The 115,343-nt window shown below is 68.5% G+C and carries 96 protein-coding genes (2 of these 96 running past the window's edge); 48 read left to right on the top strand and 48 right to left on the bottom strand.

Annotation, left to right across the window (positions count from 1 at the left end; all coding sequences use genetic code 11):
• Positions 1 to 447: the 3' portion of a 2,4'-dihydroxyacetophenone dioxygenase family protein gene (locus WS95_RS04340; RefSeq protein WP_059822479.1), read on the top strand. 45 nt of this gene lie to the left of the window's left edge; the window shows 447 of its 492 coding nt (coding positions 46-492); its start codon lies off the left edge, out of view; the stop codon is at positions 445 to 447.
• 84 nt (positions 448 to 531) lie between these two features.
• On the opposite strand, the gene WS95_RS04345 is transcribed toward WS95_RS04340, so the two are convergent.
• Positions 532 to 1,680 (bottom strand): epoxide hydrolase family protein, encoded by a 1,149-nt coding sequence (locus tag WS95_RS04345; RefSeq protein ID WP_059822481.1) that lies wholly within the window; start codon positions 1,678 to 1,680, stop codon positions 532 to 534.
• Positions 1,681 to 1,767: 87 nt separating this feature from the next.
• On the bottom strand, positions 1,768 to 2,727 hold the full coding sequence (locus tag WS95_RS04350) for a GlxA family transcriptional regulator (protein ID WP_059822483.1): 960 nt from the start codon (positions 2,725 to 2,727) through the stop codon (positions 1,768 to 1,770).
• 132 nt (positions 2,728 to 2,859) lie between these two features.
• Between WS95_RS04350 and WS95_RS04355 the strand changes: the two genes are divergently transcribed.
• Positions 2,860 to 3,660, top strand: coding sequence for an SDR family NAD(P)-dependent oxidoreductase (locus WS95_RS04355; RefSeq protein WP_059822796.1), 801 nt, complete (start codon positions 2,860 to 2,862; stop codon positions 3,658 to 3,660).
• Between the two features lie 253 nt (positions 3,661 to 3,913).
• On the opposite strand, the gene WS95_RS04360 is transcribed toward WS95_RS04355, so the two are convergent.
• Both WS95_RS04360 and WS95_RS04365 read right to left on the bottom strand, forming a co-directional pair.
• Positions 3,914 to 5,260: an MFS transporter gene (locus WS95_RS04360; protein ID WP_059822485.1), complete on the bottom strand. Its 1,347-nt coding sequence runs from the start codon at positions 5,258 to 5,260 to the stop codon at positions 3,914 to 3,916.
• 186 nt (positions 5,261 to 5,446) lie between these two features.
• Positions 5,447 to 6,406, bottom strand: coding sequence for an MBL fold metallo-hydrolase (locus WS95_RS04365; protein ID WP_034204902.1), 960 nt, complete (start codon positions 6,404 to 6,406; stop codon positions 5,447 to 5,449).
• A 177-nt stretch (positions 6,407 to 6,583) separates the two neighbouring features.
• Here WS95_RS04365 and WS95_RS04370 point away from each other — a divergent pair, with 177 nt between their 5' ends.
• Both WS95_RS04370 and WS95_RS04375 read left to right on the top strand, forming a co-directional pair.
• A complete protein-coding gene (locus WS95_RS04370) occupies positions 6,584 to 8,233 on the top strand; it encodes an IclR family transcriptional regulator (RefSeq protein ID WP_059783602.1) in 1,650 nt (549 codons plus the stop codon).
• Between the two features lie 225 nt (positions 8,234 to 8,458).
• Entirely contained in the window at positions 8,459 to 8,602 is a 144-nt protein-coding gene (locus tag WS95_RS04375) for a hypothetical protein (RefSeq protein WP_230624783.1), read from the top strand.
• Positions 8,603 to 9,025: 423 nt separating this feature from the next.
• Here the strand turns inward: WS95_RS04375 and WS95_RS04380 are convergent, their stop codons facing one another.
• Positions 9,026 to 9,508, bottom strand: coding sequence for an Lrp/AsnC family transcriptional regulator (locus WS95_RS04380; RefSeq protein ID WP_006479115.1), 483 nt, complete (start codon positions 9,506 to 9,508; stop codon positions 9,026 to 9,028).
• 283 nt (positions 9,509 to 9,791) lie between these two features.
• Here WS95_RS04380 and WS95_RS04385 point away from each other — a divergent pair, with 283 nt between their 5' ends.
• From WS95_RS04385 to WS95_RS04395, 3 genes are all read left to right on the top strand, one after another.
• Positions 9,792 to 10,448, top strand: coding sequence for a LysE family translocator (locus WS95_RS04385; RefSeq protein ID WP_034204905.1), 657 nt, complete (start codon positions 9,792 to 9,794; stop codon positions 10,446 to 10,448).
• 250 nt (positions 10,449 to 10,698) lie between these two features.
• Positions 10,699 to 11,130 carry a YqaA family protein gene (locus WS95_RS04390; RefSeq protein WP_059505133.1) on the top strand — a complete coding sequence of 144 codons (432 nt, stop codon included), beginning with the start codon at positions 10,699 to 10,701 and terminating at the stop codon, positions 11,128 to 11,130.
• A 148-nt stretch (positions 11,131 to 11,278) separates the two neighbouring features.
• Positions 11,279 to 13,261, top strand: a complete 1,983-nt coding sequence (locus WS95_RS04395) for a methyl-accepting chemotaxis protein (RefSeq protein WP_059822487.1) — start codon at positions 11,279 to 11,281, stop codon at positions 13,259 to 13,261.
• A 46-nt stretch (positions 13,262 to 13,307) separates the two neighbouring features.
• Here the strand turns inward: WS95_RS04395 and WS95_RS04400 are convergent, their stop codons facing one another.
• Complete coding sequence (locus WS95_RS04400; protein WP_059822488.1) at positions 13,308 to 14,960, bottom strand: acyl-CoA synthetase; 1,653 nt, start codon at positions 14,958 to 14,960, stop codon at positions 13,308 to 13,310.
• Positions 14,961 to 15,128: 168 nt separating this feature from the next.
• Here WS95_RS04400 and WS95_RS04405 point away from each other — a divergent pair, with 168 nt between their 5' ends.
• From WS95_RS04405 to WS95_RS04435, 7 genes are all read left to right on the top strand, one after another.
• On the top strand, positions 15,129 to 15,872 hold the full coding sequence (locus WS95_RS04405; RefSeq protein WP_059822490.1) for a Crp/Fnr family transcriptional regulator: 744 nt from the start codon (positions 15,129 to 15,131) through the stop codon (positions 15,870 to 15,872).
• Between the two features lie 185 nt (positions 15,873 to 16,057).
• Positions 16,058 to 19,306: an efflux RND transporter permease subunit gene (locus WS95_RS04410; protein ID WP_059822492.1), complete on the top strand. Its 3,249-nt coding sequence runs from the start codon at positions 16,058 to 16,060 to the stop codon at positions 19,304 to 19,306.
• 36 nt (positions 19,307 to 19,342) lie between these two features.
• A complete protein-coding gene (locus tag WS95_RS04415; RefSeq protein ID WP_059783615.1) occupies positions 19,343 to 20,575 on the top strand; it encodes an efflux RND transporter periplasmic adaptor subunit in 1,233 nt (410 codons plus the stop codon).
• 5 nt (positions 20,576 to 20,580) lie between these two features.
• Entirely contained in the window at positions 20,581 to 22,092 is a 1,512-nt protein-coding gene (locus WS95_RS04420) for an efflux transporter outer membrane subunit (protein ID WP_059822797.1), read from the top strand.
• A 33-nt stretch (positions 22,093 to 22,125) separates the two neighbouring features.
• Positions 22,126 to 22,821, top strand: a complete 696-nt coding sequence (locus tag WS95_RS04425; protein ID WP_059505120.1) for a heavy metal response regulator transcription factor — start codon at positions 22,126 to 22,128, stop codon at positions 22,819 to 22,821.
• A complete protein-coding gene (locus tag WS95_RS04430; RefSeq protein WP_059822494.1) occupies positions 22,818 to 24,302 on the top strand; it encodes a heavy metal sensor histidine kinase in 1,485 nt (494 codons plus the stop codon). Before WS95_RS04425 ends, WS95_RS04430 begins: the two co-directional genes overlap by 4 nt.
• Positions 24,303 to 24,401: 99 nt before the next feature.
• Entirely contained in the window at positions 24,402 to 24,989 is a 588-nt protein-coding gene (locus tag WS95_RS04435) for a LysE family translocator (protein WP_034204914.1), read from the top strand.
• A 20-nt stretch (positions 24,990 to 25,009) separates the two neighbouring features.
• Here WS95_RS04435 and WS95_RS04440 read toward each other — a convergent pair whose 3' ends face one another.
• Entirely contained in the window at positions 25,010 to 25,855 is an 846-nt protein-coding gene (locus WS95_RS04440) for an AraC family transcriptional regulator (RefSeq protein WP_059822495.1), read from the bottom strand.
• 362 nt (positions 25,856 to 26,217) lie between these two features.
• Between WS95_RS04440 and WS95_RS04445 the strand changes: the two genes are divergently transcribed.
• Positions 26,218 to 27,012: an SDR family NAD(P)-dependent oxidoreductase gene (locus WS95_RS04445; RefSeq protein WP_059822497.1), complete on the top strand. Its 795-nt coding sequence runs from the start codon at positions 26,218 to 26,220 to the stop codon at positions 27,010 to 27,012.
• A gap of 39 nt (positions 27,013 to 27,051) precedes the next feature.
• Here the strand turns inward: WS95_RS04445 and WS95_RS04450 are convergent, their stop codons facing one another.
• The 5 genes from WS95_RS04450 to WS95_RS04470 all read right to left on the bottom strand — a co-directional run bounded on the left by WS95_RS04450 (position 27,052) and on the right by WS95_RS04470 (position 32,188).
• On the bottom strand, positions 27,052 to 27,426 hold the full coding sequence (locus tag WS95_RS04450) for a hypothetical protein (protein WP_059822499.1): 375 nt from the start codon (positions 27,424 to 27,426) through the stop codon (positions 27,052 to 27,054).
• Between the two features lie 224 nt (positions 27,427 to 27,650).
• Positions 27,651 to 28,721, bottom strand: coding sequence for an AI-2E family transporter (locus WS95_RS04455; RefSeq protein WP_059783626.1), 1,071 nt, complete (start codon positions 28,719 to 28,721; stop codon positions 27,651 to 27,653).
• A 136-nt stretch (positions 28,722 to 28,857) separates the two neighbouring features.
• The gene (locus tag WS95_RS04460) at positions 28,858 to 29,967 is read right to left on the bottom strand and encodes an NADH:flavin oxidoreductase/NADH oxidase (protein ID WP_034204919.1); all 1,110 of its coding nucleotides are present in this window, start codon (positions 29,965 to 29,967) and stop codon (positions 28,858 to 28,860) included.
• Between the two features lie 140 nt (positions 29,968 to 30,107).
• Positions 30,108 to 30,794 (bottom strand): type 1 glutamine amidotransferase domain-containing protein, encoded by a 687-nt coding sequence (locus tag WS95_RS04465; RefSeq protein ID WP_059783628.1) that lies wholly within the window; start codon positions 30,792 to 30,794, stop codon positions 30,108 to 30,110.
• Between the two features lie 368 nt (positions 30,795 to 31,162).
• Positions 31,163 to 32,188, bottom strand: coding sequence for a substrate-binding domain-containing protein (locus tag WS95_RS04470; RefSeq protein WP_059822501.1), 1,026 nt, complete (start codon positions 32,186 to 32,188; stop codon positions 31,163 to 31,165).
• A 196-nt stretch (positions 32,189 to 32,384) separates the two neighbouring features.
• On the opposite strand from WS95_RS04470, the gene WS95_RS04475 reads away from it, so the two are divergent.
• The gene (locus WS95_RS04475; protein WP_059822503.1) at positions 32,385 to 33,968 is read left to right on the top strand and encodes a glycoside hydrolase family 68 protein; all 1,584 of its coding nucleotides are present in this window, start codon (positions 32,385 to 32,387) and stop codon (positions 33,966 to 33,968) included.
• A gap of 196 nt (positions 33,969 to 34,164) precedes the next feature.
• Positions 34,165 to 35,802 carry a glycoside hydrolase family 32 protein gene (locus WS95_RS04480; protein WP_034204923.1) on the top strand — a complete coding sequence of 546 codons (1,638 nt, stop codon included), beginning with the start codon at positions 34,165 to 34,167 and terminating at the stop codon, positions 35,800 to 35,802.
• Positions 35,803 to 35,868: 66 nt separating this feature from the next.
• Here the strand turns inward: WS95_RS04480 and WS95_RS04485 are convergent, their stop codons facing one another.
• Positions 35,869 to 36,618 carry an SDR family oxidoreductase gene (locus WS95_RS04485; protein ID WP_059822799.1) on the bottom strand — a complete coding sequence of 250 codons (750 nt, stop codon included), beginning with the start codon at positions 36,616 to 36,618 and terminating at the stop codon, positions 35,869 to 35,871.
• Positions 36,619 to 36,740: 122 nt separating this feature from the next.
• Positions 36,741 to 37,658, bottom strand: a complete 918-nt coding sequence (locus tag WS95_RS04490; RefSeq protein ID WP_034204925.1) for a LysR family transcriptional regulator — start codon at positions 37,656 to 37,658, stop codon at positions 36,741 to 36,743.
• Between the two features lie 225 nt (positions 37,659 to 37,883).
• Between WS95_RS04490 and pdxR (WS95_RS04495) the strand changes: the two genes are divergently transcribed.
• From pdxR (WS95_RS04495) to WS95_RS04505, 3 genes are all read left to right on the top strand, one after another.
• Complete coding sequence (gene pdxR / locus WS95_RS04495) at positions 37,884 to 39,368, top strand: MocR-like pyridoxine biosynthesis transcription factor PdxR (protein WP_059822504.1); 1,485 nt, start codon at positions 37,884 to 37,886, stop codon at positions 39,366 to 39,368.
• A 96-nt stretch (positions 39,369 to 39,464) separates the two neighbouring features.
• Positions 39,465 to 39,902 carry a carboxymuconolactone decarboxylase family protein gene (locus WS95_RS04500; protein WP_006479143.1) on the top strand — a complete coding sequence of 146 codons (438 nt, stop codon included), beginning with the start codon at positions 39,465 to 39,467 and terminating at the stop codon, positions 39,900 to 39,902.
• Between the two features lie 10 nt (positions 39,903 to 39,912).
• Positions 39,913 to 40,332, top strand: coding sequence for a cupin domain-containing protein (locus tag WS95_RS04505; protein ID WP_059822507.1), 420 nt, complete (start codon positions 39,913 to 39,915; stop codon positions 40,330 to 40,332).
• Between the two features lie 104 nt (positions 40,333 to 40,436).
• Here the strand turns inward: WS95_RS04505 and WS95_RS04510 are convergent, their stop codons facing one another.
• Complete coding sequence (locus WS95_RS04510; RefSeq protein WP_059822509.1) at positions 40,437 to 41,657, bottom strand: porin; 1,221 nt, start codon at positions 41,655 to 41,657, stop codon at positions 40,437 to 40,439.
• A gap of 480 nt (positions 41,658 to 42,137) precedes the next feature.
• Positions 42,138 to 43,205: a phytoene/squalene synthase family protein gene (locus WS95_RS04515; RefSeq protein ID WP_059783643.1), complete on the bottom strand. Its 1,068-nt coding sequence runs from the start codon at positions 43,203 to 43,205 to the stop codon at positions 42,138 to 42,140.
• A gap of 368 nt (positions 43,206 to 43,573) precedes the next feature.
• Between WS95_RS04515 and WS95_RS04520 the strand changes: the two genes are divergently transcribed.
• A complete protein-coding gene (locus tag WS95_RS04520; RefSeq protein WP_059822511.1) occupies positions 43,574 to 44,719 on the top strand; it encodes a glycerophosphodiester phosphodiesterase in 1,146 nt (381 codons plus the stop codon).
• Between the two features lie 70 nt (positions 44,720 to 44,789).
• On the opposite strand, the gene WS95_RS04525 is transcribed toward WS95_RS04520, so the two are convergent.
• On the bottom strand, positions 44,790 to 46,415 hold the full coding sequence (locus WS95_RS04525) for a rhodanese-related sulfurtransferase (RefSeq protein WP_059783647.1): 1,626 nt from the start codon (positions 46,413 to 46,415) through the stop codon (positions 44,790 to 44,792).
• A 105-nt stretch (positions 46,416 to 46,520) separates the two neighbouring features.
• Complete coding sequence (locus WS95_RS04530; RefSeq protein ID WP_059822513.1) at positions 46,521 to 47,087, bottom strand: cysteine dioxygenase; 567 nt, start codon at positions 47,085 to 47,087, stop codon at positions 46,521 to 46,523.
• A gap of 17 nt (positions 47,088 to 47,104) precedes the next feature.
• Between WS95_RS04530 and WS95_RS04535 the strand changes: the two genes are divergently transcribed.
• A complete protein-coding gene (locus WS95_RS04535; RefSeq protein ID WP_179950165.1) occupies positions 47,105 to 48,079 on the top strand; it encodes a LysR family transcriptional regulator in 975 nt (324 codons plus the stop codon).
• 70 nt (positions 48,080 to 48,149) lie between these two features.
• Here the strand turns inward: WS95_RS04535 and WS95_RS04540 are convergent, their stop codons facing one another.
• A complete protein-coding gene (locus tag WS95_RS04540; RefSeq protein ID WP_059822800.1) occupies positions 48,150 to 49,544 on the bottom strand; it encodes an acyl-CoA dehydrogenase family protein in 1,395 nt (464 codons plus the stop codon).
• 246 nt (positions 49,545 to 49,790) lie between these two features.
• Between WS95_RS04540 and WS95_RS04545 the strand changes: the two genes are divergently transcribed.
• The 8 genes from WS95_RS04545 to WS95_RS04580 all read left to right on the top strand — a co-directional run bounded on the left by WS95_RS04545 (position 49,791) and on the right by WS95_RS04580 (position 57,900).
• Complete coding sequence (locus WS95_RS04545; protein ID WP_059822516.1) at positions 49,791 to 50,876, top strand: LLM class flavin-dependent oxidoreductase; 1,086 nt, start codon at positions 49,791 to 49,793, stop codon at positions 50,874 to 50,876.
• 16 nt (positions 50,877 to 50,892) lie between these two features.
• Positions 50,893 to 51,732, top strand: coding sequence for a class II aldolase/adducin family protein (locus tag WS95_RS04550; protein WP_034204935.1), 840 nt, complete (start codon positions 50,893 to 50,895; stop codon positions 51,730 to 51,732).
• Between the two features lie 31 nt (positions 51,733 to 51,763).
• Positions 51,764 to 52,798: an ABC transporter substrate-binding protein gene (locus WS95_RS04555; RefSeq protein WP_034204936.1), complete on the top strand. Its 1,035-nt coding sequence runs from the start codon at positions 51,764 to 51,766 to the stop codon at positions 52,796 to 52,798.
• Positions 52,799 to 52,802: 4 nt separating this feature from the next.
• Positions 52,803 to 53,918: an ABC transporter permease gene (locus tag WS95_RS04560; RefSeq protein ID WP_059822517.1), complete on the top strand. Its 1,116-nt coding sequence runs from the start codon at positions 52,803 to 52,805 to the stop codon at positions 53,916 to 53,918.
• Complete coding sequence (locus WS95_RS04565) at positions 53,912 to 54,727, top strand: ABC transporter ATP-binding protein (protein WP_059822519.1); 816 nt, start codon at positions 53,912 to 53,914, stop codon at positions 54,725 to 54,727. The genes WS95_RS04560 and WS95_RS04565 overlap by 7 nt, the downstream gene beginning before the upstream one ends.
• 50 nt (positions 54,728 to 54,777) lie before the next feature.
• Positions 54,778 to 55,959: a c-type cytochrome gene (locus WS95_RS04570; RefSeq protein ID WP_059822521.1), complete on the top strand. Its 1,182-nt coding sequence runs from the start codon at positions 54,778 to 54,780 to the stop codon at positions 55,957 to 55,959.
• A 33-nt stretch (positions 55,960 to 55,992) separates the two neighbouring features.
• Positions 55,993 to 56,946, top strand: a complete 954-nt coding sequence (locus WS95_RS04575) for an ABC transporter substrate-binding protein (RefSeq protein WP_059822523.1) — start codon at positions 55,993 to 55,995, stop codon at positions 56,944 to 56,946.
• Positions 56,947 to 57,033: 87 nt separating this feature from the next.
• Positions 57,034 to 57,900 (top strand): MOSC domain-containing protein, encoded by an 867-nt coding sequence (locus WS95_RS04580; RefSeq protein ID WP_034204941.1) that lies wholly within the window; start codon positions 57,034 to 57,036, stop codon positions 57,898 to 57,900.
• Positions 57,901 to 57,981: 81 nt separating this feature from the next.
• Here WS95_RS04580 and WS95_RS04585 read toward each other — a convergent pair whose 3' ends face one another.
• The 3 genes from WS95_RS04585 to WS95_RS04595 all read right to left on the bottom strand — a co-directional run bounded on the left by WS95_RS04585 (position 57,982) and on the right by WS95_RS04595 (position 61,606).
• Complete coding sequence (locus WS95_RS04585) at positions 57,982 to 59,403, bottom strand: sensor histidine kinase (protein ID WP_059822525.1); 1,422 nt, start codon at positions 59,401 to 59,403, stop codon at positions 57,982 to 57,984.
• A 163-nt stretch (positions 59,404 to 59,566) separates the two neighbouring features.
• Complete coding sequence (locus tag WS95_RS04590) at positions 59,567 to 60,247, bottom strand: response regulator (RefSeq protein WP_059822527.1); 681 nt, start codon at positions 60,245 to 60,247, stop codon at positions 59,567 to 59,569.
• 123 nt (positions 60,248 to 60,370) lie between these two features.
• Positions 60,371 to 61,606: a multidrug effflux MFS transporter gene (locus WS95_RS04595; RefSeq protein WP_059822529.1), complete on the bottom strand. Its 1,236-nt coding sequence runs from the start codon at positions 61,604 to 61,606 to the stop codon at positions 60,371 to 60,373.
• A gap of 101 nt (positions 61,607 to 61,707) precedes the next feature.
• Here WS95_RS04595 and pdxR (WS95_RS04600) point away from each other — a divergent pair, with 101 nt between their 5' ends.
• The 5 genes from pdxR (WS95_RS04600) (at position 61,708) to WS95_RS04620 (ending at position 68,688) form a co-directional block, all read left to right on the top strand.
• Positions 61,708 to 63,213, top strand: coding sequence for a MocR-like pyridoxine biosynthesis transcription factor PdxR (gene pdxR, locus WS95_RS04600; RefSeq protein ID WP_059822530.1), 1,506 nt, complete (start codon positions 61,708 to 61,710; stop codon positions 63,211 to 63,213).
• A gap of 178 nt (positions 63,214 to 63,391) precedes the next feature.
• A complete protein-coding gene (locus tag WS95_RS04605) occupies positions 63,392 to 64,492 on the top strand; it encodes an ABC transporter substrate-binding protein (protein WP_034204946.1) in 1,101 nt (366 codons plus the stop codon).
• A 113-nt stretch (positions 64,493 to 64,605) separates the two neighbouring features.
• Positions 64,606 to 66,378, top strand: coding sequence for an ABC transporter permease (locus tag WS95_RS04610; RefSeq protein WP_059822532.1), 1,773 nt, complete (start codon positions 64,606 to 64,608; stop codon positions 66,376 to 66,378).
• Positions 66,371 to 67,438, top strand: a complete 1,068-nt coding sequence (locus WS95_RS04615; protein WP_034204948.1) for an ABC transporter ATP-binding protein — start codon at positions 66,371 to 66,373, stop codon at positions 67,436 to 67,438. Before WS95_RS04610 ends, WS95_RS04615 begins: the two co-directional genes overlap by 8 nt.
• A gap of 158 nt (positions 67,439 to 67,596) precedes the next feature.
• The gene (locus tag WS95_RS04620; protein WP_034204949.1) at positions 67,597 to 68,688 is read left to right on the top strand and encodes a porin; all 1,092 of its coding nucleotides are present in this window, start codon (positions 67,597 to 67,599) and stop codon (positions 68,686 to 68,688) included.
• A 144-nt stretch (positions 68,689 to 68,832) separates the two neighbouring features.
• Here the strand turns inward: WS95_RS04620 and WS95_RS04625 are convergent, their stop codons facing one another.
• Both WS95_RS04625 and WS95_RS04630 read right to left on the bottom strand, forming a co-directional pair.
• Positions 68,833 to 69,795, bottom strand: coding sequence for a quinone oxidoreductase family protein (locus WS95_RS04625; protein WP_059822533.1), 963 nt, complete (start codon positions 69,793 to 69,795; stop codon positions 68,833 to 68,835).
• A 31-nt stretch (positions 69,796 to 69,826) separates the two neighbouring features.
• Entirely contained in the window at positions 69,827 to 70,078 is a 252-nt protein-coding gene (locus WS95_RS04630; RefSeq protein ID WP_034204951.1) for a hypothetical protein, read from the bottom strand.
• A 95-nt stretch (positions 70,079 to 70,173) separates the two neighbouring features.
• Here WS95_RS04630 and WS95_RS04635 point away from each other — a divergent pair, with 95 nt between their 5' ends.
• Entirely contained in the window at positions 70,174 to 70,965 is a 792-nt protein-coding gene (locus tag WS95_RS04635) for an AraC family transcriptional regulator (protein ID WP_059822535.1), read from the top strand.
• A gap of 75 nt (positions 70,966 to 71,040) precedes the next feature.
• Here WS95_RS04635 and hpaI read toward each other — a convergent pair whose 3' ends face one another.
• The 7 genes from hpaI to WS95_RS04670 form a co-directional block, all read right to left on the bottom strand.
• Complete coding sequence (gene hpaI / locus WS95_RS04640) at positions 71,041 to 71,847, bottom strand: 4-hydroxy-2-oxoheptanedioate aldolase (RefSeq protein WP_059822537.1); 807 nt, start codon at positions 71,845 to 71,847, stop codon at positions 71,041 to 71,043.
• A gap of 12 nt (positions 71,848 to 71,859) precedes the next feature.
• Positions 71,860 to 72,663, bottom strand: a complete 804-nt coding sequence (gene hpaH, locus WS95_RS04645) for a 2-oxo-hept-4-ene-1,7-dioate hydratase (protein ID WP_059500669.1) — start codon at positions 72,661 to 72,663, stop codon at positions 71,860 to 71,862.
• Positions 72,664 to 72,683: 20 nt separating this feature from the next.
• A complete protein-coding gene (locus WS95_RS04650) occupies positions 72,684 to 73,076 on the bottom strand; it encodes a 5-carboxymethyl-2-hydroxymuconate Delta-isomerase (RefSeq protein WP_034204955.1) in 393 nt (130 codons plus the stop codon).
• A 44-nt stretch (positions 73,077 to 73,120) separates the two neighbouring features.
• Positions 73,121 to 73,969 carry a 3,4-dihydroxyphenylacetate 2,3-dioxygenase gene (gene hpaD, locus WS95_RS04655; RefSeq protein WP_034204956.1) on the bottom strand — a complete coding sequence of 283 codons (849 nt, stop codon included), beginning with the start codon at positions 73,967 to 73,969 and terminating at the stop codon, positions 73,121 to 73,123.
• 212 nt (positions 73,970 to 74,181) lie between these two features.
• Complete coding sequence (hpaE, locus tag WS95_RS04660; protein ID WP_059783680.1) at positions 74,182 to 75,645, bottom strand: 5-carboxymethyl-2-hydroxymuconate semialdehyde dehydrogenase; 1,464 nt, start codon at positions 75,643 to 75,645, stop codon at positions 74,182 to 74,184.
• 22 nt (positions 75,646 to 75,667) lie between these two features.
• A complete protein-coding gene (locus tag WS95_RS04665; protein ID WP_034204958.1) occupies positions 75,668 to 76,432 on the bottom strand; it encodes a fumarylacetoacetate hydrolase family protein in 765 nt (254 codons plus the stop codon).
• The gene (locus WS95_RS04670; RefSeq protein WP_059822539.1) at positions 76,429 to 77,118 is read right to left on the bottom strand and encodes a fumarylacetoacetate hydrolase family protein; all 690 of its coding nucleotides are present in this window, start codon (positions 77,116 to 77,118) and stop codon (positions 76,429 to 76,431) included. Before WS95_RS04670 ends, WS95_RS04665 begins: the two co-directional genes overlap by 4 nt.
• A gap of 152 nt (positions 77,119 to 77,270) precedes the next feature.
• Here WS95_RS04670 and hpaR point away from each other — a divergent pair, with 152 nt between their 5' ends.
• On the top strand, positions 77,271 to 77,711 hold the full coding sequence (gene hpaR / locus WS95_RS04675; RefSeq protein WP_059822541.1) for a homoprotocatechuate degradation operon regulator HpaR: 441 nt from the start codon (positions 77,271 to 77,273) through the stop codon (positions 77,709 to 77,711).
• Positions 77,712 to 77,766: 55 nt separating this feature from the next.
• Here hpaR and WS95_RS04680 read toward each other — a convergent pair whose 3' ends face one another.
• Entirely contained in the window at positions 77,767 to 78,978 is a 1,212-nt protein-coding gene (locus WS95_RS04680) for an SDR family oxidoreductase (RefSeq protein ID WP_059822542.1), read from the bottom strand.
• A gap of 650 nt (positions 78,979 to 79,628) precedes the next feature.
• Between WS95_RS04680 and WS95_RS04685 the strand changes: the two genes are divergently transcribed.
• The gene (locus WS95_RS04685) at positions 79,629 to 79,976 is read left to right on the top strand and encodes a DUF3564 family protein (RefSeq protein WP_059822544.1); all 348 of its coding nucleotides are present in this window, start codon (positions 79,629 to 79,631) and stop codon (positions 79,974 to 79,976) included.
• Between the two features lie 421 nt (positions 79,977 to 80,397).
• Positions 80,398 to 82,293, top strand: coding sequence for a peptidoglycan D,D-transpeptidase FtsI family protein (locus WS95_RS04690; RefSeq protein WP_034204963.1), 1,896 nt, complete (start codon positions 80,398 to 80,400; stop codon positions 82,291 to 82,293).
• A gap of 218 nt (positions 82,294 to 82,511) precedes the next feature.
• On the opposite strand, the gene WS95_RS34645 is transcribed toward WS95_RS04690, so the two are convergent.
• The 6 genes from WS95_RS34645 to WS95_RS04725 form a co-directional block, all read right to left on the bottom strand.
• Positions 82,512 to 83,597 (bottom strand): fimbrial protein, encoded by a 1,086-nt coding sequence (locus WS95_RS34645; RefSeq protein ID WP_156444430.1) that lies wholly within the window; start codon positions 83,595 to 83,597, stop codon positions 82,512 to 82,514.
• A 582-nt stretch (positions 83,598 to 84,179) separates the two neighbouring features.
• On the bottom strand, positions 84,180 to 85,895 hold the full coding sequence (locus tag WS95_RS04700) for a cation:proton antiporter domain-containing protein (protein WP_059822546.1): 1,716 nt from the start codon (positions 85,893 to 85,895) through the stop codon (positions 84,180 to 84,182).
• A 199-nt stretch (positions 85,896 to 86,094) separates the two neighbouring features.
• On the bottom strand, positions 86,095 to 87,522 hold the full coding sequence (locus tag WS95_RS04705; RefSeq protein WP_059822548.1) for a c-type cytochrome: 1,428 nt from the start codon (positions 87,520 to 87,522) through the stop codon (positions 86,095 to 86,097).
• Positions 87,519 to 89,297, bottom strand: coding sequence for a GMC family oxidoreductase (locus tag WS95_RS04710; RefSeq protein WP_059822550.1), 1,779 nt, complete (start codon positions 89,295 to 89,297; stop codon positions 87,519 to 87,521). Before WS95_RS04710 ends, WS95_RS04705 begins: the two co-directional genes overlap by 4 nt.
• Complete coding sequence (locus WS95_RS04715) at positions 89,297 to 90,037, bottom strand: gluconate 2-dehydrogenase subunit 3 family protein (protein WP_059822802.1); 741 nt, start codon at positions 90,035 to 90,037, stop codon at positions 89,297 to 89,299. The genes WS95_RS04710 and WS95_RS04715 overlap by 1 nt, the downstream gene beginning before the upstream one ends.
• A 770-nt stretch (positions 90,038 to 90,807) precedes the next feature.
• Positions 90,808 to 91,224, bottom strand: a complete 417-nt coding sequence (locus tag WS95_RS04725; protein ID WP_059822803.1) for a DUF3995 domain-containing protein — start codon at positions 91,222 to 91,224, stop codon at positions 90,808 to 90,810.
• Between the two features lie 292 nt (positions 91,225 to 91,516).
• On the opposite strand from WS95_RS04725, the gene ald reads away from it, so the two are divergent.
• A complete protein-coding gene (gene ald / locus WS95_RS04730; RefSeq protein ID WP_059783695.1) occupies positions 91,517 to 92,632 on the top strand; it encodes an alanine dehydrogenase in 1,116 nt (371 codons plus the stop codon).
• Positions 92,633 to 92,677: 45 nt separating this feature from the next.
• On the opposite strand, the gene polX is transcribed toward ald, so the two are convergent.
• From polX to WS95_RS04750, 4 genes are all read right to left on the bottom strand, one after another.
• Positions 92,678 to 94,453, bottom strand: a complete 1,776-nt coding sequence (gene polX / locus WS95_RS04735) for a DNA polymerase/3'-5' exonuclease PolX (protein WP_059822554.1) — start codon at positions 94,451 to 94,453, stop codon at positions 92,678 to 92,680.
• 149 nt (positions 94,454 to 94,602) lie between these two features.
• Positions 94,603 to 94,995, bottom strand: coding sequence for a TraR/DksA family transcriptional regulator (locus WS95_RS04740; RefSeq protein ID WP_034204970.1), 393 nt, complete (start codon positions 94,993 to 94,995; stop codon positions 94,603 to 94,605).
• 384 nt (positions 94,996 to 95,379) lie between these two features.
• On the bottom strand, positions 95,380 to 96,765 hold the full coding sequence (locus tag WS95_RS04745; RefSeq protein ID WP_257139587.1) for an undecaprenyl-phosphate glucose phosphotransferase: 1,386 nt from the start codon (positions 96,763 to 96,765) through the stop codon (positions 95,380 to 95,382).
• Positions 96,766 to 96,797: 32 nt separating this feature from the next.
• Positions 96,798 to 97,580: a Crp/Fnr family transcriptional regulator gene (locus WS95_RS04750; RefSeq protein WP_034204971.1), complete on the bottom strand. Its 783-nt coding sequence runs from the start codon at positions 97,578 to 97,580 to the stop codon at positions 96,798 to 96,800.
• Between the two features lie 918 nt (positions 97,581 to 98,498).
• Between WS95_RS04750 and WS95_RS04755 the strand changes: the two genes are divergently transcribed.
• The 6 genes from WS95_RS04755 (at position 98,499) to WS95_RS04780 (ending at position 105,412) form a co-directional block, all read left to right on the top strand.
• Positions 98,499 to 99,281 (top strand): Crp/Fnr family transcriptional regulator, encoded by a 783-nt coding sequence (locus tag WS95_RS04755; RefSeq protein ID WP_034204972.1) that lies wholly within the window; start codon positions 98,499 to 98,501, stop codon positions 99,279 to 99,281.
• A 180-nt stretch (positions 99,282 to 99,461) separates the two neighbouring features.
• Positions 99,462 to 99,713 (top strand): acyl carrier protein, encoded by a 252-nt coding sequence (locus WS95_RS04760; RefSeq protein WP_006490451.1) that lies wholly within the window; start codon positions 99,462 to 99,464, stop codon positions 99,711 to 99,713.
• Entirely contained in the window at positions 99,710 to 100,906 is a 1,197-nt protein-coding gene (locus WS95_RS04765; protein WP_034204973.1) for an acyl-CoA dehydrogenase family protein, read from the top strand. The genes WS95_RS04760 and WS95_RS04765 overlap by 4 nt, the downstream gene beginning before the upstream one ends.
• Positions 100,903 to 101,877: an amino acid--[acyl-carrier-protein] ligase gene (locus WS95_RS04770; RefSeq protein ID WP_034204974.1), complete on the top strand. Its 975-nt coding sequence runs from the start codon at positions 100,903 to 100,905 to the stop codon at positions 101,875 to 101,877. The genes WS95_RS04765 and WS95_RS04770 overlap by 4 nt, the downstream gene beginning before the upstream one ends.
• A complete protein-coding gene (locus tag WS95_RS04775; RefSeq protein WP_059783702.1) occupies positions 101,874 to 102,929 on the top strand; it encodes a DUF1839 family protein in 1,056 nt (351 codons plus the stop codon). The genes WS95_RS04770 and WS95_RS04775 overlap by 4 nt, the downstream gene beginning before the upstream one ends.
• A gap of 29 nt (positions 102,930 to 102,958) precedes the next feature.
• Positions 102,959 to 105,412, top strand: a complete 2,454-nt coding sequence (locus WS95_RS04780; RefSeq protein ID WP_257139588.1) for a glycoside hydrolase family 2 protein — start codon at positions 102,959 to 102,961, stop codon at positions 105,410 to 105,412.
• A gap of 41 nt (positions 105,413 to 105,453) precedes the next feature.
• Here the strand turns inward: WS95_RS04780 and WS95_RS04785 are convergent, their stop codons facing one another.
• Positions 105,454 to 106,845, bottom strand: coding sequence for a sigma-54 dependent transcriptional regulator (locus WS95_RS04785; protein WP_034204976.1), 1,392 nt, complete (start codon positions 106,843 to 106,845; stop codon positions 105,454 to 105,456).
• A 495-nt stretch (positions 106,846 to 107,340) separates the two neighbouring features.
• The gene (locus WS95_RS34650; RefSeq protein ID WP_156444431.1) at positions 107,341 to 107,829 is read right to left on the bottom strand and encodes a hypothetical protein; all 489 of its coding nucleotides are present in this window, start codon (positions 107,827 to 107,829) and stop codon (positions 107,341 to 107,343) included.
• A 316-nt stretch (positions 107,830 to 108,145) separates the two neighbouring features.
• Here WS95_RS34650 and WS95_RS04790 point away from each other — a divergent pair, with 316 nt between their 5' ends.
• Together WS95_RS04790 and WS95_RS04795 are read left to right on the top strand one after the other, a co-directional pair.
• The gene (locus WS95_RS04790; protein ID WP_059822806.1) at positions 108,146 to 108,724 is read left to right on the top strand and encodes a hypothetical protein; all 579 of its coding nucleotides are present in this window, start codon (positions 108,146 to 108,148) and stop codon (positions 108,722 to 108,724) included.
• Complete coding sequence (locus WS95_RS04795) at positions 108,721 to 110,286, top strand: mannose-1-phosphate guanylyltransferase/mannose-6-phosphate isomerase (RefSeq protein ID WP_059822558.1); 1,566 nt, start codon at positions 108,721 to 108,723, stop codon at positions 110,284 to 110,286. Before WS95_RS04790 ends, WS95_RS04795 begins: the two co-directional genes overlap by 4 nt.
• 24 nt (positions 110,287 to 110,310) lie before the next feature.
• Here the strand turns inward: WS95_RS04795 and WS95_RS04800 are convergent, their stop codons facing one another.
• From WS95_RS04800 to WS95_RS04815, 4 genes are all read right to left on the bottom strand, one after another.
• Positions 110,311 to 111,600, bottom strand: a complete 1,290-nt coding sequence (locus WS95_RS04800) for a hypothetical protein (RefSeq protein WP_059783707.1) — start codon at positions 111,598 to 111,600, stop codon at positions 110,311 to 110,313.
• A gap of 100 nt (positions 111,601 to 111,700) precedes the next feature.
• Positions 111,701 to 112,915 carry a glycosyltransferase gene (locus WS95_RS04805; protein WP_080747711.1) on the bottom strand — a complete coding sequence of 405 codons (1,215 nt, stop codon included), beginning with the start codon at positions 112,913 to 112,915 and terminating at the stop codon, positions 111,701 to 111,703.
• Between the two features lie 156 nt (positions 112,916 to 113,071).
• Entirely contained in the window at positions 113,072 to 114,265 is a 1,194-nt protein-coding gene (locus WS95_RS04810; protein WP_059822560.1) for an acyltransferase family protein, read from the bottom strand.
• A gap of 105 nt (positions 114,266 to 114,370) precedes the next feature.
• Positions 114,371 to 115,343 carry the 3' portion of an alpha/beta hydrolase gene (locus WS95_RS04815; RefSeq protein ID WP_063890143.1) on the bottom strand. Its footprint extends 839 nt past the window's final position, so 973 of the gene's 1,812 nt are visible here — the last part of the coding sequence; its start codon lies off the right edge, out of view — the gene reads right to left on this strand; its stop codon occupies positions 114,371 to 114,373.

Consider the following 115,343-nt stretch of genomic DNA (forward strand, 5'->3'; position numbering starts at 1 on the left):
TCGTGCCTGCCCGGCGATGCGCTGCCGTGGCTGCCGATGAGCGCCGACCTGCCGGGGCTCGCGATCAAGTACCTGCACATCAATGCGGCCGAGGACACGCTGACCGCGCTGCTGAAGATGCCGGCCGGCGGCACGCTGCCGCGCCACCGTCACGACGGCGAGGTGTTCGTCCATACGTTGCAGGGTGCGTGGCGCTACCGCGAATACGACTGGGTCGCGCACGCCGGTTCGACGGTGCTCGAACCGGCCGGCTCGGTGCACACGCCGGAAACGCTCGGTACGCCGGGCGAGGACGTGATCACGCTGAACGTGATGCGCGGCGATCTCGTGCTGCTCGACGACGACGGCCGCGAAACGGCGCGCGAGAATTGCCGCGTCGCGCTGCTGCGCCAGCGCAAGCATGCGCGTACGGCGCCGGATGCCGCCACGGCGTTCGTGACGCGGTAAGGCAGGCGGCGCGATCCGCATCGGCCGCCCCCGTCCCGCGTGAGCGGGGTCCGGTACAGGTTTGCCCCCGCCGGCTCGCCCCCGTCACCGGAAGCGCCTGAAAAACCGCCGAATATCGTCGGCCAGCAAGTCCGGTTCCTCCATCGCCGCGAAATGGCCGCCGCTCGGCATGTCGGTCCACTGCGCCACGTCGAATACGCGTTCGAGCCAGCTGCGCGGCGGCCGGCTGATCTCCTTCGGAAAGCGCGCGAACGCGACCGGCACCGCCACGCGCTGCCCGGCCGCGAAGCGCATCGGCTGCAGCCGGTTCTCCCAATACATCTGCATCGACGAGCCGATGCAGGCGGTGAACCAGTAGAGCGATATGCCGGTCAGCAGCGTGTCGTGCGAGAAACGGCGCGCGACGTCGCCGTCGCAATCGCTCCACGCACGGAATTTCTCGGCGATCCATGCGGCCAGCCCGAGCGGCGAATCGTTGAGCGCGACCGCCAGCGTCTGCGGCTTCGTCATGTGGACGTGCGCGTATCCGCCTTCGAGCGCCGCCCAATCGCCGCGCTGCTTCAGGAACGCCTGCTCGTCGTCGGTCGGCGGCAGCGCCGCATCGATCGGCGGGTCGTAGTTGCCCGGCAGGTAGTTCAGATGGATGCCGTCGACCACGCGCTCGTGCCGCGCGCCGAGCGCGATCGACACGCCCGCGCCCAGATCGCCGCCCTGCGCGCCGAACCGTCGGTATCCGAGGCCGGCCATCAATTCCGCCCAGCAGTCGGCGACCTGAAGCGCCGACGTGCCGGGCGCCGCCGGTGCGGGAGAGAACAGGAAGCCGGGCAGCGACGGCGCGACGATGTCGAACGCGTCGTCCGGATCGCCGCCGAACGCGGCCGGATCGCACAGGCGGTCGATCAGCGCATGGAATTCGAATGCGGAACCCGGCCAGCCGTGCGTGACGACGAGCGGATAGGGTTTCGGCCCCGTACCGCGCCGATGCACGAAATGCACGCGCCGCCCGCCGACGTCCGCGACGAACTGCGGCAGCCGGTTCAGCGCGCGCTCCGCCGCGCGCCAATCGAAGCCGTCGGCCCAGTACGCGGCCAATTCGCGCAGCCACGCGCCGTCGACGCCCTGCTGCCACGGCTCGGCGGGCGTCAGGTTCGGCGGGCGGGTGTCGCGCACGCGCCGACGCAAATCGTCGAGCGCGTGCTCGGGGATCGCAATGTCGAACGGTTCCGTGTGCATGGTGTCTCCTTCGCGACGAACGTCGATGGAGATTCTGCGCGATTTTGCCGGCACGCGTCGGACGGCGCCTGCTGCCCCGCCGGCTCGTCAGCCTGCTGCCGGCGCGTCCGCCCGCGCATCGCGCCGCAACGCCTGCGGCGGCACGCCGAACCCGCGCACGAACGCGTCGCGCATGTGCCGGCGATCGCGAAAACCGTTTTCCTTCGCGATCACGTCGAGCGGATGACGGCTCTGTTCGATCATCAGCCGCGCCGATTCGAGCCGCAGCCGCTCGATCGCCTTCGCGGGCGACTGCCCGGTTTCGAGCGTAAACACGCGGCTGAACTGGCGCGGGCTCAGGTGGACGGCCTCGGCCAGCGCCTCGACGGTCAGCGCGCGACCGAGATTGCGGCGCGCGTAGTCGAGCGCGTTCTGGATCCGGTCGGATTTCGGCGCGAGATCGAGCATTTCCGAATGCTGCGACTGGCCGCCGGCCCGGCGCTGATGCATCACCAGCTTGTGCGCGACCGAGCGTGCGGCGTCGGCGCCGAGGTCCTTTTCCACCATCGCGAGCGCGAGATCGAGCCCGGCCGTCATTCCGGCCGACGTCCAGACCGGGCCGTCGACGATGAAGATCCGGTCGTCCTCGACGCGAATCTCCGGGTAGAGCCGCTGCATGTCGCGGCCGAACGCCCAATGCGTGGTCGCGCGACGCTGTGCGAGCAGCCCGGCTTCCGCCAGCACGAACGCGCCCGTGCAGATGCCGGCAATCCGCCGCGCATGCGCGTTCGCGCGGCGCAGGTAAGCGACGACGCCGAGCGGCGCCGGCGCGGCGAGCGGATCGTTGACGCCCGCGACGATCCACGTATCGACGCCGAGCCGGCCGCGCAGCGCACGCGTGGCGACCGGCAGCCCGAGCGACGAGCGGACGTCGCCGCCGTCGACCGAGTAGTTGGCCATCGCATAGAACGGCGTATCCAGCCCCATGTTCGCGTACTCGAACACCGACTGCGCGGCGAGCGCCATGATCTGAAAGCCGTCGCTGATCAAGAAGCCGATTCGGTGCATGTGCGTTCTCCGGTCGCGTGCCGATGGGCCCGATGTCCGGAATCATACCCATCTACGTCATTTGTGTCGCAACGCTTCGAGGCCAGAATGCATTCACGCCATCCGGCCATCCTCAGCGAAACGGAGTACATCATGACGCAAGCACATCGCGGTACCGCCCTCATTACCGGCGCATCGTCGGGCATCGGCGCCGTCTACGCGGATCGCCTCGCGCGCCGCGGCTACGACCTGATCCTGGTCGCGCGCAGCCGCGACCGGCTCGGCGCCCTCGCCGACCGCATCACGAACGACACGCAGCGCAGCATCGAGATCGTCGACGCGGACCTCAACGACCGCACGGCGCTCGCCGCTGTCGAAGCGAAGCTGAAACAGGACGCGAGCATCACGCTGCTCGTGAACAACGCCGGCATCGGCACGCATGCGCCGCTGCTCGACAGCGACGTCGACGCGATGACGCGGATGATCGACCTGAACGTGACCGCGCTCACGCGCCTGACCTATGCGGCCGTGCCCGGTTTCGTCGCACGCGGCCACGGCGCGGTGATCAACATTTCGTCGATCGTCGCGATCTCGCCGGAAACGCTGAACGGCGTGTACGGCGGCAGCAAGGCATTCGTGCTCGCATTCAGCCAGTCGCTGCATCACGAGCTCGCCGACCAGGGCGTGCAGGTACAGGCCGTGCTGCCCGGCGCGACGGCCACCGATTTCTGGCAGACGGGCGGCCTGCCGCTCGAGCACCTGCCCAAAGAGATCGTGATGAGGGCGACGGACCTGGTCGATGCGGCGCTGGTCGGGTTCGATCGCGGCGAACTCGTGACGATTCCGTCGCTGCATGCGGGCGACGAATGGGAGGCGTACGAGGCTGCACGCCGCACAATGGCGCCGCATTTGTCGGCGGATACGCCCGCGCCGCGCTACGCGCCGGCTCGCTGAGCGCACGCCGGACCGCCGGCGGCTCGTACTGTTGCCGCGGTCCGGGATCGACACGATATGGCGGAAGAACACGAACGGCACGATCCGCGCGCCGATGCGGCGCTACAACGCGTCGCCGGTCGCGCCGTCGCGTCGCGCGCGGCGTGAGCTTGCAGACGGGCTTACCTCGCTCGTCTCCTCGACGGATTCCGGTGCAGACGGGGGATGAACGCCGATCGCCGCCGCCCGCGGGCGACGACCGGCCCTTGCCCGTTCAGCCGCGCCGCGGGCCTTCGCCCTTCACGCCGACCGTCAGCGCCACGCCGCTCGCGACCAGCAGCGCGGCGAGCAGATACACGGCCAGATCCATGCTGCCCGTGCGCGTGCGGATCATCCCGATCACCCACGGGCTGACGATGCCGCTCGTGATCCCGATGCTGCTGATCAGCGCGATCCCTGCCGCGGCCGCGTTGCCGGACAGGTAGCGGGTCGGCACGGCCCAGAAGATCGGCAGCGCGGCGAAGATCAGCGTCGCCGCGATCGACAGGCAGACGAGCATCGCCGCGAAGCTGGGCAGGTGCAGCGTCAGCGCAGCGAGCGCGAGCCCGCCGCCGATCGTGCAGCACGCGAAGTGCTTGCGGCGCTCGCCGGTGCGATCCGAGCGGCGCGCGATCAGGATCAGCCCGACCGCCCCCACCGCGTTCGGCACGACCGTATAGAGGCTCACGGCGACGACGTCGGTCACGCCGAAGTCGCGGATCATCAGCGGCATCCAGAAGTTCAGCGTCAGCGACGCGCAAGTCAGCGAGAAATAGACGAACGCGAACAGGTACACGCGCGGGTTCGCGAGCGCGGCCATCACGCTGCGCCCGTCGTGCGCGCCGCCGTGTGCGCGGCCTTCGGCGCACAGCGCGGCGACGCGCGCCTTTTCGTCGGACGTGAGCCACGCGGCGTCCCGAGGCCGGTCGACGAGGCACGTGAACGCGGCGAATGCGAGCAGGATCGCCGGCGCGCCCTCGATCGCGAACATCCACTGCCAGCCGTGCAGCCCGAGCACGCCGCTCATGTCGCGCATGATCCAGCCGGACAGCAACCCGCCGAGCACGCCGGCCACCGCGACGCCCGCGAAGAACACGGAGATCGCCGCCGCACGCCGGTTCGCGGGAAACCAGTAGGTCAGGTACAGCACGATGCCGGGGAAGAAGCCGGCCTCGAACACGCCGAGCAGGAAGCGCAGCACGTAGAAATGCGCCGGCTGCGACACGAACATCATGCCGGTCGACGCGATGCCCCACTGCAGCATGATCCGCGTGAACGTTCGGCGCGCGCCGAACCGCGCGAGCAGCATGTTGCTCGGCACTTCGCAGCACACGTAGCCGACGTAGAACACCGCGGCGCCGAGCCCGTACATCGCGTCGCTGAAGCCGAGATCGTGCTTCATCTGCAACTGCGCGAAGCCGATGTTGATGCGGTCGAGAAACGACACGACGTAGCAGAGGAACAGGAACGGGACGATCCGCCACGCGATCTTGCGGAACAGCAGCGCATCGTTCGATGCGGAAGTCGGCGCCGAAGCGCTCGCGTGCGCGAGCGTCGCTTCGGCGGGAAGCGATTGGGGCATGTCTCTCTCCAAACGGGCCGCGCGCCGTCGAGCGCGCAGCAGTCTCCGAGGGCGTGCATGCGCCCTGCTTTCTTGTGAGACCGGATACGGTTGCCGGCACCGCGGCGCGATGCCGCCGCGAATGCCGCCACCCTCAGAAAAACGGCGATGCGGTCATGTGAACGCCGCCCCGCCGCCGTGCGCCGTTCAGTCCTGCAGCGCGGCCCACATTTCCTTGTCGCGCTGCGCGGTCCAGATGCGCGGATGCGTGATGCCGCTCGCTTCGTCGAACGCGCGCGACACGTCGAACGGCAAACAGTGCTCGTAGATGAACACGTGGCCGAATTTCGGATCCATCGCTTCGCGCGTGAGCGCCATCGCCGCCTTCAGGTCGAGATTGCGCTCGACCGCCTTGCGGCCCTGCGCGAGCAGCGTCGTGACGAAATCCTTCGTGTAGTCGAGGCCCTTGTCGACCTCGGCCGGATTCAGCAGCGCGGGGCCGCGGCCCGGCACGAGCTTCTCCGCGCCGAGCGCGCGCAGCGCCTCGAGCGTGGCCGGCCACTGTTCGAGCTGGGCGTCGCCGCAATAGCACGCGGCGTCGTATTCGACGAGGTCGCCCGAGAACAGCACCTTCTGCGACGGCAGCCACACGATCGTGTCGCCCTTCGTGTGGCCCGAGCCGACGTGCATGATCTTCACTTCGAGCTTGCCGAGGAACAGCGTGATCTCGCGCTCGAACACGAGCGTCGGCCAGGTCAGGCCCGGCACCGTCTCGACGCCGGCGAACAGGCGCGGAAAGCGCTCGATCTCCGACTTCATGTCGGCCTCGCCGCGCTCGACGATCATCTCGTACGTGCCGCGGCTCGCGATCACGTGCTGCGCGCCTTCGTCGAAGTACGCGGACGCGCCGAGCACGCGCACCGCGTGGTAGTGCGACAGCACCACGTGCTTGATCGGCTTGTCGGTCACGCTGCGGATCTTCGCGATCAGGTCCTGCGCCATCGCGGGCGTCGCGGTCGTATCGACGATCAGCACGCTGTCGTCGCCGACGATCACGCCCGAATTCGGGTCGCCTTCGGCCGTGTACGCGTATGCGTTCTCGGACAATTGCGTCCAGGTGACTTTCTTCTCTTCCAGATCGGCTTGGGAGGCAAATGCTTTGGCCATTGTGCGTTCCGTGGCTTCGAGCCATGTGTTGAGGGGAATGAGCGGATCATCTGCCCGCACCGAATATTTGTCAATGACAAACATGCTTGTTATTGTCTAATTCGGGTAAACCTGCGGGCTGGCGCGGGAAATGGCGTCGGATACCATGCGGGGTTTCGTCAACGGAAGAATCATCGCGTGCAGAACCACGAAGTCAGCGCGGACGATGCGCCGCCCAAGGCGCAGCGCGGTATCCAGAGTGTCGAGGTCGGCGGCCGGCTGCTCGACGCGCTCGCGCGCCGGCGCAAGCCGCTCGGGCTGTCGGAGCTGGCCGCGGCCGCCGATCTTTCCACCGCGCAGGCGCACACCTATCTCGTGAGCCTGACGCGGCTCGCGCTCGTCAAGCGCGATGCGATCACCGGCAACTACGAACCCGGCCCGCTGTCGCTGCGGCTCGGGCTGATGTCGATCGAGCGCCAGCCGGCCTACCGCGCGACGCTGCCGCACGCGGCGCGGCTCGCGGAAACGGTCGGCCTGAGCGTCGCGCTGTCGGTGCCGGGCGTGCTCGGCCCGACGATCGTGCGCATCGAGCGCGGCGGCTATCCGCTGCACATGAACCTGCACGTCGGTTCGGTGATGTCGCTCGACACGACGGCGACCGGCCGGGTGTTCCGCGCGTTCGGCGACGCCGCGCAACTCGACGCGATGGCGGCCAGCCAGGCCGGCGCGGGCGGCACGCTCGCCGGCGCCGACAGCGCGTCGGGCGCGCCCGACGGCGATACGCAACACGTCGACCTCGACACGATTCGCCTGCGCGGCATCGAACGCAGCATCGACCGGCCGAGCCCGGGCGTCAGCGGGATGTGCGTGCCCGTTTTCGATACGCACGGGCGCCTGCAACTCGCGTTGACGGTGATCGGTTCGACGGGATCGATCGATGTCGACTGGGACGGCCCGATCGCGGCGGCCTTGCGCGACGCGGCGCGGCAAGCCACCGCGTCGCTCGGCGCCGCGCGTGCGGAACCGGCGCCCGCGCCGGCGCCGGGCGCCGCGCGCGTCCCGCCCGCGCTGGCCGACGACGCGAAAGCCCAGCGCGGAATCCATGCGCTCGACAGCACCGGCGAGCTGCTGCTCGCGCTGGTGTCGGCAGGTCGCGCGCTGCCGCTGCGCGATCTCGCGACGGCGGCCGGCATGCCGGCCGCGAAGGCATTTCCGCATCTCGTCAGCCTGCAGAAGATCGGCCTGCTGAGCCGCGACGACGCCGGCTGCTTCGACGGCGGCCCGCTCGCGCAGGCGCTCGGCCTGATCGCGATGCAGCGCGTGTCGCCGACGCGCGACGCGGAAGCCGAGATCGTCGCGCTCGCCGGCGCGACCGACATGAGCGTGGCCGCCGCGACGCTCGGGCCGCTCGGGCCGACCGTGATCCGGCTCGAGGAATCGGCGCGGCCGCAGCACGTGAGCCTGCAGGTCGGCACCGTGATGTCGCTCGTCAATACGGCGATCGGCCGGATTTTCGCGTCCGGCATGTCCGACGACGTGCTGGCCGACCTGCTCGCCAACGAACCCGTGCGCCTCGCCGGCGCGCCCGCCGCACCGGACGACGCGGCCTTCCGCGCCCGGCTCGCGGCGATCCGCGCGGACGAACTCGATTTCGCGTTCGACGCGCCGGTGCCGGGCATCGGGACGATTGCCGCACCCGTGTTCGATCACACCGGCAGCATCCGGCTCGTGATCGCGATCATCGGCTCGTCGCGCGGCTTTCCGCGCGGGCCGGACAGCGAGCTGGCGCAGACGCTGCGGGCCGCGACGCGGCGATTGTCGTGGCGCTTCGGATGGATCGGCCGGTAATCGCGCCCGTTCCGTACGCTCGAATTCCTTTTTCCTCCACGTGCATCCTTGCCGGCACGGCCGCGTCGCGGCTGTCCGGCACGCCTGCGCCGCCGACGTTCATGTTGCGTAGCAGCAACAGGAATTGTCAGTAATTCTCATATAACGAAATCGCATTTCACAAGACGGCAGCCCTTCGCTATGATTAGGGTTATCCCTAATTCGCCACCTACATGGGGCTTCGTCATGCAAACGTCTAATGTCTCCGATCGTTCCACCCAATCCGCTGGCTGGCTCGCACGCGTGGGCGAGCTGTTGGCAGAAGCCTGGGCACTGCATCTCGCGAACTGCGAAGTCATCGCCGAAGCACACGCGCGCCTGCCGCGCTGAGCCGACTGCCGGCCGCTCGATGCGCTTGCGGTGACGCACGCCGACAGCGGCCGTTGCGCCGGGCAACCGGCGGTCGCGCCGGTCAGCTGGCAAGCGGCCGGGCTCGTCCCGGCCGAATACGCTCGCCACGCGGCGAGCGTTTCAAGATCGTATCGAGGCCGTGTTTCAGGCCGGGTTCGGCCCGATATCGGCGCCGATTGATACGGATTGCCGCCGGCCGCATGCCTCGGCCCAAAGCCGTTCCCGGCCGGCCCGCGATCGTGCCCGGCCATCGCGGACGGAAGATTCTTCCGTTTTCGCGTGTTCGCCGGCCATCCCGCCGGCGAGCCGTCGCCGTCGGCCGTTCGCCGGTTTCGTCCGCGCCAGCGCGTCGCCGCCAACGCCCGCCGTTGCAACGACGGCCGCGCGCGCGGCTCCGCTCCGTCACACCTGAATCGAAGGCACGTCCTTCATGCACCGCAGCGCGAACATCGAGCGGCTGTGGCGGATGCTCGAAATCCGGTACAGCTTTTCGCGCAGGAAGCGCTCGTAGCCGGCCGTGCCGTCCACCGCCACCTTGATCCAGTAGTCGTACTCCCCCGACACCAGATACGCCTCGAGCACCTCCGGCAGCGCCGCCAGCTCGGCGCCAAAGCGCGCCAGCGCGTCGTCCTCGTGGCGATCGAGCGTGACTTCGAGGATCACGATGTCCGCGTAGCCGAGCTTGCGCTGGTTGACCAGCGCGACATAGCCGTCGATGTAGCCGTCGAGTTCGAGTTGTCGCGTGCGGTTCCAGCAGGCGGTGGTCGACATGCCGATCTGTTCGGCCAGTTCGGCGTTCGACAGACGCGCATTTTTCTGCAATGCACCGAGGATCTTGCGGTCCTGATTGTCGAGCGTTTTCGGCGTGCGTTCGCGGGTAGCCATGACAGGAAGAATCTTCTACTGAAAATCGGCATTCTATCTGAACAGGATTCCGGTTTCAGGTCCATTTTGCTGGAAAACAGGAAGCCTTTTAACCGGGCCGCTTGATACATTTTCTCCATGCCTGCTGGCCGGCACGCTCCCCGCGATACCCGTCGCAGCGGGACGCACGGCCGCAATCACGAGTTGCGGTGCCGGCCCGCAGGCATGCGATTCCCCGCCGCCCGCACGCCTATCCGACCGCGTGCGGGGCCGGTGCCTGCGTCCCCGTTCCTGCCTGTCCGTCATGTCGTTCAAGCTTTATCTGTCGTTCCTCGCCGCTTCCGTCGTCCTCATCTACGCGCCAGGCCCCGTCAACCTCCTCACGATGAACCAGGCGCTGCGCACCGGCTGGCGCCGCGCGCTGCCGTGCGTGTGGGGCGGCACGCTCGCCGTGCTGCTGCAACTCGCGCTGACCGCGCTGTGCCTGAATTCGCTGGTCCACCTCGACGAACACGCGCTGACCGCGCTGCGCTGGGCCGGCGCCGCATATCTCGTCTGGCTCGGCGGCAAGCAATGGCTGAGTCGCGCGCCAGGCGGTGCAGCCGGGGCACCGGCCGACGCCGGCGCCGGAACGGCGAGCGCCGCGCCGGACACAGACACCGGGCGCGCGCTGTTCTGGCGCGGCGTCGCGACTTCCGGGCTGAATCCGAAGACGCTGCTGTTCTTTCCGTCGTTCTTTCCGCAGTTCATCAGCCCGAATGCCGACTGGAGCCTGAACCTTCAATACCTGCTGCTCGCCGCGACGTTCGCGCTGCTGTTCGCGGGCGGCGTCGCGTCGATGGCGCTGTTCTCGCATCGGCTGAGCCGCGCGTTGCAGCGGCCGGCGCGCATGCGTGCGATGAACCGCGTGACGGGCGGGTTGCTCGTCGGGATGGGCGCGATCATGGTCGGCTGGAATTGAACGGCCGCGCGGACGGTCGGGCGCGTGAGCGTGAGCGTGGCCGCGCCCCGCACGGCTGCGGCCGTTGAAACCCGACAACGTGTTCTCGCCGCAACGGTTCGCCCGCACGGCTTGGCGACGAACCGGTCGAAAAATCGACGATTCCGAACCTGCCGTTCGGCACGGCCGATGCCGCGTTGATGCCGCGCGCCGGGCGATCCCGGGGCCGTGTGACCCCGGCCCGCCGCCGCGCGGCCGGTACAATCGCGCGATGTCCGAATTGCTCACCTACGGCGGCCTGTTCGCCGTGTCGATGGTCGCTGCGACCCTGTTCCCGCTGCAATCCGAAGCCGTGCTCGCCGGTCTGCTGCTGGCCGGGCGCGAGCCTGTGTGGGCTTTGGTGCTCGTCGCGAGCGTCGGCAATGTCGCCGGCTCGGCGATCAACTGGGCGCTCGGCCGAGGGATCGAGCATTTCCGCGAGCGCCGCTGGTTTCCGGTCAAGCCGTCCGCGCTCGCGCGCGCCGAGCGCTGGTATGCGCGCTACGGCCGCTGGTCGCTGCTGCTGAGCTGGGCGCCGGTGATCGGCGATCCGCTGACGATGATCGCCGGCGTGCTGCGCGAGCCGCTGCCCACGTTTCTCGCGATCGTGACGATCGCGAAGGTCGGCCGCTATCTGGCCGTCGCGTGGCTCGTGACGCACTGAAGCCGTCCGTCATCCCGTTGCGCGGGTCGAGCCGACGCATGCCGCCGCCGTGCGCGCGCCGCTAAAGAATTCGCCGAAACTGCCGATGACCCGTCGACAAGCGGTGACGCGTGCGTTCCGCCCCCTCTCTCCCCACTCAGGATCCCGTATGAGATTGACCCAATTGGGCCGGGTGAGCGTCGGTACGCGTCTTGCCGCGCTGGCGTGCGCGCTCGTTGCACTGCTGTTCACCGTTTTCGCGTGGGCGCTCGCCCATTTTGCCGGCCAGCAACTCGCCGACGAGGCGCACGCACGGATCGCCGACAAGGAGCAGTCGATCGGCGCGATGGTCGAACTGTTCGACAAGGCGCTGTCGGCCGAAGCGACACGCGCGATGACGCTGTTCGCGAGCTTCCTGCCGGCCGATTTCGCGCTCGATCCGGCGCGCACCGTCGACATCGGCGGCGTCGCCGCGCCGACGCTGTCCGCCGGCGGCCAGCCGCTCGACCTCGACTATTCGATTCCCGACCAGTTTCTGAAGAAAAGCGGTGCGATCGCGACGATCTTCGCGCGCGACGGCGACGACTTCGTGCGCATCACGACGTCGCTGAAGAAGCAGGACGGCGCGCGCGCGGTCGGCACGAAGCTCGACCGCGCCGGCCCCGCGTACGCGCCGCTGGTCGCCGGGCGCAGCTATACCGGCCTCGCGAAGCTGTTCGGCCGGCCGTACATCACGCAGTACAAGCCGGTGACCGACGCGACCGGCCGCGTGATCGGCGCGCTGTTCGTCGGCCTCGACATCGGCGCCGAGCTCAAGCTCGTCGAAGACGGCATCCGCTCGCTGAAAATCGGCGACAACGGCTACTACTTCGTGCTCGATGCATCGCAGGGTCCGTCGCGCGGCGCGTTCGTCGTGCATCCCGACGCGGCGGGCCAACCGGCCGACGGCACGCGCGCGCCCTACGCGCAGATGCTCGCGGCCGGCCAGGGCCGGCTCGCGTACACGTCGACCGACCCGGCTGCGCACGACCGCGGGCCGACCGCGAAAGTCGTGTCGTTCACGACGATTCCGCAGTGGCAATGGCTCGTCGGCGGCATCGCGCTCGACGACGAACTGCTCGCCACCATGCGCGCCACCCGCAACCGTTTCCTGATGATCGGCGCCGTGCTCGTCGCGGCGTTCGCGACGCTGTTCGTCATCGTCGTGCGGCGCGTCGTGAGCCGGCCGCTGGAAGCCGCCGCACGCGCGTCCGAGCGCTATGCGGCGGGCGACCTCAGCGTGCGTATCCGCGACGGCGCGAACGCGCACGACAGCGCGGGCAACGACGAGATCGGCCGGCTCGTGCAGGCCGTCGACGGGATCGGCGACGGCCTCGCGCGAATCGTCGCGCAGGTGCGCAACAGCGCGGCCGACATCGCGCACGGCACGGTCGGCATCGCGGCCGGCAGCGGCGACATCGCCGCGCGCATCGCGACGCAGGCGAGCAGCGTCGAACAGACGGCCGCGAGCATGGAGCAGATCACCGCCGCCGTGCAGCAGAGCGCCGAGCATGCGGCGCAAGCCAACGCGCTGGTCGCGGACGCATCGGCCGCCGCGACGAACGGCGACGCCGCGGTGCAGCGCGTGGTCGCGACGATGGACGACATCGGCCGCGCGACGCGCCGGATCGCCGAGATCACCGACGCGATCGAAGGCATCGCGTTCCAGACCAACATCCTCGCGCTGAACGCGGCCGTCGAGGCCGCCCGCGCGGGCGAACACGGCAAGGGCTTCGCGGTGGTCGCGGCCGAGGTGCGCGCGCTCGCGCAACGCAGCGCGGCCGCGGTCAAGGAGATCGACACGCTGAGCACCGAATCGTCGACGACGGTCGAACAGGGTTACCGGATCGCGGACGCCGCGCGCGGCACGATGCGCGACATCGTCGCGCGGGTCGACCAGGTCCGCACGCTGATCGGCGAGATCAGCGCCGCGTCGCGCGAGCAATCGACCGGCATCGAGCAGGTGAACCTGGCCGTCACGCAGATCGGCGACGCGACGCAGCAGAATGCGAGGCTGATCTCGGACGCCGAGCGCGCGGCCGTCGCGTTGCGCGACCAGGCCGCGCAACTGTCGGAGGCGGTGAGCGTGTTCCGGCTGGCGCGCGGCGCGTAATCTCGCGATCGTCGACGCGCGGCGGCGGAAAGCCCGCCGCCTGCTTCTACTTCTTCTCGCCGGCCAGATCGATCGCCTTGTCCGAGCCGACCGCATGGCGCAACTGGAACTTCTGGATCTTGCCGGTCGACGTCTTCGGCAGCTCGCCGAAGCGCACGGCCTTCGGCACCTTGAAGCCCGCGAGCAGTTGCCGGCAGTGCGCGACGATCTCCTCCTCGGTCGCGCTCGCGCCTTCGCGCAGCTCGACAAACGCACACGGCACCTCGCCCCATTTCGGGTCGGGCATCGCGACGACGGCCGCCACGGCGACGGCCGGATGGCGGTACAGCGCGTCCTCGACCTCGATGCTCGAGATGTTCTCGCCGCCCGAGATGATGATGTCCTTCTTGCGATCCTTGATCCGGATATAGCCGTCCGGCATCAGCACCGCGAGATCGCCGGTATGGAACCAGCCGCCGCGAAACGCCTCGTCGGTCGCCTTCGAGTTCTTCAGGTAGCCCTTCATGCAGATGTTGCCGCGGAACATGATCTCGCCGAGCGTTTCGCCGTCGGCCGGCACCGGCGTCATCGTGTCGGGATCGAGCACCGTCGCGCCCGCTTCGAGGTGATAGCGCACGCCCTGGCGCGCATTGAGCCGCGCGCGTTCCTCGTCGGACGCCGCTTCCCAGTGCGACTGCTTCGCGCAGACGGTCGCCGGGCCGTAGACCTCGGTCAGCCCGTACACGTGCAGCAGGTCGAAGCCGATCTCCTTCATCTTCGCGATCACGGCCGGCGCGGGCGCCGCGCCCGCGACCATCGCGTGCACCGTATGGTCGATGCCGTCGCGAAGCTCGGCCGGTGCGTTCGCGATCGCGCTCTGCACGATCGGCGCGCCGCAGTAGTGCGTGATGCGCTCGCGACGGATCAGGTCGAACACGGTCTTCGCGTCGAACTTGCGCAGGCACACGTTCACGCCCGCGCGCGCCGCGACGGCCCACGGGAAACACCAGCCGTTGCAGTGGAACATCGGCAGCGTCCACAGATACACCGCGTGCTTCGGCATGTCCCATTCGAGGATGTTGCTGATCGCCGCGAGATACGCGCCGCGATGGTGGTAGACGACGCCCTTCGGGTCGCCCGTCGTGCCCGACGTGTAGTTCAGCGCGATCGCCTCCCATTCGTCGGCGGGCGGCGTCCATGCGTAGTCGGGGTCGCCGCCGGCGACGAACGCCTCGTAGTCGGTCGCGCCCGCGAAACGGTCGGGATCCGCCGGCATCGCGTCGGCCACGCTGACGATCTTCAGGCCCGGCACCTCGAGCGCCGCACGGCGCGCGACTTCCGCGTATTCGGTGTCGACGATCAGCACCTTCGCCTCGCCGTGACGCAGCATGAACAGCACCGACGACACGTCGAGCCGCGTATTGATCGTGTTCAGCACGGCGCCGGCCATCGGCACGCCGAAGTGCGCCTCGACCATCGCCGGGATGTTCGGCAGCAGCGCCGCGACCGTGTCGCCGCGTGCGACGCCGGCCCGCGCGAGCGCACTCGCCAGTTGCTTTGCCCGCGTATGGGTTTCGCCCCACGTGCGCCGCACGTCGCCGTGCACGATCGCCGTGCGCTCGCCGTAGACTTCGGCCGCGCGGACCAGAAAATCGATCGGCGTGAGCGGGACGTAGTTGGCATCGCGGCGGCCGAGCCCGGCCTCGAACATCTGCGTCATGATCCTGTCTCCCGTGTTCTGTCGACCGGGGCGCCTGCACCCCGGAGCGTTTTGATGTGGTTCAATTGCCGACAGCCTAACGGGCGCTATTGTGAGCCGTCTGTCGTCGAAACGACAGAGTGCCGCTCGAGCGCTGCGCGTTATCCCTATCCTCGCAAACCCGCACCCATGCACGACCACCCCGACGCGGCCGCCGACCCGGCCGACACGCTTCCCGAACCGGGCCCGCTGCCGCCGCTGGCGACGCTGTTCGGCCAGTGCGCGTGGTTCCGCACGCTGGCGCCCGAACACCAGGCGCTCGTGCTCGCCCAGTCGCACGTCGAGCAGTGCGAAGCCGGCGACGTGATCGCGCACCGGCTCGCGCCGTCCGCATACTGGATCGGCGTCCATCGGGGGCTGCTGAAGCTCGCGATCTTCAACGCGTCGGGACGCGGCTGCACGTTTTCCGGCGTGCCGTCGGGCGGCTGGTTCGGCGAAGGCAGCGTGATCAAGCGCGAGCGGCGCAAGTACGAGGTCGTCGCGATCCAGCGCTCGACCGTGCTGTTCGTGCCGGTCGACACGTTCCATGCGCTGCTCGACACGAGCCTGCCGTTCACACGCTTCGTGATTCATCAGTTGAACAACCGGATGGGCGAATTCATTGCGTCGATCCAGAACAGCCGGCTGCTCGATGTCGACGCACGGGTCGCGCAAGCGCTCGCGCAGCTCTTCAACCCCGCGCTGTACCCGGATACCGGCCCGTCGCTGTCGATCTCGCAGGAGGAACTGGGGATGCTCGTCGGCGTGTCGCGCCAGCGGATCAACCAGGCGCTGCAGCAGCTCGAGAAGCTCGGCGCGTTGCGGCTCGCGTACAACCAGATCGACGTCGTCGATCTCGACGCGCTCGCCCGCTTCGGCATGGAGCAGCTGTGAGCGCCGCCCGATGCGCGAAACCGCCGCCATCGCGACCGCGCATTTCGTCCGCGGAATCGGCCGACGGCCGGCGCGCCCCAACCTGACGATTCAGCCAGTTTCGCGACAGTAACCCGTGCCGGGCCGACGCCTATCATTCGGGTTCCCTTCACCGACGCCCGATCACCGCCTGTTCCGCCGCCTCCATGTGGATCGTCAATCTCGCGCTCAGGCGCCCCTACACGTTCATCGTCATGGCCATCATGATCGTGCTGGCCACCCCGCTTGCGCTGATGCGCACACCGGTCGACGTGCTGCCCGCGATCAATATCCCGGTGATCAGCGTGATCTGGAATTACACCGGCTTCTCCGCGACGGAGATGACGAACCGCATCACGTCCGTGCATGAACGGATCCTGACGACGACCGTCAACAACATCCAGCACGTCGAATCGACGTCGCTGCCCGGCATCGCGGTCGTGAAGGTGTTCCTGCAACCGGGTGCGAACGTGCAGACGGCGATCGCGCAGACGGTCTCGTCCGCGCAGGCGATCGTGCGACAGATGCCGCAGGGCGCGACGCCGCCGCTCGTGATCACCTATTCCGCGTCGAGCATTCCGGTGATCCAGCTCGGGCTGTCGAGCAAGACGCTCAGCGAACAGTCGCTCGCCGACATCGCGCTGAACTTCCTGCGCCCGCAACTGATCACGGTGCCGGGCGTGCAGATTCCGTTCCCGTACGGCGGGCGCACGCGCGTGGTCGCGATCGACCTCGATCCGCAGGCGCTGCTCGCGAAGGGCCTGACGCCGGCCGACATCGTCAACGCGGTCAACGCGCAGAATCTCGTGCTGCCGACCGGCACCGCGAAGATGGGCCAGACCGAGTACCGGATCGACACGAACGCGTCGGCCGATACGGTCGCCGACATCAACGACCTGCCGGTCCAGACCGTCAACGGCGCGACGACCTACCTGCGCGAGGTGGCGTCGGTACGCGACGGCTTCGCGCCGCAAACCAACGTCGTGCGCCAGAACGGCCAGCGCGGCGTGCTCATCTCGATCCTGAAAAGCGGCGACGCATCGACGCTCAAGGTCGTGTCGGACCTGAAGGCGCTGCTGCCGAAGGTGATCCCGACGCTGCCCGAGGGGCTCGCGATCACGCCGCTGTTCGACCAGTCGGTGTTCGTCGATGCGGCTGTCCAGGGCGTGATCCACGAGGCGCTGATCGCCGCCGTGCTGACCGCGATGATGATCCTGCTGTTCCTCGGCAACTGGCGCAGCACGCTGATCATCGCGATCTCGATCCCGCTGTCGATCTTCACGTCGCTGATCGCGCTGTCCGCGCTCGGCGAGACCATCAACATCATGACGCTCGGCGGCCTCGCGCTCGCGGTCGGCATTCTCGTCGACGATGCGACCGTCACGATCGAGAACATCGAGCGGCATCTGCATCTCGGCACGCGCCGGGCCGCCCCTGGCGTGCCGAGCAGCCCCCTCGGGGGGCAGCGACCGGAGGGAGCGTGGGGGTCGTCGTTCGGCACCAACCTGCACGACGCGATCCTCGAAGGCGCCGGCGAGATCGCGGTGCCCGCGCTCGTGTCGACGCTGTGCATCTGCATCGTGTTCGTGCCGATGTTCTTCCTGACCGGCGTCGCGCGCTTCCTGTTCGTGCCGCTCGCCGAAGCCGTGGTGTTCGCGATGCTCGCGTCGTACGTGCTGTCGCGCACGCTGGTGCCGACGCTCGCGATGCTGCTGTTCCGCCCGCAGCAGGCGAGCACCGGCTCCGGCCATTCCACGTCGCGCTTCGCACGCATTCATCACGCGTTCAACGCGGCGTTCGAACGGCTGCGCGCGTGGTACATCGTGCTGCTCAGCATCCTGCTCGTGCGCCGCCGCTTTTACGCGCTGTGCTTCCTCGGCTTCTGCGTGGCGTCGACGGGCCTCGTGTTCGTGCTCGGCCGCGACTTCTTCCCGAACGCCGATTCCGGCAACATCCGTCTGCACCTGCGCGCGCCGACCGGCTACCGGATCGAGGAAACCGCACGCCTCGCCGACCAGGTCGAGCGCGTGATCCGCGCCACCGTGCCGCCCGACGAGCTCGGCGCGATCGTCGACAACCTCGGGCTGCCGGTGAGCGGCATCAACCTGTCGTACAGCAACGCCGGCACGATCGGCACGCTCGACGGCGAGCTGCTGATCGCGCTGAAGCCCGGCCACCGCGCGACCGGCCACTACGTGCAGACGCTGCGCACGCTGCTGCCGCAACGCTTCCCGGGCGTCGAGTTCTTCTTCCAGCCGTCGGACATCATCACGCAGATCCTCAACTTCGGGCAGCCGGCCGCGATCGACGTGCAAGTGCTCGGCAACGATCTCGCGAGTAACATGACCATTGCGAGCAACCTGATGAAAAAGATCAGGCAAATCCCCGGCGCCGTCGACGTGCACGTGCTGCAACGCAACGACGAGCCGACCCTGCTGGCCGACATGGACCGTACGCGCATGCAGCAGCTCAATCTCTCCGCCCAGAACGTCGCGCAGAACATGCTGATCTCGCTGTCGGGGAGTTCGCAGACGACGCCGTCGTTCTGGATCAACCCGCGCACCGGCGTCCAGTACCCGCTGCAGATCCAGACCCCGCAATACAACCTCTCGTCGGTCGACGACCTGCTCGGCACGCCGATCTCGGCCGGCGGCCGCACGGGCATGCCGCTGCAACTGCTCGGCAATCTGGTGCAGGTGCGCAGTGCCGCGAACCCGGCCGTGATCACGCACTTCAACATCCGCCCGGCGATCGACGTATACGTGAGCGTCGAGGGCCGCGATCTCGGCGCGGTCGCGGGCGAGATCGACCGCATCGTCGCGGACGCGCGCGCGACGCTGCCGCGCGGCACCAGCCTCGCGATGCGCGGCCAGATCGAGACGATGCGCACGTCGTATCTCGGCCTCGGCGCGGGCGTCGCGATGGCGATCGTGCTCGTCTATCTGCTGATCGTCGTCAATTTCCAGTCGTGGCTCGACCCGCTGATCATCGTCAGCGCGATGCCGGCCGCGCTCGCCGGCATCGCGTGGATGCTGTTCGTCACGGGCACGCACCTGAGCGTGCCCGCGTTGACGGGCGCGATCATGACGGTCGGCGTCGCGACCGCGAACAGCATTCTCGTCGTGTCGTTCGCGCGGCAACGCCTCGCGGACGGCGCGCCGCCGCTCACGGCCGCGCTGGAGGCCGGCGCGACACGGATCCGGCCGGTGCTGATGACGGCGCTCGCGATGATCATCGGGATGGTGCCGATGGCGCTCGGCCTCGGCGAAGGCGCCGAGCAAAACGCGCCGCTCGGCCGCGCGGTGATCGGCGGGCTGCTGTTCGCGACCGTTTCGACCTTGCTGTTCGTGCCGCTCGTGTTCGGCGGCGTGCATACGCGGCTGGCCCGGCGGCGCGCGCGCCGGGCCGGACACTGACTTTCGCCCCACTACCCGGTTGAATTGGTTGAATTCATGGAAGAGAAACATCACAGCGCCGTCGGCATTCAGGTGGACGAACACGGCATGCACCTGCCGGCGCGCGCGTCGGTGTCGCGACGCGCGCGCCTCGTCGCGATCGTGATCGGCGTGCTGCTGGCCGCCGGCGCCGCGCGTACGCTCATCGTCAACGGGCTGAACCGCAACCGGCTCGACGCGGTCGCCGCGCAGAACACGCGCCAGTACGTGAGCGTCGCGCATCCGGTCGACGCGGCCACCGGCGGCAAGCTGACGCTGCCCGGCACGCTGCGCGGCTTCGTCGAGGCGCCGATCTATGCGCGCGCGAGCGGCTACGTGCTGCGCTGGCATGCCGACATCGGCGCGCACGTGAAGCAAGGGCAAACGCTCGCCGAACTCGACACGCCGGAACTGAACCAGGAACTGGCCCAGGCCACCGCGCAGCGCCAGCAGGCGCAAGCCGCGCTCGCGCTCGCGAAGACGTCGTTCGACCGCGCGCAGCAGTTGCGCCAGCGCGATGCCGTGTCGCAACAGGAGCTCGACGACCGGCAAGGCGCGTTCAACCAGGGCGCCGCGAACCTCGCCGCGGCCGATGCGAACATGCGCCGCCTCACCGAGCTGAAGGGCTTCCAGCGGATCGTCGCGCCGATCGACGGGATCGTCACGCAGCGCAACGTCGACGTCGGCGATCTCGTCAATTCCGGCAACGCGGGCCGCTCGCTGTTTTCGGTCGTGCAGGCCGACCGGCTGCGGCTGTACGTGCAGGTGCCGCAGGCGTATGCGCAGCAGGTGAAGGTCGGCCAGCACGTGAGCGTCGCGCAGGCCGAGCTGCCCGGGCGAACGTTCGACGGCACGATCACGCGCACGTCCGAGGCGATCGACGTCGCGACGCGTTCGCTGCAGATCGAGATCACGCTGCCGAACCCGGACGGGCGGCTGCTGCCCGGCGCGTACGTGCAGGCGACGCTGCCGATGACGCCGGTCGGCCGCCTGCAGGTGCCGGCCAATACGCTGCTGTTCCGCGCCGAAGGCCCGACGGTCGCGACCGTCGATGCAAACGGCCATGTGCATCTGAAAGCCGTGACCATCGCACGCACGATCGGGCAGACGCTCGAAGTCGACGGCCCGCTGACGCCGAGCGACCGCCTCGTCGAAAACCCGAGCGACGCGCTCGCGAACGGCGACACGGTCGTCGTGCAGGCGGCGCCGGCCGCGAAGCCGGCATCCGCGGTCGCCGGAGCGAAGTCGTGAGCGCGATACGCACGCGCCTGTGCCCGGCCGCGATCGGCGCCGTCGCGATCGTCGCGGCGGCCGCCCTCGCCGCCTGCACGGTCGGCCCGGATTACCGGCGCCCGGCCGTCGACACGCCGGCCGCGTGGCGGCTCGACCCGGCCGACGCGTACTGGCATCCGGCCGCGCCGGCCCGCGCGCCGCTCGATCCGGCCTGGTGGACCGCGTTCGGCGACGCACAGCTCGACGCGCTGGAGACCGACGCGCTGCGCAACAACCAGAACCTGAAGGCGGTGGCCGCGCGCTACGACCAGGCGAAGGCGACGCTCGCGTCGGTGGCGTCCGCGCAATATCCGGCCGTCGGCCTGAACGCGAGCGGCCAGCGCTTCAAGATCTCCGCCGACCGGCCGCAGACCAACTACGCGACGAAGAGCATGTCGACCGTGCAGAACGAGATCCAGGTCGGCGCGGCGGTCAGCTACGAACTCGACCTGTTCGGCCGCGTGCGACGCGGCGTCGAAGCCGCGCAGGCCGGCTCCGAGCAGGCGCGCGACGATTTCGCGAACGCGCGCCTCGTGCTGAGCGCCGATCTCGCGTCGAGCTATTTCGCGCTGCGCGAACTCGACACCGAGATCGACGTGGTCAAGCGCTCGATCGAGCTGCAGCAGAAGGCGCTCGACTACGTGAGCGCGCGCCACGACCTTGGCGCGGTGTCGGGCCTCGATCTGTTGCAGCAGCGCGCGCAGCTCGACGCGACGCGCACGCAGGCACAGCTGCTGATCCAGCAGCGCGCGCAGGTCGAAACCGCGATCGCGACGCTGGTCGGCACGCCGGCCCCCGCCTTCTCGCTGCCGCCGCGCGTGGTGCCGATCAACGCGCCCGCGCTGCCGACCGGCATGCCGAGCGACCTGTTGCAGCGGCGCCCCGACGTCGCGTCGGCCGAGCGCGCGATGGCCGCCGCGAATGCGCAGATCGGCGTCGCGCGCGCCGCGTATTTCCCGCGCATCGCGCTGTCGCCGGACATCGGCTGGGACGCGACGCGCTTCGCGGGCCTGTTCACCGTGCCGGCGCTGCTGTGGTCGGTCGGCGGGTCGCTCAGTCAGCCGCTGTTCGAAGGCGGCAAGCTGAAGGCCGGCGTCGATTTCGCGCAGGCCGGCTACGTGGCCGCGCAGGCCAGCTACCGGCAGACCGTGCTCACCGCGTTCCAGGAGGTGCAAAATGCGGTGACCGGCCTGTCGGTGCTGGCGCAGGCGGCGCAACAGGCTTCCGCGGCCGTCGACGACGCGCGCAAGCTTGTCTCGCTCGCGCAGGACCGTTACGCGGGCGGCCTGACGCCGTTCATCGACGTGCTGACGGCCCAGCAGCAGTTGCTGACGAGCGAACGCCAGGCCGTGCAGATCCAGGGCCAGCGCGCGGCGCTCGTCGTGTTTCTCGCGAAGGCGCTCGGCGGCGGCTGGGACGGCGGTGCGGCGAACGACCCCGCGCCGTCCGACGTCGCGTCGGCGGCCCCGCAGCGCAGCGCGGGCGTCGGCCCTTGACCCGCCCTTAACCCGGTTACGCGGACAACGAACATGAAAGTACTGATCGTCGAAGACGAACCGAAAGTCGTCGAATACCTGAAGAGCGGCCTGACCGAGGAAGGCTGGGTCGTCGACACCGCGCTCGACGGCGAGGACGGCGCGTGGAAGGCCGTCGAATTCGATTACGACGTGGTCGTGCTCGACGTGATGCTGCCGAAGCTCGACGGCTTCGGCGTGCTGCGTGCGTTGCGCGCGCAGAAGCAGACGCCCGTGATCATGCTGACCGCGCGCGATCGCGTCGACGACCGCGTGCGAGGCTTGCGCGGCGGCGCCGACGACTACCTGACCAAGCCGTTCTCGTTTCTCGAACTGATCGAACGGCTGCGGGCGCTCACGCGCCGCGCGCGCGTGCAGGAATCGACGCTGATCTCGATCGGCGACCTGCGCGTCGACCTGATCGGCCGCCGCGCGACCCGCGACGGCGCGCGGCTCGATCTGACCGCTCAGGAATTCCAGTTGCTCGGCGTGCTCGCGCGGCGCAGCGGCGAGGTGCTGTCGAAAACGACCATCGCCGAACTCGTGTGGGACGTGAACTTCGACAGCAACGCGAACGTCGTCGAGACGGCGATCAAGCGCCTGCGCGCGAAACTCGACGGCCCGTTCGCGGACAAGCTGCTGCACACGATCCGCGGCATGGGCTACGTGCTCGAGGCGCGCGAGGACGGCGACGCGGAGAAGCACGCATGAAACGCTCGATCGCCCTGCGCCTGTCGGCGATGTTCGGCATCGTGTCGCTACTCGTGTTCACGCTGGTCGGCTGCGGGCTGTTCGTGATGATGGAGCGCCAACTGCTCGCCGAGCTGCGCGCGACCATCGACACGCGCGCGAAGGTCGCGCAGATGATCGTGTCGCATGCGACAACAGCCGCGCGCGGCCGCCTGATGCAGGAAAAACTCGCCGACCTCGAACCGCCCGACGGATCGACGCGCTATCAGGTCGACAGCCTCGACGCCGATTTCCGCTTCGGCCATCCGGTCGACGGCGTGCCCGACGGCAAACCGTTCGGCGCGTTCCAACAGTACGCGCTCAACAACAGCAGCTACAACGTGATGACGAAGACCATCGCGATCGCGGGCAGCGGCGAGCGTCCGGACGTGAAGCTGATCGTCGCGTCGTCGTGCGAGCGCACCCAGCGGATGCTGCGCCGTTTCGCGTGGACGCTGGCCGCGCTGATCGCAACGGCCACCGTCGTCACGCTGCTGTTGAGTCGCGCGGTCGCGCGCTTCGGGCTCGCGCCGCTCGACCGGCTGTCGCAGGACGCGGCAAGCGTGAGCGCGACGAACCGCCGCCAGCGGCTGCACACCGACGCGCTGCCGACCGAGCTGCGCGATCTCGCGACGTCGTTCAACGGCGCGCTCGAACGGATCCAGCAAACCTACGCACGGCTCGAAGCGTTCAACGCGGACGTCGCGCACGAATTGCGTACGCCGATCAGCATCCTGATCGGCCAGACCCAGGTTGCGCTGACGAGCCGCGATCGCTCGGTCGAGCGGATGCGCCAGACGCTGCAGTCGAACCTCGAGGAATTCGAGCGGCTGCGCGTGATCATCAACGACATGCTGTTCCTGTCGCGCAGCGACCGCGGCGAACGCGCGACCGACCTGAAGGACGTATCGCTCGCCGACGAGGTGCGGCGCATGCTCGACTTCCTCGAAATCCCGCTCGACGAGGCGCAGTTGCGCGCCGAATTGCACGGCGACGCGCGTGCGGCCGTCGATCCGTCGCTGTTCCGCCGCGCGATGACGAACCTGCTGATCAACGCGATCCAGCATTCGGCGCCGGGCGCGACGCTGAACGTGACGATCACGCGCCGCGACACGCTCGTCGAGATGGCCGTGTCGAACCCCGGCGAGCCGATCGACCCGGTGCGGCGCTCGCACGTGTTCGAGCGCTTCTACCGGCTCGAGGAAGCGCGCGCGAACAGCAAGGAAAACCACGGGCTCGGGCTGTCGATCGTCAAGGCCGTGGCCGAGATGCACGGCGGCGGCGTGTTCGTCTCGTGCTCGGGCGGCGTCAACACGTTCGGCTTCTCGGTGTCGACGCAGCCCTGGTCGGGCGGGCCGCCGCGTCCGGCCGACGCTGTCGGCCCGGCCGATCCCGCCGGTGCCGCCGATTCGGCCGATCCGCGCGGCGCGCAGCCGGCGCACGCGCCGCGCGCGTTGCACTGACGGCGGCCGCGCGCCGCCGAGGGCAGTTTTCTTCAATACGGGCCGACGCGGCGCCCGTAGTCTCGATGCGACTTTCGACATGTCGCATGGAGACACCCGATGAGCATGCTGGTTTCGATGGCCGCGTTCGCGCTCGCCTCGTCGATCACCCCCGGTCCCGTCAACATCGTCGCGCTCAGCGCGGGCGCACGCCACGGTCTCGGCGCGAGCCTGCGCTACGCGGCCGGCGCGACGCTCGGCTTCGTCGCGCTGTTCCTGCTGATCGGCCTCGGCCTGCACGCGGCGCTCGCGCGCTGGCCGATGCTGACGACGGCCACGCAGTGGTCGGGGATCGCGTTCCTGCTGTACATGGCGCTGCGGCTCGCGCTCGACGACGGCCGACTGTCGGCCGAGCCGGACGTAGCCGGCCCGTCGGCCGCGGCGGGCGCGGCGATGCAGTGGCTCAATCCGAAGGCATGGCTCGCGTGCGTGGCCGCGATGGGTGCGTACGCGGCCGACGGCGATCGCGCGCAGATCTGGCAATTCGCCGCGCTGTATCTGGTGATCTGCTTCGCATCGATCGCATGCTGGGGCTATGCGGGCGCGTCGCTGCGGCACCGGCTCGCGAACGCGCGACGCATGCGCGTGTTCAACCGGCTGATGGCGTTGCTGCTCGCGGGCAGTGCGCTGTTTCTACTCGACGTGTAGCGAGCTGGCCGCGGCTGCATTCAGCGCATGGCGCTGCGGTACTGCCCGGGCGTCGCGGCCGCGATCCGCCGGAATGCGCGCTGGAAATGCGCCTGGTCCGCAAAGCCGGCGTCGAGCGCGACTTCGGCGATCGGCCGGCCGCGGCGCAGTTCGGTGCGGCCGTACTGCACGCGCCGATCGATCAGGAACGCGTGCGGCGTCATCCCGTAACGCGCATTGAACGCGCGGATCAGGTACGACGGCGACAGGTCGGCCGCCGCGCAGATCGCATCGAGCGTGACGGCCTCGCGGCAATGGGCGGCGATGTAGTCGGCCGCGCGCGCGAGCTTCGCGTTGTCGTCGCCCGGCCGCGAATCGGGCAGTTCGCGATCGAGCGCGCCGTGCAGTGCCGTGAAGAATTCGACCGCCGCGCTCTCCTTGCCGAGCGCGTCGATGCCGGGCGACACGAGCGTGCGGTAGAAGCCGCCAAATTGCGCGAACAGATCGCCGCGCTCGGTCAACTTCGGCGAAAATCCGTGAAAATCGCGGTTCGGATCGCGGCCCAGCGCGTGCTGCAGGCGCGCGAGCCACGGCACGTCGACATAGACCATCCGGTACGCCCACGCGTCGGGGCCGTACGGGTTGCATGCGTGCACCTGCTCCGGATCGATGATCACGAGCACGCCGCGCCCGACGTGTGCGTTCGTCGCACCGTTCACGTACGTGCTCGTGCCGCCGACGATCGCGCCCACCGAAAACGTGTCGTGCGTGTGCTTCGCGTAGCAGATCGCGCGCCCGTCGTCGACGGTGCGCGCCTCGATGAACGGCAGCGCGGTATCGCGCCAGAACGGCGACGGTACGGCGGATCGGTTGGCAATGCGGCTCACGCGGCGGGCTCCCGGGTCGGACGACGAACGCTCACCGTACAAGACTGTGCAGCGCCGCGCAACCGCCCCGCCGGCTTCGACGTTCGGCGCGATTGCACGCGCGAAACCGATCGCGGCACAATCCTGCCCCGCCGAAGCTTCGACACAAGATGCGGAGCATGTCGCGCTGACGCGATAACAGCCCCCGCCCTCGCTTGCAGGCATGCCGCCTGCTCGGGCGCTCGAGTCGAGAGGATCGGCTTCGCATCGACGCCGCGGACACGCTCGCGACATGGCCGATCGACCGGAATTTGCCTAAGCTTTGAATTCCGTCCGCCGCGGCACGCGCGGCGGTTCCCGTTCACTCTTCCCCCGTCACGCTCATGCAGATCGATCTGAAAGGCAAGACCGCGGTCGTCACCGCTTCCACCGCCGGCATCGGGCTCGCGATCGCCGAAGGGCTCGCGCGCGCCGGCGCGCACGTCGTCGTCAACGGCCGCAGCGATGCGTCGGTGCAGTCCGCGCTCGAGAAACTGCGCGACGCCGTGCCCGGCGCAGGCTTCGACGGCGTCGCCGCCGACCTGTCCGACGCGGCCGGCGTCGCGCGCGTCACGCAGCACACGCCGGATGCCGACATGCTCGTCAACAATGCGGGCATCTACGGCCTGAAGGCGTTCTTCGACATCGACGACGCCGAATGGGAACATTATTTCCAGATCAACGTGATGTCCGGCGTGCGGCTCGCGCGGCATTACCTGAAAGGCATGATCGAACGCAATGCCGGGCGCATCGTGTTCATTTCGTCGGAATCGGGCCTGAACATCCCCGTCGACATGATTCATTACGGGTTCACGAAAACCGCGCAGTTGTCGATCGCTCGCGGCCTGGCGAAGCTTGCGGCCGGGACCCGCGTGACCGTCAATTCGGTGCTGCCGGGGCCGACGATGTCGGAAGGCGTGCGCGCAATGCTGAAGGCGCAGGCCGACGAAACGGGCCGCAGCATCGACGACGTCGCAGTGGAATTCGTGCGCAGCGAGCGCGCGAGCTCGATCATCCGGCGACCGGCGACGACGGAGGAAGTCGCGAACCTGGTCGTGTACGTCTGCTCGCCGCAGGCGTCGGCGACGACCGGCGCGGCGTTGCGCGTCGACGGCGGCGTGGTCGACACGATAGCGTGACGGCAGCATCACGCACTCGCGCGGCGCGCGGCCGCCGCTCTATCGCGACGCGCTCTTGCCCGCCCGAAGCGCGCCCTTGCGATCGGCGTCCATGCAGGTATCGAAGCCGTACTGCGTGACGACGCCGGCCTTGTCGAACACGACGAAGTACGGCCGGTGATCGTTGCCGTGCTCGATGAAGTAGTTGTAGCAGACGCCGCTGCCGTTGCGGACCATCCAGACGCTGCGCGGGTTGCCGGCGGCGCGGACGACGTCGGCGCGCGTCGCGCCGTGCCGTGACGCGGCCCGCGCAAGCGGCGTGCGCGAATACGAGAACGGCAGCCACGAGTCGAACCACGCACAGCCATGCAACATCAGGCAGCTGGCGGCCAGGGACAGCGTCGCTGCGGGACGGGACATCGAAATCAATCGCATGCTCGGGAAATCTGCTGCGCCGTACCGGCGTGATCGAAAGCCCCATGCTACTCGACCTTTGGGTCCGGATCGAAAAGAAATGTAGAGATCTTTATCCGGATCTCTGCATTTGCGCGTCTTCGCGGCGACGGCCGAATCGTCATCGATCGTCGCAGACGATGCGCCGGTGCGCGCGCATCCGCGCCGCTGCACCGGCGCATCGACCCGTGCAGCGGCATGCGCGATCAGGCGATCCATTCGGTCCACAGCATCGTCAGCACCGTCATCAGCGCAGGCCCGACGAACAGCCCGATCAGGCCGAACGTCTCGGCGCCGCCGAGGATGCCGAACAGCACGAGCAGGAACGGTAGCCGCGTCGACCCGCCGATCAGCACCGGCCGCACGAAATGCTCGGCGACGAACACGACGACGAACCCGAGCGCCGCCACCACGACGGCCCACATGGTCGCCCCCTGCACGAACAGCCAGAGCGCCGCGCCGCAGAACACGACCGGCGCGCAGAACGGCAGCATCGCGGCGACCGCCGTGACGAGCCCGAGCAGCGCGGCGTGCGGCACGCCGGCGAATGCGTAGGCGACGCCGAGCAACGCCCCCTCGCCGAGCCCGACGACGACGAGCCCGGTCACCGTGCCGTACACGGCCGCGACCATGCGCTCGATCAGTTCCGCGCCGTTGCGCCCGAACGCGCGCCGCGCGCCCTGCAGCAGCGCGCCCGACAGCTTGTGGCCGGCGCGCAGGATCACGAACAGCGTGACGAGCATGAATCCGAATTCGAGCAGCACATGCGCGAGCTTCGTGCCGAATTGCCGGCCGAACGCGAGGAATTTCTCGCCGTTGACGCCATGCATCGCGGTGGCCGCATGCAGCGGATGGCCGAGATTGGCCTGCCACCATTCGGTGATCTGCGCGGCGCCGTACGGCAAGCGGCCGACCACGTCAGGCAGCGGAATGCCGTTGTCCTGGACCGTGCGCAGCCACTCGCGCAGGTCGTGCGCCTGCGCGATCGCCTGGGCCGTCGCGACGGCCACCGGCAGCACGACGAGCAGCGAAATCGCCGCCGTGATGACGGTCGCGATCAACGTCGGCCGATCGCGGAACAGCCGGTGCGATTCGAAGCGTTTCAGCAGCGGCCACATCGCGATCGCGATCACGCAGGCCCATGCGATGGCGGGGATGAAGTCGCGGATCACCCACAGCGCGAGCACCAGCAGCGCCGCATACAGCGCGACGCGGGCGATCTGCTGCGCGCGCGGCCGCGCGGCGGAATCGTGAGACGACGGGACATGTGCGCCCATGGCACCTCTGTCGAAATGAAAAAATGGCGGCTCGCCCAGGCAACCGGCCTGGACGAACCGCCATTCTATCCATCGGCGCCGGATCGGCGGCCCGCGCGATGCGCGGGCCGCCCGGCGCGACGTCGACGCGCCCCGCTCAGGCGGCCTTGTCGGCGATCCGGTAGCGCTCGAGCCAGTGCGCGTACGGCGCGGGCAGCGTCCACGACGGACGCTCGACGCCGAGCTGCTTGGCCGCGTAGTACGGCCAGTGCGGGTCGGCCAGGTGCGCGCGGCCGACCATCACGAGATCGAGCTGCGCTTGCTCGATCACGCGGTTCGCCAGTTGCGGCGTGTCGATTCCCCACGCGGACGACACCGGCAGCCCGGCCTCGCGACGCACGCGCTCGGCGATCGGCGCGAGAAACGCGGGACCCCATGGAATCTGCGCGGCAGGCGTCGAGAAGCCGATCGACACGCTCAACATGTCGAGCCCTTCCCGCTTCATCCGCTGCGTGAGCGCGATCGACTCGGCGAGCGTCTCTTCGTCGCGGCCGTCGTATTCGATCACGCCCAGGCGCGCGGTCAGCGGCAGATGCTCGGGCCAGACCTTGCGAACGGCCGCGAGCGTGTCGACGAGAAAGCGGCCGCGGTTTTCGGCCGAACCGCCGTATTCGTCGGTGCGCTGGTTCGAATGCACCGAGAAGAAGCTCTGGCCGAGATAGCCGTGCGCGAAGTGCAATTCGAGCCATTCGAAACCGAGGTCGCGCGCACGCCGCGCCGCGGCGACGAAGTCGGCCTGCACGCGGGCGATGTCGTCGTGCGTCATTTCACGCGGCACCTTCGGCAGATGCGCACCGAACGGCACCGCCGACGGCGCGATGGTCTGCCAGCCGCGCGGATCGCCGTCGGCGATATGGTCGTCGCCTTCCCACGGGCGGTTCGCGCTCGCCTTGCGGCCTGCATGCGCGATCTGGATGCCGGGCACCGCGCCGGCCGCCTTGATCGCCGCGACCGACGGCGCGAACGCGTCGGCCTGCGCGTCGTTCCACAACCCCGCGCAACCCGGCGTGATGCGCCCTTCCGGCGACACGGCCGTCGCCTCCGCGATCACGAGGCCCGCGCCGCCGCGCGCGATGCCGGCCAGATGCACGTGATGCCAGTCGTTGACGACGCCGTCCTCGGCGACGTACTGGCACATCGGCGGCACCGCGATGCGGTTGCGCAGCGTGACATCCTTGAGTTTGAACGGTTCGAACAGGGCAGACATCCACGACTCCTTTGCTGGGTTCTACGAAACGGATGGGATGCGCGGTGCGGAGCGCACGGCGCGACGATGCGGGCCGTCGGCGGACCGGCTGCGCCCGACGACGGCAAGGAAACGGCGCCGGCCCGGCCGGCGCCATGCGCTTAGCGGTGGCCGAGCTTCGCGAGCAGCGCCTCGGCCGCGGGCGCCGACGACGCGGGGTTCTGCCCGGTGATCAGCAGCCCGTCGGTGACGACATGCGGCGCCCAGTCGGCACTGCGCTCGAATGCCGCGCCGTTGGTCTTCAGCATGTCCTCGACGAGGAACGGCACGACTTCGGTCAGCTCGACGGCCGCTTCCTCGCTGTTGGTGAAACCCGTCGCGCGCTTGCCGCGCACGACCGACTCGCCGGTCTGCGGGTTCTTCACGTGGCGCAGCACGCCCGGCGCGTGGCAGACCGCCGCGACCGGCTTGCCGGCCGCGAGCATGCGCTCGATCAGGCCGATCGAATGCAGATCCTCGGCGAGATCCCACAGCGGGCCGTGGCCGCCCGGGTAGAACACGGCGTCGTAGTCGTCCGCCGACACCTCGGCCAGCTTGCGCGTCGACGCGAGTTCGGCCTTGGCCGCCGCATCGGCGTCGAAGCGGCGCGTCGCGTCGGTCTGGGCGGTCGGATCGCTGCTCTTCGGGTCGAGCGGCGGCTGGCCGCCCTTCGGCGACGCGAGCGTCAGCTCGATGCCCGCATCCTTGAACGTGTAGTACGGCGCGGCCAGTTCCTCGAGCCAGAAGCCGGTTTTCTTGCCGGTGTCGCCCAGCGCATCGTGCGAGGTCAGGACAACCAGAATCTTCATGATCGGACACTCCTTCGAAAATGAACGGGGAACGGGGCCGCGCGTCCGCACGGCGCGCCTGTCGGTTAGTCACCCAGCGGGCGGCAACGTGCGATCCATTCGTCCGCATGCGATATACGCCTATTAGACCAGTCGTCTAGAAGCAGCCGAAATAAAACGACGGCGTCCCGCTGCATGAACCTGCCAGGAACGTCGCCGCATTCACGAGGACGGATGATATCCCCGGATTAGACCGGTCGTCTAGAAGAACGCGTATTCGCCCCTGCCATCGTCATGGCTTTTTCGACGGAGCGCCAGTCCGGCATCGCCATCGCCGCCTCCCGCCGTCCCGCCGTCCCGCCGCCCTGCCGTGCGCCGGCCGCCGCCGGCTACCCGCGCAACGGACCGTCCGTATCGCCCGCCTCGATTGCCGGCGCTTCGAGCAGCTGATCGCACACGCCGTCGTCCAGCAGCCGCAGCATCAGTTCCGCCAGCGTGCGTCCCGATGCATGCCCGGTCGGCTGCATGACCGCCGTGACACGGTACGGATGCGCGATATCCGGCGGCACGCCGTCATAGACGATCAGCGACATGTCCGCGCCCAGGCGCAATCCGCTGTCGACCAGCGCGCGAAACGCGCCGCCGCCCGCGATGTTGTTGTCGACCAGCAGCGCGGTCGGCGGCTCGGTGTGCGCGAGCAACGCCCGCGCCGCCTGCAGCCCGCCGTCGTGCGTAAACGGGCACTCGACGAGCAGCGCCGGCTGCGTGTCGATACCGGCTTCGCGCAATGCCGACAGATAACCGGCGCGCCGCTGCGCGGCGAAATTCAGCGTCAGCGGCGCGCTGATCATCGCGATGCGCCGATGCCCGAAGCCGATCAGCCGGCGCACCGCGTCGCGCGCGCCCGCCTCGTTGTCGAAGTCGAACCACGCATACGGGCCGGCCGCCTGCGTGCGGCCGTACGCGACGTACGGAAACGCGCTCGCCCGCAGGTACGCGATACGCGGGTCGTCCACCAGCGTGCGCGCGACGATCAGCCCGTCGACGAGCTTGCCGTCGACGATGCGCCGATAGGTGTCCAGTTCCGCGTTCGGTCGCGCCGACGCGATGATGAAATCGAGATTGCGCTCGGCGAGCCGCTCGGTGATGCCCGCGACGACTTCGCCAAAGCGCGGATCGCCGAGATCGCCGGCGCCGAACGGGTAGACGATCCCGATCATGTCGGCCCGCCCGGTCGCGAGCCGGCGCGCGGTCGGATCGGCCACGTAGCCCATTTCCCGCGCGGCCTTCGCCACGCGCTCGCGCGTCGCCTCGCTGACATCGTCGTAGCCGTTCAACGCACGGCTGACCGTCGTCCGCGACAGCCCGAGCGCGTCCGACAGCGCCTTCAGATTCACCTTCCCCGTCACCGTCATCCCTCGCAGTCGCCGATCCGCCCGGCCGCCCGAACACTCGGACGCGCCGACCGGGTAATTATTTCCATTGGGTAATGATTACCGTCAAATAAATATCTTTTGCGTTCCAAACCGGTTTGAAATAGCATCCAAACCGGTTTGGACATCGATGCCCACTCAGCCGTTCACTTTCAACTATCCAGGAAACGACGACGAGATGACATACTTTCCCCTTTTCCGCCCGACCGCGGCCAAACGTTTGCTGCTCGCTGGCGGCGCACTCGCCGCCTTCGCGTCCGTCGCGCACGCGCAGTCCAGCGGCACGGGCGCGCCGATGCCCACGCCCCATACGCAGCAGGCCTACGATCCCGAAGGCAATTTCACGATGCGCTGGACGCGGGCGGACATCCGCCAGATCGTCGCGCAATCGCATACCGCCGGCGCCGACAGGAATTCGCTGCCGCAAGCGCTGACGATGCCGGACATCCCGCAGGATTTCCCGCTGATCAACTCGAACGTGTGGGTATGGGACACGTGGCCGCTGGCCGACCTGCGCGCGAACCAGCTCAGCTACAAGGGCTGGGAGGTGATCTTCTCGCTCACCGCCGATCCGCACGCCGGCTACACGTTCGACGACCGTCACGTCCACGCCCGCATCGGCTTCTTCTATCGCCGCGCCGGCATCCCCGCGTCGCAACGCCCGGCGAACGGCGGCTGGACCTGGGGCGGCCACCTGTTCCCGGACGGTGCGAGCGTCAAGGTGTTCGGCACCGCACCAATGACCAACAACGCCGAATGGTCGGGCTCCGCGCGCCTCACCAACGGCGACAACGTCAGCCTCTACTACACCGCGACGTCGTTCAACCGCTCGGCCCCCGGCGGCGCCGACATCACGCCGCCGCAGGCGATCATCACGCGCGCCGACGGCCACATCCACGCCGACGACAAGCACGTGTGGTTCACCGGCTTCGACGATCACAAGGCGCTGCTTGAACCGGACGGCAACTACTACCAGACCGGCCAGCAGAACACCTACTTCTCGTTCCGCGATCCGTTCGTGTTCACCGATCCCGCCCATCCGGGCAAGACCTACATGGTGTTCGAAGGCAATACCGGCGGCCCGCGCGGCGCACGCACCTGCACCGAGGCCGATCTCGGCTATGCGCCGAACGATCCGAACCGGGAAGATCTCAACGCGGTGATGAATTCGGGCGCAGTGTATCAAAAGGCCAACGTCGGCCTTGCGGTCGCGACGAATCCGCAACTGACCCAGTGGAAGTTCCTGCCGCCGATCCTGTCGGCGAACTGCGTCGACGACCAGACCGAGCGTCCGCAGATCTATCTGAAGGACGGCAAGTACTACCTGTTCACGATCAGCCACCGCACGACGATGGCGGCCGGCGTCGACGGCCCGGACGGCGTGTACGGCTTCGTCGGCAACGGCATCCGCAGCGACTTCCTGCCGCTGAACGGCGGCAGCGGCCTCGTGCTGGGCAACCCGACCGACTTCTCCGCGCCGGCCGGCGCACCGTATTCGCAGGACCCGAACCAGAACCCGCGCGAATTCCAGTCGTATTCGCACTACGTGATGCCGGGCGGGCTCGTCGAGTCGTTCATCGATGCGATCGGCCCGCGCCGCGGCGGCACGCTCGCGCCGACGGTGAAGGTCAACATCAACGGCACGTCGACGGCGGTCGACCGCACGTACGGACGCGGCGGCCTCGGCGGCTACGGCGACATCCCCGCGAACCTGCCGGCGACGGGCGCCGGCCACGACGGCGGCCCGGGCACCCGTCCGTAACGGCGGCGGCAATCAGGACAACCAACGATAACGATCGTCTCTGAAGGTACGAGGTTCAGGAGGCGCGTATCGCGCGTGTCGCGTGTGCGCCTCCTCTTTTTTATTTCGACTTTTCTTTCGACCATCGCGCATGCCGCCGTTGCAGCCGGCCTGCGCCCTCCTTTCCCGCTTCGTCCGACGAAGCGCCTGGCCCCGCATGAAATCGACGTCTTTTCGCTGTTCCGTCCGCCTCGTCCGGCTGCTGCTCGTCTGCATGGCCTGCACGCAGGCCGCCGCCGCGCCATGCCACACGCCGGCCGAAAACGGCACGCCGCAATGGCGGCCCGCCCTCCACTACACGCCGCAGCGCAACTGGATGAACGACCCGAACGGGCTCGTCTACGAGAACGGCCGCTATCACCTGTTCTATCAGTACAACCCGCTCGGCAACGACTGGGGCAACATGTCGTGGGGCCACGCGATCAGCACCGATCTCGTCCACTGGCGCGAGCAGCCGGTCGCGATGCGCGCGAACGCCACCGAGGAAATCTTCTCCGGCTCGATCGTCGCCGATACCCTGAACACGTCCGGCCTCGGCAAACCGGGCCACACGCCGCTCGTCGCGCTCTATACGAGCGTCTACAAGCCCGGCTCGGGTCACGCACCCGGCATACAGGCCCAGTCGCTCGCGTACAGCCTCGATCGGGGCACGACGTGGCAGCCGTACGCGCACAACCCGGTGCTGACGCTCGATCCGGAATCGAAGCAATTTCGCGACCCGAAAGTGTCGTGGTACGCGCCGGGCGGCTACTGGTTGATGACGACGGTCGTCGCCGATGCGCAGGTCGTGAAGCTCTATCGTTCGGACGACCTGATCCACTGGTCGTTCCTGAGCGATTTCACGCTGCCGGACGTGCCGCATGCGGGCGCGCTGTGGGAAATGCCCGATCTCGTCCCGCTGCCGCTCGACGGCGATCCCCGCCGCATCAAGTGGGTGATGATCGTCAACGTGAATCCGTGGTCGATCGCCGGCGGCTCCGGCGCGATGTATTTCGTCGGCGACTTCGACGGCCGCACGTTCGTGCCCGACCGCGTCGCGCCGAGCGGCTCGGATCCCGCGCAATTCCGCTGGGTCGATCACGGCGCCGATTTCTATGCGGCCGGCACGTTCTCCGGCGCGCCCGGCGCCCGGCCGGTCGCGATCGCATGGATGAGCAACTGGGATTACGCGGCAAAGGCGCCGACCGCCCCATGGCGCGGCGCGACCACGCTGCCGCGCGAACTGTCGCTGAAGACGATCGACGGCGAGCCGAGACTCGTCGTCGCACCCGCCGCCGCCTTCGACGCATGGGCCGACGGCCGGCCCGCCGTGCATGAAGGCGACGTCACGGTCGACTCCGCTACCCGGGTGCTGTCGGCCGCCACGCGCGGCGTCGTCCAGCGCATCACCGTGACGATCTCGCCGCAGCGTGCCGCGCGCGCGGGGCTGATCGTCCGGCGCTCGGGCGACGGCTCGATCGGCACCCGGATCGTGTACGACACCGCGAAGCGCACGCTGACGCTCGACCGCTCGCAATCCGGCGAAGCGAATTTCGTCGGCACGTTCAGCCGCGAGCACATCGTCGATCTGCCGCTCGAACACGGGCAACTGCGGCTCGAGATCGTCGTCGATCGCGGGTCGGTCGAAGTCTTCGCGAACGGCGGCCGCGTAGCGCTGACGGACCTGATCTTTCCGCCGCTCGATGCGGATCGCGTGGCCGTGTTCGCCGAGCAAGGCCGCGCGACGTTCGCGGGGTTGACGGTGACGCAACTGGAAACCGGCGACGCCGCGCGCGGCGCGTGTGCATCCCGCTAGCGCATGTGACGGGGGCCGCTCGCCCGGCACCGTATCGGCCGGTGACGTCCCCGTCCGCGTCGCCCCTCAGAGCAAGCCCATCCCGCCCGACGCGATGATTTCCGCGCCGACGATGAACGCGGATTCCGGCGCGCTCAGGTGCAGCACCGTCGACGCGATTTCGTCCGGCGTGCCGAACCGGCCGATCGGAACGAGGCCCTTGATCTTGTCGGCCGTCTCGTCGAGCGTCGCCGCATCGAGCCCGAGCTTGCCGTACAACGGTGTCTGCACCGGCCCCGGGCTGACCACGTTCACGCGCACGCCGTGCGGCAGCAGTTCCGTCGACAACGTCTTCGCGAACGAATTGACGGCCGCCTTGCTTGCCGCGTACACCGACGAACCCGGCATCCCGATGTGCGCGTTGATCGAGCCGTTGATCACGATCGATGCGCCGCGGTTCAGCAGCGGCACGAGCGACTGGATCTGGAAATACGCGCCCTTCACGTTGGTGTTGAAGACGAGGTCCCACATCGCTTCGTCGCTGTCGGCGAACGGCGCGAGTTTCGCGACGCCCGCGTTGACGAATACCGCGTCGAGCCGCACGCCGGCGGCGGCGATCGCGTCGGCCAGCGCGCGGGCCGACGCGACGCTGCCGGCTTCGTTGCGAATCGCCCGCGCCTCTTCGCCGAGCGTTCGACGGGCGGCTTCCAGCGTGTCGGCGTCGCGCCCGGTGATGATGACTCGCGCGCCTTCGGCCGCGAATGCGCGGGCGGCCGCCAGGCCGATGCCGCTGTTGCCGCCCGTGACGAGGACCGTCTTTCCTTCGAAGCGTTGCATGATGTTCTCCTGTGAACCGGTGAGTTGACCGTGAGCACAGGATGCGCGCGACGCGCGGCGTTGCCGTACGACCGGCGCGGCGAACATGTTCGAAAACGTCGAACATGTTGAAGCGAGCGCGCTCAGCCGACCACGTCGATCCCGTCGAGCAATCGCCGCGCGAGTCGCGGCTCGCGCAGTCGCTCCAGCCACCATTGCAGCGCGCGACCGTCGCGGTCGCCGTGCCACGCGACGTACAGCAGATTCGGCTCGCGCGGATCGGCCGTCTGCTTCTCGACCAGTTCGCCGCGCGCGAGCAACGACGTCACGCGCCGGCGCGGCACCCAGCCGACGCCGAGCGCATCGCGCTGCGCGAGGATCTTCGCACGCATCGACGGCACCGCCAGCATCGCCTGCCCGCCGAGCAGGCCGTACGCGCGGCCGGCCGCGCGCCGCGACGAATCGGCGACGACGACCGCGCGGTGCGCGCCGATTGCATCGCGCGTCAGCACCGCGCTCGCGGACGCCAGCGGATGGCGCGGCGACACCGCGAACACCCATTCCATCGCACCGAGTTCGAACCACTTGAGGCCCGGAATCGCCGGCGGCTCGTTGGTCGCACCGACGACCAGATCCGCGCGGCCGTCGCGCAATGCCTCCCAGGTCCCGCCGAGCACCTCGTGCGTGAAACGCAGCGACACGCCGGAATCGAGCGCATCGAATGCGCGAACGACCGGCAGCAGCGTATCGAACTCCAGCACTTCGTCGCTGACGATCCACAGCCGGTCCTCCCAGCCGCTCGCGACCTGTCGCACGCGTTGCGTCAGCCGTGCGACGTCGAGCGCCAGCCGCGCCGCCTCGTCGGCCAGCAATTGTCCGGCCGGCGTGAGTTGCAGCCGATAGCCGCGCCGGTCGAACAGCAATGCGTCGAACCGCGTTTCGAGCTGACGCGCCGCGTGCGACACCGTCGAAGGCGCCTTGCCGAGCCGCGCGGCGGCACGCGACAGGCTGCCGGTGGCGCGGATCGCATCGAGCAGCGCCAGTTCGTCTTCGGACAGCATGAGGTCGCTCCGGGATGAGGTTGTCGTGGATCGTACGGCAGCGGCAGGCGGCGGTCCAATCGGACGACGAGCCGGCTTGCCGGGACGGCCGGTTCCCGCCGCGGGAATGCGTGGCCCGGCCGCTCTCGCGCGAAGCCGCTCGCCTACCGTCGACCCGCGGCTGACGCGGGCGACTTCCGGTATGCTGATTCACGCGAAACGACTCGAATCGAGGTAACCACTGCGATGGACATCGCGATCCGCATCGAAGGCCGTCACGACCTGACGGGGCAAATCTTCCGGCAACTGCGCACCGCGATCGTCGACGGGCGTCTCGAAGGCGGCGCGCGGCTGCCGTCGACGCGCGACCTCGCGAAACAGCTCGGCGTGTCGCGCAAGACGACGCTCGACGCCTTCGAGCGCCTCGTCGCCGAGGGCTACCTGACGACACGCGCCGGCGACGGCACGTTCGTCGCCGACGGCCTGGCGCGCGTGCCGCACGCCGCGGCGACGTCGGCGCCGTCGATCGTCGACGAGATGCCGCGCATCGACGCGGTCGATGCGCGCGCGCTGTGGAACGACCTGCCCGATGCGCTCGCGATGCCCGCGCCGCAGGACGCGCCCGGCTTCGACTTTCGCGGCGGCGTGACCGACAAGACGCTGTTCCCGTTCGACGCATGGCGGCGCTGCCTGCATCACGCGCTGCGTCGGCAGGCACGCGGTCTCGGCCAGTATCACGACCCGGCCGGCGACCCGCAGTTGCGCGGCGCGATCGCGCGCTACGTCGCATTCAGCCGCGCGGTCGCCTGCAGTTGGGACGACGTGCTCGTCACGCAAGGCGCGCAACAGGCGCTCGACCTGCTCGCGCGCGTCGTCGTGCGGCCGGGTGACGTCGTCGCGGTCGAGGATCCCGGCTATCCGCCGGCGCGCGCCGCGTTCGCGTCGCTCGGCGCGACGGTGATCGGCGTGCCGGTCGACGCGCACGGCCTCGTCACGGAGCGGCTGCCGGACGACGCGCGGCTCGTCTACGTGACGCCGTCGCACCAGTTCCCGCTCGGCATGCCGATGACGCTCGATCGCCGCGTCGCGCTGCTCGAATGGGCGCAGCGCCGCCGCGCGGTGATCATCGAGGACGACTACGACGGCGAATTCCGTTTCGAAGGGCGGCCGGTCGAATCGCTGAAGAGCCTCGACCGCACGGGCCTCGTCGCGTACGTCGGCACGTTCTCGAAGACGATCTTTCCCGAGCTGCGGATCGGCTACGCGATTCCGCCGCGCGCGCTGCGCGGCGCGCTCGCCAAGGCCAAGCAGATCGTCGACTGGCACACGTGCACGCTGACGCAGGCGGCGCTCGCGCGCTTCATGCTCGAAGGCGATTTCGCGCGGCACCTGAAACGCGTGCAGAAGCACTACGACGCGCGTCGCAAGATGCTGATCGCCCACCTGCACGGCGAACTCGCGCCGTGGTTCGACGCAATCGTGCCGACCGCCGGCATCCACCTGGCCGCGCACCTGAAGCCGGGGCTCGACGAAGCGGCGCTGGTCCGCGCGGCGCGGGCGCAGGACATCGGTCTGTACGGAATCTCGGCGTTCCATGTGGGCGTGCCGGTGCGCCCGGGGCTGCTGTTCGGCTATGGCGGAATCGACGCGCTGCGCATCGACACGGCGCTCGCGAAGCTGGCCGGTTTGCTGGAGGCCGGCCTCGCGGGCGGGTCGCCACTGGTTACCTGAATTTTCCCGGAATTGGTTATTCAAGCAGGCCAGTACGGCCCTTAAAGTGGGTCCTGTCGCGCCACCCCGGCGCTACCCAACCGAAAAGGACCTGCCATGCAACCGCGCCTGAACTTCTATGCCGCCAGCCCGAATGCCATCAAGGTGATGCGCAACGCCGAGGAATTCCTCGCGAAAAGCTCGATCGAGAAGCCGCTCGCCGAACTCGTCCGCCTGCGCGCGTCGCAGATCAACGGCTGCGCGTTCTGCGTCGACATGCACACGACCGACGCGCGCAAGGGCGGCGAAACCGATCGCCGTCTCGCGACCGTCGTCACGTGGCGCGAAACGCCGTTCTTCACCGAGCGCGAACGCGCGGCGCTGGAATGGACCGAGGCGCTGACCCTCGTTGCCAGCAACCATGTGCCCGACGCCGTCTGGGAAGCCGTGAAGCCGCACTTCACCGACGAGGAGCTGTTCGACCTGTCGATGCTGATCGCGACGATCAACTCGTGGAACCGCTTCGCGATCGCGTTCCGCAAGATGCCCGAGTAAGGAGGCGACGATGATCCGTGCCCCGCTCCATCGTGTCGCGCTGTCCGCCGGGCTCGTGCTCGCCGCGGCGCTGCCGGCCGCCGCCCATGCGCACGACGCCGGCGACGCCGTGCACGCGATCATGCAGCAGGCCGTGCCCGAAGCGCCCGGCAAGCGCGTCGTCGTCGCGACGGTCGACTATGCGCCCGGTCAGGCGTCCGAAGCGCACCGGCATCTCGGCTCGGTGTTCGCCGTGGTGTCGAAGGGCGAAGTGCTGTCGCAGGTGAACGGCGGCCCGCTGCAACGCTATCGCGCCGGCGAAGGCTGGTACGAGCCGCCCGGCTCGCGGCACCAGGTGTCGCGCAATGCGAGCGCGACCGAGCCCGCGCAACTCGTCGTGTTCGGGCTGACGGGCGAGCATCAGCCGTTGAAGTCGCCGATCGATCGGTGATCCTGAGGATCGGGCGAACGCTCGCGACGTAAACGAAAAAACCGGCTCGAAAGCCGGTTTTTTCATCCCGCATGCCGTGAGCGGCGCTCGCGCGCCGCGCGGCATCAGAAGCGGTGGATCAGGCCGACGCCGACGCCGATCTGGTTCTGCTTCGAACCCGCGCCCACGCCATCACCGATCGACGTGGTCGCCGAGATGATTGCGTTGCCCTTGGTGTTCAGCGTGTTGCCGCTTGCGTGCTGGTAAGCCTCAACCGCGTACAGGCCCGTGCGCTTCGACAGGCTGTAGTACTGCGACAGCGTGACCTGGTGGTACTTGGCCGAGCTGGTGATGCCGTTCGACTGCGTGGCGGCCGTGTACGAGTAGCCTGCCGCGAAGTCCCACTGAGCCGCTGCCTTCCAGTGCAGCACGGCGCCAGCCGTGTTGAAGATGGCCTTGTTCCGGAAGAACGAACCCGTGCCCGGCGTGTACTGGACGTTCGAGTACGACGCCGAAATGTCCCATGCCGGCGTGAACTGATAGCCCGCCGTCACGGCGATCCGCTGCTGCGACTGCGCGGTCGCGTAGCCGTTGTTGATCGACGAAACGGCCGGCTGGTTGCCGTCGCCCGTTGCCGTCAGGCCGTTCTGGACCGTCGAATTCGCGCCCCACACGCCGCCGCCGAGCGTCGAGTTGTTGACCTTCTGGTAGCCGACCGCGATGCCTGCCGGGCCGTTCAGGTACTGGATCGCCGCGCTCCACGTCGAGCCGCGGTTCGTCGCGCCTGCAACGCCGCCGAACGAGTACGAACCGCCGACCGTGAAGCCGTAGAACTTCGGCGACATGTAGACGAGCGAGTTGTTCGCGCGGTAGCTGGTATCCAGCGAATCGATATCGCCCGGGTGCGCGCCGTAGTAACCGGTCAGCCAGGTCGTCGGGCTGTACGGCGACAGCAGCGTGTAGTACGCGGTGTACTGGCGGCCGGCCGTCAGCGTACCGTACGTGGTGTTGGTCAGACCAACCCATGCCTGACGCGTGAAGATGCCGTTGGTCCACTGCGACGAGCCGTTAGCCGTGTTGACGCCGGCTTCCAACTGGAAAATCGCCTTCGTGCCGCCGCCGAGATCTTCGCTGCCCTTCAGACCGAAGCGGCTGCCTGCCCACACGCCGGTGGACATCTGCACCTTCGAGTGACCACCCGAAGTCGCACCGACTGCCGACGAGTTGTTCTGCCAGGCCAGACCGTTGTCGACGATACCGTACAGGGTCACGCTGCTCTGGGCGTGGGCGGCGGTAGCGGCTGCGAGACCGACTGCCGTCATGGCGAAAGCGACGCGCTTTTTCATTGATTCTCCGTCCTCAAAGAATGATTTCTTTTCTGGTGTGGTTTTATGACTGACACATGTGCGAGTACATGCCGACGCGATTCTGACGGATTACCAATTGTTTCCCAACATGTGCAGTCGGTCATCGTATGATCGACGCAACGCGCGGGTTCACCAAACGGTTACATGACAGCCCAAAACGCTTGTGCGGCGGGCGTTTCCGGCGTTTGCCGGTGAAAACCCTAGCTTTACATTTTTACGGGTGCCACGCGACCGTCCGATGTCGTCAGACGCCTTCGGCAATGAAACGTCTTACAAATGCGCGATCGAAGCTGACGCCTCGATTCACGCCGCCGCGCAGGATCGCCGACGTTCATGACACCCACGTTTCGAAACGCGAAATCATGAAAACGTTTTAGTCGGCGTGCCGCAGACGCAACGGGAACGGCCCGACGAATGCGGGCCGGGAGGGAATGCCGGCGCCTGCCGCGCCGGCGATCTTCAATGCTGCGTCGCGGGGTGCGCGAGCCGCGCGCTGACGGCATCGACGAGCGCGTTCAGGCGCGCGCGGATCGCCGTGTTCGAGCCGACCCGCGCGAGCGACGCCGCCATGATCCGGTAGATGCGCTTTCTCGGCACCTTGGCCGGCTTCGCCGGGTCGAGCCACGCAGCGTGGCCGGCCAGCAGTTCGAGCGTTTCGAGGCCGATCATGATCGGCCACAGGCAGGCGAGCCGCAGCCGCACGAAACGACGCGGAATCGCGAGCGTATACAAGCAGGCGTCGCGATACTGGTCGAGCGCGACGCGCAGCAGGTCCACCAGCACGCCGCGCGCGCGCGCCGAAGCCTCCGGCTGCATCAGGTCGGCCACGACGAGCCCGTGCGCGCGCAGCACGTCGTCGGGCAGGTAGCAGCGGCCGATGCGCAGATCCTTCGCGCAGTCGCGCAGTATGTTGGTCATCTGCAGCGCCTTGCCGAAACGGATGCCCTTCTCGCGCATGTCCGGCAGATCCCAGCCGCGCGCGGCGCGCGTGTGCGCGTCCGTCATGTCGGTCCAGAACTCGCCGACGCAGCCCGCGACGAGGTACGTGTAGCGGTCGAGCGCATCGCGCGTCGGCAGCGATGCGACCTGCCCCGACTGTTCGTCCGGAAACGTGCGCAGGTCGAATTCCATCCCCGCGGTGAGCGTCGCGACGACCTTGCGGATCGACGCGCGATCGGCCTCCGGCTGCGCGCGCAGCAGCGCGAGCATCGGCTCCATCGAGCCCAGCAGCAGGTGTTCGTGCGAATCGGTCTGCATCCGCGTCACGTCCTCGAGCGAACGCGACAGCGCCGCGCCGTCGCCGAGCCGCTCGACGTCGTCGCGCAGATCGGTCAGCAGCGTCGCACGGCGGTCGGGCGCGACGAGTGCCGTGTCGGCGATCGTGTCGGCCGCGCGCGCAAGCAAATACGCGAGACCGACCGGGTCGCGCATGCCGTCGGGCAGCACGCGCAGCGTCAGGTAGAAGGAGCGGGATACGTTCTTCAGCAGCTCGCCGAGCAGATAGGCGGGATCGGTATGGGTCGTCATGGGTCGGGAAAAATCGGCCGGCGCGCGCCCCGGACGCACACGGGCGCCGGGCGCCCGCGCCGGCCCGCGAGTCGCCGCATCGCCGCGCCCGGCGGCGGCGGCCCCGGTGCGGCGATGCAAAATTCCCGCAAGTTTAGTGCATCCGGCGCGCGGGCAGCCTGCGGCGGGCGGATGCCCGCGCGGGCAAACCCGCGCTCGACCGCCCCGGCGCATGCGCCGCCCTCAAAAACAAACGGAAAGGCACGAGTAATACATATGTAATTATTCAGTGCGACGATCGCGCTCCGTTCGATCCCGTTCAGCCCGGCGCGCCGCCCGGCCACCGGCGCGAGCGCCCTTTTCCGACTCCGTTTCGAAGGTTCATCGACATGCTCCTCAAGCGCCCGACCTCCCTGCGCTACGTCCCGTTCGCCTGTGCCGCCGCGTTCCTGCTCGCCGCGTGCGGCGGCGACGACGATCTCACGCGCGATCCCACGCAGCCGATTTCCGCGAAGGTCCAGGTGGTCGGCCATCGCGGCGCGAGCGCGCTGCGCCCCGAACACACGCTCGCGTCGTACCGCAAGGCGATCGAGGACGGCGCGGACATCATCGAGCCCGACCTCGTGGCGACGCGCGACGGCGTGCTGGTCGCGCGCCACGAGAACGAGATCTCGGGCACGACGAACGTGTCGGCGCTGCCGCAGTTCGCGAGCCGCAAGGCGACCAAGACGATCGACGGCGTGCAGTTGACCGGCTGGTTCACCGAGGATTTCACGCTCGCCGAGCTGAAGACGCTGCGGGCGCGCGAGCGCATTCCGCAGGTGCGCCCCGCCAACACCGCGTACAACGACCAGTTCGAGATTCCGACCTTCGACGAGATCGTCGCGCTCGCGAAACAGATGTCCGCACAGACCGGCCGCACGATCCACCTGTATCCGGAAACCAAGCATCCGACCTACTTCCAGTCGATCGGCCTGCCGCTCGAGGACCGCCTCGTCGACGCGCTGCTGAAGGATCCGTACACGTCGCGCACGGCGACCGTCTACATCCAGTCGTTCGAAGTCGCGAACCTGAAGACGATCCGCAACCGGATCAAGTCGAGTCAGCCGAACTGGAAGCTCGTGCAGTTGATGGACGAAGCCGGCCAGCGCCCGTACGACTTCGTGAAGGCGAACGACAAGCGCACCTACGGCGACCTGTCGACGCGCGACGGCATGCGCGAAATCGCGACCTATGCGAACGGCGTCGGGCCGTACAAGACGTCGATCATCGCGGTCGCCGCGGACGGCACGCTGCAGCAGCCGACGCCGTACGTGCGCTACGCGCACGAGGCCGGCCTCGTCGTGCATCCGTACACGTTCCGCCCCGAGAACAACTTCCTGCCCGCGTCGCTGAAGGACGGCGGCACGCCGGCCACGCGCAACACGGCCGGCTCGGTGCGCGAGATCCAGGCGTACCTGCGCGCGGGCATCGACGGCTTCTTCACCGACGATCCGGCCGTCGGCCGCACGGCCGTCGATACGTTCAAGCGCTGATACGAAGCACCCACCCGCATCGCGACCGGGCGCCGCGCACGACGTGCCGTGCCCGGTCGCCCCGCGTCTGTCAGATCACGTTGAAGTAGTGCGTGCCGTCCCGCTTCAACTGGTCGACCAGCCCGTATTCCCAGTCGAGATACGCCTGCATCGCCGCCGCCGCGTTGTCGGTGCCTTCGTACGGGCGCCGGTAGCGATCGACGCGCGGCGACGCGAGACGCGTGTCGCCGCTCTCCAGCGGCAGCCCGGCGTCGATCCATGCGGCCGTGCCGCCGGTCAGCACCCGGATCTCGGCCGACGCCGGCAGCAGCGCGCGGGCGTCGTGCGCCGCGAACCGCGCCAGCAAACTCGATCCGCACGTGAACACGTAGCGCTTCGCGGGCGGAATCGCCGCCAGCGCGTCGCGCAGTTGCGCGCGCACGGCAAACCACGCGCCCGGGACATGACGCTTCACGTAGTTCGCGCTGGCCGTCACGTCGACGATCGCGAGTTCGTCCGGCGCGGCCTCCTTCAGCCAGCCCGCCAGCGTCGCGGGCGACACGTCGGTCGCGGGCGGCGGCGCCGGCACGTCGCGCGGCGGCTGGCCGCGCTCGACGAATGCCGCTGCGCCGGCCGGTTCGACGACGCGCACGTCCCAGCCCATCTGCGCGAGCCACGACGCGGTCATGTCCGCGCGCACGCCGTCGTCGTCGGCCAGCACGATCCGCGCGCCGCGCACGGCCGCGTGATGATCGGTCTCCTGCACGAGCTGGCCGCCCGGCGTGCTCAGGAAGCCCGGCAGGTGGCCGGCTTCGTATTCCTCCGGCGTACGCACGTCAAAGCGGTACAGCGTGCGGCCCGGTTCGTCGAGCGCGGCGACGTCGGCCAGCGCGATACGCGGCACGCCGGCGCGCTCGGCCACCGCGCGGGCGGCCCGACGCGCTTCGGCGCGCTGCGTCGCGTCGATTTCGTCCGGAAAACGGCGCGCCGCGCCGCGCTCGAGCGTCTGGCCGGCCAGCGTCCAGCCGATCGTGCCGTTGCGCAGCGCGGCGACCGGATTCGGCAGCCCCGCGTTGACGAGCGACTGCGTGCCGATGATGCTGCGCGTGCGGCCCGCGCAGTTGACGATCACCTGCGTGTGCGGATCCGGCGCGAGCGCGCGCACGCGCAGCACGAGTTCCGCGCCCGGCACGCTCGTCGACGTCGGGATGTTCATCGTCTGGTATTCGTCGAAGCGGCGCGCGTCGACGATCACGACATCGGCTTTCGCGTCGAGCAGTGCCTGCACCTCCTGCGCGGACAGCGACGGCGTATGGCGCTCGGCCTCGACCCATTCGCCGAACGACTTGCTCGGCACGTTCACGTCGATGAATACTTCGCCGCCCGCGGCGATCCAGCCGGCGAGCCCGCCGTCGAGCAGCCGCACGTCGGTGTAGCCGAGCCGCGCGAGCGTCGCGGCCGCGCGCGGCGCGAGATCCTCGCCGCCGGCTTCGCCGAACACGACGATCGGCGTGTCGCGGCGCGGAATCCGCGTCCACGCGTCGAGTTCGAGCTTCGACAACGGAAAGTTGGCGGCCCACAGCGGATGGCCCTGTGCGTACGGATCTTCCTCGCGTACGTCGATCAGCGCGATCTCGTCGCGGGCCAGCAGGCGCGCGCGTACGTCCTGGTACGACGCGACGGGAAAACGGGAAGTGGAATCGGCGGAGTGCGTCACGATGTCTCTGGGTTGAATACGTTGAAGTCGATGAAGAAAGCGGAGCGGATCGATCTTGACCCCGCCGGCGCGCGTTCGCAACGGCCCGCGCGAGCGGGCTTCGCATCAGGCATTCGAATAGCCGGACACGAAAGGCTTCACGGTACCGTCGTCCAGGTACACCGCGCGCTCGACCTTGCCGATGTTCGCGCCGTACACGTGGATGCTGATCGATACGCGGTCGGCGAACGCGTTGGTCACGCGATGCACGTCGCCGATGCGCGGCGACACGGCCTCGACCTCGCCCGGCCGGAGCCGCACGGCGTCGCCCGCGGGCACCGGCTTGCCGGCCGCGTCGAACCGGTACGGCTGCGAGAATTCGCCGCCGCGCAGCATCCCGATCAGCCCCCACACCGTGTGGTCGTGGATCGGCGTCGTCTGGCCGGGCCCCCACACGAAGCTGACGACCGAGAAGCGCTCGTCCGAGTCGAGATGCAGCAGGTACTGCCGATAGCGTTCGGGATCGGGCTGCGCGAACGCGTCGGGCAACCAGTCGTCGTGTTCGACGAGCGCGGCGAGGAGCGCGCCGCCCTCGTCGAGAATGCGCGCCTCGTCCGCGCCGGACGCGAGCAGCGCATCCAGACCCTCGACGAACGGACGCAGCGGCGTCTGTTGCAACGAAAGCGTACTCATCGGCCGTCTCCTCGAATATGATGCCGAATATGATGAATCGTCATGATGTACCGGAAAGACCATGCAGAACAAACATGAAAATTAGCGATATCGATGCTTTTGCAGCGGTCGTCCGCTGCCAGACCCTGAGCCAGGCCGCGGCCGAGCTCGGGATGACGCAGCCCGCAATCACGCGGCGCGTCCAGAATCTCGAGGAAGCGCTCGGCGTGACGCTGCTCGACCGCAACACGAAGCCGCCGCGCCCGACCGACATCGGCCGGCAGGTGTTCGAGCAATGTCGCGCGATCCTGCGCGAGGTCGACGCGCTGCGCGAACTGACGGCCGGCGAGCAACCGCCCGCCGGCGAATTCCGGATCGGGCTCACGCAAGGGCTCGGCGAGCTGATGCTGCCGGCGCTCATCGCGGACCTCGCCGCGCAGTGGCCCGCGCTCGCGACGCACGTCACGACCGCATGGGGCGGCCAGCTCGTCGAGCGCATCGCGCGCCGCGAACTCGATGCGGCGCTGGTCTTCCTCGCGCGCGAAATGGTGCTGCCGCCGCAGGTCGAGGGCGCTCGGCTGCTGGCCACGCGGCTCGTCGCGGTCGGCCGCAAGGGCGACTGGCCGCGCCGCAGCTATCGGCTCGCCGATTGCCACGCACGCGGTTGGGTGCTCAATCCGGACGGCTGCGGCTTTCGGGCGGGCTTGCGGCGTGCGCTCGACGCGCAGGGCCTGCCGATGCCGGTCACGCTCGATGCGTACGGCCGCGACCTGCAACTGCAAAGCGTTGCAAACGGCGTCGGCCTCGGATTGATGCCGCTGCCGCTCGTCGAACGCAGCCCGCTGCGCGACGCGCTCGACATCGTGCCGCTCGCCGATTTCAAGCCGCAGATCGACCTGTGGCTGCTGCGCCGGCACGATGCGGCCCGCTTCGATGCGCCGCTCGCGGCCGTCGCCGCGCATGCGCGCACGGCATTCGCGCTGCCCGAGCAATCGCACGACAAGGCCGCATAACGCGGCCCGCGCGGCCGCGCGGCGCCCGCGTCGCGTCGCGCCGTTGCCGCGCGCGGCAACCCGCTCCGGCTCACGCATCATGTCGGCCGCGTTCGCCCGCGTTGCGTGACGTGGCGTCCGCGTTCGCTCCCCCGCGCGTCGCCGCATCGAGCACCGCCCGCCCCGCCGCCACCGCGATCGCATCGTCCTGCGGCGTATGCACGCGACTGCACAGCACGTCGCGATAGTGGCGTTCGAGCGGATTGCCGCGGCTCAGCCCGTGATTGCCCGACAGCTTCAGCGCCTGCTCGACCGTCCGGATCGCCTGCTCGGTCACGGTGCGCTTGACGAGGCCGCTGGTCGTCGCCGACGGTGCGTTGCCGGCATCGGTGCGCGCGATGTGATCGTCGAGCAGCACACGATTCGTGTGCAGCCAGCCCTCGATTTCGCCGACCGCTTCCTGTACGCGCGGCAGCGTCGCGAGCGGTGCGCCGAGCCCGCTCGGGGCGCGCGTCGTCGCGAATTCGACCAGCCAGTCGCGCGACGCGCGCGCGACCGCGTCGTACAGGCTGCCGAGCAGCGCGACCATCCACGCCTGCTGGTCCGCCTGCGCGTCGGCATCCGCGTGCGTGGCAGCCGACACGTTCCATGCGTCCGGCGCGCGCACGTCGACCGCGTGATCGGCCGGCAGCGGCACCTCGTCGAATACGACTTCATGGCTTCCGGATGCGCGCAGGCCGAGGTGATTCCAGCTTTCGATCACGCGGATGCGCTCGCCGTCGGTATCGCGGTCGCGCGGCACGAGAAACACGCCGACGCGCGGCGCCGGTTCGTCGGTGCGCGCCCACACGGCCAGCCAGCGCAGCGCCGGAATCCCGGTGCTGTAGAGCTTGTGGCCCGACAGCCGCCAGCCGTCGGCAACGCGGCGCGCAACGGTCGCCGGCAGCCCGCCGCGCGACGGCGAACCGAGCGCCGGCTCGACGCGCAACGCATTGATCAGCGCGCCGTGCGCGACCGCGCTGTCGAACACCGCGCGCCGCACCTGGGCCGGCCAGCGGTTATCGGCGCGGCCGAGCGCGCGATGCTGCAGATACGTCATCGTCAGCACCAGCGCGGTCGCCGGATCGGCCCGCGCGACGGCGGCGACGATCCGGCTCGCCCGCGCAAGCGTCGCCCCCGCGCCGCCATGCTCGCGCGGCACGACCTGCGCGATCAGCCCGGCACGATGCAGCCGCGCGAAATTCTCGTGCGGAAAGCGGCCTTCGACGTCGTTGCGGGCCGCATCGGCGGCAAGTTCGGGGGCGAGGCGCTCGAGCAGCGCGGCGAGGCGCGCGTCGCTCGTCTCGGCGGAGGCTTCGGCAGTGGCTTCGGCAGTGGCTTCGGCAGTGGCTTCGGCAGTGGCTTCGGCAGTGGCTTCGGCAGTGGCAGGCAGGACACGCAGTACAGGCTGCCGTGACGGCGAGGAAGCGGCAAGGCTGGCGGACATCGAAACGGATTCCCTGGGTAGTTCGAACACGGCGGCGTAAAACGACAGCGGCGGCAAAGCCTGCGCCAACGCGCGCCCGATCATTCGCGAGCCCACAGCGTATGCGTAACGCATGCGGCCCCAAACCATGCAAATCTGATATTCAAATCGGGATTGATTATTTCCATTCCGCATGATCCCGGCGTTAACCTGCGCTCCATTCCTGCCCGGCCGCGCGCCGGAAACGTCCCTGCACCGGAGACCCAGATGAGCGTCGAATTCATCGGCATGATCCAGAGCCAGAAGCAGTCGGAAATCCACCCGGCGTCCGGCCCCGCGGTCGATCCCGACTATGTGCGCGACTTTGCCCGCGCCCACGAAACGGCCGGCTTCGACCGGATCCTCGTGCCGCATCACTCGACCGGCCCGTCGGCGACGCTGACGATCGCGTTCGCGGCGGCCGCGACCGAGCGCATTCATTTCATGCTCGCGCATCGCCCGGGCTTCACCGCGCCGACGCTCGCCGCGCGGCAGATCGCGACGCTCGATCAGTTCAGCCGCGGCCGGCTCGCCGTGCACTTCATCTCCGGCGGCTCGGACAGCGAACAGCAGCGCGACGGCGATTTCCTCGATCACGACGCGCGCTATGCACGCACCGACGAATACCTCGGCATCCTGCGGCGGATCTGGACGGAAACGCAGCCGTTCGATCACGACGGCGCGCATTACCGCTTCAAGCAGGGCTTTTCGGAAGTGAAGCCGTTCCAGCAGCCGCACGTGCCGATCTACTTCGGCGGCGCGTCGGAAGCCGCGCTCGCGGTGGCCGGCAAGCACGCGGACGTCTACGCGCTGTGGGGCGAATCGCTCGACCAGGTGCGCGACCTGACGACGCGCGTGCGTGCCGAAGCCGCGAAGCACGGCCGCCAGGTGCGCTTCTCCGTGTCGTTCCGGCCGATCCTCGCGGCGACCGAGGACGAAGCGTGGGCGCGTGCGCACCGCATCCTCGACGAAACGCGCCGGCTGCGCGAAGCGGCCGGCCTGGGCGCCGGCGGCCCGCAGCAGAGCGAAGGCGCACGCCGCCTGCTCGCCGCGGCCGAACGCGGCTCGCGGGTGGACAAGCGGCTGTGGACCGAGATCGCGAAGCTCACCGGCGCGCGCTCGAATTCGACGGCGCTCGTCGGCACGCCCGAACAGGTCGCCGACGCGCTGCTCGACTACTACGACCTCGGCGTGACGACCTTCCTGATCCGCGGCTTCGATCCGCTGGACGACGCGATCGACTACGGCCGCGAACTGATTCCGCGCGTGCGCGGCGCCGTCGCCGCCCGCGACGCGGCGCGCCGTGCCGCCTGAGGAGCGATACCTGATCATGTCCGCCGTCCTTTCCTCGCCCGGGCGCACCGCATCGGGCCTCGTGCTCGCCGACACCCCGCGCCAGCACTTCTGGTTCGATCCGCCCGCGCCGCGCGTCGACGTGGCCGCCGAGCGCCGCCACCGCCAGGAGCGGCTCGCGGCCGCGTTCCGCCTGTTCGCGCGCTTCGGCTTCGCGTCGGGCCTCGCCGGCCACATCACCGCGCGCGATCCGGAGCTGCCCGATCATTTCTGGGTGAACCCGCTCGGCGTGCATTTCTCGCAGATCAAGGTCTCCGACCTGCTGCTCGTCAACGCGCGCGGCGAAACCGCGATCGGCAAGCGGCCGCTGAACAAGGCCGCGTTCGCGATCCATGCGGCGATCCACGAAGCCCATCCGCACGTCGTCGCCGCCGCGCACACGCATTCGACGTACGGCAAGGCGTGGTCGACGCTCGGCCGCCCGCTCGATCCGCTCACGCAGGACGCCTGCGTGTTCTACGAAGACCACGCGCTGTTCGACGACTTCACGGGGATGGTCGTCGACACCGGCGAAGGCGCACGGATCGCCGATGCGCTCGCGAAGCCGGACGGCACCACGCACAAGGGCGTGATCCTGAAGAACCACGGCATCCTGACGGCCGGCCCGACGGTCGAGGCCGCCGCGTGGTGGTACATCGCGCTCGACAACGCCGCGCACACGCAGTTGCTGGCCGAAGCGGCCGGCACGCCGCAGCCGATCGATCACGAAACCGCGCGCCACACGCACGGCCAGATCGGCGGCCCCGACGGCGCGCTGCATGCGTTCGACAGCCTGTTCGCACGCGTCGTCGCCGACGAACCCGACCTGCTCGACTGAGCCGCTCTCGCGCCACACCGGAGACCAGACCATGACCGACACCACCGCACCCATCCCCGCCGACGCGCACGACGACCGACGCCGCCGGCTGCTGCGCGCGGCCGGCGCCGCGGCGCTCGCCGTGCCGGCGATCACGCTCGGCCGCAAGGCCTGGTCCGCGCCGCCGCTGAAGAAACTCACGTTCGCGTGGAACCAGAACGCGTTCTGCCTGACGCCGATCGTCGTCGCGCAGGAGCGCGGCTTCTTCGAGAAAAACGGGCTGAAAGTCGAGCTGATCAACTACAGCGGCTCGACCGACCAGTTGCTCGAATCGATCGCGACCGGCAAGGCCGATGCGGCGGTCGGGATGATCCACCGCTGGCTGAAGCCGCTCGAAGCCGGCTTCGACGTGAAGATCATCGGCAGCTCGCACGGCGGCTGCGTGCGGCTGCTCGGCGCGAAGGCGGCCGGCGTCACGACGCTGCAGGCGCTGAAGGGCAAGACGGTCGGCGTCAGCGATCTGGCCGCGCCCGGCAAGCACTTCTTCTCGATCCTGCTCGCGAAGAACGGCATCGATCCCGAGCGCGACATCACGTGGCGGCAGTATCCGGCCGACCTGCTCGGCGTCGCGGTCGACAAGGGCGAAATCCATGCGATCGCCGACGGCGACCCGAATCTCTACCTGCTCGAAAAGCGCAGCAACGGCGCGTATACCGAACTCGCGACCAACCTGTCCGGCGAATACGCGCGCAAGGTGTGCTGCGTGATCGGCGCGCGCGGCGACCTCGTGCGCAACGACCGGCCGTCGGCCGCCGCGCTCGCGCGCTCGATCGTGCAGGCCACCGAGTACACGCACGACAACCCGAACGAAGCAGCGAAGGTGTTCGCGAAGTATTCGCCGAAGATCAGCCCCGAGGATCTGCGCAAGCTGTACGCGACGCTCACCTACACGCATCACCCGACCAACGTCGACCTGCAGCAGGAAATCGCGTTCTATGCGGACGATTTCCGCCGCATCAGCGTGCTGAAGAAGAGCACGGACCCGCAGCGCTTCGCGCAGCAGGTCTATGCCAACGTACTGGGGTAACGCGATGTCGACGATCGAACACGCTTCCGCCGCACGCATCGCCTCGGCACCGACCGGCGGCGCCGCCAATGCCAATGCCAATGCCAATGCCGACGCTACCGCGCGCGCGGCCTGCACGACCTGCGACGCCGCGCTGGCCGCCGACGCCCGGCGGGAGCGCACCTGGCCGACCGGGATCGCCGCCGCGCTCGCGTGGGCCGCGCTCGGCGCGCTCACGCAACTGTGGCCGAACCGGATCGTCGGCTTCAGCGACTGGGCGTACACCGACACGTTCGGTACCGCCGCGTGGACGATCGCCGCGCTGCTGCTCGCCGCCGCGACGCTCGGCCATCTCGTGGCCGCGAGCCGCATGCGGCTCGCGCGGGTGCGACCGGCCGGCCCGTGGCTCGTCGCGCTGCCGCTCGTGCTCGCCGCGTGGGAAATCGTCACCGCGAAAACCGGCTGGCTGCCGACGCCGTTCTTCGCGCCGCCGCAGGCGCTGATCGAGGTCTACGTCGACGACTGGCCGCGCCTCGCAGGCAGCGCCGGCAACACGCTGAAGCTGCTCGCGCTCGGCTTCGCGTACGGCGTCACGGCGGGTTTCGCGGTGGGCGTGTCGATCGGCTGGTCGCGCCGGATCGGCTACTGGGTGCATCCGGTGCTGCGCGTGCTCGGCCCCGTGCCGGCCACCGCGCTGCTGCCGCTCACGTTCTACTTCTTCCCGTCGAGCTATTCGGCCGCTGCGTTCCTGATCGCGCTGTCGACCGGCTTCCCGGTCGCCGTGCTGACGTGGTCGGGTGTCGCGAGCGTCAACCGGCAGTACTACGACGTCGCGCGCACGCTCGGCGCGAACGCGCGCTTCCTCGTGCTGCGCGTCGCGATTCCGGCCGCGCTGCCGCACGTGTTCGTCGGCATTTTCATGGGGCTGAGCGCGTCGTTCACGGTGCTGGTCGTCGCCGAGATGATGGGCGTCAAGTCCGGGCTCGGCTGGTACCTGAGCTGGGCGCAGGGCTGGGCGTCGTACGTGAACATGTATGCGGCGCTGCTCGTGATGGCGTTGCTGTTTTCCGGGTTGATCGCGCTGCTGTTCGCGGTGCGCGACCGTGTGCTCGCGTGGCAGAAAGGGACCGTCAAATGGTAAGCGCCGCCGTACTCGAATCGTCCGCAGCCGCCGCGCCTGCCGTCACGACGCCGCGCGGCGCGCGCATCGACATCCGCCGCATGAGCCATGCGTTCGACGGCCCCGGCGGCGCGCTGCCGGTGCTCGACGACGTGTCGCTGTCGGTCGCGGCCGGCGAATTCGTCGCGCTGCTCGGCCCGAGCGGCTGCGGGAAATCGACGCTGCTGCGCCTCGTCGCCGGGCTCGACGCCGCGCGGCAAGGCACAATCGCACAGGACGGCGTGCCGATCGCGCGCCCCGATCCGTCGCGCATCGTCGTGTTCCAGGACCCGACGCTGTACCCGTGGCGGCGCGTGCGCGCGAACGTCGCGCTCGGCCTCGAAGCGCGCGGCGTGGCGCGCACCGCGCAGCATCGCGTCGACGATGCGCTCGCGCGCGTCGGGCTGCAGGACTTCGCGAACGTGTTTCCGCATCAGTTGTCGGGCGGGATGGCGCAGCGCGTCGCGCTCGCGCGCGCGCTCGTCAACGATCCGCGCCTGCTGATTCTCGACGAACCGCTCGGCAAGCTCGATTCGCTGACGCGGCTCACGATGCAGGCCGAGCTGACCGCCCTGTGGCAACGCGACGGTTTCTCCGCGCTGCTCGTCACGCACGATGTGGAAGAAGCGCTGTTCCTCGCGCAGCGCGTGATCGTGTTCGGGCCGCGCCCGGCACGGATCGTCGCCGAACTGCGCGTCGACCTGCCCTACCCGCGCCATCGCGGCGACCCGCGCCTCGCCGCATTGCGCCACGACGCGCTGCGGCATCTCGGGCTCGATGCGAGCTGGTAGATGCCGGGCGCCGTTCGACGTTTGGCTGCGGCTCGCCGCGGACGCGCGCGATGAACGCGCCGCCGTTCGCCGACTGGGCCATCGCTTTCCTGCAATTGCTGTATCGCGCGCAAATCGCGTTGGCGCGCGTGCTGCACGCGATCGGCCTGACCGGCGACGTCGATGGCCAGGCGGCCTGGCCGTGGGCACATCGCATCGCGCTCGAAACGCTGCGCATCGACGCGGGGCTCACGCGGCAGCTCGCGGTCGCCGGCGGCGTGACGGCGCTGGCCGTCGTGCTCGCCTGCCTCGCGCTGGCTGCGCGCAAGCGGCGTGTCGCGACGGCCGTCGCCGCGCTGGCCGTCGCATGGTTCGCGCCGTGGCCGCCCGCTTCGCTGTGGCTCGCGCCTGCCGTGCCGACGAGCTTCCAGCGCGATCCCGCGCCGTTTTCGGTCGCGAACGTGATGCGCGGCGCCCACCTGTATACGCAACATTGCGCGGCCTGCCACGGCGCGGACGGGCGTGGCGAAGGGCCGCTCGCGGCCACGCTCGCGCACTGGCCGCCGACCTTCGCCGGCACGCTGCTCGCGCGTCGGCTCGACGGCGAACTGTTCTGGCGCGTACGCCACGGCACGCGGGACGCGCACGGCGCGTCGACGATGCCCGGCTTCGCGGCCACGCTCGGCACCCAGGACACGTGGGCCGTGCTCGCCTACCTGAAAGCGCTGGCAGCCGGTAGCGGCGCGCGGGCGGAAGGCGCGTGGCCGGTGCCCGTTCCGCTGCCGGCACTCGACGTGCGGTGCGGCGACGCGGCACCGCGGCCACTCGAGCGCTGGCGCGACGGCCAGCGCGTGCGTGTCGTCGCGCTCGCGCCGGGTGCGACGCCACCGCCGGAAGACGCGCGCTGGCAGACCTTGCTCGTCGCCGAACCCGGCGCGTCCGTGCCGTCGTCGGCCGACTCGCGTGCGAACTGCGTCGCGACGACGACCGATGCGTGGCGCGCGTTCGCGACGATTGCCGGCGTCCCGCCCGATGCGCTTGGCGGCACACAGCTGCTTGCCGATCGACGCGGCTGGCTGCGGGCGCGTGCATTGCCCGGCAGCGCCGGCTGGTCGGATGCCGACCTGCTGTGCCGCTCGGATGCGGCGGCCCGCCCGGCCGCGCGCGCCACGGGCGGTGACGCACTGACCGCGCTGCTGCTGCGCGTCGACGCGGAACCCGTGCGCGACGTACAGGCCGGGCTTGCGCATTGAACTCACGAATCCTTCCTTCGACACAAATTCACGATGAATCCGACTCGACGCCACTTCCTCGCCCAGGCGAGCGCCCTTGCCACGATCGCCGCCGCGCCGGCCACCCTGCGCGCGCAATCGGGCGGCCGCCCGCTGCTGCGCGCCGGCGACCAGAAAGGCGGGCTGCGCGCGCTGCTCGAAGCGGCCGGCGAATTGAACGGCCTTGCGTACGACATCGCATGGACCGAATTCCCCGCAGCTGCGCCGCTCGCCGAAGCGCTGAACGCGGCCGCCGTCGATTGCGGGCCGATCGGCGACGCGCCGGTGATCTTCGCGCTCGCATCGGGCGCCCGCATCAAGGTGATCGGCGCGAACCGCTCCGATCCGTACGGCACGGCCGTGCTCGTGCGCCCCGACGACGCACTCAAGGGCGCGGCCGACCTGAAGGGCAAGCGGATCGGCACCACGCGCGGCTCGATCGGCCATTTCGTCACGCTGAAGGCGCTCGATGCGGCCGGCCTGCCGCCGGATGCCGTGTCGTTCCGCTTCCTGCCGCCGGCCGACACGATGCTTGCGCTCGCAACCGGTTCGATCGACGCGTGGGCGACCTGGGAACCCTATACCGCGCTCGCCGAAACGAGCGGCCGCGCGCGCGTGCTGGTCAACGGCCGCGGGCTGTGGTCGGGCCTCAGCTACGTCGCGGCGACCGACGCGGCGATCGCGTCGAAACGCGACGTGCTGCACGATTTCCTGCGGCGCGTCGTGCGCGCGCAGGCGTGGTCGTACCGGCACGCCGATGCGTATTCGGCGGCGCTCGCGCGCATCATCGGCATCCCGCCGGCCGCCGCGAAGCTGCAGTTCGAGCGCCGCGGTACGCGCTGGCTGCCGATCGACGCCGCGGTGATCGCCGAACAGCAGCGCACGGCCGACTTCTACCTGAAGGCCGGGCTGCTGCGCCAGCCGCTCGACGTGCGCACGACCTTCGATGCAGGCTTCCCGCTCGCCTGACGGGCACGCGGCGGCGCGCAGCCGTCAAACGGCTTCGGCACGATCTGGCACAATCGCGATTCGATCACCCCGCCTTCAGCCAGCGTCATGCCAGCCATCACCGCACTCTTCGTCTACCCGATCAAATCCTGCGCCGGCGTCGCGCTGACGCGCGCGCAACTGTTCGAAACGGGCCTCGCGTACGATCGCCACTGGCTGATCACCGATCCGCGCGGGCACATGCTCACGCAGCGCACGCACCCGCGCCTCGCGCTGATCCGCCCGACGTTCGACGACGATGCGCTCGTGCTGAACGCGCCGGGCATGCCGGCACTGCGCACGCCGCTCGACGGCGACGCGACGCCCGCCACGCCGAAGATGGCTGCGACCGTGTGGCGCGACACCGTCGACGCGATCGATACGGGCGCCGAAACGGCCGCATGGCTCACCGAATTCCTCGGCGTGCCGACGAAGCTCGCGCGCTTCGCCGCCGACGCCCGACGCGATTGCGACCGCAAGTGGACCGGCGAGATCGATACGCACACGCAGTTCGCGGACGCTTACCCGCTGCTCGTGATCGGCCAGTCGTCGCTCGACGACCTGAACGCGCGGCTTGCCGCCAAAGGCGCGCCGGCGATCCCGATGAATCGCTTCCGGCCGAACATCGTCGTGTCGGATCTCGATGCGTACGAAGAGGATTTCGTCGAGCACCTCGACACCGGCGGCGACACGCCGGTGCGGCTGCGGCTCGTGAAGCTGTGCACGCGCTGCCCGATGCCGACGATCGACCAGGCCACCGGCGCGCCCGATCCGGCCTGGCCGCACGAGCCGACCGACACGATGCAGACCTATCGCGCGAACCCGAACTACGGCGGTGCGCTGACGTTCGGCATCAACGGGATCGTCGTCGAGGGCGCGGGCGCGTGGCTCGAAATCGGCCAGCCGGTCGAAGCGGAGATCGGCTTCGGCGACTGAGCCGGATAGCCAAGGCCTGTTCCGGCCAATAACGGGCTTGCGCCGGCCCGTTCCCTTCACGTGCCGTATCGTCGCGCGCCGTCACGCGGCGCGCGGCATCGCATCGCTCAGCGCCGCCGGCAGCTGGATCGTCACGACGAGCCCGCCGCCGCCCGCATCGGCGAGCGTCACCCTGCCCTGATGCACGCGCGCGATCTCCCGCACGATCGACAGCCCGAGCCCCGTCCCTTCGACCGTCTGCGTCTTGCTGCCGCGATGGAAACGCTCGAACACCGCGTCCCGTTCGTCGGCCGGAATACCCGGCCCGTTGTCGATCACGTCGAGCCGCGCGTCGTCGCCGTCGCGCGAGACGCGCACCGTGATCACCGCATGGTCGCCCGCATAACGGATCGCGTTGTCGATCAGGTTGCCGATCATCTCGCCGAGCAGGTCGGCCTGCCCGTGCACGTCGACATCGGCCTCGTGCTCGAAGCCGAGATCGATGTCGCGCGCGCGTGCGACGGGCGACCAGTCGAGCGTCACGCTGCGTGCGAGCCGGTGCAGCGGGACCGGCTTGTGCGCGACCGCATGGCCGCTGTCCGAATCGAGCCGCGACAGCGACAGCAATTGCTGAACGATCTTCGCGGCCTGCCGCACCGCGGCGTTCACGCGGCGCAGGTGCACGTTCGCGCGCGGCTGTTCGTCGGGCCGCAACGCGAGCTCGACGCCCGCCTGCACCGCCGCGAGCGGCGTCTTCAGTTGATGGGCCGCATCGGCGAAGAAGCGGCGCCGCGCCACCTGCATCCGCTGCGTGCGGCCGATGTACTGGTTGATCGAGTCGACGAGCGGCGCGAGTTCGCTCGGTATCGCGCCCGTGTCGAGCGGCGTCGTGTCGTCTTCGCTGCGCGCGGCGACCGTGGCCGACAGCCGGTTCAGCGGCCGCAGCCCGCGCCCGACGCCGAGCCACACGATTCCGAGCGCCAGCACGACGAGCAGCCCTTCCTGCAGCAGCGACCCGATCAGGATCTCGCGCGCGAGCGCCTGACGCGCCTCGATCGTCTCGCCGACCATCACCCACACGATGCGCGACTGCGCGGTCGGCACGTCGTGCACCGGGATGCGCAGCGCGGCCATCCGCAACTGTTCGCCGCGATACACGACGTCGTAGTAGCGCGTGACGAACGGCGCGCCGTCGCCCGCGTCGCGCCCCTGCGGCAGCGGCAGGTCCGGATAGCCGGTGATCGTGCGGCCGTTGTCCTCGCGGATCAGGTAGTAGATCTTGCCGCCGTCGCTCGATTCGAGCATCTCGAGCGCGAGATACGGCAGGTCGACCTCGATCTCGCCGTCGTTGAGCCGCACGCCTTCGCGGATCGACTTCAGCGACGACGACAGCGTCCGGTCGAACGCGACGTGCGCGGCGCTCATCGCGCGCTGGTACGTGAGCCACGAGTCGAGCGCGAGCAGGCCGAGCAGCGGCAGCAGCAGCCACAGCGCGACCTGCGCGCGCAGGTTCGGGCGGGTCATCGTGCCTCCCGCCGGGCCGCGCCAACGGGCGTGGCCGAGAATTCGCGGAGCATCGCCGCGCGCCCGAGCAGCCGGCCGGCCGTGCAAGGCCGGCCGCGAACGGGATGCTCCCCCTCGGCGCGCAGCGGACGTGTGATGCAACGCACGGGAGCATGGGCACGGTTCATTCGGCCCTCTCCGCCTTCGCTTCGAGCAGATAGCCGAGCCCGCGCAGCGTGACGATCGCCACGCCGCTGTTCTCGAGCTTTTTCCTCAACCGGTACACGTAGATTTCGATGGCATCGGCGTTGACCGATTCGTCGAGCCCGAAGATCTTCTCCGACAGCGTGTCCTTGTTGATCGCGCGACCGTTGCGCAGGATCAGCACCTCGAGCACCGAGCGCTCGCGCGGCGTGAGCGACAGCGGCTCGCCCGCGAGATGAAAGCGGCGGTCGATACTGTCGTACGAAAGCGGCCCGCATTCGACGCGCGAATGCTCGTGACCGAGGCTGCGCCGGATCAGCGCGCGGGCGCGCGCTTCCAGCTCGGTCAGCTCGAACGGCTTCGCGAGATAATCGTCGGCGCCGAGATCGAGCCCCCTCACACGATCCTCGACCGACCCGTGCGCGGTGAGGATCAGCACCGGCACCGGATTGCGGCGCGCGCGCAGCCGCCGCAGCACCTCCAGCCCGTCGAGCTTCGGCAGCCCGAGATCGAGGATCACCAGCGCGTAATCCTGCGTGCGCAGCACGTGGTCCGCCGCCTCGCCGTCGGCCATGTGATCGACCGCGAAGCGCGCGGCGCTCAGCGCGTCGTTCAGCGACTGGGCCAGGTTCGGGTTGTCTTCGACGAGCAGCACACGCATGGGGATTCCGGTAAGGTCAGCGACAGCCCGCTACATTACATGATCCTTTCCGTCTCCACGCCTCGCGCAAACACGGGTTGCGCGGGCGCCGCGAACCCGCCGCTGCAGTGCCGGCGGTCCCGCTCAGCGCTGGGCGGCGGGCCGGCTGCGCGCCGCGATGCGCGCATCGCCGGCCACGCCTCGCTCGCGCAAACCGGCCACCACCGCGACGAACGCGACGCTCGCGCCGCCCGTGACGACGATCATCGGATGCGCGGTGCCGTCCGACAGCCACGCCAGCACGCCACCGCACGCGGCCGTGATCGCCATCTGGATAAAGAAGAACAGCCCCGACGCCGTGCCGGCGATCTTCGTGTACGGCTGCATCACCGCGAACTGGCAGGCCGGAATCGCGATCCCGACCGCGATCATCACGACGAACATCGGCGCGACGAGGGCCGTCACCGAAGTCGGGGCGATCGCGCCGCCGATCCACAGCCCGGCCGCGCCGACCACGTTGACGGCCGCCGCCGCCGCGACGACCGAATCGGCTGTCCAGCGCGCGCCGGTCCGCGCGAACGCGCTCGACCCGATCAGGTAGCCGAGCACGGTCACTCCGAAGATCGCCGCATAGACCGGCCCGGACACGCCGATTTGCCGCTGGAACAGCGTCGACGATTCCGCGATGAACGGATAGTACGTGCAGTAAGCAAAGCCGATGGCGAGCGAATAGCGCAGGAACCGCCGCTCGCGCAGCAGGCCGGCGTAGGTCCGCAGCAGCCCCGCACACGCTGGCGGCCGCGCCTCGCGCGCGCGGGTCTCGGGCAGATAGCGCAGCACCATCGCGGTCGCGACCAGCCCGCCTGCCGCCAGCCAGCCGAACACGCCGCGCCAGCTCAGCCATTCGGCAATCGCGCTGCCGGCCAGCGGCGCGACCACCGGCGACAGCGCCATGCCGGCCGAAAGATGGCCGAGCATCGTGGCCTGCGTCGCGGCCGGAAAACGCTCGCGCACGATCACGCGGCCGATCACGGTGCCGCTGCAGCCGCCCAGCGCCTGGAACACGCGCGCGACGATCAGCATCGGGATGCTGGTCGCCCATGCGCAGGCGACGCTCGCGACGACGTACACGCACAGGCCGCCGAGCAGCACCGGGCGGCGGCCGTAGCGGTCGGACAGCGGCCCCGACACCAGCATCGACGACGCATAGCCGGCCATGTAGAGGGTCAGCGTGAGCTGCAACTGCGCGTCGGTGCCGTGCAGCGCGTCCGCCATCGCGGGCAGCGACGGCAGGTACGCGTCGATCGTGACGCGCGGCAGGCACACGACGAGCATCAACAGGAACAGCCAGCCCCATCGGGGTAATGAACGCGTCTGCATGCGGTAAGTCCGTTTCGGTCGGATGGGTAGGGTCGACAGCAATCTAAGGCGAAAGTGATATAAGCTGAAGGACCATTAAATCGACCATCGACTGGACCACTATGCCGCGAGGCAAAGCCGCGACTCCGCTGGACCTGCCACGCCCGCCCGGGCTGTCGGGCGGCAGCCCGCAGTCGAAGCAGGCATGCATCGCCGACACGATTCGCGACGCGATCCTGAAGTGCCTGCTGCCCGGCGACGGCCCGCTGCCGTCGAGCCGGACGCTGGCCGCGCGCTGGGATGTCGCGCGCGGCACCGTCGAAGCGGCGTACGACATCCTGTGCGCCGAGGGCTACATCGCCCGCACGCGGGGATCCGGCACGCGCGTGTGCGCGGTCGTGCCGGACAGCTATCTGCGCGCGGCCGCGCGCTCGCGCGACGACCGCCCGCGCCGTGCCGCCGCGCCCGCCGCGCCCGCCACGCCCGCCACGCCCGCCACGCCGGCCGCCCCGGCCGAGCCCGAGCAAGGCGTGCGTCCCGGCGTCCCGTTCGTCGCGCGGCTCGCCGATCCCGGCCTGTTGCCGATGCAGCAATGGAAGAAGGCGCTCGGCACCAGCCTGCTTGCCGCGACCGCGGACGATCTCGGCGCGACGCCGGCACAGGGCGTCGAAAGCCTGCGCGCCGAAATCGCCGCGTACCTGCGGGAATACCGCGGCATCCCGTGCGAGGCCGGCGACATCGTCATCACGACCGGCATCCGCCATTCGATCGACCTCGTCGCACGCACGCTGCTCGCGCCCGGCACGACGGTGCTGATGGAGGATCCCGGCTATGCGTCGGCGTGGCAGATCTTCACGATCGCGGGCGCGACCGTGATCGACGTGCCGGTCGATCGGGAAGGCATCGACACCGCATCGCTGGATCGCCATCCCGATGCGCGCGCCGCGTACGTGACACCGGCCCATCAGGCGCCGCTCGGCGTCACGATGTCGGTTTCGCGCCGGCTCGAACTGCTCGACTGGGCGCAGCGCAACCGCGCGTGGATCGTCGAGGACGACTACGACGGCGAATTCAGCTACCAGACCGCCCCGCTCCCCGCGCTGAAAGCGCTCGACGCGTGCGATCGTGTGATCTACTGCGGGTCGTTCAACAAGACGCTGTTTTCCGGGTTGCGCATCGGGTTCATGGTCGTGCCGGCGGAACTGCGGCCGGCGCTGTCCGCCGTCTGGCATGCGACCGCCCGCTCGGTCGGCGCGGCGCCGCAACTCGCGCTGGCCCGCTTCATCGCGCACGGCGATTTCGCGAAGCACCTGCGCGCCGCCCGCCACGCGTACCGCCAGCGGCGCGACATCGTGCTCGACCAGCTGGCGAAGCATGCCGGCGGCCGGTACACGGTGTCCGGCGAGCACGCCGGCTTTCATTTCGTGCTGTGGCTGCCGCCCGGCATGGACGAAGCAGCCTGCGTCGCGCAAGCCCGCGCGGCCGGCGTCGCGTTGCAGCCGATTCGCGGCTTCTGTCGAAGCGCCCGGTGCGAAGCGGGCGTCGTCGTCGGATATGCCGCGCTGACGGCCGCGCACGCACGGCATGGCGGCCGCCTCCTCGGACAACTGCTGGCCGCGTCCGCATAGCCCGTCCGCGCCCTTTCAAGCGTTGCCGCGCGCCGCGAACCCGCGGCCGCCGCTTCGACCTCGGGAAATCCATGACATGAACGGCGCGATTGTGAACGGAAATGAAAGCGGGCTGAAAGTGCCCCGCAATTACCATCCGCTGCACTCGAACAACACATAAGCGTAACTGGAGGAAGACATGCCGTTTGCACCGAAGCACCTCGCCGCCGCGCTCGCGGTCGTTCTGGGCACCGCCGCCGGCAGCGCCGTCGCGCAGGTTCCGGCCGGCTACCCGGGGAACTACCAGGGCGTGATCGACGCCGCGAAGAAGGAAGGCAAACTGATCGTCTACTCGACGACCGACACGGGCCTCGTGCGCCCGCTGATCAAGGACTTCGAAAGCCTGTACGGCGTGAAGGTCGAGTACAACGACATGAACAGCACCGAGCTGTACAACCGCTACATCAGCGAGAACGCGGCGAGCAGCACCAGCGCCGACGTGCTGTGGAGCTCGGCGATGGACCTGCAGGTCAAGCTCGTCAACGACGGCCTGATGGCGTCCTACGATTCGCCGGAAAGCCCGAACGTGCCGCAATGGGCCCAGTACCAGAAGCAGGCGTACGGCACGACGTTCGAGCCGCTCGCGATCGTCTACAACAAGCGCCTGATTCCCGAGAACGAGGTGCCGAAGACGCGCGCCGAGCTGATCAAGCTGCTCGCGTCGCAACCGGACAAGTTCAAGGGCAAGCTCACGACGTACGACGTCGAGAAATCCGGCGTCGGCTTCAACGCACTGACGCAGGACGCGCACCTGAACGAGAAGGTCACATGGGAACTCGTGAAGGCGATCGGCGCGACCGGCCCGAAGCTGCAGTCGAGCACCGGCGCGATGATGGAGCGCATTTCGTCGGGCGAGAACCTGATCGGCTACAACATCATCGGTTCGTATGCGTACGCGAAGGCGAAGAAGGACAAGTCGATCGGCTACGTGTTTCCGAAGGACTACACGCAGATCGTGAGCCGGCTCGCGACGATCTCGAAGAAGGCGAAAAGCCCGAACGCCGCCAGGCTGTGGGTGGACTACCTGCTGTCGAAGCGCGGCCAGACCATGATCGCCAACCAGGCGAACCTGTACGCGATCCGCACGGACGTGACCGGCGAAACGTCGGCCGCGAGCCTCACGAAGGAGCTCGGCGATTCGCTGAAGCCGATCCAGATCGGCACCGGCCTGCTCGTCTATCTCGATCAGTCGAAGCGCCTCGCGTTCCTGAAGCAATGGCAGCAGGCGATCAAGAGCTGATCGGCTGATCGGCTCCGGCCGATCCAGGCCGCCCGCCGCACGTCGCGCGGGCGGCCCCTTCCCCTTACCGACTTCCTAGAGGCGGCCATCCGGATGGCCGCAGGGGCGAACTCATGCTTTCAACCAGCACACGCGGCACGGCACCGGCCGTTCCGCCCGCCACCGGCCCGCGCGACGCGATTCCCGCGCTGCCGGTCAGCAGCCTGCAGCCGCTCGCCGGCATGCTGCGCTGGATCGTCGTCGCGGTACTGACCGTCGCGGTCGCGCTGCCGCTCGGCTTCATCCTGTTCCAGAGCCTGCTGTCCGCGCCGTTCTTCGACGCGAACAAAACGCTCGGCATCGAGGGCTTCCGTTTCGTCTTCAGCGATCCCGACTTCTGGTCGGCCGTGAAGAACTCGTTCGTCATCGCCGGCGGGATGCTGTTCATCTCGATCCCGCTCGGCGGCGTCCTCGCGTTCCTGATGGTGCGCACCGACCTGCCCGGCCGCCGCTGGGTCGAACCGCTGCTGCTCACGCCGGTGTTCGTGTCGCCGATGGTGCTCGCGTTCGGCTACGTGGTCGCGGCCGGCCCGGTCGGCTTCTACTCGGTGTGGTTCAAGGAATGGTTCGGGGTGCATAACGTGCCCTGGAACGTCTATTCGGTCTTCGCGATCACGGTGATCGTCGGCCTCACGCACGTGCCCCACGTGTACCTGTATTCGTCGGCCGCGCTGCGCAACCTCGGCTCGGACGTCGAGGAAGCCGCGCGCGTGACGGGCGCGCGACCGTTCCGCGTCGCGCTCGACGTGAGCCTGCCGATGACGATGCCCGCGCTGCTGTTCGCCGGCGTGCTGGTGTTCTTCCTCGGCTTCGAGGTGTTCGGGCTGCCGCTCGTGCTCGGCGACCCGGAAGGCCACCTCGTGCTCGCGACCTACCTGTACAAGCTGACCAACAAGCTCGGCGTGCCGTCGTATCACCTGATGGCCGCGGTCGCCGTGTGCATCGTCGCGATCACGTTCCCGCTCGTGCTGCTGCAGCGCCGCCTGCTGAAGACCGCGAACCGCTTCGTCACCGTGAAGGGCAAGGCCGGCCGCGCGACGGTGCTGCCGCTCGGCGTGTGGCGCTGGGTCGCGCTCGCGATCGTCGCGCTGTGGCTGATGCTGACCGTGATCGTGCCGATCTCGGGCATCGTGCTGCGTGCGTTCGTGACCAACTGGGGCGAAGGCGTCGCGCTCGTCGAAGTGCTGACGCTGTCGAATTTCATCGAGCTGTTCGAACAGGACAACCTGGTGCGCGCCATCGTCAACACGCTCGGCATCGGCGTGATCGGCGGCGCGCTCGCGATCGGCTTCTACTCGCTCGTCGCGTTCGCCGGCCACCGCCGCCCCGACTGGGCGACCAGGCTGCTCGACTATCTCGTGCTGCTGCCGCGCGCGGTGCCGGGCCTGCTCGCCGGTCTCGCGTTCCTGTGGATCTTCCTGTTCGTGCCGGGCCTGCGCGAGCTGAAGAACTCGATGTGGAGCATCTGGATCGCGTACACGGTCGTGTGGCTCGCGTACGGGATGCGGCTCATCCAGAGCGCGCTGCTGCAGGTCGGCCCCGAGCTCGAGGAAGCCGGCCGCAGCGTCGGCGCGACGCGCAGCCGCGTGTCGCTCGACGTGACGCTGCCGCTCGTGCGCTTCGGCCTGCTCGCCGCGTGGCTGCTGATCTTCATGATCTTCGAGCGCGAATACTCGACCGCCGTCTACCTGCTGTCGCCCGGCACCGAAGTGATCGGCGCGCTGCTCGTATCGCTGTGGGCGACCGGCGCCGTCGACCAGGTCGCCGCGCTCTCTGTCATCAACATCGCGATGGTCGGCGCCGGTCTCGGCGTGGCCCTGCGCTTCGGAGTGAAACTTCATGGATAAGCTCATCGTCGACGATCTGCACCTCAGCTACGGCGCCAACCCGATCCTCAAGGGCGTGTCGTTCGAACTGAAGGCCGGCGAAGTCGTGTGCCTGCTCGGCGCGTCGGGCAGCGGCAAGACCACGCTGCTGCGCGCGGTGGCCGGCCTCGAACAGCCGTCCGACGGCCGCATCCAGCTCGACGATCGCGTGTTCTTCGACGGCGCGCAACGCGTCGACCTGCCGGTCGAGCAACGCTCGCTCGGGCTCGTGTTCCAGTCGTACGCGCTGTGGCCGCACCGCACCGTCGCCGACAACGTCGGGTACGGCCTCAAGCTGCGGCGCGTGGCGCCGGCCGAACAGAAGCGCCGCGTGCAGACCGCGCTCGACCAGCTCGGCCTCGGTCATCTCGCGGAACGCTTTCCGCATCAATTGTCCGGCGGCCAGCAGCAGCGTGTCGCGATCGCTCGCGCGCTCGTCTACAACCCGCCGGTGATCCTGCTCGACGAGCCGCTGTCGAACCTCGACGCGAAGCTGCGCGAGGAAGCGCGTGCGTGGCTGCGCGAGCTGATCGTGTCGCTCGGGCTGTCTGCCCTGTGCGTGACGCACGACCAGACCGAAGCGATGGCGATGTCCGACCGCATCCTGCTGCTGCGCAACGGCCGCATCGAGCAGGAAGGCACGCCGGCCGAGCTGTACGGCGCGCCGCGCTCGCTGTATACCGCCGAATTCATGGGCAGCAACAACCGGATCGACGCGCGCGTCGCCGCGATCGACGGCGAATGCGTGACGCTCGCCGGCGACGGCTGGGAGCTGCGCGCGGTCGCCCGCGACACGCTCGCGCCGGGTCAGGACGCGCAGGCCGTGATTCGCCTCGAACGCGTGCAGGTAGCCGACGGCCCGGGTGCGAACCGGCTGCAGGCCGACCTCGTCACGTCGATGTATCTCGGCGACCGCTGGGAATACCTGTTCCATTGCGGCGACATGCGCCTGCGCGCGTTCGGCCATGTGCCGCGCGCGGCCGGCAAGCACTGGATCGAATTCCCCACCAACGACTGCTGGGCGTTCGCGAAAGCGGGCTGATCCGTTTGCGGCGGCCCGCGTGCCGCCGCGCATGCAGTCACGCACGCATCCGTTGCGGCCTCGCATCGGCGGACGCTGCATGGCATTCGCCGACGGCGCGCCGAGTACCCGTTTTCCGTTTCACCCCACCCAGAACAAACCAAGGAGACACCGTCAAAATGAATTCACGCGCAGAACGTTCCATTCGCACAGTAGTCCTTACCGGTTCGGCTGCAGTGGCCTGTATCGCCGTGCCGGCCGCGCACGCGCAGTCGTCGGTCACGATGTACGGGATCATGGACGCCGGCATCGAATTCACCAACCACGCGGCGCCGGAAGGCGGCAATTCGGTCAAGCTCAAGTCGGGGAACAAGAACACGTCGCGCTGGGGCTTGCGCGGCGTCGAGGATCTCGGCGGTGGGCTGAAGGCCGTGTTCCGCCTCGAAAGCGGGATCGATCTCGCGAACGGCGCGTTCGACGACGGCCCGGACTCGATCTTCGCGCGCCGCGCGACGGTCGGCCTGAAGAGCAAATGGGGCGAACTGACGCTCGGCCGCAACTACACCGTCACCTACGACTACATGCTGCCGTTCGACCCGATGGGCTACGCGCAGAACTACTCGTGGGCGTCGTCGTCGATGGCGACGGGCGGCCGCAAGGACGGCATGTTCACGCGCTCGTCGAACGCGGTGCGCTACGACGGCGAATTCGGCGGCTTCAAGTTCGGCGCGCTGTACGGCTTCGGCAACGTGCCGGGCAGCATGAAAACCAGTTCGAAATACGATTTCGCGGTCGGCTACGAGAAGGGACCGTTCGCGGCGGTCGTCACGTTCGACCGGCAGAACGGCGCGGCCGACAGCGTCACGCCGGCCGATACGGTCGACTATATCCAGGGAATCCATGCCGGCCTGAGCTACGACTTCGGCAACCTGAAGACGATGGCCGGCTACCGCAACTACAAGCGCACGTTCCGCACCACGGCGGCGAACCAGTTGAGCGACATGGTCTGGCTCGGCGGGTCGTATCAGTTCACGCCGGCGTTCTCGCTGATCGCGGCCGTTTATCACCAGAACATCAAGGGCGGCAGCGACGCCGATCCGACGCTGGTGTCGATGCGTGCGAACTACGCGCTGTCGAAGCGGACGGTGCTGTACGCGGCCGGCGCGTTCGCGATCGCGAAACACGACCAGAAGGTCGGCGTGTCGCGCGATTTCGCGGGGTATGGCACGACGCAGGTCGGGGTCACGGCGGGGATTCAGCAGCGGTTCTGACGCCGACGCGGCCGGCGTCGGCGGGCGGTCGGCCGCCCGCCTGCTTTCACGCCACGCGAGGCGGCGCGACGGCGAACAACCCGACGCTGCCGCGCAATCCGCCGGCCCGCCGGCTCGCCGGCTCGCCGCGTGGCGATGCTCCGTTCAATCGCCACGCATCGTGAACACCGGCCGCACCACGCTGCTCGTATCGCCCCAGTGTTCGCCGACGTCCGACAGCGGCACCTCCCGCGTGTCGATCGTCAGGCCCGCCGGCCCGGCCGCTTCGAATACGCCGCGCACCGACGCCAGCAAGCGCGGCAGCGACACGCTGCCGATCCCGCTGCCCATCAGTTCGATCGCGGTCGCCCGCAGCACGGCGCCCGGCACCAGCACGTCCGCGCCGCCGATCGAGCCGATCTGCACGAAACGCAGCCGACGGCCATCGGGGGTCGCCTTCGCGCCGGCAACCAGCAGCGTCTGCGCGCTGGCTCCCCACAGATAATCGAGCACGACATCCACGCCCGCGCGGAAATGCGGTTCGAGCGCCCGCGCGAGATGCGCGTCGTCCTGCTGCAGCGACACCACGGCGTCCGCGCCGGCATTCAGCAACGCCTGCAACGCGGCCGCGTTGCGGCCGGTCGCGACGACCTTCGCCGCGCCGAGATGCTTCGCGATCCGCACCGCGAGCCGCCCCGACGTGCCGGTCGCGCCATTGACGAGCACCGTCTCGCCCGCGGCGAGCCGCGCGCGTTCGGTCAGCGCCGCCCACGACGACATCCCCGGAATCGCGATCGCCGCGGCCGTGACGTCGTCGAGCGCGTCGGGCAGCGGCACGCACTGCGTATCGGGCACGATCGTGCGTTCGGCCATCGCGCCGAACGGCGCCGGGGCGCCGAAGAAATAGACGCGCCGACCGTCGTCGAGACGCCCTACGCCGTCGACACCGACGACGAACGGATAGCGTCGGTCCGACGAGTAATGCGTGCCGGCCGCGCGCCCCTGCGCAAGCCGGCTCAACGCCGACGCCGTCACGTCGATCAGGCGGTGGCCCGGCATCGCGGGCGGCGCGTCGAACTCCGTATGAACGGGACGCGCGCCGGCGCCCGTCACGACTGCTGCTTTCATGGTGGTTCCTTCAATTCGGGAAGATGGGTCTTTACCGGGCATCGAGCCATGCGCGCAGCGCGGGATCGCGTACTTCCAGCACGTCGAACAGGCCGAGCGCTCGCAGCGCAGGCAACGCGTCGATCGCATCGGCCTCCGCACGCGCCCGCTCCGCCGGCGCGGCGTTGGGATCGGTCAACACCCGTGCGTTGACCAGAAACGCACCAACGGTCCCCTTGCGAATCGTCGTTCCGCCGGCATCGACCCGGTCGGCATGGTCGGGAAGCATCTGTTCGGCTCGCATCGCGTCTTGCTCCGGTTGTCATCGATGGACGCAGTGTAGGCGTGCAAAACCGGCCGATCTCCGGTATAACGGCCATTCGATACCGATATCCGGCCATGTCCGATCCGCTCCTGCCCGCCCGCTTCGTCACGTCCGACGACGGCCCGTTCGTGGTCGCCGCCATCCTGTCGCAACGCGCCCCGCGCATCACCGCGTCGCATTCGCATGCGCGCGGCCAGCTCGTCGGCGCGCTGAGCGGTCTGGTGACGATCGGGCTCGACGATCAGGAATGGGTCGTGCCGGCGATCCATGCGATCTGGATTCCGCCGCATTACCGGCATTCGCTGCGCTCGTTCGGGCCGATTGCCGGCTGGTCGGCATTCGTCGCCGAAGCGCGCTGCGCGGCGCTGCCGGCCACGCCGCGCGCGATCCGCACGACGCCGCTGCTGCGCGAAGCCGTGCAGCGCGCGGCAAGCTGGGGCGATGCCGAGCTGGATGCCGCACAAGCCCGGATCGCCGACGTGATCCTCGATGAAATCGCGGCATCGGAAGCCGAGGCGCTGGGCCTGGTCCGGCCGCGGGATCCGCGGCTCGTGAAGATCACCGATGCGCTGGCTGCGGATCTCGCGAACGACCGGCGGCTGGAGGAGTGGGCCGAATGGGCCGGCATCGGCGCACGGACGATGAGTCGCCGCTTCGTCGCCGAGACGGGGCTGACGTTCGCGCAGTGGCGTCAGCAGGCGCGACTGCTGCGGGCGCTCGAGCGCATTGCGGATGGCGCGCCGGTGACGACGATCGCGCTCGATCTCGGGTACGACAACGTGAGCGCGTTCATCGACATGTTCCGACGCGCGCTGGGAACGACGCCGGGACGATATATGGAGGCGGGACGGGGCACGAAAGGATAGGCGCGGCCATGCGCGTGCACGAAACCGCGTGGCGCAAAGCCCGCGGGCGGCACACGACCACCGCCTGCCGCCGCGTCAATACGTGCCGTCGCCCTGCTTCGCGGCGTCGCCGCCGGCCCTTTTGAACTGCGCGGCGAGCCGTTCCGCGCTCCGCGCCAGCAGCGTCGTATCGACGCCGACCGCGACGAACAGCGCCCCCGCTTCCAGATAGCGCCGCGCGGCCGCTTCATCCGCGCTCAGGATGCCCGGCGCCTTGCCGGCCGCCTGGATCGCGCGGATCGCACCGTCGATCGCGGCCTGCACGTCCGGGTGCCCGGGATCGCCGAGATGACCGAGATCGGCGGCCAGATCGGCCGGCCCGATGAATACGCCGTCCACGCCGTCGACCCGCGCGATCGCATCGATCGCGTCGAGCCCCGCGCGCGTCTCGACCTGCACGAGCACGGCCATCTCGTCGTTCGCGCGATGCAGGTACTCGCCGACGCGATTCCACCGCGACGCACGCGCCAGCGCGCTGCCGACGCCGCGAATGCCGTGCGGCGGGTAACGCGTCGCGGCCACCGCCGCACGCGCTTCGTCCGCGCTCTGCACCATCGGCACGAGCAGCGTCTGCGCGCCGAGATCGAGCACCTGCTTGACGATCACCGGATCGTTCCACGGCACGCGCACGACCGGATGCGACGGATACGGCGCGATCGCCTGCAGTTGCGCGAGGATCGTCGGCACCGTGTTCGGCGCATGCTCGCCGTCGATCAGCAACCAGTCGAAACCGGCGCCCGCGACGACTTCGGCGCTGTACGGATTCGCGAGGCCGAGCCACAACCCGATCTGCGCATCGCCGCGCGCGAGCGCGGCCTTGAAGACATTCGACGAAATCTGCATCGTTCGCTCACCTCATTCGAAGTAACACTGGATCGTCCCGAGCGGGCCGTAATCGACACTGAACGTATCGCCCGAACGCGCCGCGCACGGCCGCGTGAACGACCCGCCGAGCACGATCTGCCCCGGCTCCAGCGCGACGTCGAAGCGCGACAGCCGGTTCGCGAGCCACGCGACGCCGTTCGCCGGATGGTTCAGCACGCCGGCCGCGACACCGGTTTCCTCGACCACGCCGTTGCGCGACATGATCGCCGCCACCCAGCGCAAATCGACGTCCTGCGGGCGCACCGGCCGGCCGCCGATCACGACGCCCGCGTTCGCCGCGTTGTCGGCGATGGTGTCGAACACCTTGCGCGGCCGTTTCGTGTCGGGGTCGATCGACTGGCTGCGCGCGTCGATGATCTCGAGCGCCGGCACGACGTAATCGACCGCGTCGTACACGTCGAAGATCGTGCAGTTCGGGCCGGTGAGCCGCTTGCCGAGCACGAATGCGAGCTCGACCTCGACGCGCGGCACGATGAAGCGGCTAGTCGGGATCGTGCCGCCGTCTTCGAAGAACATGTCGTCGAGCAGCGCGCCGTAGTCGGGTTCGTCGATCTGCGACGTGTTCTGCATCGCCTTCGACGTGAGGCCGATCTTGTGCCCCTTCAGCGTGCGGCCTTCCGCGAGCTTGAGGGCGACCCACGCGCGCTGGATCGCATACGCGTCGTCGATCGTGATGTCGGGATGGTCGAGCGAGATCTGGCGGATCTGCGTGCGCGCGCGTTCGGCGTCGTGCAGACGGTGCGCGAGCTGGTCGATGATGGCGGGTTCGAGCATGGTCGGATCGGGAATCGCGTTCAGCCGGCCCGCTTGTAGCGGGCGTGAATGTTGTTGTGCTTGTACGAGCCGCTTTCGCTGAACTCGGTCAGTTCCATCGACAGCGCAAGGTAGCGTGTCGCGTACAACTCGGCGAAATGCACCTTGATCGCGTCGAACAGCGCGTCGCACGCGGCCTTTTTCTGCGCGTCGGTGCGGCCCGAACCGATCTTCAGCGTCACGTGGACGAACGCGTCGTCCTCCGTGCCGTCGGCGACGCAGTAGTCGCGCAGCTCGATCGCGCGCGAACGGATGCCGCCGGTCGGGAACACGCCGCCCTGGGCGATCAGCGTCGCGTTGATCGTGTGCAGCAGCACGGGAATGCGTGCGTCGTCGCGGATGTTCGCGGTGTATTCGACGACGATGTGTGGCATGGCAGGTCTCCGGTCGGATTCGAATGCGGGGCGGGCGGCGACGCTCAGGGCAGCGGGAAGATCGCGTTGATCTGCCCGGTGCCCGAGCTCGCGAAATAGTCGGTGACGATCTCGACGGGCCGGTCGTAACGATCCCAGCCGAGCAGCCCGAGCAGCATCGCCGTGTCGTGCATGCCGCCTTCGCCGTGGCAATGCACGTTGTACTCCGGCAGCATCGCGCAGAAGGTCTTGAAATCGCCCTGTTTCCACAGCTCGACCACGCGCAGGTCGACCTGCCGGAAGAATTCGCGGCTGATCTCGTGGATCGATTCCTCGGGGCTGCCGTTGTCGTTGAAGCGGTGCGACAGCGAGCCGCTCGCGAGGAACGCGACGTTCGAATCGCTCTTCTCGATCGCTTCGAGCAGCGCCTCGCCGAAGCGCCGGCTTTCGTCGAGCGTGTGCCACATGCACCAGCCGGCGATCGACACGACCTTGAAGTGCTGGTCGCCGTTCATGTAGCGCATCGGCACGAGCGTGCCGTATTCGAGCTCGAGGCTGTCGATCTCGTGCGCCCGCGTCGCGACGCCGCGCGCGGTGGCCGTTTCCGCGATCAGCCGGCCGAGCGCCGGGTTGCCCGGATACGCGTACTGCATGTCGCGGATGAAGTGCGGCAGCTCGTTGCTCGTATAGGTTCCGGCGAACCGCGCATTGCAATTCACGTGATAGCCCGCGTTGACGAGCCAGTGCACGTCCGACACGACGATCGTGTCGACGCCGAGCGCGCGGCAGCGCTCGCCGATCAGCTGATGGCCGCGGATCGCCGCATCACGGCAGCCGTGATGCCGGCCGGGCAATTCCGACAGATACATCGACGGCACGTGCGTGATCTTCGCGGCGAGGGACAATTTGCCCATCGTTCAAGTCTCCCTGTCGACCGGAGTTAGCGCTTTAGCGGTTTCCGGTCCCATGCATCGCGGTCGACCGGAGTTAGCGCTTTAGCGGTTACTCCGGTCCCATGCTTCGCGGTCGACCGGAGTTAGCGCTTTAGCGCTTACTCTGGCCCCATGCTTGGCCGGCGTGCCGGCCAAGGAATCGTTCGTTCTTGCGGCAACACGACCCGCTCCCGTTACACGCCCCAGCGAGGAATGTGATGCGAACCCATCGAGATGCACACGTTCTTGATCTCCGCGAACACCTCGAAGCTGTACTCGCCGCCTTCGCGCCCGGTGCCCGATTCCTTCACGCCGCCGAACGGCTGGCGCAGGTCGCGCACGTTCTGGCTGTTCACGAACACCATCCCGGCCTCGATGCCCCGGGCGAGCCGATGCACCTTGCCGACGTCCTGCGTCCAGATGTACGACGCGAGGCCGTACGCCGTGTCGTTCGCGAGCCGCAGCCCTTCTTCCTCGTTCTCGAACGGGATGATGCACGCGACCGGCCCGAAGATCTCTTCCTGCGCGATGCGCATCCGGTTGTCGACGTCGGCGAATACGGTCGGCCGCACGAAGTTGCCGTTGCGCAAACGATCGGGCAACCCGGCCGGCTTGTCCGCGCCGCCCGCCACCACGCGCGCGCCCTCCTGCTCGCCGATGCGGATGTAGCCCGTCACCTTCTCCCAGTGCTGGCGCGTGATCATCGCGCCGAGATGGGTACCCGGATCGGCCGGATCGCCGACCACCAGGTTGTTCGCGCGGCGCGCGAATTCCTGCACGAAGCGGTCGTAGATCGTGCGCTGCACGAAGATCCGCGAGCCGGCCGTACAGCGTTCGCCGTTGATCGAGAAGATCGTGAACAACGACGCGTCGAGCGCGCGGTCGAAATCGGCGTCGTCGAAGATCAGCACCGGCGACTTGCCGCCGAGTTCCATCGAGTACTTCTTCAGGCCCGCGCGCTCCATGATCCGCTTGCCCGTGACCGTGCCGCCCGTGAACGACACCGCGCGCACGTCCGGATGCCGCACGAGCGCATCGCCGGCCGTCGCGCCGTAACCCTGCACGACGTTCAGCACGCCGGGCGGGATGCCGGCTTCGAGCGCGAGCCGGCCGAGCTGGTCGGCCGTCAGCGGCGACAGCTCCGACATCTTCAGCACGGCCGTGTTGCCGAGCGCGAGACACGGCGCCGTCTTCCACGTGGCCGTCATGAACGGCACGTTCCACGGCGACACCAGCGCGCACACGCCGACCGGCTGGTACAGCGTGTAGTTCAGCATCTGATCGTCGACCGGATAGGTCCGGCCGTTCATCTGCACGCATACTTCCGCGAAGAAGTTGAAATTCTCGGACGCGCGCGGAATCAGCTGCTTGCTCGTCTGCGCGATCGGCAGGCCGGTGTCCTGCGTCTCCAGCGCCGCGAGCATCGGCACGTTCCGCTCGATCAGCTCGCCGAGCTTGCGCATCAGCTTCGCGCGCTCCTTCGCCGGCGTGTTCGCCCATTTCGGGAACGCTTCCTTCGCCGCGCGCACGGCCGCGTCGACCTCGGCCTCGCCGCCCGACGCGACGTCGGTGATGACGTCGCCCGTCGCCGGGTTCAGCGTCGTGAAGGTCTCGCGGCTCTCCACTTCGCGGCCGTCGATCCAGTGCTTGATGGTCATGTGCTCTCCTTGGGCGACGGGCTCAGCCGGCGCGATAGTAGTCTGCCTCGGCGACGATCGTGTTCACGAGCCGGCCGATCCCTTCGATTTCGGTCACGACCTCGTCGCCCGGCTGCGTGTCCGCCAGCCCCTCGGGCGTGCCGGTCAGGATCAGGTCGCCCGGCGCGAGCGTCATGAAGCTGCTGATGTGCTCGATCAGCGCCGGCACGTCGAAGACCATGTCGCGCGTGCTGCCGCGCTGCGTCTGCCGGCCGTTCACCGTCGTGCGCAGCGTCAGGTCGCCCGCGTCGCCGATCTCGTCGCGGCTGACGAACCACGGCCCGAGCGGCGTGCAGGTGTCGCGGTTCTTCACGCGCAGGTTCGGACGGTAGTAGTTCTCGAGATAGTCGCGGATCGCGTAGTCGTTCGCGACCGTATAGCCGGCCACGTAGTCGATGGCCTGCGCGCGGCTCACGCGGCGCGCGGGCCGGCCGATCACGACGGCCAGCTCGCACTCGTAGTGCATGTGCGTGGCGTCCGCCGGGCGCACCGTGCGCGACCGGTGGCCGACGAACGTGTTCGGCCCCTTCAGGAAGATCAGCGGTTCGCTCGGCGCATTGAAGGCGAGTTCCTTCGCATGGTCGGCGTAGTTCAGGCCGAGCGCGAACGTCGTACGCGGCGCGACGGGCGGCAGCCATGCCACCGCGTCCTCCGCCAGCACGCGCCCCGTATCGAGGCGGATCGCGCCGTCGCCGGCCGGTTCGGCTGCATGCAGTGCGCCGTTATAGATCACACGCGCCGTCTTCATCGTGCTTCCTCCGCAATCAACGTATGCCGCAACGCGCCGATGCCGGCCGCGGCGATCTCGATCGTGCTGCCCGCGCGGGCGCGCGGCGCGCCGCCCGCGACGCCGAGCAGCAGCACGTCGCCCGCGTCGAACGACATGAAGGCCGTCACGTCGGCGATCAGCTCGCGAACCGGGCGAATCAGCGTCGCGGTCGATGCGGACGCGGCCAGCTCGCCGTCAATCCGCACCGTCAGGCCGATCGCGTCGACGTCGGCGAGCGCGGCGGCCGGCACGATCGCCGGGCCGAGCGGGCAAAAGCCGTCACGGCACTTGAAACGCACGGCCGGACGGTAGTAATCGGGATGCGGCACCGACACGTCGCTCGCGAGCGTGAAGCCGTGCACGTAGTCGAGCGCCTGCGCGGCCGCCACGCGCGTCGCGCGCCGGGCGAACACGACGGCCACCGACGCACCGATCTCGAGCGCGTCGACGCCGGCCGGCACGACGACGGCGGCACCGTCGGCCACATGCGTGTTGGCGGATTTGATGTACAGGATCGGCGCCTGCGGCGGGCGGCCGTAAGGCGGGGCGTTCACCGCATCGCCGAGCGCGGCGAGCGCCGCGCGCTCGTTGAGCAGCGCGCCGTAGACGGTACCGATGGCGACCGGCAACGGCGGCGCCGCGGCGGTCGTGCAAGACAGCTCCATGCGTCATTCCCCTGCCGCGCGTCGCGGCGCATCGTCAATACTTAATATCTTAAGTAAACAATCGGGTGCTGGCAACCTCGATTACCCTGATACGCGAAATTCATCAGCTTCGGCTGTTAAGATTGATGCGTCCCCGTCCTCTGCTCACGCTGATGAACCGTACGCTCGACCATCGCAACCTGGCCATGCTGCTGCTCGAGGCCCGCGAAACGCTGATGGGCCTGTTTCGCCCCATTCTCAAGGAATTCTCGCTGACCGAACAGCAATGGCGGATCATTCGCGTGCTCGACGGCGAACCGGCGCAGGCGCTCGAAGCCGGGCAGATCGCGAAACGCTGCTGCATCCTGAGCCCGAGCCTGACCGGCGTGCTGGAACGGATGGAGCGCGACGGTCTGATCACGCGCATGCGCGCGCAGGAGGACCAGCGCCGGCTGCTGGTCAGCCTGACGCCGCAAAGCAGGAAACTGGTGACGGAAATCGGTCCGCGCATCGACGAGCAATATCGCCAGCTCGAATCGCGATTCGGCGAGGACGGCCTCGACGATATCTACCGCGCGCTCGACCGGCTCATCGAGCTCGGCAGCCACGCGTAAAGACGGCGCCCGCGCCCGCCACGTGCGGCAACGGGCGCCGATGCGACGCGGGCGGTCAGTGGATCGCGCCGCGCATCAGCTCGGTCACGGCCACCCCGCGCGACGTGCGCATGCATTCCTCGACGTAGTCGATGAACGGCAACGGCTCGAAATCGATCTCGTCGCGCACGCGGCGATTGTCGAACACGCGATCGACCGTCGCGAATTCCCCGCAACGCTGCAACGCCCGGCCGATCACGCGCTCGAGTGCCGGATCGCGGCGCCCGAGCACGTCGCGCACGACGAGCGGCAGGTCGGCCGGCGCGCATGCCGCGTAGCGCGGCGCCCCGGTCATCCCCGCCGCCTCGTCCATCGCACGCACGATCTGCGCGACCTGCGGCGCCTCGTCGCCGGCCGACACGTGATAGACGTCGTGCGCGAGCGTCGGCTTGACGGCCAGCAGCATCGTCGCGCGCGCCACGTCGTCCACCGACACGATGTCGATGCGCGTCATCGGCCGCGCGGTGAAGCGGCGCGCCGCATGCGCGAGCCGGAACATCCAGAACGAATTCGGCGCGGGCCGCGTCCCGAGCACCGTGTGGCCGACCACGTGCGACGGCCGCACGACGACGAGCGGCAGCCCGAGCGCACGCAGGCGCTGTTCCGTCTCCGCCTTCGCGTGCAGGTAGCCAGCCGCGAGCACCGCGCCCGGCAGGCCTTCGTCGCCCGGCGCGGCATCGTTCCCCGCGTCGCGTTCCGCCTCTTCCCGCACGATCCCGCCACGGCCGGCGTGCGCGTAGGCCGTGCCGACGTAGACGAAACGCTGCAGGTGCGGCGAGCGCGCAAAGCGTTCGGCGAAGCACACCGCATCGGCGATGCCGGCCCGCAGGTGCGCGCCGTCGGCCGGCGACGCATGGCCCGCGCAGTGAATCACGTGCGTCGCGCCGGCCAGGCGCGGCGCATCGGCGCCGTGCCACACGTCGGCGAGCGCGCCGACGATCACGTTCGCATCGGTCAGGCGCGACGCCCAGTACGGCGCGAGCCCCGCGCGCAGCGCGGCTTCACGCAGCCGCGCGACCGCGTGGCCGCGATCCTGCGCGCGCACGACGCAGACGATGCGTTCGAGCAGCCCTGCATTGACGAGCGCCGTCAGCACGGTACTGCCGATGAAGCCGGTCGCGCCGGTCAGCACCAGCCGTCCGACGTTCGCCGCCGCGACCGGTGCGCTGGCCGGCGACACGAGGCTCGTCCGCCAGTTCAGCGACAACGCGGTTTTCCAGATCAGCACGATAGTCTCCTTCGAAGAATCGGCCAGGCGGCGCGGCGCCCGCGGTTGCGGGCGGCGCACGGCTCACTGGCCGCGCCGGGGCTGACGCGCGCCCCGGCGGCTCCCGATCGGGCATGCGGCCAGCGATCGCGTCGATCGCGCTCTGGCACGAGGCGGCGGCACCCGGCGCGGACGGGCGTTCGTCGCGCAGGATCGGGAAGCGTCCAGTGTGGGGCCGGACCGCATGCAAGTCTGTTCCGAAAGTTTCGTGAAAGTGTGCCGATTTGTACGCGATTGTCGGAGTGTGTCGTGCCGGCGCCGCGTCGAAACGACGACCGGTTCGGTCCGGCCGCATTCGACCGGTGCCGGATCGTATCGCTCGCCACCGGTTTCGACGGCGGCCGGTGCGCGACGGATCGACGCGGCCGGCGCCCCTGTCATCCCATGTCCGGACCGCCGCGCGTCCCCGCCCGGACACCGTCGTCGCCGGTATCGCCCGCCTGTGCTGACGCCTCGGGAACGACCATGAATCGTCAGACGTCGTTTCATCCGAAATCGAAATAGACTCGATCCGGATTTATTGCGGATTATCACTTGCGTTTCACACCAGTCTATCTAGACTGTTCAAGTCCAAACCGTCGAATGCGTCATTTTTTTCAGGAGACGATGCAATGCGCCTCACCATTCGGATTAATAGCAGCGAATCGGCAACCCGGCAATCGTTCGCGGTATTGTGGGTCGATACCGACGAAGGGCTGTGGTCGCGCGAGGCACATCAGGGCATCGACCTTCCGACCTGGGGCAAGGTCCGCGACGTGGAAGGCGCGATGGCGCTCTGCGCAGCCGACGGCAGCCATGCCGTCTGTCAGCTGAAGGGGCTGTCGTTCGATGCGACGCGGCGCGAACAGGGCCCCGCTGTGCTCGCCGGCGAGCATCCCGACGGCGCGTGGCGTCTGCAGGCCGTCGATACCTGCACGACCCCGCCGGAATACCGGGAATTTATTGCCGTTGCCCGATAGGTATTATTGACATCAATCGTCTGCGGTTTTCGGGTTTATTCCGGTAACAGTGATATTTATTTCGATATTCAGCATGAATGGCGCCTCGGCTGGAGGCGCTTTTCATTTTCGGGATTAAAGAAATAACCGACGCGCGGGCAATTGATCGCGCGCCGGAACGGTCGCCATCGAGGCTCGCCCGAGATCGTGCACCCGGATCGGCATGCGGTGGATCGTCCGTGTTCCATCACCCGCACCCGGCGCGCAATCCTGCGTCGGCGTCCCCCCTCCTCCTCCTCTTCCTCTCGCTTTCTCAAGCAGCGCGCCACTCGCCTTTTTGCGGGGCCGGAACACACTTTCCCCACACGATGTTTACTCATTTATTACAATCGCATTATTCAGACTGACCAGCCGCCGTCCGGCGGCCCGACCCGGCCATTGCATGAGCGTGAAAAAGAAGACCCATCCTGCCGATCCGTACGCGGCGGCGACCAAGAATCCAATGCTCGCGTCGCGCCTGCCGATGTGGCGCTCGCGGCTGATCGTGGTCGTCGTGTTTCTCGCGTTCGCGGCGCTGATTGCGCGCGCTTTCTGGGTGCAGGTCGCGAACCAGGATTTTTACGTCGGCCAGGGCCAGAAGCGCTATCAGCGCACGATCGAGCTCGACGCGATGCGCGGGCCCATCGTCGACCGCAACGGCGCGATGCTCGCGGTCAGCCTAGCGACCTATGAAATCTGGGCGAACCCGAAACAGGTCGCCGACACCGATTACCCGCAGATCGCGAAGCTGCTCGACATGCCGCTCGTCGAGGTGAAGCGGCGTCTCGGCAACGACAAGACGTTCGTGCTGCTCAAGCGGCAGGTCGACGCGGACACCGCCAGCCGGCTCGACAAGCTCGCGATCGACGGCATCACGCAGATCGCCGATTCGAAGCGCTTCTACCCGGAAGGCGAATCGGCTGCGCACGTGGTCGGGTTCACGAACGTCGAGGACTCGGGCCAGGAAGGTGTCGAGCTCGCGGCGAACGCGCGCCTGCAGGGCACGTCGGGCCAGCGCGAGGTGATCCGCGACCGGCTCGGCCGCATCGTGTCGGACACGCGCCCGCTCGTCCCCGCACAGCACGGCGCGACGATCGAGCTGACGATCGACCGCCGCATCCAGCAGCTCGCGTTCAGCCAACTCAAGGCGGCCGTGATCGAGAACAACGCGGTGGCCGGCAGCGTCGTCGTGCTCGACGCGCAAAACGGCGAGATCCTCGCGCTGGCGAACTACCCGACCTTCGACCCGAACGACCGCGCGCGCCTCACCGGCCAGCAATTGCGCAACCGCGCGGTGATCGACACGTTCGAGCCCGGCTCGACGATCAAGCCGCTCGTCGTCGCGCTGTCGATCGACGAGCGCAAGGTCACGCCGAACACGATCATCAACACGTCGCCGGGCACCTACAAGATCGGGCCGGCCGTGATCCACGACACGTCGAACCACGGGTCGCTCACCGTCGCGCAGGCGCTGCAGAAGTCCAGCAACGTCGCGCTAGCGAAGCTGGCGCTGAACCTGCCCGCCGAAACGATCTGGAACAAATACCAAGAGTACGGGATCGGCCGCGCGCCGGAACTGACGTTCCCGGGCGTCGCGTCGGGCCGGCTGCGCGGCTACAAGCGCTGGCGGCCGATCGAGCAGGCGACGATGGCGTACGGCTACGGGCTGTCGATGTCGCTGCTGCAGATCGCGCAGACTTACACCGCGTATGCGGGCGACGGCACGCTGCACCCAGTGTCGCTGTTGAAGAACGGCACCGACCAGCAGACGATCGACGCGCATCGCGGCCATCGCGTGACCTCGCCGCAAACGGCCGCCGCCATCCGCTCGATGCTCGAGATGGCGGTGGGTGAAGGCGGCACGGGGCGCCGCGCGCGCGTCGACGGCTACCGGATCGGCGGCAAGACAGGTACCGCGCGCAAGCAGGTCGGCGCGACCTATGCGAAGGGCAAGTACCGCGCGCTGTTCGCCGGGATGGCGCCGATGAGCGATCCGCGCCTGATCGTCGCGGTGATGATCGACGAGCCGCGCGGCAAGGGCTACTACGGCGGCACGGTCGCCGGCCCGGTGTTCGCGTCGGTCACGAGCGGCTCGCTGCAGTTGCTCGGCGTGCCGCCCGATGCGCCGGTCGAAGCGGAGAAGCCCCAGCCGGACAAGGCGATCACGCCACCGAAGAAGGTCGCGGCATCAACGGCGGTTGCTCAACCGAAGACAGCTTCCGCTCGGAAAGCCGCCGTGCCGGTGGAAACGGCCGCGCAGTCGGACACGACCGTACCGACGAAGGTGCCCGCAAGCTGAGCCGGTCGCCGTCAGCATTGCGGGTCTGCAATCGCATCATGAGGCAGAAACCGATGCTCGCTGCGCTCTATTGATTCGAGAACGAACCGAAGGTCGCCACCGTTCGGTCGCGGCCACGCAGCACGCGCGTCGCCTCGTGCGGTAGCGCGTCGCCTCATGCGTTAAACGCGCCCGTGCGTCTTCGCTGTCGCGCACCGCCCCGACGTGACCCGACGTGATTATTGATAGCTCAACGTGAACGTCGCCGCGCCTTTGACCGTCCCCGGCGTGACGCGCCCGGTCGACACATATTGCGCGGACAGCGGAATGCTCGAGGTCGAGCTCGACGGTCCAACCAGCCATTGATTCGGATTGCCCGGGTCGGCCGAATCGGGGCCGAACCCGACCGGATTGCCATTTCTCAGGATGCGCAGCTTGACGTCCGACGCAGTCGAACCGGGAACCAGCGACAGGTTGGTCGAGGTATTCGACGGGTCGGTCAAATCGGTCAGCGTCACATACACGTTCGAGCCGGATTGGCAGGACAGCCCGATATTGAAACCCGTGTCGCCGGCCGTGGCGCCCGCCTGATTCAGCTTGCCTGCGGATACGGGCGGCAACGTCACATTGACATTCGGCGTGGTGACCGTACAACTATTCGGGGTGACAACCAAACTTCCCCCGGACTTGAAGAACTTGAAATCCACTGTTATCGCTCGCGCCGCCTTGCCTCTGTTTCTCACCTCGATACCCACCGCCGCATTGGGATTCCGAATTTTTGCGAAATTATAGATATTGTCGTTGAGCTTGATCATTTCGATTTTCAATCTCAACACCTTGGAAAGCGGCTCAGCATTCGTATGGGACGGCGCCCATTCCTGCAGGCTATGATGAACCGCCATTACCCGCCCCGTATCGAGGTTCGTCACACGAAAACCGAAGGTTTCGAACTCCCGATAATTTTGAAGCGTGGTCAATTTACCCACATTCGGATAGTTCGTCGTCAGCCACGACTGTCCGGGGAATATGAACCAGTAATCATAGCCCGGCGGAGAGTTCGGATTAGCTGGACAGGCGTAAGGGAACTCTGCCGTCACCGTCGCAATGACCGCTCCGTTCGGTGTGCCGGGCGCGACGCGGATCGATGCGGGGAAATTGATGTCAACATAATGGTGTATCCCCGGGCCCTCGCTCGGGGGCACCGACTGACACTTCATGACCGTTTGCCCCTGCACTGGCAACGCCACGGTCATCAACAGCCCGCTCAATACCACGGACGCCGCCCGGTAAGCCGTTTTCAAAAGATTTCTACTGATTTGAATCATTATCTCGTTTCGTTCGTTGTCGATGTGTCGGCAGCGTTTTTCGAGCCACGACGCGTTCGGGCATGCCCATCGTTTCAATGACGTGCGTCGCCTTGCGCGCCGCAGCCGGATACATCCGCTCCAGATGCATCCGGGTGTATCCGCGCCGTTGCGCGTCGACCGCCTGTGCGCAGCATGAAAAACGGCATCCGAAATTGTGCGAGAGCAGAAAACGAGAGGACAGTGGACAATCTTCAAACTCGATTTCAAACCAATCGGACTTGTACTAATTATTCTTTTTGTACTCGGGCTTTCCGAGACACGGTGCGAGAAATGCCACAAAACGGCTGACGATTCGGCTCGATGGGTCTCTGGACCAGGGAATCGCACGACATGGACGATTCTCGCGCTGCCGGCGACCGAGCGCCGACGTCGCCGCGCTGCGATCACCGGGGCCGCGGCGTCATTTCGGACGATGGCTTGCTTACCGGCTATCACGTGCCCGCGCACGCACCGACGCACGATACGTCCCGTTGAACGACGGGGCGGCCGGCATCGAAGCCGCCGCCCCGCGCGCCGAGCGCGGCCCCACGCCGCGCAACGTCAGTGCGACGCTGCCGCCGGCCTCGTCATCCTGCCGAGCACATGCGCCGTCATCGCGCGCGCGAGTTCCGACTCGCCCATGAACACGGTGCCGACGCCCTCGCTCGACAGCAGCGCGGCCTCGTCGCCGCTGTTCGTGCACAGCACGACCTCCAGCGTCGGATTGAGCGTGCGCGATATCTCGACGATCTGCCGCACGTCGAACACGTCGGGCAGCGTCACGACCAGCATCCCGGCGCGGGCGATATGCGCCTGCACGAGCACGATCGGCTCGATCGCGTCGCCCGACACGGCCGCGATGCCGTCCGCGCGCAGCTTCTCGACGAGCTCGCGATTCTGCTCGACGACGACATACGCGATGCCGCGCTCGTCCAGCGCATGCGCGATCCGCGTGCCGACCTTACCGTAGCCGACGATCACGACCTGCCCGGTCAGATGCGTCTGCGGCGTCGACATCGGCAGTGCGGCGAGCGGATCGTCGCGCGCCTCGAGCTTGCGCGCGAACGCCGAATGCTTGCGGATCCACGCGAGCGCCGGATCGATCAGCGCGAACAGCAGCGTGTTCATCGCGATCGAGATCAGCGCGACCGCGAGAATCAGGCTCTGCCCCTCGGCCGACAACAGCCCGAGCGCGCGGCCGAGACCTGCGAGGATGAACGAGAATTCGCCGATCTGTGCGAGGCCGGCGCCCACGGTCAGTGCCGTGTTCAGCGGATAGCGGAATGCGATCACCAGCGCGACGGCCGCGAGCGTCTTGCCGATCAGCACGATGGCCGCGACCTCGATCACGTGCAGCGGCTCGTCGAGCAGCACCTTCGGGTCGAACAGCATGCCGACCGAGATGAAGAACAGCACCGAGAACGCGTCGCGCAGCGGCAGCGTCTCGTCGGCCGCGCGCCGGCTGAATTCCGACTCGCGCATCATCATCCCGGCGAAGAACGCGCCGAGCGCGAACGACACGTCGAACAGCTTCGCCGCGCCGAACGCGATGCCGACCGCGGCCGCGATCATGCACAGCGTGAACAGCTCACGCGACCCGGTGCGCGCGACGAGCCAAAGAATGCGCGGGAACACGCGCTTGCCGACCACCAGCATCAGCGCAATGAACGCCGCGACTTTCAGCTTCGTGACGCCGAGCGTGCCCCACACGCTGCCGCCCGCCGCATGCGCGTCGCCGGGCGGCGTGCCGCCGAGCAGCCCCGCCACCGGCGGCAGCAACACCAGCACGAGCACCATCACGAGATCCTCGACGACCAGCCAGCCCACCGCGATGCGCCCGTTGACCGTCTCGACGAGCCCGCGCCCTTCGAGCGCGCGCAACAGCACGACGGTACTCGCGACCGACAGCGCGAGCCCGAACACGAGCGCCGCACCGAGGCTCCAGCCCCAGGTAAGCGCGAGCCCGCCGCCGAGCAGCGTCGCGACGGTGATCTGCACGATGGCGCCCGGCAGCGCGATCTTGCGCACCGCGAGGAGATCGCCGAGCGAAAAATGCAGACCGACGCCGAACATCAGCAGCATCACGCCGACTTCGGCGAGCTGCTGCGCGAGCGACAAGTCGCCGACGAAACCGGGCGTGCCGGGGCCGATCACGATCCCGGCGAGCAGATAGCCGACGAGCGGCGGCATTTTCAGCAGCGACGCGAGATAACCGAAGATCATCGCGAGACCGAAACCGGCCGCGAGCAACGCAATCAGGCTGACGTCATGAGGCATCCCCCCTCCCAAGCTCTTGTAACGAATTAGTAAGGTTCAAGAGTGAAAGGATACGGGATGAGGCGGAAAAATGGCGCGCCGCCGCGAAAATTTCAACGCGGCGGCGCGTATTGGCGGGGTGCAACCCCTGCGCAGGCGAAATGCGTCGCAAGCCCGGCCGCAGGTTGCGCGGGCCGGGCCGCCGGCGGGCCGGCGCCCGTCAGCGCGACGCTTGCGGGAACCGCGCGCCCGGCGGCGGCTCGGGCCGTTTCGACGGCACGCTCTTGCGCACCTTCGCGACCTGCGCGGCGGTCACCGGCGCGCCCGTGTTGCCCCAGCTCGTGCGCACGAAGTTCGACACGTCCGCGACTTCCTGATCCGACAGGCGCCAGCCGAACGGCGGCATCGTGAAGGTCGACGGCGCGGTGCGCGTCCCCTGCAGCGCGCTGCCTTCCAGCACGACGTGGATCAGCGAGGTCGGATCGTCGCCCTGCACGACCGGGTTGCCGGCGAGCGCCGGGAACACGCGCGTATAGCCGTGGCCGTCGCTGCGATGGCAGGCCATGCAGTTGTCGCGATAGACGGCCGCGCCCGGCTTGCTCGCATCGCCGGTCTGCAGCGCCTTCGCGGCGGCCGCGTCGTACACGTGCTGCTGCTCGCCCTGCACGCGCGGCGGCAAGGTTTTCAGGTAGCGCGCGATCGCGTTCAGGTCGTCGTCGGTCATGTGCTGCATGCTGTGGCCGACCACGTCCGTCATCCCGCCGAACGCGGCCGTGCGCAGCGTGCGGCCGGTCTTCAGGAACTGCACGATCTCGGCTTCGTTCCACGTGCCGAGGCCCGTGCGCGGCTCGCCGCGCAGGCTCGTCGGCACCCAGCCGTCGATCGCCGCGCCGCCGGCCAGGAAGTCGGGGCCGTCCGCGTCGGTCAGCCCGCGCTCCTGCATCGTCGGCGCGCGCGGCGTATGACACGCGCCGCAGTGGCCGAGCCCCTGCACCAGATACGCGCCGCGCGCGACCACCGGGTCGGTGTACGGCGCCGCGTCGAACGGCTTCGGCGACGGCGCGAACATCTTGCGCCAGATGCCGAGCGGCCAGCGCATCGACAGCGGCCACACGATGTCGACCGCGCGGTTCTCGTGCTCGACGGGCGCGACGCCATGCATGAAGTACGCGTACAGCGCCTTCATGTCGTCGTCGGTCAGCCGCGAATACGACGGGAACGGCATGGCCGGATACATCGTGTCGCCGTTCTTGCGCACGCCTTCGCGCACCGCGCGGGTGAAGTCCTCGTAGGTCCAGCCGCCGAGGCCCGTCTTCGGGTCCGGCGTGATGTTCGTCGAGTAGATGCCGCCGATCGGCGTGTCGAACTTCAGCCCGCCCGCGAATGGCTTGCCGCCGCTCGCGGTGTGGCAGGCGATGCAGTCGCCGGCGCGGGCCAGGTATTCGCCGCGCTTGACGAGGGCCGCGTCGGCGGACAGCGCCGCCGGTGCGGCCGCCGGGCCCGAAGCCGCGGCCGGCGCGGACGCCGGCTGTGCGAACGCTGCGCCGCCCGACAGACCGAATGCCGCCCATGCCGTGCCGATCGCCAGCGCGCGCCGCAGCGGGGAAACCGAACGCGCGGCGTTGTGGTGGTTCATCGTCCTCTTCATGCGGTCACCAGCGGAGCGGGATTTTTCAGGTACTGCTCGCGGATCGCGCGTGCCGACCAGTAGGCCAGCGCCGCGATGATCCCGGTCGGGTTGTAGCCGATGCCCTGCGGCAGCGCGGACGCGCCCATCACGAACACGTTGTGCACGTCCCAGCACTGCAGATAGCGGTTCAGCACGCTCGTCTTCGGGTCGGTGCCCATGATCGCGCCGCCGACGAGGTGGGTCGTCTGGTACTGGCGCGAGTCGAAGTGCTTGCCGAACTCGCGCGTCGACACGCCGATCGCCTTCGGCCCCATCGCCTCCGCGATCTTCTTCATCTGCCCGGTCACGTACTGCGCCATCCTGATGTCGTTGTCCTTCCAGTCGAATGTCATCCTCAACAGCGGCTGGCCGTACGAATCGCGATAGGTCGGATCGAGATCGAGGTACACGTCGCGGTACGACATGTTGGTGCCGTGCGCATCCATCGAGATCGTGTGCGCGTAGTTGTCCTTCACCGCCTTCTTCCACGCCGAGCCCCACTGCGGCGTGCCGGGCGGCGTCGCGATGCCGCTGATCGGCTTCACGCCGGCCTGGTTCACCCACAGCGGCGAGCCGCCGACGAAGCCGAGCGGGCCGTGATCGAAGTTGTCCGCGTTGAAGTCGTCCACCGCGACGCCGTTGCCGCCCGCGCCGATGAACGGATTCGTGTAGGTGTCCTTGTCGAAGAACGCCTTGATCGTCGACAGGTTCTGGTACGCGAAATTGCGGCCCACGACGCCTTCGCCCGACACCGGGTCGTACGGCTTGCCGATGCCCGACAGCAGCAGCAGGTGCACGTTGTGATACTGGAATGCGGCCACGATCACGAGATCGGCCGGCTGGTGCACTTCACGCCCGGCCGGATCGACGTAGGTCACGCCGGTCGCGCGCTTCTTCGTGTCGTCGAGGTCGACGCGCAGCACGTGGCACTTCGAGCGCAGCTCGAAGTTCGGCGCCTGCTTCAGCGCCGGCAGGATGTTCAGGTTCGGCGACGCCTTCGAGTACATGTAGCATGCGTAGCCGCTGCAGTAGCCGCAGAAGTTGCACGGGCCCATCTGCACGCCGTACGGGTTCGTGTACGGCCCCGACGTGTTCGCCGACGGCAGCCGGTACGGATGCAGGCCGAGCGAGTGCGCCGCGTCGAAGAAGCGCTGCGCCGAATACGTATTGAGCTGCGCGGGCAGCGGGAAGTTGTCGCTGCGGTTCGCCTCGAACACGTTGCCGTCGCCGACCACCTTGCCGCCGACCTTGTACGCCTGCCCCGACGTGCCGAACACCTTCTCGGCGAAATCGAAATGCGGCTCGAGCTCGTCGTACGTGACGCCCGTATCCTGGATCGTCATCCCTTCGGGGATGAACTTCTTGCCGTAGCGCTCTTCGTAGTGGCTGCGAAGGCGCAGCTCTTCCGGCGTGATCCGGAAGTGCACGCCCGACCAGTGCAGCCCCGCGCCGCCGACGCCTTCGCCCGGCAGGAACGCGGCGAGCTGCCGGTACGGCAGCGCGGTGTCCTGCAGGCCATGGCGGATCGACACGGTCGTCTTCGACAGGTCGAGAAACAGCTTCTTGCGGATGTTGTAGGTCAGCTCGTCGATCGTGTTCGGGTACGCGCCGTCCGGATAGGTGTCGCGATATTCGCCGCGCTCGAGCGCGACGACGTTCAGGCCCGCTTCGGTCAGTTCCTTCGCGAGAATCGCGCCGGTCCAGCCGAAGCCGACGATCACCGCATCGACGTGCGGCTTCTTATCTGCGGCCATCAGCTGCGCTCCCCGTTGATCGAGACGGGGCCGTACGGATAGGGCTTGCCGCTCTGGTTGACGAAATCCATGAAGTCCGCGCGCGCGCCCGGGAAACCGATCATCTTCCACGCGGCCATGTCGCGATTGCCGCCATGCACCGGATCGCAGAAGTAGCCTTCGCGCGTGTTCTGCAGCAACTGGCCGAGGAACACGCCGGGCGGGACGTCCTCGATCTGCGCGCTGCCCTTCTCCAGCGCGCCGAGCACCGTGTCGCGCGTCGGCGCGTCGAGATCCGCGAACGCCTTGCCGTGCGTCTTCTCGCAATAGCGGTTGACGGCCGCGATGCCGAGCCGGTAGATGTCGCGCGGCACCAGCTTCAACTGGTAGCCGAGCTCGGGCACGCCCTGCTGGAACGGCCCCTGCATGTACCACGTCGCGCCGTGCGCATACGGCGTCTCCATCTGGCGATCGATGAATTCGGGCACGCCCGCTTCGAGTGCGCCGGGGCCTTCGGCGTCGGCAGGAATCAGCCGGTCGACGGCGGCCTGGACGAACGCCCATTCCTTCGCATCGAAAAAGGTCGGCTTGTACGGCGCGCGTTCGGCGCCGGCCGACGCGGTGGACGCGTTGCCGGCCGTCGTCGCGGACGACGACGACGAGCGCAGGTCGCAGCCGGCGACCGACGCGATCGGCACGAGCGCGACCGAGGTGCGCAGGAAACGGCGACGCGAATTGGGTTTGTCAGGTGGCGTGGACATGGTCGGATGTTGATCGTTGGGGATCGGGTTCGGACGCGCGCATTCCGCATGCCGCGTGCCCGGCAGGCAGCCGTGCCGCAGGCGGCCGGTCGCCGTGTTCTTTCGGGTGTTGCGCACAACCTCGATGCAGGCGTCCGGCGGCGCAGTCCGCGGCGGTGCCGTCATTGCAGCCGCACGTCGCCCGGGACTGGCGGCACTGCGCGGCTGGACCTCTTCGCGGGCCTATCGTCGGACAAATACCGGCATCGGCCGGTATCTATCCGTCATCGCTCACGACCTTTGTTCAACTTAGACGTCGCGTCATCGGACAGCAAGCGCAACGTGCACGACCCTCTTTTCGAGCCCGGCGACGAGTGCGGCGAATTATATATGGAACCGGTTCCATTACTAGAGGGTTCGATGCAATTCAGTGCATCGAAATTAGCAACAATGGGAAGTTCGCAAGACCGAATGTGCAAGGATGGTTAGATGACGGATGCGTTCGCCGGTCGCGCAAACGAGCTGGACGCGAGGCGCCGGGGACGCCGGGGACGCCGGGGACGCCGGGGACGCCGGGGACGCCGGGGACGCCGGGGATGTGACGGACGTGAGCGACGTGAGAGCCACGGGGGCCGCGTGTCGCTTCCCGGCGACGCCCGCTCGGATGGCGATGTCGAGTTGCACCGCGCTCCGGTAGCTTCCGCCTCTTATGCATAGCCACGATGCCGTGCCGGCCGAATACCTTACGCCGACCGATACGCACGCGGGTCGAATCGCGCGCGGCGCTCCCCTCACCACGGCCAGAACATCGACGCGATCGACAACGCCAGCGCCGCGCACAACGGCGAGTAATACAGCGTGTCCATCCGCGCGAAACGCGACCCGCGAATCCGCTTGAAGAAGCCGACGTAACGGAAATCGCCGACGGCCCGCACCGCGAAGATCAATGCGAGCGCAACGACCGCGAACGCGATCGTGCCGGGATACGCATTGCGCCCCAGCCAGCCGGCACGCGCGGCGACCACGCCTGCGCCGCACAGCAGTGCCGCCGCGACGGCGAGCGTGCCGACAACGGTCGGCCGCAACAGCGGTACGCCGTCGTGCTCCGCAATGGCCGCACGCTTGCCCATCCGCCCGCCAAACGCCCAGTAGACGTGCACGAGCGCGATGGCGCAAAGCGTCGGCACGCTGAAATACGCACTGGTCATGTCGGTCAAGGTCCTCGTCTCGTTGTCTCGTTGTTTTGCCGAAAGCATTCCCGCACGCGGCACGCATGACGATACCGAAACCCGGCCACGCGCGCATTGCGACGTCCGGTCGCAACGGCCGCAGCCGGTAGCCGCGCATGCTGCGTTGCAGTGCGCATGCGTCGTCGCGCGGGCCGGCCGCTTGACTTCCCTCCGTGCACAACTACCCTGTTATTCCAGTACTGCGGTCGGTACGCCGCCACGCAAGCGGCTGCCCGCACGACGACGATAACGAAGGCCATGGAGGCGACTCATGCTGATCGGTGTGCCGAAAGAGATCAAGAACCACGAGTACCGCGTCGGCCTCACGCCGGCCGGCGCGCGCGAACTCGTGCGGCACGGCCATCGCGTGCTCGTGCAACGCGGCGCGGGCACGGCGATCGGCCTGCTCGACGACGACTACACGGCAGCGGGCGCATCGCTCAGCGACGGCGCGGACGACATCTTCGCGCGCGCCGACATGATCATCAAGGTCAAGGAGCCTCAGCCGGCCGAATGCGCGATGCTGCGGCGCGGCCAGATCCTCTATACGTACCTGCATCTCGCGCCCGATCCCGCTCAGGCCGCCGCGCTCGTGAAATCCGGCGCGGTCTGCATCGCGTACGAAACCGTGACCGGCCCGGGCGGTGGCCTGCCGTTGCTCGCACCGATGAGCGAAGTCGCCGGCCGCATGTCGATCCAGGTCGCGGCGACCCACCTCGAAAGCCCGCGCGGCGGCCGCGGGCTGCTGATGGCCGGCGTGCCCGGCGTGCCGGCCGCGCACGTCGTCGTGCTCGGCGCGGGCGTCGTGGGCACCGGCGCACTGCAGATGGCGGTGGGCCTGGGCGCGCGCGTCACCGTGCTCGACAACAACGTGAACCGGTTGCGCCAGCTCGATCTCGTGTTCGCCAACCGGATCGCGACCGTCTGCTCGAATGCGCAAACGGTCGACGAAGCCGTGCGCGAGGCCGACGTCGTGATCGGCGCCGTGCTGGTGCCGGGCGCGTCGGCGCCGCGGCTCGTCACGCGCGACATGATCGCGACGATGCGCAAGGGAGCGGTCGTCGTCGACGTCGCGATCGATCAGGGCGGATGCTTCGAGACCTCGCATGCGACCACGCACGCGGCGCCGACCTTCGTCGTCGACGGCGTGGTCCACTACTGCGTCGCGAACATGCCCGGCGCGGTCGCGCGCACGTCGACCTTCGCGCTGAACAATGCAACGCTCGGCCATGCGCTCGCGCTCGCCGACAAGGGCTGGAAGCAGGCGATGCTCGACGATCCGCATCTGCGCGCGGGCCTGAACGTGTGCGACGGGCACATCACGTACGAAGCGGTCGCACTCGCGCTCGGCCTGCCCTACGTGCCGGCGACCGGCGTGCTCGCTTGACCATGCCGGCATGAGTTGCATGCAACGCGGCCAGCCGCGTTGCGTTCACGCGCCCTTCGACCGGCTGCGCTTCGCGCCGCCGCCCGCGCTGCCCGCACCGCCCATCGTGCGCGCCAGCAGCGGCCGCAGTTGCGCGAGCGTGCGCGTGTTCAGCACATCCTGCCGCGTCAGCCAGCCGCGCCGCGCCTGATCGATGCCGAACGCGAGGTTGTCGAGTTCGTCCGCGCTGCATGCATCCGAACCGATCGCGACCGGCACGTCGGCCTTCGCGGCCTCGCGGCACCAGACGTCCGGCAGATCGAATCGCCGCGGCTGCGCATCGAGTTCGACGAAGCAGCCGCGCGCGGCGGCCCCCGCGAGCACGCGCGGCACATCGAGTGCGCAGGCGTCGCGTTCGCCGAGCACGCGGCCGGTCGGGTGCGCGAGAATCGTGAAATGCGGATGGTCCATCGCGCGCAGCATGCGATCGGTTTGCGCGCCGCGCGGCAGGTCGAAACCGTCGCGCACCGCGCCCACCACGAGATCGAGCCGGCCGAGCATCGCGTCGGGTACGTCGAGGCTGCCGTCCTCGCGAATGCCGGCTTCCACGCCCTTGAGCAACACGAAATCGTCGAACGTCGCGTTGACGCGATCGATCTCGTCGATCTGGCGCGCGAGCCAGTCGAAGCCGTCCCGGGCGCCATCGGGCGGAGCACGGTCGGTGACGGCCAGGTACGCGAGCCCGCGTGCACGCGCGGCGTCGGCCATCGCGCGCAGGCCGTCGCGGCCGGCCGATGCATCGGTATGCGCGTGCAGGTCGCCATGGAGATGCTTGCGCTCGACCAGCGCCGGCAGCGTGCCGGCACGCGACGCATCGATCTCGCCGCGATCCTCGCGCAATTCGGGCGGCACCTCGTGCAGCCCGATGGCCGCATAGACCGATGCCTCCGTCGCGCCGGCAATCCGCTCGTCGCCGCGAAACACCCCGTATTCGTTGATCTTCAGGCCGCCGGCCTGCGCGATCCTGCGCAGCGCGATGTTGTGCGCTTTCGATCCGGTGAAGTAGACGAGCGCCGCGCCGAACGCATCGGCATCGACGACGCGCAGGTCGACCTGCAACCCGCTGGCAAGCGTCACGCTCGACCGGGTCTTGCCGTGCGCAAGCACGCGCGCCACGTCGCCGTGGCCGACGAACGCTTCGGCGACCGCCGCCGGCTCGCGTGCGGTGACGAGGATGTCGAGATCGCCGACCGTCTCGCGACGGCGGCGGAAGCTGCCGGCCGGCACGGCCTTGCCGACGCCGGCCACCGCACGCAGGCGTTCGAGCAACGGCATCAGCGCTTGCGCGGCGTCGGGCAGCAGAAAGCGTTGCGGCTCGCGCTGCAGACGATCGTCGATCGCTTCGAGCAGATGCGCTTCGGTTTTCGCGCCGAAGCCCGGCAGCTCGCGCACATGCCCGCTCTTCGCTTCGGCGCGCAACTGTTCCAGCGAATCGACGTGCAGCGCGTCATGCAGCGCCTTCACGCGTTTCGCGCCGAGCCCGGGCACATCGAGCAGCTCGACGATCGCGCCCGGCAACGCATGACGCAAGGTCTGCTGCAGTTCGCAGGTGCCGGTCGCGGCGATCTCGCGCAGCTTCGCCGCCAGATCGGCCCCGATCGACGGAATCTTCCCGAGATCGTCGCCGTTCGCGATCATCGTCGGGATATCGCGGCCGTAGTCGGCGACCGTACGCGCGGCGTTGCGGTACGCACGCACGCGAAACGGGTTGGCGCCCTGGATCTCGAGCATGTCGGCGATCTCGGCGAACACGGCCGCGCACTCGGCATTGTGAATCGGCATGATCGGCGTGGCTCCCTTCCACGTGGATGTAGCGCCGCGCGCATGCGCGACGGCGTGCCCGCCCGGCGCCGCATGTCGACGCCGCCGGGCGCCTGTTGGTCATCCTACGCCGGCCGCGCGTCGCGTGCAGCGCGGTTCAAGCCGCGACGTCAGAGCGACGCGCGCGGCGTCGTCGCGTAGCGTCGCTCGTACAGCGCTTGGCAATGCGCGCAGCGCTCGGCGGTCGGACGCGCCAGCAGGCGCTCGTAACCGACCGAGCCATCGCAGTCGATGCATTCGCCGTAACTGCCGTCGCGCATCCGCTGCTGGGCGCGGCCGATCGCGCGCAGCTCGGTCAGCTTCATGCCGATCAATGCATGATCGACGTCGACGAACAGGTCCGCGTTCGCCTCGTCGCCCTCGTCCGGCGCCGCGCCGGCCAGATCCGCATAGGATTCCGACGCGCGCTGGTCTTCGCTCGTGCGGATCTCCGCGCGCAGCGCCTGCTCGCTCTCGTTCAGCCGCTGCTTCAGCGTCTGCCTTTGTTGTGGGTCGAGCGACATGGCCGTCTCTCCTGTTCCGGGTTCCGCGCGAAAAAGAGCGGCGCGCGGTATCGCGCCGGTGCGCGGCACGCAGGCACGACTGCGCCGCCGCATCCGGATGGGCGGCCGGACGTGCGAAACGCCGGACGCATTCGACGCAGGATAAACCCATTGAACACGCGTGTGTTGACCGAAATCGGCGTACCCGTCAGGCAGCGGCAGCGGTGCGGAAACTGGGGACCGACGCGCAATCCCGGCTTCGCGGCCCACGCCGCGAAGTCCGCCGACGCAACCGCAGCGCAGCAATTTCCCGTGCGGCCACGGTGCGTCCTTCCATGCTCGCGAACCGGCATCACGCAGTCGATACGATCGCGCACGCGGCGCCGCGCCAATGATTCGGCCTCCTTAGAATGCGTTGCGCCCGACGAAGCCGCGCACCACCGTCATCAGGATGATCTTGATGTCGAACCAGAAGCTCCAGTTCTGCATGTAGAACAGATCGAACTTCACGCGCGCCTCCATCGCCTCGATCTTGCGCGTCTCGCCGCGATAGCCGTTCACCTGCGCCCATCCAGTGATGCCGGGCCGCACGCGGTAGCGGTACATGTAGCAGTCGATCAGTTGCCGATACAGGTCGTCGTGCTCGATCGCGTGCGGACGCGGGCCGACCACCGACATCTGTCCGAACAGCACGTTGAAGAACTGCGGCAGCTCGTCGAGCGACGTGCGCCGCAGGAACGCACCGACGCGCGTGATGCGTGCATCGTTGCGCGACGCCTGCCTCACGACGCCGGGCTGGGCGCGATGCACGCGCATCGTCCGGAACTTCAGGATGTCGAACTCGCGGCCGTCGACGCCCTTGCGGCGCTGCCTGAACAGCACGGGCCCCGGCGACGACAGCTTGACCGCGATCGCCAGCAGCGCCAGCAGCGGCAGCAACGGAATCAGCACGCCGAACGCGAACAGCCGGTCGAACGCGAACTTCGCCCACAACTCCGGCGCGGAGCGCGGCGTGGTCGCGAGATTGATCGCCGGCATGCCCAACACGTCGGTCGCCGAGCGATCGACGATCGCCATCTGCCGCACGTCGGGCAACAGCCGCAACTCGACGAACTCGTCGCGCAACTCGCGCACGATGCGGTGGATCCGCCACTCGTGCGACATCGGCAGCGTAAGCCAGACCTCGTCGATGTCGCCGCCGCGAATCAGGTCGCGCAACGTGTTCCAGTCGTCGATCACCGGCACGCCGCCGATGCCGCCCGCGCCGGCCTGTGCATCGTCGTCGAATACGCATGCGGCCACGAACGGGCCGTTCGGCGCGAGTTGCATCCGCTCGATCGCCACGCGCCCGTATGCCGTTGCGCCGACGACGGCGACCCGGCGCTGCCGCGCAAGCGGGTCGCCGCGCGTCAGCGCGAGCGCCAGCAGCGCCGCTCGGCCGAGCAGCACCGCCGCGTCGCCGGCCAGCACCGTGCGCACGATCCAGCGGGTCGTCACCGTGCCGCCGCGATTCATGATCCACATCGTGCCCGCCACCGTCAGCACGCTCGCGCACATCACCGCCACCAGCGTGTGCGTCAGCACGTGCGCGCCGCCCTGCACCGCCACGCCGCCGGGCACCGTGCGCAGGTAGCGCGGCAGCAACGCCACCGTCAGCACGCACAGCAGCGCGATCGAACCGCGTTGCGCATCGGACAATTCATGCCATCCGAGACCCGACGCCGCCTGCGCGACGAGCGTCCCGGCCAGCACGAGCGCGCCGTCGGCCACTGCGATCGCAGTTCGTCGCATTGCATTCGTTCCACCGGACATCGACTGCATCGTCACGCACCGTGCGCGGGGAATCCGAAATGCGCGTCCGGCATGCGCGGGCGAACCGCCGCCGGCCTCGCATTTGCGCGCGTGCCGAGCAATCGGCGGTAGTCGGCACGAATCAGGTCGTAGCACTCGCACGCCTGATGTTCGAGGCCGTGCCGGTCGAGCACCGTGATGCGGCCGCGGCGTTGCCGGATCAGCCCGGCTTCCTGCAGGTTCCCGGCCGCTTCCGTCACCCCCTCGCGCCGCACGCCGAGCATGTTCGCGATCGTCTGCTGCGTGACGGCCAGCTCGTCGCCGTCGATCCGGTCGTGCGCGAGCAGCAGCCAGCGGCTGAGTTGCTCGCTGACCGAGTGGTGCCGGTTGCACAGCGCACTGCGCGAGATCTGCGCCATCGTCGCCTGGCAAGTGTTGAGCAGCAGCCGGTAAGTCTGCGCCGATCGCTCGAATTCGGCGCGCATCACGCAACTCGGCACGCGATAGGCCATGCCGCCGATACGCACCTCGACCCGGCTCGACGCGGCGAGACCGCCGACCAGCGTCCCCAGCCCGACCACGCCCTCGCGGCCGACCACCGCCACTTCGACCATCGCACCGTCTTCCATCAGATGCTGCACCGACATCATCGCCGTCGTCGGAAAGTGCAGGTGGCGCATCGGCTCGCCGACCCGGTCGAGCATCCCGGCCTTGATCCTGACCAGTTCGAGATGCGGTGCGATGGCGCGGATGCTGTCCTCCGGGAGGGCAGCAAGGATGGCGTTCGCCGAATAGCTCGAGTGAAGATGAAGCATGTCTGTTTCCCTTTTATCGTCCGCGCCGCTTGCAGCGGCAGGCACGGAACTCGTTATCTCGATGCGCGCCCGGACATTGACAGCGGTTGCGGCCCACAACCCTGAATCCGACTGATCATCGGCTTGTCATCGCCGAATTGAGTCGACTGCCCCGTTTCGACACGCCAGCCCGAATAAGCGATTTACGTGCCAATAGCCGCCCGTCCTTAATATATGAATCACATCCGATTTAGAGCCGCCGAATAACCGCCCCCGAATCCCAAAAAGCGTCTCATTTCCGGACACTCTCCCGCGCGACGGACACAGCGAGCATTCGACTGATCAATTCCCGCGGCTCCGGCCAGAACGGCCGCGCGGCGGCTACGAAGCTTATCGTTCAAATACTTACAGCCGATTTTCAATTGTTTTCGTGATGTGCAGCGCAGCATTTCGCGTCATCGCCGTACCGCACACGCTCGTTTCAAACTGTCTCAAATTTGAATCGATACACTAATTCACGGCTCTGTCCGCTACCGCACACATCTCCACAAGCCATTGATTCAAATGACAAATTATGCGTACCCCATTAATTTGTCAAATAATGTTCAATGCCTTCCGGCCACTTTCGCTGTACGATTCGCCGTGTCGACCGATTGATTCCCGGTCGACATAGAATGACAAGCAAGCTCACGATTCCATTTCCGGATGATTAATTCCGGAAAATGAATCATTAAATCGACATAACGTTCTGGCTCAATTGCAATCGTCAAACTTTGTGAAATGACGGAATGCGGAATTGTTCGAATTCAATTGCGTGCTAGCCTTTTTCGCGAGTATCGTCATTCCGTTTTTGATCAACGAAAGTCCGCACGATCGTGCGAAATCCCGTTCCGGGGTTCGCCGAGACGACGCGCGACCGCCAACCTGCGAGGATGCGCCGTGACTCACCAGGCCGCCGACGCCGTCGCGTATGCGAACGGCGTGATCGAGCTTTCCCACAGCTTCGACGCCAACCGGTTTCTCGCGGCCATCGACCGCGACGAACTCGCCACGCTGACACCCCACCTGCAACTCGTTCACCTGAAATCCGGGCAGGTGCTATGCGAACCCGGCGAAATGCTCGCCGCGGTCTACCTGCCGGTCACGAACGCGATTTCGCTGCAGTACGTGTCGTCCGGCGGCATGACGCTGGAAGTCGCGGAGATCGGCAGCGAAAGCGTGGTCTGCGACGACGTGATCGGCGGCAGCGGCCGGATGCCCTGCCGCGCGGTCGCGTGCCGCGACGGTTTCGTCTATCGGCTCGACCGGCGCGTCTTCGCGGCCGCGTTCGATGCGTCGCCGGTGATCCGCCATCTCGTGTTCGTCGGCGTGCGGCTGCTGATGGCGCAGGTCTCGCAGATCACGTTCTGCAGCCGTCATCACGTGCTCAAACATCAGTTGTGCAGATGGTTCCTGCTCGCGTTCGACCGCACGCGCAGCATCGAGATCCAGGTGACGCACAGCATGCTCGCGCAAATGCTCGGCGTGCGGCGCGAAACCGTCACGGACGCCGCCGGCGAAATCCAGAAGCTCGGCCTGATCCGGCAATACCGCAGCTCGATCGAGCTCGCGGACCTCGACGGCCTCGAAAAAATGTCGTGCGGCTGCCGCGCGATCGTGCGCGACGAGATGAAGCGCATCCTGTCGGCCGACTCGGGCGTGCCGGCCGCGTCGCGCGCCTGACCGGCGCGCCGGGCCGGGACGGCGCGTCGGCGCCGCCGGCGTGCCGGGTCAGCTGTTTGTAGGGTGGCGAACAGAACGCCGTGTCTGCCGATGGTCTACTGATGCCGGACTGCCGGGGGGATGTCAGCGCGTGTCGCGCGTCTGCCCGGGCGGACGACACCACGCATGCCGGAGCAGCACGTGAAAAACGAAATCAGAACCATCCTGAAGCACGTCGCCCACCTCGAAGCCGCGATCGATTCGATCGGCGACGGGGACGACCTCTACGAAGCGGGCCTCTCCTCGCTCGATACGATCCAGCTGATGCTCGCGATCGAAAAGCAGTTCAACATCGAGATTCCCGACGAGATGCTGAACCGCAACCTGTTCCGCAGCATCGACGCACTCGCGGACACGATCGCCACGCTGCAACGCACCGAGCACTCCGCATGAGCGCGCTGCTTCCCGAACTCGCGTCCGACAGCGATTCGCATCGGCTCGACGAGGCCGCGCATGCCGTCGCGCAGATCGCCGCCCAGCATGCCGATGCGGTCGATCGCGACGCGCGCTGCCCCGTCGAGGCGATCGAGGCGATGCGCGCGCGCCGGCTGCTCGGCGCCATGGTGCCGACCCATCTCGGCGGCGCGGGCGCGTCGCTGGAAGACATCGCATCGGCCTGCTCGATCCTCGGCCAGGCGTGCGCATCGTCGGCGATGGTGTTCGCGATGCACCAGATCCAGGTCGCCTGCATCGTCGACCACGCCGCCGACCAGGGCTGGCACAAGCTGTTCCTGCAACAGCTCGTGCGTCACCAGTGGCTGCTCGCCTCGGCCACGTCGGAGGACGGCGTCGGCGGCAACCTGCGCGCGAGCCAGTGCGCGCTCGAAATCGACGCCAGCGGGTTCCGGTTGCACAAATCCGCGCCGACGATCTCGTACGGCGACTACGCGGACGGTATTCTCGCCACCGCGCGACGCGATGCGGACGCGCCGCCTTCCGAGCAGGTGCTCGTCACGCTGCTGCGCGACGGCTATACGCTCACGCGCCGCGGCGAATGGGACACGCTCGGCATGCGCGGCACGTGCAGCAACGGCTTCGTGCTCGACGCGCAAGGCGCCGCCGTGCAATGCCTGCCGGTGCCGTTCGCGAAGATCGCCGAGGAGACGATGGTGCCGGTCTCGCACATCCTGTGGGCCGCGGTGTGGATCGGCGTGGCCGGCGACGCGTTCCATCGCGCGCACCAGTTCTTCCGCGCGCAGGCGCGCCAGACCGACGGCGCACCGTCGCCCGCCGCGCGACGCATCGCCGAATCGCTCGCGCTGATGCAGGCGATGCAGGCTCGCGTCGACAACGTGCTGCGCCTCCACGCGAGCGCGTCGGCCCGCTCGTGGTCGGCCGGCATGGCCTGGGCCGCCGAGATCAATACGCTGAAGACCTACGTGTCGGCGACCGCGCTCGAAGTCGCGCACCAGGCGATGATGATCTGCGGGATGGCCGGCTACAAGCAAGGCACGCCGTTCAGCATCGGCCGCCACATTCGCGACCTGCACGCGGCGCCGCTGATGATCAGCAACGACCGCATTGCCGCCAACACCGCGAGCCTGTTGCTCGCGCTGCGTCCCGCGACGCTGGAGAAACATACGTGAACGATCGCCTCGCCGTGCCCTCCGCCGCCTCCGTCCCCGCCGACGCACCGCTCGACCGTGCGGGCGTCAATCCGCTGCGCGATGCGCTGATCGACGCGGGCCTGCTGGTTTCGACCGGCATCCAGGGCCTGTTCGGCCGCAGCGAACGATTCGAGCGCGTGGTCGAAGCGCTCGACGCGTTCGTCACGCGCCTCGGCGCCGACCAGCAGGCCGAAGTGCTGCGCTTCCCGCCGGCGATGAGCCGCACCGAGTTCGAGCGCAGCGAATACATGAAGAGCTTCCCGCAACTGGCGGGCAGCGTGCACGCATTCTGCGGCGACGAACGCCAGCACCAGCGCGTGCTGCAATGCCTCGATCGCGGCGACGACTGGACCGAAAACCAGAAGCCGACCTACGTCGTGATGACGCCGGCCGCGTGCTATCCCGTGTATCCCGTCGTCGCGCGTGCTGGGGCGCTGCCCGCCGACGGCCGGATCGTCGACGTGTTCTCGTACTGCTTCCGTCACGAACCGTCGCTCGACCCGACCCGCATGCAACTGTTCCGGATGCGCGAATACGTGCGGATCGGCACGCCCGAGCAGATCGTCTCGTTCCGCGAGACGTGGATGGAACGCGGCACGCGGATGATCGAAGCGCTGCGCCTGCCGAATGCGATCGATCTCGCGAACGATCCGTTCTTCGGGCGCGGCGGCAAGATCGTCGCGAACAGCCAGCGCGAGCAGAACCTGAAGTTCGAGCTGCTGATTCCGATCGAGCACGACGACCGACAGACCGCGTGCCTGAGCTTCAACTACCACATGGACCATTTCGGACTGCTGTGGGACATCCGCACCGCGACGGGCGACGTCGCGCACACGGGCTGCGTCGGCTTCGGCCTCGAACGGCTCACGCTCGCGCTGTTCCGCCACCACGGCTTCGACATCGACGCCTGGCCGCAAGCGGTTCGCGACGTGCTGTGGGGCACGCCATGAGGTTCGTTTCCCGCGACGGCGAAGACGCGTCGTTCGAGGGGGTGCGCCACCGCGCGCGCCACTACCGGCCGCACCCGCTGCACAGTCAGGAGATGGTCTGGAAGCAGACCAACTGCTATGTCGACATGTGGCTCGAGGTGCTCCGGTGGTGGGGGCTCAATCCGTACGCGGCGCTGCCGTTTACGATCGCGCTCGATTTCGAAGGCGACCAGTTCACGTTCTTCAAGTTTCCGCACGACGAGCTGGAGCGGCTCTACGGGATCGTCGTGCAGGAACATTCGATCTACGAACCGCTCGATCAGCACATCGAGACGCAGGTCGCGCGCGGCCACCTGATGATCGTCGAGGTCGACGCGTGGTTCCTGCCCGATACGCGCGGCAGCAGCTACCGCACGCAGCATACGAAGACGACGATCGGCATCGACGCGATCGACCGTGCGCAGCACCAGATCGGCTACTTCCACAACAGCGGCTATTACGTCGCCGAGGATTTCGACTACAACGGGCTCGTCGGCGCCAGCTCGCCGATGACGCTGCCGCCGTACGTCGAATGCGCGAAGCGACGCTTTGCACCGCTCGACGAACGCGCGCTGTGCGAAGCCTCGCTCGCCGCGTTGCAGCGCCACCTGCGGCGCGTGCCGATCGTCGATCCGATCGCGGCGTTCCGCCGGCAGTTGCAGACCGACGCGCGCATCCTCGCGGACGCGCCGCTCGAGCGCTTCCATGCGTACTCGTTCAATTCGGTGCGGCAGCTCGGCGCGAATTTCGAACTGTTCGGCCACTATGCGCGCTGGCTGCAAGCGAGCGGCTGCACCGGGCCGTTCGCCGAAATCCGCGCCGCATGCGATCGCATCGCGTCGGAAGCGATGGTGCTCGAATTCCGGCTCGCGCGCGCGTGCGCACGCGGCAAGGAAGAATACGGCGATTCGACGCTCGAAGCGATCGAGGTCGCGTATGCCGACCTCGTCGCGTGCGCGCGGCAGATCGGCGCGCCGCTGCGGCACGTGACGCCCGTGCGCGCCGACACCGCACCCGTGTCGGCCATGCGGTGACGCGCGCCCGCACCCCGCCCGCATGGTCGATGCTGGCGACGGCCGCGGGCGCCGTGCGCGAACCGCGCGACCTCCCGGCCGATCACGGCGACTGGATCGCGGCGCCGGTGCCCGGCACGGTCGCGCAGGCGCTCGCGCTGGCCGGCCGGCTCGACGAAGCCGCGTCGCTCGACGAGCGCGACCACTGGTACCGGCTCGAGCTACGCGGGCGCGGGCCGCGCATCCTGCGCTTTCACGGCCTCGCGACGCTCGCCCACGCCTGGCTCGACGACACGCCGATCCACCGCTCGGACAGCATGTTCGTCGCGCACGACGTGCCCGTGTCGCTCGACGGCACGCACCGGCTGACCCTCTGTTTCCGCGCGCTCGCGCCGCATCTGCGCGACGCGCGCGCGCCGCGCCGTGCGCGCTGGCGCACGCGGCTCGCCGAACCGGCCGCCTTGCGCACGATCCGCACGTCACTGTTCGGGCACATGCCGGGCTGGTTTCCGCCGTATGTGCCCACCGGCCCGTGGCGGCCCGTCGAGGTGCTCGATCCGACCAGCGGCCCCGTTCTGGCCGATTGCAAACTGCATGCCCGTATCGAAGGCGACACGGGCTGGCTCGACGCGGAACTGACGTTCGCCGCGCCGCTGCCCGCCGCGTTCGCGGCGCGGCTGTCTTGCGGCGACCATCACGCGACGCTCGAACGTGCCGACATCGACCAAGTGCGCGCAAGCGTCGCGATACCGAACGTGCGCCGCTGGTGGCCGCATACGCACGGCGAACCGGCGCTCTACGAGATCGCGCTGCATATCGGCGCCGCGCGCCGGCCGCTCGGCTCGACGGGTTTCCGTACGATCGAGGTCGATTCCGGCGCCGACGGCAAGGGGTTCGGGCTGCGCATCAACGGCGTGCCGGTGTTCGCGCGCGGCGCATGCTGGAGCAGCGCCGCGCCGCTCGCGCTGCACGCGGACGACGCGACCTACGCCCGCCTGCTCGGGCTCGCACGCGACGCCGGCTTCAACATGATCCGCGTCGGCGGCACGATGACCTACGAGGCCGACGCGTTCCACGCATGGTGCGACCGGCTCGGGCTGCTGGTCTGGCAGGACTTCGGTTTCGCCAACTTCGATTACGCGCTCGACGATCCCGCGTTCGCGGCCAACGTCGAGCGCGAAGCGAGCCAGTTCCTGTCGCGTCGCGGCGCGTCGCCGTCGCTCGCGGTGCTGTGCGGCGGCAGCGAGATCGCGCAACAGGCGGCGATGTCGGGACTCGGGCCGAAGCAGCGCTTCGTCGAGCTGACGGCCGACCGGCTGGCCGGCCACGCGGCCGTGCACCGCCCCGATGTCCCGTACGTGCCCGATTCGCCCGACGGCGGCGTGCTGCCGTTCACGCCGCGCGAACGTGTGTCGCACTACTACGGCGTCGGCGCGTACCTGCGTCCGCTCGACGACGCGCGCCGCGCGGACGTGCGCTTTGCGAGCGAATGCCTCGCGTTCGCGAACGTGCCATGCGATGCGACGCTCGCGGAACTCGGCTGGCCCGGCGTGCACGAGCCGCGCTGGAAGGCGGCGGTGCCGCGCGACCCCGGCACGTCGTGGGATTTCGACGATATCCGCGACCACTATCTGCAGACGCTGTACGACGTCGCGCCCGACCGGCTGCGACGCGAGGATCCGGCGCGCTACGTCGAGCTGTCGCGTGCGGTGATCGCGGACGTGATGCGCGAGACGTTCTCCGAATGGCGACGCGCCGGTTCGCGTTGCGCCGGCGCGCTCGTGTGGCAGTTCCAGGACGTGATGCAGGGCGCCGGATGGGGCGTGATCGACGCCGCGCACCGCCCGAAATCGGCATGGTATGCGCTGCGCCAGGTGCTGCAGCCGATCCAGGTGCTGCTCGTGGACGAAGGCCTGAACGGGCTCGACGTGCACGTGGTCAACGAGCGCCCGGCGCCGCTGTCGGCCGCGATCGATCTGGTCGCGCTACGCGACGGCCGTACGCCGGTCGCACGGGCCGGCTGCCCGGTGCGGATCGCCGCGCACGACACGGTGCGGCTCGGCTCGGCCGAGCTGCTCGGCCGCTTCTTCGACTGGACCTACGCGTACCGCTTCGGCCCCTGCGAACACGATACGGTCGTCGCGACGCTGCGCGCCGACGACGGCACGCTGCTGTCGCAGGCGTTCCATTTCCCGTCCCGCACGCATCCTGCCGTGCTGGCGCGTCGCGAGCCGGGGATCGAAGCGTGCGTATCGCGCACCGGCGAGACCTGGCACGTCGACATCGACACGCGGCATGTCGCGCGCCACGTGCAGATCGACGCACCGGGTTTCATGCCGAGCGACGACTGGTTCCATCTCGCGCCCGGCACGCCGGCGCGCATCGCGCTCATTCCATTGCGAATCGACGGGAAGCCCGCGGCGGCCGACGACCATGCGCCGCCCGCGGTGGAAATCCGGGCCGTGAACGCCGCACGCGCGGTACGGGCCAGCCAGGCAGGGTGACGCGACGCTCGCGGCCGCCGCGAGCGTCGGGCCGCCGCGTGTCAGTCGGACGAGCCCGTGCTGCGCGGCCGCTCGATGCCGTACGCCTCCATCCAGCGATACAGCGTCGCGCGCGACACGCCGAGTTCGCGCGCGGAAGCGGCGACGCGCCCGCGCGTGCGCAGCAACGCGGTTTCGATCGCTTCGCGCTCGATCGACTTGCGGATGTCGGCCACCGACGGCGACGCCGCGTCGAGACAGTATTCGAGCTCGAGATCCTGCGCGGTGATCAGGCGCCCTTCCGTCATCACGACCGCCCGGCGCACGCGGTTGATCAATTCGCGGACGTTGCCCGGCCAGTCGTGCTTGTAGAGCGCCGTGATCGCATCCGTCGAGAACCCGCGCACGCGATGGCGCGCATCGCCGCGAAAGCGCTCGAGCATGTGATGCGCGAGTAGTTCGATGTCCTTGCCACGCGCGCGCAGCGGCGGCTGATCGATGCGCATCACGCACAGACGGTGGAACAGGTCGGCGCGAAAGCGCCCTTCCTCCATCGCATCGCGCAGATCGACGTGCGTCGCCGACACGATCCGGACATCGACCGGCACCGGATCGCTGCCGCCAAGCCGATGAATCGCACGTTCCTGCAGAAACCGCAGCAGGCTCGCCTGGCTTTCGTGCGGCAGGTCGCCGATTTCGTCGAGCAGCAGCGTGCCGCCGTTCGCGGCCTCGACGTAGCCGATCTTGCGCGCGTTCGCGCCGGTAAACGCGCCGCGCTCGTAGCCGAACAGTTCCGATTGCAGCAGGTGCGGCGGAATCGCGCCGCAGTTGACCGCGACGAACGGACCGTTGCGCCGCTCCGAATGACGATGGATCGCGACGGCCGTGAGTTCCTTGCCGGTTCCCGTTTCGCCGAACACGAACACCGGTGCGTCGGTGCGCGCGAAACGCCGCACCGTGTCGAACAGCCGCAGCATCGCGCTGCAGGTGCCGACGATGCCCTTTTCCTCCGATTCGAGTTGTTCGCGATCGCGCGCGAACAGGCATTCCATACCGTAGGCGTGGCCGACCGTATCGGCGATCCGCTGGTGCGACGCCGGCAGCGTGACGTAGTCGAAGCAGTAGTCGCGCAACAGCGCGCGCACGTTCGGCGAGGCAGTCTGGCCGGCGTCCACGAGCGCTACCCAGACGACATCGCGCATCGACGCGCAGGTCGACGCGATGCTGCCGATCGCATCGGCGTGGCCGCCGCTCAAATCGAGAATGCCGCAGGTAATTTCGCCGGACGTGTCGCGCAGCTCGTTCGCATGCGCGACGACCGACACTTTCCAGTCGCGGCGCGACAATTCCTTTCGCAGCATCACGGACGGCGACTGCGTCCAGTAAATCAGCGGACGCTGCCCGTTACCGCTCCCCACGCCGGCGCTCTTATCGCGCGTTATTGGCATATTCATAACGAACCATCACTTTCCGCACTCCGCGAACCGTTCGCGTGCGCTGCGGTCGGCGGCGCATGGCCGCCTTTCCGCGCTGCGTTTCCGCAGCTTTGGCGAAGATCGAAACTGCACACGGCGAGAACCCCCGGAGATCGAGCCGGCTGTCATCCGGCCTCGTTGTCATCGAACTCGAACGGAATGCGCGACTGCAGGAGCCATGACATTCCGGCTTTGAAGCGACCCGCCGTCAGGCGGGGCACGTCGGCACACGGAAACGCCGACCCGCATGTGCGTCGCGTCGTACACGACGGTCGCACCCGATGCCGAGCCGGAGGGCTGCCAAACCGCGCGCGGCTCGACCGCCCCATTTCATCCGCACCTGAATTTACACCCCGTTGCCAGTTGGCCTTGTTACCAAAAGATAAACGTGAATCAGTCGGTTACGCTACCAGTGGCCCGGCGCTCCGCGTTTTTGACCACTGAGATTTGATTATCTATGACCATTCCCGTCAATCAGTGGCAAATACTACTTTTCCGCAAGATTGATCCGGTCGATTGCCCGCGATTTCCATCGAAATCTCCCAAAAAGCAAAGTACCGTGCTCCGCGGAACGCATAATCGCGCGCGCCCCCGGGTAGCCGCATCGCCTCGCGCCCGCGCGCCGGCCACCCGGCCGTTACACGTCGTAATCACCGGCATCGCGTCGCGCAGGCGCTTTTCGGCGAAATCCCGCCGGCCGGCCGGATGCCGGGCGCCGGCCCGCGCGTCGTGCGGTGCAGCATGACGGCCGACCTTGCGCGATCCGCCCACCCGCAGGTTTCGGCCCGAAGCGGCCCGCACCGGCAGATCGCCCCGGCGGCGCAGGCGCCCGAGCGGCAACGCCCGCTTGCGGGCGTGCAGGATGGCGACGGGATGCGGGAGGATCGCCTCGCCCGGCGCGCACGATGCGATCGACGGCGAGCCAGGGCCCGGCACGCCCGCGCACACCCGGTCCGTCGTCAACGATCGCCGTCTCGACCCGTGTCCCGGCGCGCGGTTTGCGTGCGATGTCGGCCGGCCGCGCTTCATTGCAGGCCGTCACGATGAACCAATTATGAAAAGGCACCGGCCCCGACGGTGTGTGCTACCGCACATTGCGACGCTCCCGTGACGCGCGCATCGCCCGGTATCCCGCGCCGCGCCTGCGAATCCGGAGCGTGAGTGCGCTTTCGAACAGACCGCTGCACCATGCATCGGGATGATGAAGATCGCCGCGCCGCACGGATCGACCGCATCCGCGCGGCGCGGCGTGCCGAAGGCATCACGCGAGGACAGCATCATGGAATGGCATTGTTGTGAATTCGAACATCTGAGCGCCGTCGATCTCTATGCAATCCTGCGCGCGCGCAACGCCGTGCTGGTGGTCGAGGACGCGCACACGCACCTCGACATCGACGGCAAGGACGCGGGCGCGCTGCACGTCTATGCGAGCGTGCGCGACGGCGACGCGATGGAAGTCGCGGCCTACGCACGCATCCTGCCCGGCGACGACATCGATCCGGACGTCGTGATCGACAAGGTGCTGACGAGCGAAAGCTGCCGCGACGACGACACGCTCGAACGCCTGATCGGGCGCGCGCTCACCGCCGCGCAGGCCGCATGGCCGGAGGCGGCGGTGCGCACGCACGTCCCCGCGCCGCGCCAGGCGTTCTACAAACGGTTCGGATTCCGCAAGGCCTACGGGCCGTATCTCGAACAGGGCGCGCCGTTCGTCGGCCTGATACGGTCGGCCGATCGCGCGGCCGGCGCGCTGCGTCACCTGCTGTCGCGAGCCGTTTCGGTCTCGCGCCACGACGACGCGCGCGCCGACGGCCGCGCGCGCCCCCTGCCCCCCGCCGATACCGGAGCGAACCGATGACCCGCACCCTTCGTCCGGTTCCCGAACCCGATCTGCCGAGCATCCTGCCGGTGATTCTCGCCGGCGGCTCCGGCACGCGGCTGTGGCCGCTGTCGCGCGAGCAGTATCCGAAACAACTGATCGAGCTGGTATCGAACGAGTCGCCGCTGTCGGCGACGGCGCGCCGCCTGAACGGTATCGCGAACGCGTCGCTCGGCGACACGCTGCTGCTCGTATGCGGCGAACAGCATCGCTTCATGAGCGCCGAGCAGGTGCACGGCCGCTCGGCGCCCGCCCGCATCCTGCTGGAACCGGCCGCGCGCAACACCGCGCCCGCACTGACGCTTGCCGCGCTCGACGCGAGTGCGCTCGCGGACGATCCCGTGCTCGCCGTGATGCCGGCCGATCACGTGATCGTCGATGTCGGCGCGTTTCAGGACGCGATCGCACGTGCGGCGCGCTATGCGCAGGAAGGCGCGATCGTCACGCTCGGCGTGCTGCCGCGCCGCGCGGAGACGGGCTACGGCTACATCCAGGTCGGCGAGCCGCGCTCGGGCCGCCACGGCAGCCAGGGCGGTTACGCGATCGGGCGTTTCGTCGAAAAACCCGACGCGACGCTCGCCGAACGCTATCTGCAATCGGGCGATTACTGGTGGAACAGCGGGATCTTCGTCACGCGCGCATCGGTCTGGCTGAAGGCGATCGGCGCGCTCGCGCCCGACATTCACGCGGCCTGCGAGAGCGCGTGGCGCGCGGGCGTCGCCGACGATCCGTTCTTCAGGATCGATGCGGCGGCCTTCGACGCGTGTCCGTCGGATTCGATCGACTATGCGGTGATGGAGCGCCTCGCGGAACACGGCGAGCTCGGCATCGAAGGCATCGTGGTGCCGCTCGCGGCCGGCTGGTCGGACGTCGGCACGTGGGACGCGATCTGGGAAATCATGCCGAAGGACGATCACGGCAACGTCGCGCGCGGCCCGATCGTGTTCGAAGATACGCAGGACAGCCTCGTGCGCTCGGAAGGCCGCCTCGTCGCGTGCGTCGGGATGAAGGACGTCGTCGTGATCGAGACGGCCGATGCGGTGCTGGTGGCGAACAAGCACGACGTGCAGCGCGTGAAGAACATCGTCGCCCGCCTGAAGACCGACCGGCGCCCGCAGGCGAGCGAGCACCGCAAGGTGCAGCGGCCGTGGGGCCATTACGATTCGATCGATCTCGGCGAGCGTTTCCAGGTGAAGCGGATCGTCGTCGAACCCGGCAGGCGGCTGTCGCTGCAGATGCACTATCACCGCGCCGAGCACTGGATCGTCGTGCGCGGCACCGCGAAGGTGACGCGCGGCGCCGAGACGTTCCTGCTGTGCGAGAACGAATCGACGTACATCGCCGTCGGCGAGGTCCATCGACTCGAGAATCCCGGCCGGATTCCGCTCGAAATCATCGAGGTGCAATCGGGCGACTATCTCGGCGAGGACGACATCGTCCGCTTCGACGATCAGTATGGCCGGGAGACTTGCGTACCGCCGGAACCGGCTACGCGGAAGGCGGCCGTGCTGGCCGCGCCGTCGACGGGCGACGCGTGCTGACCGCACGGGCATGACGCCCGCGCGTCAACGCACGACGATCGCCGTCGACACGACGTTCTGGATGAACGGCTTGCCGACAGCCTTGATGAAGTAGGTGCCCGCCCGGGCGCCCGGCAGCGAAATGCTCGTCGTATCGGCCGGATAGCGGCCGGCCAGCGCGAACGCGCCGCCGCCGAGCTGTTCGTACAGCTCGAGATGATCGACGGTCTCCGGATGGGTGATCCTGACGGTCAAGCTCGAACCTACGGGCTGCGCGTCGATGGCCGTGCAACTGGCGATGCCGGTTTCGAGCGCGCTGCCCTCCTCGTAGTCGTTCCAGGTGATCAGCTGAACGAACGGCAATTGTCGCCTCACGTTGTAGCGCTCGTTGATGGTCTTGAACGTGTCCAGCCAGGTCCGGCCGCACGACGGCGCAAGAAAGCGCGGTGCCGCGGCGCCCCACGATGCCTTCGTATCGTCGAAGCCGCTCCATACGCCGCCGACCGTGATCGTCCCGGGCGGCTGATTCCGTGCGATGTCGTAGAAGCGCTCGCGATACAGCAGGTCGCGCCGTATGCCGGCCGCTTGCGGTGCGGCTCGCGGCGACGGTTGCGCCCACACGTACGCGCCCTTGCTGTACGGAAGATCGAAGCCCTGCGCCAACGTGTGAATCCAGTAGATGTCGGGGTACGCGGCGTGAATCCGTGCCCAGTCGGCCTTGCCGACCGCGTCCATCCCGAACTCCGACACGACCGGATGGCCGTCGTAGCGCAGATACTGGCTCGACGTGAAGTATTCGCGGCTGATGTACGCGAGGTTGTGCAGGATCGTCTCGGTCAGGTCGCAGCCGCGGCACGCATTGAACTTGAAGGAGCCGCTGTCGATCATGATCGAGAACGTCATGCCGGGAAACTTCGCCAGTTCGGGCAGCGATGCCTGCCACGCGGTATCGACGAAATGGCCCGCGCCGTACCAGTCGACGATCACGCCGTCGATGCCTCTCGAACGCATGTCGGCGAAGGTGCGAAATGCCTGGCGGGGATCGTCGGATCGATAGCCGACGTTCACGCCGCGCGGGTCCGGGCCCCACCATGGAAGATAGTGCGCGAGCACCTGCGTCGTGCTGCCCGGGTACAACAACGTGTGCACGTCGATTTTCGATATCGACGCCGTGCCGGCGAGCAGCCCGTTCGACGAGCCCTTGAAATCGGGGCTGCCGGACGTATTGGCCGGCGCGAGCGCCATCACGCGCTCGCCGCCCTGGCAATGACCGTAGACGGCCGACAACGCCAGTGCGCCAAGCGCGACCGCCACGATGCGTCGCAATGCCCGCATAACGTTCCTCTTGCTCGAGTATCCCGGCCGCGGGACGAACGCGCGGCCGGGATGGATCCTGGCCGAACCCGGCCCACGTCGACGCACCCGTTGCGCGCCGCTAACCGCCCTGCTGCCCGCCGAGCCCCATCCACGACGCAAGCTGCGCCGCGTAACGCGACGGCGTGTACGCCGAACAATCGTAGTGCCGATCGGCGATGCGCAGGTGACGCCCCAGTTCATCGAACGCGCTCGTCAGGCCGGCCGGCGAATTCCGGTACAGGATCTTGTTGCCGATCTCGCTACCGAACGTCGACAGGCTGCCGATCTCGTGCGCGAGCACCGGCAGCCCCAGCGTGGCAGCCTCGACCACCACGAGCGGCGCGTTTTCGGCCCAGACCGACGGCAGCACCAGTGCATCGTGCGCGCGCAGTGCATGAAACAGCTCGCCGTGGCCGAGCCGCCCGGCGAAACGCAGCCGGCCGGCCTGAACCAGATCCTGGTGGCGCGTTTCGAGCTGCGCGCGCAGTGTGCCGTCGCCGTACAGCGTCAGACTGCCGATACGGCGGAACGCAATCCGGCGCGCCAGCTCGATGAACTCGTGAATGCCTTTCTCCGCATCGAGCCGCCCCACATAGGCGAGATCGAACTGCTCGCGATCGCACACGCGCGGCGGGAACGGCTCCGCCAGCGTGCTCACCGGATTCGGCAGCAGTGCGGTGCGCGTGATGCCGCGTTGCGCCAGCGCCGTGCGCATGTACGGACTCGGGCACAGGAACAGGTCGAACACGTTCCGCGGATTGCAATACGCGTACACCGCGTGCCAGTGCAGTTTCTTCACCGTGTCGTGCAGCCGCCCGCGCGGGCTCGCCAGTGCGAACAGGCGCGCCGGATTCGACAGCGCATCGACCGGAACCGGCACCGGCTGCCCGTTGCGATAGGCGAGCAGGTTCGGGTTGTAGAACACCAGATGGTAGTCGTGACACGTGAGATACGTGCGGAATCCCTGCTCGCGGCGCCGCCGCGCGAGTACCGGCAGGATCGATTGCGTCAGCAGATTGTGATAGTTGTGCACGAGCACGCGATGCGGACGCACGTCGTCGAGCAACGTCGCCAGTGCGCCTGCCGCGGCGCGGTTCCAGCCGCGCGCGAACGCGCCTTCGGCCGCCGCGAAATTCGTCTCGTCGAACGAGTACACGTCCACGTCCGGGATATTGCGCAGCACCTCGATGGAGGTCTGGTAAACCTCCTCCGCGCCGCCCTTGCGCGCGTAGTCGTTGACGACGACGACGCGCGTCGCCTCCGCGCGGGCGCCGATCGACGACCACCCGTTCAATTCGCCATCCCGAACGTGCATCGAACCACCCGGTATCGCGGCATGCCGCCGCCATCGTCATGCACTACCGTACTCGTCAGCATCGTCTGCGCTCCGTATCGTCCATTCCATTCGTATCGGCAACGCGGGATCGCCGTTCCAAGCCGTTCCACGCCATTACCCGTCCGCGCGCCAGCCGCTCCGCACCGGATCCGGCGTCGCATCGACCGACCGATTGCCGACCGGCAGATCGCCGCCGCGACGCCGCGATGCGGTCAGGCGATGCGCGAGCCGCACACAGGGCGCCTCGCAATACCGGTAGCTCAGATACGACAACGCAATCAACGGCACGACCGGAACGATCATGTAGATGCCCAGCGGCCATCCGGTCCATCGATAGTGTTCGCACAGCCAGTAGAACCCGAACAGCGGGATCGCGTGAAACAGGTAAATCGAGTAGCTGACCTCGCCGAGCTTCGCCATCGCGCGTGCGCGGACTTTCAAGACCGTCGCCATCGCCACGAAGATCGCGACGCCGACCACATAAGCCAGCGACGACGGCAGATGATCGACGTTGTGATGACACCAGTCGTTGGCCGCGCCGACGAGCGCCACGCCGACGATCATCGCGGTCAGCAGCCCCGCCACGCATCGGTACGTCAGCGCAATGCCGGCGTGTTCGCCCCGCCCCCATCCCACCCGCAGCGTGTCGCGCGGCCGGTCGTAGGCCTGACGAAAACATGCGCCCCAGAACATGATCGCGAGGTGGTACGGCATGGCCTTGTACTGGCCCAGCGTGTCGTCCGGAAAGACGTGCAGCGCGACGGTCGTCACGAACACCGCGCACAGCCCGATGCAGGCGAGCGACAGGTCGCGCATCCGGTGCAGCCCGCCCCACCAGAACAGCACGAGGCAAAGCCCGTAGAAATACAGTTCCGTTTCGAGCGTCCAGTAATGCCCCATGACCGGCTCCTGGCCGAACGCGGTCGGGATCATCGTCGCATTGGCGATCAGCAGCGCCGCGCTCACCGGTTTGCCGAACAGCGTCCAGAAGACGACGCAGCCGATCGGAATGGACAACCAGAACGCCGGATACAGCCGCAGGAAACGGCGGATCAGGAAGCGCCGCGTGCCCGCTCCGGCGGGGCCGCGCAAACTGACCGGAATCAGCAAGCCGCTGATGCCGAAAAAGACCACCACGCCGATCCGCCCGAAATTGACGGAGCGCTGCAGCGTGTCGAGCCACTGCTGAGCACCCGCCAGCGCGACGAACCGCTCGGCATAGTGCGTCCAGATGACGAGCAGGACCGCGACGGCGCGCATCGCATCGATATGGTCCAGACGTCCGGAAGGTTCGGCATGCATCGTCATGGTCGCGTAGAGGTCGGCGGTGTCGCCGGGGAACAGACGCGTTACCGTATCACCGCACCGGCGCGGCGACTGTGCGACATGTGACACAGCCCCGCGTCGGTCCGGTCATGCCGGCGACTCCGCGTTGATGATCGTCGCCGCCGTCGCGCGACGCGATTCGAGCCCCTTGACGAATTCGCTGCACAGCCCGACCACCGCGTCGGCGGCATGCGAACCGAACACGCTGTGATCGAGATCGTCGAGTACGACGGCGCGCGCACCGGCAAATCGCGACAGCCGCTTTCCGCGCGGGCCGAAATACATCGTCACCAGATCGAGGCTGCTGTCGTATGCGCCGCAGACGAACAACGTGCTCACCTCCTTGCGCTGCAGCGCCCGCAGGATCTCGTGCGGATCGACCGGGGTCGTGTCCGCGCACGACCAGCCGGCGATCCGGCGTCGCCATGCGCCGATCCGCACGGCCAGCGTCGTCGTCGAACGCTTCAGCACGAGCCGGACGAACGGCATGATCTTTCGATCGCCGCTCAGCACCTGCTTCCACTTCTTCAGCTCGAAGAACGACGACCGGTAGCCGGCCATCGAATTGGGCCGATGCTCGCGCAGCGCGTCGGTCGAGATGCCGTCGGGCATGTGGAAACGCTGCAGGTTCACCGAGATGACGCCCGACAGTGCGCGTCCCGCCAGCGCCGCGCGCAATGCGCTGTATGCGCCCGAGCAGATGCCGAACGATACGACCTGCCGATACCCCTGCTCCTTCAACCAGTGGGCTGCCGTCGCGACGTCCTCGACGACGGCGCTCGAATAGACCGGCGGGGGCGCATCGAGCGGCGCGCCGCCGCCCTGCGCCGGCGAACTGTCGCCGATGCCGCGTCCGTCGAATCGCAGCGACGCGATGCCGCGGCGCGCGAGCTCGCGGGCGATCCGCACCGACAGCCGGCTGTCGCCGACGTGCGGACTGGCCGACGTGTTCGTGATCAGCACCACCGGCCCCCGGTCGTGCATCTCGTGCGGCGTGCACAGGATGCCGAACAGGCGGCCGGCCGCCCCGAATCGAACCGGCTGCTCGCAGGCTTCCGGC

The sequence above is a fragment of the Burkholderia sp. MSMB1826 genome (assembly GCF_001526325.1).
GTDB lineage: Bacteria > Pseudomonadota > Gammaproteobacteria > Burkholderiales > Burkholderiaceae > Burkholderia.

Coding starts and splice junctions, on each gene's coding strand:
- WS95_RS04345 (WP_059822481.1), bottom strand. CDS start 1,680: ATGCACACGGAACCGTTCGACATTGCGATCCCCGAGCACGCGCTCGAC.
- WS95_RS04350 (WP_059822483.1), bottom strand. CDS start 2,727: ATGCACCGAATCGGCTTCTTGATCAGCGACGGCTTTCAGATCATGGCG.
- WS95_RS04355 (WP_059822796.1), top strand. CDS start 2,860: ATGACGCAAGCACATCGCGGTACCGCCCTCATTACCGGCGCATCGTCG.
- WS95_RS04360 (WP_059822485.1), bottom strand. CDS start 5,260: ATGCCCCAATCGCTTCCCGCCGAAGCGACGCTCGCGCACGCGAGCGCT.
- WS95_RS04365 (WP_034204902.1), bottom strand. CDS start 6,406: ATGGCCAAAGCATTTGCCTCCCAAGCCGATCTGGAAGAGAAGAAAGTC.
- WS95_RS04375 (WP_230624783.1), top strand. CDS start 8,459: ATGCAAACGTCTAATGTCTCCGATCGTTCCACCCAATCCGCTGGCTGG.
- WS95_RS04380 (WP_006479115.1), bottom strand. CDS start 9,508: ATGGCTACCCGCGAACGCACGCCGAAAACGCTCGACAATCAGGACCGC.
- WS95_RS04385 (WP_034204905.1), top strand. CDS start 9,792: ATGTCGTTCAAGCTTTATCTGTCGTTCCTCGCCGCTTCCGTCGTCCTC.
- WS95_RS04390 (WP_059505133.1), top strand. CDS start 10,699: ATGTCCGAATTGCTCACCTACGGCGGCCTGTTCGCCGTGTCGATGGTC.
- WS95_RS04395 (WP_059822487.1), top strand. CDS start 11,279: ATGAGATTGACCCAATTGGGCCGGGTGAGCGTCGGTACGCGTCTTGCC.
- WS95_RS04400 (WP_059822488.1), bottom strand. CDS start 14,960: ATGACGCAGATGTTCGAGGCCGGGCTCGGCCGCCGCGATGCCAACTAC.
- WS95_RS04405 (WP_059822490.1), top strand. CDS start 15,129: ATGCACGACCACCCCGACGCGGCCGCCGACCCGGCCGACACGCTTCCC.
- WS95_RS04410 (WP_059822492.1), top strand. CDS start 16,058: ATGTGGATCGTCAATCTCGCGCTCAGGCGCCCCTACACGTTCATCGTC.
- WS95_RS04415 (WP_059783615.1), top strand. CDS start 19,343: ATGGAAGAGAAACATCACAGCGCCGTCGGCATTCAGGTGGACGAACAC.
- WS95_RS04425 (WP_059505120.1), top strand. CDS start 22,126: ATGAAAGTACTGATCGTCGAAGACGAACCGAAAGTCGTCGAATACCTG.
- WS95_RS04430 (WP_059822494.1), top strand. CDS start 22,818: ATGAAACGCTCGATCGCCCTGCGCCTGTCGGCGATGTTCGGCATCGTG.
- WS95_RS04435 (WP_034204914.1), top strand. CDS start 24,402: ATGAGCATGCTGGTTTCGATGGCCGCGTTCGCGCTCGCCTCGTCGATC.
- WS95_RS04445 (WP_059822497.1), top strand. CDS start 26,218: ATGCAGATCGATCTGAAAGGCAAGACCGCGGTCGTCACCGCTTCCACC.
- WS95_RS04450 (WP_059822499.1), bottom strand. CDS start 27,426: ATGCGATTGATTTCGATGTCCCGTCCCGCAGCGACGCTGTCCCTGGCC.
- WS95_RS04455 (WP_059783626.1), bottom strand. CDS start 28,721: ATGGGCGCACATGTCCCGTCGTCTCACGATTCCGCCGCGCGGCCGCGC.
- WS95_RS04460 (WP_034204919.1), bottom strand. CDS start 29,967: ATGTCTGCCCTGTTCGAACCGTTCAAACTCAAGGATGTCACGCTGCGC.
- WS95_RS04465 (WP_059783628.1), bottom strand. CDS start 30,794: ATGAAGATTCTGGTTGTCCTGACCTCGCACGATGCGCTGGGCGACACC.
- WS95_RS04470 (WP_059822501.1), bottom strand. CDS start 32,188: ATGACGGTGACGGGGAAGGTGAATCTGAAGGCGCTGTCGGACGCGCTC.
- WS95_RS04475 (WP_059822503.1), top strand. CDS start 32,385: ATGACATACTTTCCCCTTTTCCGCCCGACCGCGGCCAAACGTTTGCTG.
- WS95_RS04480 (WP_034204923.1), top strand. CDS start 34,165: ATGAAATCGACGTCTTTTCGCTGTTCCGTCCGCCTCGTCCGGCTGCTG.
- WS95_RS04485 (WP_059822799.1), bottom strand. CDS start 36,618: ATGCAACGCTTCGAAGGAAAGACGGTCCTCGTCACGGGCGGCAACAGC.
- WS95_RS04490 (WP_034204925.1), bottom strand. CDS start 37,658: ATGCTGTCCGAAGACGAACTGGCGCTGCTCGATGCGATCCGCGCCACC.
- pdxR (WP_059822504.1), top strand. CDS start 37,884: ATGGACATCGCGATCCGCATCGAAGGCCGTCACGACCTGACGGGGCAA.
- WS95_RS04500 (WP_006479143.1), top strand. CDS start 39,465: ATGCAACCGCGCCTGAACTTCTATGCCGCCAGCCCGAATGCCATCAAG.
- WS95_RS04505 (WP_059822507.1), top strand. CDS start 39,913: ATGATCCGTGCCCCGCTCCATCGTGTCGCGCTGTCCGCCGGGCTCGTG.
- WS95_RS04510 (WP_059822509.1), bottom strand. CDS start 41,657: ATGAAAAAGCGCGTCGCTTTCGCCATGACGGCAGTCGGTCTCGCAGCC.
- WS95_RS04515 (WP_059783643.1), bottom strand. CDS start 43,205: ATGACGACCCATACCGATCCCGCCTATCTGCTCGGCGAGCTGCTGAAG.
- WS95_RS04520 (WP_059822511.1), top strand. CDS start 43,574: ATGCTCCTCAAGCGCCCGACCTCCCTGCGCTACGTCCCGTTCGCCTGT.
- WS95_RS04530 (WP_059822513.1), bottom strand. CDS start 47,087: ATGAGTACGCTTTCGTTGCAACAGACGCCGCTGCGTCCGTTCGTCGAG.
- WS95_RS04535 (WP_179950165.1), top strand. CDS start 47,105: ATGATGCCGAATATGATGAATCGTCATGATGTACCGGAAAGACCATGC.
- WS95_RS04540 (WP_059822800.1), bottom strand. CDS start 49,544: ATGTCCGCCAGCCTTGCCGCTTCCTCGCCGTCACGGCAGCCTGTACTG.
- WS95_RS04545 (WP_059822516.1), top strand. CDS start 49,791: ATGAGCGTCGAATTCATCGGCATGATCCAGAGCCAGAAGCAGTCGGAA.
- WS95_RS04550 (WP_034204935.1), top strand. CDS start 50,893: ATGTCCGCCGTCCTTTCCTCGCCCGGGCGCACCGCATCGGGCCTCGTG.
- WS95_RS04555 (WP_034204936.1), top strand. CDS start 51,764: ATGACCGACACCACCGCACCCATCCCCGCCGACGCGCACGACGACCGA.
- WS95_RS04560 (WP_059822517.1), top strand. CDS start 52,803: ATGTCGACGATCGAACACGCTTCCGCCGCACGCATCGCCTCGGCACCG.
- WS95_RS04565 (WP_059822519.1), top strand. CDS start 53,912: ATGGTAAGCGCCGCCGTACTCGAATCGTCCGCAGCCGCCGCGCCTGCC.
- WS95_RS04570 (WP_059822521.1), top strand. CDS start 54,778: ATGAACGCGCCGCCGTTCGCCGACTGGGCCATCGCTTTCCTGCAATTG.
- WS95_RS04575 (WP_059822523.1), top strand. CDS start 55,993: ATGAATCCGACTCGACGCCACTTCCTCGCCCAGGCGAGCGCCCTTGCC.
- WS95_RS04580 (WP_034204941.1), top strand. CDS start 57,034: ATGCCAGCCATCACCGCACTCTTCGTCTACCCGATCAAATCCTGCGCC.
- WS95_RS04585 (WP_059822525.1), bottom strand. CDS start 59,403: ATGACCCGCCCGAACCTGCGCGCGCAGGTCGCGCTGTGGCTGCTGCTG.
- WS95_RS04590 (WP_059822527.1), bottom strand. CDS start 60,247: ATGCGTGTGCTGCTCGTCGAAGACAACCCGAACCTGGCCCAGTCGCTG.
- WS95_RS04595 (WP_059822529.1), bottom strand. CDS start 61,606: ATGCAGACGCGTTCATTACCCCGATGGGGCTGGCTGTTCCTGTTGATG.
- pdxR (WP_059822530.1), top strand. CDS start 61,708: ATGCCGCGAGGCAAAGCCGCGACTCCGCTGGACCTGCCACGCCCGCCC.
- WS95_RS04605 (WP_034204946.1), top strand. CDS start 63,392: ATGCCGTTTGCACCGAAGCACCTCGCCGCCGCGCTCGCGGTCGTTCTG.
- WS95_RS04610 (WP_059822532.1), top strand. CDS start 64,606: ATGCTTTCAACCAGCACACGCGGCACGGCACCGGCCGTTCCGCCCGCC.
- WS95_RS04615 (WP_034204948.1), top strand. CDS start 66,371: ATGGATAAGCTCATCGTCGACGATCTGCACCTCAGCTACGGCGCCAAC.
- WS95_RS04620 (WP_034204949.1), top strand. CDS start 67,597: ATGAATTCACGCGCAGAACGTTCCATTCGCACAGTAGTCCTTACCGGT.
- WS95_RS04625 (WP_059822533.1), bottom strand. CDS start 69,795: ATGAAAGCAGCAGTCGTGACGGGCGCCGGCGCGCGTCCCGTTCATACG.
- WS95_RS04630 (WP_034204951.1), bottom strand. CDS start 70,078: ATGCGAGCCGAACAGATGCTTCCCGACCATGCCGACCGGGTCGATGCC.
- WS95_RS04635 (WP_059822535.1), top strand. CDS start 70,174: ATGTCCGATCCGCTCCTGCCCGCCCGCTTCGTCACGTCCGACGACGGC.
- hpaI (WP_059822537.1), bottom strand. CDS start 71,847: ATGCAGATTTCGTCGAATGTCTTCAAGGCCGCGCTCGCGCGCGGCGAT.
- hpaH (WP_059500669.1), bottom strand. CDS start 72,663: ATGCTCGAACCCGCCATCATCGACCAGCTCGCGCACCGTCTGCACGAC.
- WS95_RS04650 (WP_034204955.1), bottom strand. CDS start 73,076: ATGCCACACATCGTCGTCGAATACACCGCGAACATCCGCGACGACGCA.
- hpaD (WP_034204956.1), bottom strand. CDS start 73,969: ATGGGCAAATTGTCCCTCGCCGCGAAGATCACGCACGTGCCGTCGATG.
- hpaE (WP_059783680.1), bottom strand. CDS start 75,645: ATGACCATCAAGCACTGGATCGACGGCCGCGAAGTGGAGAGCCGCGAG.
- WS95_RS04665 (WP_034204958.1), bottom strand. CDS start 76,432: ATGAAGACGGCGCGTGTGATCTATAACGGCGCACTGCATGCAGCCGAA.
- WS95_RS04670 (WP_059822539.1), bottom strand. CDS start 77,118: ATGGAGCTGTCTTGCACGACCGCCGCGGCGCCGCCGTTGCCGGTCGCC.
- hpaR (WP_059822541.1), top strand. CDS start 77,271: ATGAACCGTACGCTCGACCATCGCAACCTGGCCATGCTGCTGCTCGAG.
- WS95_RS04685 (WP_059822544.1), top strand. CDS start 79,629: ATGCGCCTCACCATTCGGATTAATAGCAGCGAATCGGCAACCCGGCAA.
- WS95_RS04690 (WP_034204963.1), top strand. CDS start 80,398: ATGAGCGTGAAAAAGAAGACCCATCCTGCCGATCCGTACGCGGCGGCG.
- WS95_RS34645 (WP_156444430.1), bottom strand. CDS start 83,597: ATGATTCAAATCAGTAGAAATCTTTTGAAAACGGCTTACCGGGCGGCG.
- WS95_RS04700 (WP_059822546.1), bottom strand. CDS start 85,895: ATGCCTCATGACGTCAGCCTGATTGCGTTGCTCGCGGCCGGTTTCGGT.
- WS95_RS04705 (WP_059822548.1), bottom strand. CDS start 87,522: ATGAAGAGGACGATGAACCACCACAACGCCGCGCGTTCGGTTTCCCCG.
- WS95_RS04710 (WP_059822550.1), bottom strand. CDS start 89,297: ATGGCCGCAGATAAGAAGCCGCACGTCGATGCGGTGATCGTCGGCTTC.
- WS95_RS04715 (WP_059822802.1), bottom strand. CDS start 90,037: ATGTCCACGCCACCTGACAAACCCAATTCGCGTCGCCGTTTCCTGCGC.
- WS95_RS04725 (WP_059822803.1), bottom strand. CDS start 91,224: ATGACCAGTGCGTATTTCAGCGTGCCGACGCTTTGCGCCATCGCGCTC.
- ald (WP_059783695.1), top strand. CDS start 91,517: ATGCTGATCGGTGTGCCGAAAGAGATCAAGAACCACGAGTACCGCGTC.
- polX (WP_059822554.1), bottom strand. CDS start 94,453: ATGCCGATTCACAATGCCGAGTGCGCGGCCGTGTTCGCCGAGATCGCC.
- WS95_RS04740 (WP_034204970.1), bottom strand. CDS start 94,995: ATGTCGCTCGACCCACAACAAAGGCAGACGCTGAAGCAGCGGCTGAAC.
- WS95_RS04745 (WP_257139587.1), bottom strand. CDS start 96,765: ATGCGACGAACTGCGATCGCAGTGGCCGACGGCGCGCTCGTGCTGGCC.
- WS95_RS04750 (WP_034204971.1), bottom strand. CDS start 97,580: ATGCTTCATCTTCACTCGAGCTATTCGGCGAACGCCATCCTTGCTGCC.
- WS95_RS04765 (WP_034204973.1), top strand. CDS start 99,710: ATGAGCGCGCTGCTTCCCGAACTCGCGTCCGACAGCGATTCGCATCGG.
- WS95_RS04775 (WP_059783702.1), top strand. CDS start 101,874: ATGAGGTTCGTTTCCCGCGACGGCGAAGACGCGTCGTTCGAGGGGGTG.
- WS95_RS04780 (WP_257139588.1), top strand. CDS start 102,959: ATGCTGGCGACGGCCGCGGGCGCCGTGCGCGAACCGCGCGACCTCCCG.
- WS95_RS04785 (WP_034204976.1), bottom strand. CDS start 106,845: ATGAATATGCCAATAACGCGCGATAAGAGCGCCGGCGTGGGGAGCGGT.
- WS95_RS04790 (WP_059822806.1), top strand. CDS start 108,146: ATGGAATGGCATTGTTGTGAATTCGAACATCTGAGCGCCGTCGATCTC.
- WS95_RS04795 (WP_059822558.1), top strand. CDS start 108,721: ATGACCCGCACCCTTCGTCCGGTTCCCGAACCCGATCTGCCGAGCATC.
- WS95_RS04800 (WP_059783707.1), bottom strand. CDS start 111,600: ATGCGGGCATTGCGACGCATCGTGGCGGTCGCGCTTGGCGCACTGGCG.
- WS95_RS04810 (WP_059822560.1), bottom strand. CDS start 114,265: ATGACGATGCATGCCGAACCTTCCGGACGTCTGGACCATATCGATGCG.